Origin of the sequence: Actinophytocola xinjiangensis (assembly GCF_001921215.1) — a bacterium.
Taxonomy (GTDB): Bacteria; Actinomycetota; Actinomycetes; order Mycobacteriales; family Pseudonocardiaceae; genus Actinophytocola; species Actinophytocola xinjiangensis.
In genome coordinates, this window is sequence record NZ_MSIF01000011.1 from 1 (window position 1) to 114474 (window position 114474).

Here is a 114474-nt window from a genome sequence, read left to right on the forward strand (position 1 = left end):
TGCGCGGCGCGCGGCCGGCGATGCCCAGCCGCTCCGGCCCGCCGACGGCCGCCGGCCGCTGGTCGCTGGTCACCGCCCGCGAGACGGATCCGACGCGCCGCGCGCACGCCCGCGCCGAGTCGTTCCTGGAGCGCCACGGCGTGCTGACCAGGGGCGCGTTGGACACCGAGCGGGTCAGCGGCGGGTTCAGCGGGGTGTACAAGGTGCTGCGGGCGATGGAGGAGTCCGGCCAGATCGTGCGCGGGTACGTGGTGGAGGGGCTGGGGGCCGCCCAGTTCGCGGCCAGGGGCGCGGTCGACCGGCTGCGCGCGCTGTCGCGGACCGACGGGGTCGCGCCGGGCGAGGAGATCGTCGCCAGGGTGCTGGCGGCGGCCGACCCGGCCCAGCCCTACGGCGCCGCGCTGGACTGGCCGGCCCCGGTGGGCGACGGGAAGCACCGCCCGGGACGCAAGGCCGGTGCCCTGGCCGTGCTGGTCGACGGCCGGGCCACGCTCTACGTCGAACGCGGCGGCCGGTCGCTGCTGTCGTTCACCGACGACGAGCCGACGTTGCGGCTGGCCGCCGAGGCGCTGTCCCTGGCGGTCCGCGAGGGCTGGCTCGGTCAGCTCGCCGTCCAGCGCGCCGACGGCGAGACCGCGCTGACGTCGAACCTCGCCGCCATCCTGCGCGACGCCGGCTTCCGCGCCACCCCGAAGGGCCTGCGTCTGCGCGCCTGAGTCAGCGGGGGGTGAGCACGCAGAACTCGTTGCCCTCCGGGTCGGTGAGGGTGCGCCAGGGGTGGGGTCCCGGTTCGGCCGGGGTCGCGCCCAGGGCCGTGAAGCGCTCGACCTCGGCGGCGATCGAACCACCGGGGGTCGGCGCGACGTCGAGGTGGACACGGTTCTTGCCCACGCGCGGGTCGGTGCCGCGCAGGAACTCCAGCCACGGGCCACGGCCGTCCGGGGCGCGCAGCGAGGTCAGCGCGCCGTCGGTGCGCACCACCGGCCAGCCGGTGGCCGCCGACCAGAACTCGGCCAGGGCCGGCGGGTCGGCGGTGTCGACGACGACCGCGGCGACCGCGCCGGCGCGGTGGTACTCGGGGCGGGAGTCCAGCACGCAGAACTCGTTGCCCTCCGGGTCGGCCAGCACGAACCACGGCACGTTGCCCTGGCCGATGTCGACCCGGGTCGCGCCGAGGGACAGCGCCCGGTCGAGGGTGGCCATCTGTTCGTCGGCCGAGCCGCTGGCCAGGTCTAGGTGCAGGCGGTTCTTGACCGTCCTGGCCTCCGGGACCGGCACGAACACCAGGTCCCATCCGCAGCCGTCCTCCGGCGGGGGCACCACGTCGACCTCGCCGGTGGGCTGCTGGTCCATCGGCCAGCCGAGCAGTTCGTGCCAGAAGCCGGCGATCGCGCGCGGATCGCCGGAGTCGACGACCACATTGATCAGTCGCGTGGACATGATCCAACGCTAACCGACGACCCCGACAGTTCCGAGCGACTCAGTGGGTGGCCAGGCGCAGCAGGTGCCACAGCTGCGCGATGCCGGCCCGGTCACCGGCCGGGGTGACCGTGCGGATCGGGCGCCGGCCCCACAGCCACAGGTACATCCCGGTCGGGTCGGTGGTCACGCTGGCGTCGACGCCGTCGATCTCGTCCTCGCCGGCCCGCCACGCCGAGGTGCCGGTCGCGGTCATGCTCGCGATCCAGCGCCGCCGCCCGGCGAGCACGGCGACCTGGCCGTGCCACGAGTTCGTCACGCCGAGCACGCCGAGGCGGTGGGTGAACCACAGCGTCAGCGCCTCGTCGACCCCGTCCAGTGCCACGTCGGCGCCGATGCCGCCGACGGTCATGCCGGCCGCCGCCTGCTGCACGTCGATGCGGTGCACGGTGCTCTCGTGGGCGAGCCGGCGGTACCAGAACCCGTAGGTCTGGTGCAGCGGCCACCAGGTGGTACAGCCCTCCTCCGGGTCGTGCGCCGCCAGCTCCGTGAGGACCGCGCGGTGGCCGGTACGCAGGTAGTCCTCCAGCGACTCGCCGTCCTCGGGGGCCCGCTGCCAGCGGGTCGGCCGGCGTCCGCCGGCGTGCAGCCACGCCACGACCATCCGGTACACGCTGCCGACGTGGCGGACCGTGCCGCCCAGTGTCATCCCCGGCGCGTTCGGCACCGCCAGCCCCGGGTCGGCGCCGCGTGCCGAGGACGCCAGCAGCTCCCCCTCCGCGTCGAGCACCTCGAGCAGGCGGCCGTAGTCGGCCAGCGCCCGTGCGGTCATCGTGAACCGTGGACGGCGCGCTCGACCAGCTCGACGAACTGTCCGGCCTGGCGCACCAGGTCGTCGGCGGAGCGGTCGGTGACCGCGCGGGTGATGCCGGCCTGCACGGAGGCGCGGGTGGCCGAGCAGGACGCGAAGAACGCGGCCCACTCCCGCATCTCCGGGGCGACCGAGGCGAGCAGGGTCCACACGCTCATCGGCCGCGCGTTGGCCCGGTGCGGGCGGCCGCGCAGGGCGAGCAGGGCGGCGGCGGCACGCAGGGCGGCCAGGTAGGACGTGGCGAAGCGCTGGGCGGCGTCGCGGTCGACCTCGGCGTCGGCGAGGCCCCGTTGGGCCTGGGAGAGCAGGGTCAGCGCGGGCTCCGGCACGGTCGACAGGGGGTCCTGGGGGTGATCCCGATGGTCCAGCGTTGTGGTCACCTGACTCCTCCTCGCGGTCCAATGGCGTCACCGAGCGTGACGACCTGCCGTGGGGAAGCCGGCGGCGCTCGGTGGCGAGGCGCTTCCCCCGCCCCACCACCGAGCATTGGTCGAACGTATGTTCGAGCCAGTTCGAGCTTAGCTCCGGGTCCTCCCGGACTCAACCTCGGCGGGGATTTACCGGGATTTTCGGCGGCGACCCGGCCCACATCTGTGCTGTCATGTGCCCATGACCTCTCTGGACCACCCCGCCATCAGCACGATCTCCGCCACCCTGCGCGAGGCGGGACTCATCGCCGCCGCCGACGGCATCCGTGTCCTCGACGACGACGTGCGCACCGCGGCGACCGCGGCGGAGGCGGTCGGGGTGCCGGTCGGGGCGATCGCCAACAGCCTCGTGTTCCGCGCTACCGACGGTGACCGGGAGTTCCCGCTGCTGGCGTTGACCTCCGGCGCGCACCGCGCCGACACCGCGCTGCTGGCCGAGCTGGCCGGGGCGAGCACGGTCGGCCGCGCCGACCCGGCGTTCGTGCGCGAGCACACCGGACAGGCCATCGGCGGGGTCGCCCCGGTCGGCCACCCGCGCCCGATCCGCACCCTGGTCGACCGTGACCTGGAACGCCACGAGGTCGTGTGGGCCGCGGCCGGTCACCCGAAGGCGGTGTTTCCCACCACGTACGCCGACCTGGTGGCGCTGACGGGGGGCGTGCCGGCGGACGTCGCGGGCAAGGAGGAGAATCGCGTGTCGTGACGGCGGTGCCACCTCGGGTCGAACGCTTCGTCGACCTCAGCCAGGACGACTTGCGGGCCCGGCTACCCGAGGCGTTGTCGCTCTACGTCACCGCCATGCGCTATCCGGCGGGCACCGCCGAGCAGCGCGCGCCGATGTGGCTGGCCCACATGCTGCGCGTCGGCTGGCGCTGTGTGGCCGCCCTCGACCAGAACGACACCATGATCGGCATCGCCTACGGGTACCGGGGCGCGGCCGGCCAGTGGTGGCACGAGCAGGTGCGCCGGGGCGTCGTCGAACGCACCGGCGTCGAGGCGGCCAACCACTGGCTGGACGACTACTTCGAGCTGACCGAGGTCCACGTGCGGCCCACCGCCCAGGGCCGGGGCGTCGGCGAGGCGCTGCTGCGCCGCCTGCTGGCCAGGGTGCCGGCCGGCAAGGTGCTGCTGTCCACCCCGGAGGGCCCCTCGCGCGCCTGGCGCCTCTACCACCGCCTCGGCTTCGCCGACGTCCTGCGCGACTACCGGTTCACCGGCGACCCCCGGCCCTTCGGCGTCCTCGGGCGCACCCTGCCCCTCGACGAGGAGCGGTGACGCCTCAGGCGAGGTGCTCGCGCAGCGTGTCCAGGCCCATCGGGCCCATCCGCAGCGCGCGCATGTGGAAGTCCTTGAGGTCGAAGCCGGGGCGGGCCCTGGCCTCGTCCCGCGCCGAGAGCCACAGCCGCTCGCCCAGCTTGTAGGCGGGGGCCTGGCCCGGCCAGCCGAGGTAGCGGTCGATCTCGTCGCGGACCAGGGCGTGCTCGGTGATGGTGCGGGTCAGCATGAACTCCAGGCCCAGCTCGGGGGTCCAGCGCTCGCCCTCGTGGAAGCCGGTGCCGCGCGGGATCTCCAGCTTGAGGTGCATGCCGATGTCGATGATCACCCGCGCCGCGCGGTAGAGGTTCTCGTTGAGCATGCCGAGCAGGTTGCCGTCGTCGGACAGGTAGCCGTACTCGCGCATCAGCCGCTCCGCGTACAGCGCCCAGCCCTCGCCGTAGGCGGGCACCCAGGCCAGCATCCGCTGGAACCGGTTGAGCCGGTCGGCGCTGTACTGCGCGGTCGCGATCTGCAGGTGGTGGCCGGGCACGCCCTCGTGGTAGACGGTGCTGACCTCGCGCCAGGTGGAGAACTCGTCCTTGTCCGGCGGCAGCGACCACCACATCGCTCCCGGCCGGCCGAAGTCCTCCGACGGCTGGGTGTAGTAGGCGCCGGTGCCGCCGCCGGGCGGCGCGATCCGGCAGTCCAGGCGCATGATCGGGTCCGGGATCTCGAAGTGCGTGCCGCGCAGGTCGGCCAGCGCCCCGTCGGACAGCTCCTGCATCCACTCGCGGAACGCGGCGCGGCCGGCGACCCGGTAGCGCGGGTCGCCGTCCAGCACGTGCGCGGCCTCGGGGATCGACGCGCCGTGCCGGATCCGGTGCGCCACCTCCTTCATCTCGGCCTCGATCCGCAGGAACTCCGCCCAGCCCCACTCGTAGGACTCCCGCAGGTCGACCCGCGCGCCGAGGTAGCGCCGCGAGAACAGGCCGTAGACCTCCTCGCCGACGGCGTCCTCGGCCGGCGCCTTGGCCAGCAGTTCCTCGGTGAGGAACACCGCGAGGTCGCCGTAGGCCTGGTTGGCTGCCTCCGCGCCGGCCGCCAGCTCACCGCGCAGCGACTCCGGGCCGTCCTCGACGAACGAGGTGAAGAACGACGGCTGCGCGCCGAGGCCGATCCAGGTCGAGCACTGCTCGGCGACGATCCTGACCTGGCGGGCGGCGGCGACCCTGCCGCTGGCCGCGGCGTGCCGCAGGCCGTCGCGGTAGCTGGCCATCGCGGCCGGCAGCGCCGCGAGCCGGCGGGCGATGGTGTGCCAGGCCTCGTCGGAGTCGGTCGGCATCAGGTCGAAGGTCTGCCGGATCTCCTGCGCGGGGCTGGCGATCACGTTCAGGTCGCCGGTCAGCAGACCGGCCTCGTACACCTCGATCTCCACCCCGAGCCGCTCGGTGAACACCGACTTCGCGACGCGTTCCCCGTCGTCGGCCGGCTCCAGCGCGGACACCTCGCGCAGGGCACCGGCCATCAGCGCGGTGCGCGCCGCCCGCCCCGACTCGGACAGGTCGGGCAACTGGTCGTCGTAGTCGGTGACGCCCAGCGCGGTGGCGTCCAGCGGCTCCAGCCGCAGATAACTGTCCACATAGGAGTCGCAGGCGCGGTGTACCGGGGTGTGCATGGTTCGGACGCTACCCCCTGGCAGGATGTCCCGGTGCACAACGCCGGTCGACACCGTCTCCGTCGAGTGATCGGGCTCGTTGTCCTGTTCGGGGTCCTGACCGTGTCACTCACCGGCTGCCTGCGACTGCACGCCGCTCTGGCCGTCTCCCAGGACGACCTGATCAGCGGTGAGATCGTGGTCGCGGCCCTGCCGTCCGGCCCGGAGGACAAGGGACCGGAGCTGACGATCCGGCCGGAGCTGACCGATCGGGTGAGCACCGAGCCCTACTCCGCCGACGGCTACGTCGGCCAGAAGGTCACCTTCGACAACCTGCGCTTCGCCGACTTCAGCCTGCTGACCGAGACCATCTCCACCGCCAAGCAGTACCGGATGTCCTTCCGCCGCTCCGGCGGGCTGGTGTCGCTGGCCGGCTCGATCGACCTCACCCGGGTGCCGGCCGACCGCGCCGACGTGCAGGTCAAGATCGCCCTGCCGGGCGGGGTCTCCCGCACCAACGGCGACAACACCGACGGCACGATCACCTGGACGCCCAAGCCGGGCGCGGTCACCGAGTTCAGCGCCACCACCCAGTACAGCGGCGAGGAGGGCCTGAGCTGGGCCCAGTGGGTCGCGGCCGTCGGCGGCGGCGCGGTGGTCGTCGCCCTGCTCGTGGTGCTGCTGGCGCTGTTCACCCACCGCCGCACGCTGCGCGCCGAACGTCTCCAGGCCGCCGCCGCCAGGCGTTAGCCGACGGCGCTGGCCGGCGGGGCGCTGGGCACCAGGCCGAGCCGGTCGACCATCTCCTTGGTCGCCTTCGCCCGGTTGAACGTGTAGAAGTGCAGGCCGGGCACGCCCTCGGCGAGCAGCCGCTCGGACACCTCGGCGGTCACGTCCATGCCCATGGCGCGGAACGCGGCCGGGTCGTCGGCCAGCGGCTCCAGCCGGTCGGCGATCGAGGCCGGCACCGGCGCACCGGACAGCTCCACCGTCTTGGACAGGATCTTCGGCGTGGTCAGCGGCATCACACCGGGCAGCAGCAGCGCGTCACAACCGCGCGCGGCGACCCGGTCCCGCATCCGCAGGAAGTCCTCGGCCTCGAAGAACAGCTGGGCGATCGCGAAGTCGGCGCCGGCGGCCAGCTTGCGCACCAGGTACTCGGTGTCGGTGTCCAGGTCCGCCGAGCGCGGGTGGCCGTAGGGGAAGGCCGAGACGCCGACGCAGAAGTCCCCCAGCTCACGCACCAGGCGCACCAGGTCCTCGGCGTACTCCAAGCCCTCCGGGTGCCTGACCCACTCGCCCATCACGTCGCCCGGCGGGTCGCCGCGCAGCGCCAGCACGTTGCGAATACCCAGCGAGGCGTACCAGCCGATCACGTTGCGCAGTTCGGCGACCGAGTGGTCGACGGCGGTCAGATGGGCCATCGAGACCAGCGTCGTCTCCTTGACCACACGGCCGGTCGTGCGGATCGTGCGGTCCCGGTTGGAACCGCCGGCGCCGTAGGTCACCGAGACGAAGGCCGGGTCCAGACCCTCCAGCGAGCGGATGGCGTTCCACAGTCGCCGCTCGTCCGCGTCGTCGCGTGGGGGCATGAACTCGACGGAGAACACCGGTCGGTCACCCGGGATCCGCTCCACCACCGAAGTCATGAACCCAGGGTAGTGAGGTCACGTGAGGTGTGACCAGGATCCCGACCGAGGCCCAGTGGACCCCCGCTGGTATGCCGGTGGGGACGACCCCGCACCATGGTCGCCGTGCCGACCACCGACCAGTCCATCGACGCCGCGGTGCACCTCCACGTCGAGGACGTGCTGGCCGCCTACCTGTCCGAGCGGCGCTCCGAACTGCCAGAACTGGCCGCCACGTTCGCCAGGGCCGTCGATCACCTCACCGACTTCGCCCTGCGCGGCGGCAAGCGGCTGCGCCCGACGTTCGCCTGGTGGGGGTGGCGGGCGGCCGGCGGCGACGCCGACGGCCCGCTGGCGCGGACCGTGCTGCGCACGGTCAGCGCCCTGGAGCTGATCCAGGCGTGCGCGCTGGTCCACGACGACATCATGGACGCCTCCGAACTGCGCCGGGGCCACCCGACGGTGCACGTGCGGTTCACCGAGGCGCACCGGGCCGGCGGCTGGCTGGGCGAGCCGGAGCGGTTCGGCGCGGCCGCCGCGATCCTGCTCGGCGACCTGGCGCTGGCCTGGGCCGACGACCTGTTCGAGAGCGCCGCGCTGGAGCCGGCGATGCGCGCGGCGGCCCGCGAGCCGTGGCAGGCGATGCGCGCGGAGATGTTCGCCGGGCAGTACCTGGACGTGCTGGCCCAGGCCGAGGGTGACGAGTCGCAGGAGCGGGCGCTGGGCGTGGCCCGGCTCAAGACCGCCGCCTACACCGTCGAGCGGCCGCTGCACCTCGGCGTCGCGCTCGCCGGGGCCGACCAGGGCGTCGTGGACGCCGTGCGGGCCTTCGGCACCGACCTGGGCGTGGCCTTCCAGCTGCGCGACGACGTACTCGGTGTCTACGGCGACACCGAGGTGACCGGCAAGCCGGCCGGCGACGACCTGCGCGAGGGCAAGCGGACGCTGCTGGTGGCCATCGGCCTGGCCTACGCCGAGCGCGACGGCCGGCACGCCGACGCGCAGCTGCTGCGCGGCGCCCTCGGCGACCCCGACCTGACGCCGCGGACCATCGAGCAGGTGCGTGAGCTGATGGTCGAGGTCGGCGCGGTGGCCGAGCTGGAGCGGCGGATCGAGCGGCTGACCAGCTCCGCGCTGGCCGCCCTCGACACCGCCGGGCTGGCCGAGCCGGGCGTGACCAGGCTCGCCGAGCTGGCCGTGACGGCGACCCGACGGGACCGCTGAACGTGCGGACCGTCACCGGGCCCACCGACCGGGTCGTGGTCGTCGGGGCGGGGCTGGCCGGGCTGTCGGCGGCGCTGCACCTGCTGGGCGCCGGCCGGGAGGTCACCGTCGTGGAGCGGGCGGCCGGACCCGGCGGGCGCGCGGCCACCGAGCGGTGGGGCGGCTACCGCATCGACACCGGCGCCTCCGTGCTGACCATGCCCGAGCTGATCGACGAGGCGTTCGCCGCGGTCGGCACCTCGCTGGCCGACCGGGTCCACCTGACCCGCCTGGACCCCGCCTACCGCGCGCACTTCGCCGACGGCACCAGCCTGGCGGTGCGGTCGGACGCCGAGGCCATGGCCCAGGAGGTGCGTGCCTTCGCCGGCCCGCGTGAGGCCGCCGGCTACCTGAGGCTGCGTGACTGGCTGACCGAGCTGTACCGGTTGCAGCGCGACACGTTCATCGGCGCGAACTTCGACTCGCCGTGGGGCATCGTCTCCCCGCAGCTGGCCAGGCTGGCCGCGATCGGCGGGTTCGGTCGGCTCGGCCCGACCGTCGGCCGGTTCCTGCGTGACGAGCGGCTGCGCCGGGTGTTCTCCTTCCAGTCCCTCTACGCCGGCCTCGCCCCGGCCAAGGCGCTGGCCGCCTACGGCGTGATCGCCTACATGGACACCGTCGCCGGGGTGTGGTTCCCGCGCGGCGGGGTCGGCGCGGTCGCGCGGGCCATGGCCGACGCGGCGACCGGCGCCGGCGCGGCCATCCACTACGGCACCGGCGCGGCCTGGCTGGAACGCACCGGCCGGCGGATCAGCGCGGTGCGCACCAGCAGCGGCGAGCGGATCCCCTGCGACGCCGTCGTGCTCACCCCCGACCTGCCGGTCAGCTACCGCCTGCTCGGCGGCGCGCCGCGACGCCCGGTGCGGCCGCGCTGGTCGCCTTCGGCGGTCGTGCTGCACGCCGGCCTGACCCGCACCTGGCCGGCGCTGGACCACCACACGGTGTTCTTCGGCCGCGCCTGGCGGCGCACCTTCGACGAGATCCTGGCTCGCGGCCAGCTGATGAGCGACCCGTCGCTGCTGGTGACCCGGCCGACGGCGACCGACCCGTCGCTGGCGCCGGCCGGCCGCCAGCTGGTGTCGGTGCTCGCGCCGTGCCCGAACACCGAGGTCGGCCGGATCGACTGGGCCAGGGTCGGCCCCGCCTACCGGGCCGAGCTGGGCAGAGTCCTGGACGAGCGCGGGTTGACCGGGTTCGACGACGCGGTGGAGATCCAGCACCTGGTCACGCCGGCCGACTGGGAGGCCGCCGGGCTCGCCGCCGGCACCCCGTTCTCGCTGGCGCACACCTTCCGCCAGACCGGTCCGTTCCGGCCGCGCAACCTGGTCAGCGGGGTCGACAACGTGGTGCTCGCCGGCTGCGGCACCACCCCGGGGGTCGGCGTGCCGCCGGTGCTGGTCTCGGGGCGGCTGGCCGCGGCCAGGGTCACCGGTCCACCGGTCCGTCAGCGGACCGTCAGGCCGGTTGCGCTCACGCCGGTTCACTGAACTGGGATACTCCCTGGCGAGTGTGGCGCCGACAGCCGCCACGGTGGAGCCCGATGGGGAGGCACCATGCGATCACGACCAGGCCGGTCCAGGCTCGTGGGTCTGGTGGCCGGGGTGGTCCTGCTGGTCGCCGGGTGCACGAGCGGGGTGGCCGGCACCCCGACGGCCGTCGACATCGGACCGCTGACCACCGCCGAGGCCACCGCGCAGTCGCTGGTGAACTTCGCCGAGTCCGGGGCGGTGCACTACACCGGCAACCTCAACGCCGGCGACGGCGCCCCGGTCACCGTGGACGTGCACGCGCTGCCCACCGGTGAGGTGTTCGGCTCGATCTCGGTCAACAGCCTGCCGGCGACGATCACCGCGCTGGGCACCAACCTCTACCTCAAGGGCGACGCCGCGTTCTGGAACGGCATGGCCGCCCGGTTCGGGGTCGCCGACGGCAGCGGTGGCGGCGGCGCGCTGGCCGGGCGCTGGGTCAAGCTGCCGACCTCGCTCATCGGCATCGAGTTCACCCAGGTCTTCACCCCCGACCTGGTCAGCCAGGCCGCCGGCCAGGTCGTCGAGTCCGACAGCGCCACCCCGCTGGAGCGCAACCCGAAGGAGACCGTCGCCGGGGTCCCCGCCTACGTGGTGACCGTCGAGGGCGGCACGGTCCACCTGGCGGTCGACGCGCCGCACGGGCCGCTGCGCTTCGCGCTCGACCAGATCGGCGGCTCCGGCAACACCGCCGTGCGCGACGCCGTGCTGGACGTGGTGGACGTGTCCGCGCAGGCGCTGACCCACTACCAGAACCTCGCCAAGCGGGCGTCCACCGAGCTGACCACCGCCGTTGACGCGCTGACCGGCATCGACCAGGGCAAACACCGCTTCGACTCGTGTGGCGCGAGCAGCTGCACGCTGGTCGTGGACATCCGCAACACCGGCAAGTCGGCGGTGCGGGTGCACCTGCGGGCCACCTGGACCGGCGACGACCAGCCGCTGGGCAGCTGCGAGTCGAAGACCAAGCCGGTCGCGCCAGGCAAGGGCTCGTCGGTCAGCTGCAAGCTCACCTCGCCGCAGTGGGTGAGCTTCTACCAGCGCGCCAACGACGTGCCGGGCACCCATCCCTACGGCGCGCAGTGGACGGCGCTGGTGCTGGCCGAGCCGCCGGACCTGGGCGAGCTGACGCTCTCGGCGAGCGCCACCCCGGCCGACACCGACACCGACAACACCGAGGGCACCCAGGCGGTCTACGTGATCAACCACGGCACCACGCCGTGGAAGTACGGCGTGGTGCCGACCCGGTACTGGCGTGACCACACCGCCGCCCAGCTGCGCGGCTGCCTGGTGGCGACCACGTCGGCGTGCTCGGCGTCGCTGGTGACCACCACCGACGGCGCCGCGTCGGCGCAGGCGCTGGTCACCGCCCTGGTCAACACGTTCCGGTCGGAGAACGACGCGTGCCCGGTGGGCCAGTGGGTCAGCTGCACACCCGCCGGTTAGCCGGGCCGCCGGCCACCGCGCTCGCCGCCGCCTACCGCGAGTGCCGCCGGATCAACGCCCGCCACGGCCGCACCTACTTCCTCGCCACCCGGCTGTTGCCGGCCGACCGCCGCCCGGCCGTGCACGCGCTGTACGGCTTCGCCCGGCTGGCCGACGAGATCGTCGACGCCGCCGGTGTGCCCGACCCGGCCGGCGCGCTCACCGCCCTGGAACAGGCGCTCGACCAGGCGCTGGCCGGCGGCCCGGCCGGCCACCCGGTCTTGCTGGCGCTGGCCGACACCGTCGAGCGCCACCGCATCGACCCGGCCCTGTTCACCGAGTTCCTGGCGTCCATGCGGATGGACCTGACGGTCACCGACTACCCCTCGCTGGCCGACCTGGCCGGGTACATGTACGGCTCGGCCGGCGTGATCGGGTTGCAGCTGCTGCCGGTGCTGGGCACCGTCGGGCCGGCCGAGCGGGCCGCGCCGGCCGCCGCCGCGCTGGGCGAGGCGTTCCAGCTGACGAACTTCCTGCGTGACGTCGGCGAGGACCTCGACCGGGGGCGGGTGTACCTGCCGGCCCAGGAGCTGGCCGCGTTCGGCGTGGACCGGGCGCGCCTGGAGTGGGCGCACCGCACCGGTCGGCACGACCCGGCGCTGCGGCGCGCGCTGGCGCACCTGGTGTCCTACACGCACGCGGTCTACCGGCGTGCCGAACCGGGGATCGCCTTGCTGCGCAAGGAGTCCCGGCCGTGCGTCCGGGTGGCGTACACGCTCTACCGGCGGATCCTGGACGAGATCGTCGACAACGACTACGCCGTCCTGAGCCGTCGGGTCGTCGTGCCGACCCACCGGCGGCTGGGGATCGCGCTGCCCGGTCTGGTCAGCGCCTACGCCAGCCGCGCACCGGTCACAACGCGAGCGCCTGCGCGCGGCGCTTGACCTCACGTCCGCCGGTCGCGCGCAGGGCGTCGATCGGCCGGCCGGGGAGGGTGTCGTCCGCGGTGAACAGCCAGCGGACCATCTCCTCCTGCGTGAAGCCGGCGTCGGCCAGCACGGTGATGGTGCCGGGAAGGCCCTTGACGATCGCGCCGTCCTCGGTGAGGAAGGCGGCCGGGACGCGCAGTACGCCGTCGCGGCGGACCGCGACGAGGTGACCGTCACGCAACGCCTGCCTGACCTTGGTGACCGGCAGGTCGAGCCGCTGCGCCACGTCGGGCAGCGTCAGCACCTCAACCTGCGGATCGAGTACGTCGTCTGAGGAAGGTGTCGCACTCACACCGTCCACGATGCCACACCGCGCGACGGCGTGCCGCGACGTTTTCCGCGCGGCTTCGCCCACGGCCCGCGCGCGGAGTTGTCGGCCGGCCGGTTACGGAATGGGCGGCTTCGCCACGACCGCACGGCCGCGTCATTACCATCACGGTCGTGGACGAAAGGGGACTCGGGCTGATCGGCGCGCTGCTCGAGCAGCGATACCGGGTGGACGCGCTGCTGGCCCGTGGCGGGATGTCGTCGGTGTACCGGGGGCTGGACACCAGACTCGACCGCCGGGTCGCGATCAAGGTCATGGACGCCCGGTTCGCCGACGACCAGACCTTCGTCGACCGCTTCGAGCGGGAGGCCCGGTCGGCGGCCAAGATCCACCACCCCAACGTCGTCGCCGTGCACGACCAGGGCGTCGACCACCACCCCGGCGGCGACCTGGTCTACCTGGTGATGGAGCTGGTCGACGGCGGCACGCTGCGTGACCTGCTCACCGCGCGCGGCGGGGCCATCGACCTGCCGCTGGCGTTCGCGATCGTCGAGCCGGTGGTCTCGGCGCTGGCCGCCGCGCACCGGGCCGGGCTGGTGCACCGCGACGTCAAGCCGGAGAACGTGCTGATCGGCCACGAGGGCGAGCACGGCACCACGGTCAAGGTCGGCGACTTCGGCCTGGTCAGGGCGGTGGCCAGCGCGGGGACGACCAGTTCCAGCATCATCCTCGGCACGGTCGCCTACCTCTCGCCCGAGCAGGTCACCACCGGCAACGCCACCTCGCGCGGCGACGTGTACTCGGCCGGCATCCTGCTCTACGAGATGCTCACCGGCGTCACGCCCTACACCGGCGACAACCCGCTGTCGATCGCCTACCGGCACGTGAACGACGACGTGCCGGCGCCCGCGCTGACCGTCCCCGGCCTGCCGCCGGCGCTGGACGAGCTGGTGGTGCGGGCCACCCGGCGCGACCCGGCGGCCCGCCCGGCCGACGGCGCCGCGTTCCTCGCCGAGCTCCAGGCCCTGCGCGCCCACCTGGGCATTCCCCGGGTCGGTGTCCCGGTTCCCGAGCCGACGCTGGCCGACCGCACGGTCCCGGTCAGCCCGGTGGAGGTGGAGCGGGCCCGGTCGTGGACCCCGCCTCCCAGCTCCGACGCGATGACCTCGGACGCCACCTCCGACGGCGGCGTGCTGGAGATCGCCGACGCGACCAGGCCGGCGACCCCGGTGCCGGCGCTGCCGGCCGCCAACGCGACGATCGTGCGCCAGATCCCGGCCGGTTTCCAGGCCGCCGGGCCGCAGGGCACCCGCGCGATGCTGCGCGCCGACCTCGACCAGCTCTCCGCCCAGGAGCTCGGCCCGCCGAGCCTGGGCACCCCGCCCCCGCAGCTGCCCCCACCGCACCTGTCGGGGCCGATGATGATGCCGCCGCCGCCCCGCCCGCCGGTGAACCGGCGCGGCCGGATCGTGCTGTGGAGCCTGGTGTCGGTGCTGGTGGTGGCGCTGGTGTCGACCGGGACGTGGTGGTTCGTCGACGGCCGGTGGAGCACCGTGCCGGAGGTGACCGGGCTGGACCTGGTCACGGCGCAGGAGAAGCTGGCCGACAGCGACCTGAGGGCCGAGGTGGAACGGGTCCCGGACAACACGGTCGAGGCCGGGGTGGCCCTGCGCACCGAGCCGGCCAGCGGCAACGACGTGCTGCGCGGCGAGCCGGTGCGGCTGATCGTGTCCTCCGGCCGCCCGAAGGTGCCCGACGTGCGGGAGGGCGCGACCCTGGCCGAGGCGCAGGACGCCGTGCGCGCCGCCCACCTCAACCCGGCGACCGACGACGGCATCAACGAGTACCACGACTCGGTGGACAAGGGCCGGGTCATCCGCCTCGACCCGGCCGGCGGCACCCCGATGAACCTCAACGAGCGGGTGGAGATCGTGGTCAGCAAGGGCCCGGAGCCCCGGCCGGTTCCCGACCTGCGCGGCAAGTCCCACGACGAGGCGTTCGCCGAGCTTCAGGCCCTCGGTTTCGAGCCGGTCGACCTGGAGCCGCAGTACGACGCCGCGGTCCCCGGCGGCTACGTGATCGGCACCGACCCGGCGGCCGGGACGGTGCTGGAGGTCGGCCAGAAGGTCGGGGTGGTGGCGTCGAACTCGATCACCGTCCCGGACCTGGGCGGCAAGTCCGCCGACGAGGCCACCAGCATCGTCGCGGGCCTTGGCCTGCAGCTCCAGGTCCAGGAGATCGGCGGACGCAACCGCGTCCTCGGCCAGAACCCGGCGGCGTCGAGCAACGTCCCGCCCGGCTCGGTGATCATCGTCATCACGACGATCTGACGGGGCCCGTAACCAGCCGTTGACCAGGTACGTGAGGCGGGCGGCGGCCCCGATACCCTAGGCGCGTGAACTGGACCGTGGACGTCCCGGTGGACACCCTTCCCGAACTGCCTCCGCTGCCGCAGGAGATGCGGGCGCGGCTGGACGAGGCGCTCTCGCGCGGCGCCGCGCAGCAGCCGGAGTGGCCGGACGCCGACCAGGTGCGGCAGGTACGCACCGTGCTGGAGAGCGTCCCGCCGATCACCGTGCCCACCGAGATCGACCGGCTGAGCGGCAAGCTCGCCGAGGTCGCGCGCGGCGAGGCGTTCCTGCTCCAGGGCGGCGACTGCGCCGAGACGTTCGTGGACAACACCGAGCCGCACATCCGGGGCAACATCCGCACCCTGTTGCAGATGGCCATCGTGCTGACCTACGGGGCGAGCCTGCCGGTGGTGAAGGTCGGGCGGATCGCCGGGCAGTACGCCAAGCCGCGCTCCAACAAGACCGACGCGCTCGGCCTGCCGGTCTACCGGGGCGACATCATCAACTCGCTGGTGCCCACCCCCGAGGCCAGGGTGCCCGACCCGGGCCGGATGATCCGCGCCTACGCCAACGCCGGCGCCGCGATGAACCTGATGCGCGCGCTGACCGCCGCCGGCATGGCCGACCTGACCAAGGTGCACGAGTGGAACAAGGACTTCGTGCGCAACTCGGCGGCCGGTGAGCGCTACGAGGCGCTGGCCACCGAGATCGACCGTGGCCTGCGGTTCATGTCGGCCTGCGGCGTCGAGGACTACTCGCTGCACACCACCGAGATCTTCGCCAGCCACGAGGCGCTGCTGCTCGACTACGAGCGGGCGCTGCTGCGGCTGGACACCCGCAACGACCCGCGCCTCTACGACCTGTCGGCGCACTTCCTGTGGATCGGGGAGCGCACCCGCCAGCTCGACGGCGCGCACATCGCGTTCGCCGAGCTGCTGTCGAACCCGATCGGCGTGAAGATCGGGCCGACGACCACCCCGGAGATGGCCGTCGAGTACGTCGAGCGGCTCGACCCGCACAACACCCCGGGCCGGCTGACGCTGATCAGCCGCATGGGCAACGGCAAGGTCCGCGACGCGCTGCCGCCGATCGTGGAGAAGGTCACCGCCTCCGGCCACCAGGTCATCTGGCAGTGCGACCCGATGCACGGCAACACCCACGAGTCGTCGACCGGCTACAAGACCCGCCACTTCGACCGGATCGTCGACGAGGTGCAGGGCTTCTTCGAGGTGCACCGGCGGATCGGCACCCACCCCGGCGGCATCCACGTCGAGCTGACCGGCGAGGACGTCACCGAGTGCCTCGGCGGCGCCCAGGACATCTCCGACGCCGACCTCAACAGCCGCTACGAGACCGCCTGCGACCCTCGGTTGAACACCCAGCAGAGCCTGGAGCTGGCGTTCCTGGTCGCGGAGATGCTCCGCAACTGAGTCACACCGCCGGCCGGTCGGCCGTCCACGGGTGCGCCCGTTCGAGCTGACCGGCCAGCGACAGCAGCCGATGCTCGCTGCGTGCCGGCCCGACCAGCTGCACGCCGACCGGCAGGTTGCGCTCGTCGCGGCTCACCGGGACGGCGGCGGCCGGGTAGCCCACGACGTTCCACAGCGGGTAGTAGGCGATCGGGTTGGTCAGCGCGCCGAGGGTGTGCACCGCGCCGGCACCGTGCCAGCGGCCGATGCCGGGCTGCCGCGCGGTCCAGCCGGGGGCCAGCAGCACGTCGTAGGAGCCGAAGAACTCCCGCAGCTTCGCGTCCAGGGTCGCCTCGGCGGCCAGGGTCCTGGCGAGCACACCGTCGGGGATGCGCCGGCCCATCGCGGCGGCCCGCCGGGTGCGCGGCTCCAGCCACTCCGGGTGCGGCAGGGTGGCGACGTCGTCGGAGACGCCACGCAGGAAACGGGTCAGGAACTGGGGGCTCGGGCTCAGGCCAAGCGGCGGGTCGGCCTCGGTGACCTCGTGGCCCAGCGCCCGCAGCCGCTGCGCGGTCTCCAGCACGGCCTGCCGGCGCAGCGGCTCGACACCGGGCCGCCGGCCCAGCGGCGCGTACCAGGACAGCGCGATCCGCAGCGGCTCCGGGTCGGTGCGGGCGGCGTCGCGGTAGAAGCCGCCGGCGTGGTCCTCGTCGGCGACGACGTCGAGCATGGCGGCCGCGTCGGCCACCCGCCGGCCAAGCGGGCCGAGGACCGACAGGCCGTGCCAGTGCCCGTTGCCGGGGTCGGGGCCCATGTCGACCAGGCCCCGGGTGGTCTTGAGCCCGAAGATGCCGCAGAAGTTCGCCGGGATGCGGATCGAGCCGCCGCCGTCGGTGCCGGTGGCCAGGCCCACGATCCCGGCGGCGACCGCGCCGGCCGACCCGCCGGAGGAGCCGCCGGTGGTGTGGTCGGGGTTCCACGGGTTGCGGGTGGCGCCGTGGGCGAGGGTCTCGGTGAACGGCCACAGCCCCCGGTCGGGCATCTGGGTGTGCCCGACGATCACCGCCCCGGCCGCGCGCAGCTTGGCGACGGCCGGGGAGTCCGCCTCGGCCGGCGGGAACTGGGCCCGCCCGCCCCGCGCGGACACCTCACCGGCGATGTCGGTGTCGTCCTTGACCGCGACCGGCACGCCGAGCAGCGGCGTGCGCTCCCCCGCGTCGAGCCGGGCCTGGGCCCGCTCGGCCGCGTCCCGCGCGGTGTCCGGGTACAGCTCGCGGAACAGGTTGAGCCGCGGGTTCACCTCTCCCGCGCGGCGCAGGACGGCCTCCAGCAGCGCGGGCGCCGAGACCGTGCCGTCACGCAACGCCTGCGCCTGCGCGTCGGCACCGGCCCACAGCAGCTCGTCGGAATCCATGGCGCCAAACCCTAGCGGGGCTCGCTCACCCGAAGAAGACCTCGGCCTCGGCGTAGCGCTCCAGGGGGACGGTCTTGAGTTCGGCGGTGGCCTCGGCGAGCTTGACCCGCACGATGTCGGTGCCGCGCAGCGCCACCATCACCCCGAAGTCGCCGTCCTGGACGGCGTCCACGGCGTGCAGGCCGAACCGGGTGGCGAGCACGCGGTCGTAGGCGGTGGGGGTGCCGCCGCGCTGCACGTGGCCGAGCACGACCGCGCGGGACTCCTTGCCGGTGCGCTCGGCGATCTCCTCGGCCAGCCACGTGCCGATGCCGCCGAGCCGCACGTGCCCGAAGGCGTCCTTCTCACCGGTGAGCAGCCGCTCCTTGCCACCCTCGGGCAACGCACCCTCGGCGACCACGATGATCGGCGCGTACTCGCGCTCGAAGCGCCGCTTCACCCACTCGACGACCTGGTCGACGGAGAACTCGCGCTCCGGCACCAGGATCACGTTCGCGCCGCCGGCCAGGCCGGAGTGCAGCGCGATCCAGCCGGCGTGGCGGCCCATGACCTCCACGACCAGCGCCCGGTGGTGGGACTCGGCGGTGGTCCGCAGGCGGTCGATGGCCTCGGTGGCGATGTGCACGGCGGTGTCGAAGCCGAAGGTGTAGTCGGTGGCGCCGAGGTCGTTGTCGATGGTCTTCGGCACGCCGACCACGCCGATGCCGTCGTCGGTGAGCCGCTTGGCGACCCCGAGGGTGTCCTCGCCGCCGATGGCGACCAGGGCGTCGACGCCGTGTTCGGCGAGCGTGGCCCTGATCCGGTCGACCCCGCCCTCGACCCGGTACGGGTTGGTGCGCGACGAGCCGAGGATCGTGCCGCCCCTGGTCAGGATGTCCTCGACGTCGTTGAGCCCGATCGGCTTGACCAGGCCCTCGATCGGCCCGAGCCACCCGTTGCGGAACCCGACGGTCTCCCAACCGTGGGCCTCGATCCCCTTTCGGACAACGGCCCTGATGACCGCGTTGAGTCCTGGACAGTCACCACCACCGGTGAGCAAGCCGACGCGCATGTGCTGATCCTCCATCCGGCTGGTTGAGCAGAAGGCGTACCCGCGTTCTCAGCGCGTAGCCTTTCACCAACTGGATCGGTGCAGCAACCAGGTCCGCCTAACGGCCGGCGAACCCCCGGCGAACCCACTCCGCCTCGATCACCTTCCACCGGGCGAGGTTGTGCCGGGCGTCGGCCAGTGCGTCGTGCGCGTCCTTGGGCGGGGTGGGCAGCACCGGTTTGCCCACGTCCTCCCACCGCTGGCGCAGCTCCCTGGTGAACCGGGGCAGCTCGCGCGGCAGGGCCGGCATGTCGCCCCACAGCTGGGCGAGCGCGACGTGGTCGTAGGCGGCGAACCAGGCCCACAGCTCGACCCGGTCACGACCCCGGTTGAGGAACTTCAGCAGCCGCTCGCGCATGGTCCGCCGGTCGCACCACGCCGGGTCGGCCGGCGAGGGCAGCTTGTCCAGGACGTTGTCGCGCACCCACTGCCCGGCTCTGGCCGGGTCGAACTCGGTGGACACGGCGTAGAACTCGCGTCCCTGTTCGTCGACGACACCGATCGACACCAGGTCGATGGTCGTTCCGTCCTCGATGAACTCCGTGTCATAGAAGAACCGCACCGGAAGAACTTAGGCCCGGGCTCAGCCGGCCTCGGTCTCGGGGATGCGGTCGGCCTCGCGGGCCGCGCGCCGCTGCTGGGTCGGCAGTTCCGCCGGCCGGCCGTCCTGCTCGGCGGTCTGGAGTTCCTTGGCCTTGGCGGCGTACATGTCGACGTACTCCTGGCCGGAGAGCTCCATCAGCGCGTACATGATCTCGTCGGTGATCGACCGCTCGACGAACCGGTCGCCGGACAGGCCCTCGTAGCGGGAGAAGTCCAGCGGCTCGCCGATCCGGATCCTGATCTTGTGCGGGCGCCACATCCTCGAGCCGATGGGGTTGGCCTTGTCGGTGTCGAACATGGCGACCGGAATGACCTTGACGCCCGATTCGAGCACCATGCGCGCCAGGCCCGTCTTGCCCTTGTAGAGACGGCCGTCGGGCGAGCGGGTGCCCTCGGGGTAGATGCCGAGCAGGTGACCCTCACGCAACAGGCGGATACCGGTGTCCAACGCGGCCTGGGCGGCGGCGCCACCCGATCGGTCGATGGGGATCTGCCCCATCCCGGTGAAGAACCACTTCTTGAGCCGCCCCTTGATCCCCGGCTGGGTGAAGTACTCCAGTTTGGCCGGGAACGTGACCCGACGCCGGAGCATCAGAGGCAGGAAGAACGAGTCGGCGACCGCGAGGTGGTTGCTGGCGAGCATCGCACCGCCGGTGGCGGGAACGTTCTCCTCGCCCTCGACCTCGGGCCGGAAGAACAGCCGCAGCAGTGGTCCGATAAACACGTGCTTCATCCACCAGTACACCGCTACCCGTGCCTCCTGTGTCTCCTGGTCGTCCGACGAGCGTACGAAGGGGTTGCGGAGGACACAATGCTCTGCCACCCGATTGTCGGAACATGTAACAGTAAACAAGCGGGGGTGGATCGGGGCACACCCGTTCCAGTTCGTGCGACGATGGCCACATCACCTGCACGTGCCTGACCAAGGAGGCCCAGGTGGCCGACCGGCCCGAGGATGTCGACGCCGCGTTCGCGGAGATCGTGGCTGGGCTCGAACGCGAGGGTGTCGGCCGGATGCCGGACCCGGACGACCCGGAGCCCGGCACCGGCGGCACGGCCCTGGCCGACGACCCGCCGGGCGAGCGCACCGCCGACGGGCCTGGTCACCGTGCCGGCGACCAGGCAACCGACCAGCCGACCGAGGAGACACCGAGGCCGGCGGGCCCGCCGCCGACCGCCTGGCGCGGCTCGGACACCGAGTTCGACTGGTCCTGGGGCACCGACGAGGAGCACTACGTCCCGCCGGAGCCGCCGCCGCTGCCCCGGCTGCGCCCGATGACGATCATCGCGCTGGTGCTGATCGCGGTGGCGATCGTGCTGCTGTTCGTGCCGGGGGTGATCGGCCTGTCGGCCAGGGTCGGCACGCCGATCGCGCTGATCGCGCTCACCGGCGGCGGTGTGCTGCTGATGCTGCGGGTACGCAAGACGCCACGCCACTTCGACGAGGGCGAACGCGACGACGGCGCCCAACTCTGAGCGATCCTCCGGTCACCGCTGGTCGGCGGCCAGGGTCGCCGCCCCGACCAGGGCGGCGTCGTCGCCGAGCTGGGCGGTGCGGATGCGCGCCAGCGGCCGGTAGCCGGCGCCGGTGATCCGCTTCTTGTAGTGCTCGCGGGCGTCGTCGAGGAACAGCGTCGCCGACTCCGACACCCCGCCGGCGATCACCACGATCTCCGGGTCGTAGATGTCGGCGGCCAGCGCCAGGCCCTCACCGAGCCAGGTCGCCAGCTCACCCATCGCCAGCTGGGCCAGCGGGTCACCGTCCTTGGCGGCGGCGGCGACCTTGCGCCCGGTGACCGCCCGCTTGTCCCCGGCGACCTCCCGGTCCAGCACGGTCGAGCGGCCGGGGTGGCGGGCGAGCAGCTCCACGGCCGTGGTCGCCAGGGCGGTGCCGCTGCAGTAACGCTCCCAGCAGCCGTTCTTGCCGCACGGGCAGGGCCGCCCGCCCGGCACCAGCGACAGGTGCCCCAGCTCGGGGGCCACGCCGTAGGCGCCCCGGAAGACCTTCCCGTCCAGCAGCAGACCGCCGCCGATGCCGGTGCCGATGGCCACCAGCAGGGCGACCCCGGCGCCGCGCGCGGCCCCGAAGCGGTGCTCGGCGAACACGGCGGCGTTGGCGTCGTGCTCCAGGACCACGGGCAGCCCCAGCCGCTCGGAGATCCGGTCGGCCACCGGCGTCTCCCGCCACGCCAGATGCGGGGCGAACATCACCGAGCGCCGGTCGGTCGCCACGAACCCGGCCACGGCCAGCCCGACGGCGCTCACCCGGTGCCGCGCCGCCAGCGTCCCCACGGCCGTGGCGATCGCCTCCTCCAGCGCCGCCTCCCCGGTCGGCGTCGGCGCCCGGGCCGTGTCCAGCACGGTCCCGTACCGGTCGACCACCCCGGCACGCACACTGGTCCCACCGATATCGACCCCGATGGTCGTCTCAACCCTCACGGTGCTCCTGGTCGCTCCCGTTCCTGCGCTGGCCGCTCCGGAACTCCCGCCCCCGGGGTGGCCCGCCGCACGGGAATCCGCTGGACCCTGGGCCGGTCGCCCTGGGGTCTCGGCTCGGCCGGGGTGAAGCCGGGCATGTGGGGCTCGTCGTCGGGGTCCCAGCGGTCGGCCAGGACGGCGCGCAGCAGCGCCACCAGGTCGGCGGCGTGGTCCAGACCCCGGGCGGCCAGCTGGTTGGGCTCGCCCCTGACCAGGGCGACCACCGCGCACACCGGGCACCAGCCGCAGTCCGCACCGGAGGCCGCGGCCCGGTCCAGCCACGGGCCGGCCCGGTCGGCGACGGCGTCCAGCAGCAGCGTCAGCTCCTCCACCAGGCGGGTACCCGCCTCGGCGCGGTCGGTCACGCCAGCCCTCCTGACGTGTCGGCCGGGTCGGCCTCGAACCGCAGGACCAGCCCGTCGCCGTCGGCGGTGGCGTCGACGACGGTGTGCCGGCGCAGCATCACCGGCAGCGACACCAGCCGGCGCACCCCGTCGACGGTGACCGCCAACTCGTCGCCGACCCTGGCCAGTTCCAGCGCGCTGGTGTCGGTCAGCGGCAGCGCGATCCCCAGCTCGTGCACGGACTCGGAGACCGTGCGGATGGTCAGCAGCGGACGCGCCGGTCCGCCGGTGAACGGCACCGCCAGCGGGTCGGCCTCGCCGTACAGCTCGCCGGCCAGCTCCAGCAGCGGGCCGGTGCCGACCGGTTCGACCGGCCGGTGCTCGACCAGGTGCACCGGCAGGGTCGTCGAGGTGCCCAGCTCGGCGAGCACGCGGTCCTGCTCGGCCCGCCGGGTGCGCAGCCAGCTCGCCGCCGGCCCGCGCCACCGGCTCGCCCGGGGCACCAGCCGGTTGGCGATCAGGCCGTCGACCTGGATGCCGCGCAGGGCCAGCGCGGCGAGCGTGCGGCGGGTCTCGGCGACCACCAGCCGCTCGGGCGTGAGCACCACCCGCACGCTGGTCACCTCGGGGTCCACCAGCAGCTCACGCAGCCCGTCGAGGTGCTCGGCGAGCCGGATCGCCGCGGCGGCCGTCGACCGCGACGCCAGCCGGGCCGGGCCGCGCAGCCGCTCGACGTAGCCGGCGACGGCCTCCGGCAGGGCCAGCAGCCGCAGGGTCTCGGCGGTCGGGCCGCAGTCGACGACCACGACCTCCCAGGGGCCGGCGCGGGCCAGGCGGGCGACCTCCGAGAGCGCCACCAGCTCGTCGACGCCGGGCAGCACGGTCAGCTCGGCGGCGTCCAACTCGTCGATCCCGGCGCCGGCCAGTGCGACCCGCAGCTGGCGGCGGATCTCCTGCCAGGACCGGTCGACCAGGCCGCGCGCGTCGACGTGCGCCGCGTACAGACAGGTGTCCACCTCGGACGGTTCGCCGGTGAGCGGGCGGTCGAAGGCGTCGCCGAGGGAGTGCGCGGGGTCGGCCGAGCAGACCAGGACCTTGTGTCCCTCGACGGCCAGCCGGGCGGCCGTCGCCGCGGCAAGGGTGGTCTTGCCGACTCCCCCCTTGCCGGTGAACAGCAGGATCCGCGCACGCCCCACCCGGTGGCTCCTAGGAGCCCTCGGCCCGGCGCTTGAGCTCCTTGAGCGCGATGTCCATGATCATCTTCTCGGCCTTGCGGCGGAACAGGCCGATCATCGGCACCGCCAGCTGCACGGCCAGCGTGTAGGTCACCCTGGTCGAGTCGCCGTCCGGGGTGAGCAGGTAGCGGCCGTTCTGCGAGCGCTGCATCTGGCCCTTGACCAGCGTCCAGCTCACCGACAACCCGTCGTCGGCCCAGTCGTAGGCCAGCGTGTACACGTCCTTGAACGGCCCGGCGTCGAGGGTGAACCGCACCTGGTTGGCCCGACCGTCCGGCCCGTCCTCCAGCACCTCGGTCTGCTTCACCGCGTTGGCCCATTCCGGGTACGCGGGGAAGTCCGCGATCACCGCCATGATCTCCGCGGGTGGCGCGTCGACCACGATGGACTGGGTGGACTCATCGGCCATGCCGCGCAGGTTACCCCGTCGCGTGACTACCAGCGCAGCACGTACGCACGTTCCGTGCGCTGGAAGTGACCGACGTTGACGCACTCGGTGAAGCCCAGGCGCAGGCGCTGCGCGAGCGGCTGGTGGACATGCCCGAACAGCGCCCAGCGCGGCCGTTGCGCCACGATCAGCTCACGCAGCGCGGCCGAGCCGACCTCGGTGCGGCGGGCGACCACGTCGTAGGTCAGCTCCGGCACGTCCGGCGGGATGTGGCTGCACACCACGTCGACGTCGGTCAGCGCGGCCACCCCGGCGGCGAACTCCTCCACGGTGCGCAGGTACGGCCGGAACACCCCGCCCCGGCGCGGCGGCGCGCCGGGCGAGAACAGCGCCCCGCCGACGAACCCGAACCGCAGCCCGCCGATCTCGACGACGTCGCCGTCCACCGCGTGCAGCCCGTCGCCGGCGAACTCCGACCACAGCGCCGGCACGTCGACGTTGCCGGGGGTGGCGTAGACCGGCGCCGGCAGCGCGTCGAACAGCCGCCGGTACTGGGCCCGTACCGCCTCCTCGACCACGGCCGACGGGTCGGCGATGCCGGTCCACAGGCTCCGGGAGTACTCGGCGAGTTCGGTGTGCAGCCGCAGCCGGCGCAGCCGGGCGAACTCGGCGACCTTCTCCGGGCCGAACACCGCGCCCATGATCCCGCCGGAGTGGTCGTGGTAGTCGACGAAGTCGATCAGGTCGCCGAGGATCAGCAGCGCGTCGGCGCCGTCCCCGGCCTTCGCCAGTGCCTCGGCGTTGCCGTGCACGTCTGAGACCACGTGAACCCGCACACACCGCAGATTAGTTGCCCGGTGGACAGCCCGGCTTGCGCCCGTCTTCCAGCACGGCCTTCAGGTCAAGGGCGACGGCCTTGGCGGCGAGCTGGCGGCGGGTCTTCTCCCTGGCCAGACGCCCGCGGCGGGCCGTGGGGCCGGGCGGCAGGTCGGCACGCAGGAAGTAGTGCAGCACGGTGCCGTCGAGGACCGGCTCCAGCCAGATCTCCATGGTTCCGACCAGGGCGCCGCGCACGGTCCAGCGCAGTCCCTCCTCGCCCCGGTCGGCGTAGACCTCCAGCCGCAGGTCGGGCCAGAACCGCCGCCAGGTACCGGGGTCGGCGAACGCCGCGGCCACGATTCCCGGCGGCACCGCGAGGAACGTCTCGTCGATCACATCCACCGCTGGCACCCGTGCAGCATGGCACGGACCGGCACGCGCTAGTTTGCCTGGTGTGACCGACCAGGAGAGCCTGACCGACATGGTCCGAGCCAACGCGGAGCGGTTCGGGGGCACGATCGGGGTGCGGCGCAGGTCCGGGGGGTCGTGGCTGGACGTCACCACCCGGGAGTTCGCCGCCCAGGTGCATGATCTCGCGCGCGGGCTGATCGCCGCCGGCCTGCGGCCGGGCGACCGGATCGCCCTGTTCGCCGGCACCCGGTACGAGTGGACGCTGTTCGACTTCGCCGCGTGGTCGGCGGGCTGCCAGACGGTGCCGGTCGACCCGGACGCGGCGCCCGAGCACCTGGAGTGGGTGCTGTCGGACTCCGGCGCGTGCGCCGTGGTGCTGGAGCACTCCGGCCACCGGGAGACGCTGCGCCGGATGGTCGACCGGCTCCCCGAGATCGGCTGGGTCTGGCAACTGGACACCGACGGCGACAGCGGCGACGACACCGAGGGCGAGATCGCCCCGGCCGTCGCGGAGCTGACCGACCTCGGCGCCGAGGTGTCCGACGACACCGCCCACGAACGCCGGCTGGCCGTCGGCACGGACACGGTCGCCACCCTCGTCTACCCGCCCGGCGGCGACCGCCCCAAGCGCGTCGAGCTGACCCACGGGGAGCTGCTGGCCGACGTGCGCGCCACGATCACCGCCTGCGCCCCGCTGCTGCGTGCCGGCAACTCGCTGCTGGTCCTGCTGCCCCCCGTCGACCTGGCCGCGCGGATCCTGTCGATCGCCTGCGTGTACACCAGAACGACGCTGGGCCACCTGCCGGCGCGCACCGACAACCTGGCCACCGAGCTGGGAGTGTTCCGCCCGAGGGTGCTGGTCGCCGACAGCGGTCTGCTGCGCGCGCTGCACTCCTCGGCCCGCCGGCGCGCCGCCGACGAGGGCCGCGCCACGGTCTTCGACGCGGCCGCGGCCGTGGCCGCCGAGTACGGCGGTGGCCGCCGGACACTGGCGGTCCGCCTCAAGCACGCCGTGGCCGACACGGTGGTCTACCCGAAGCTCCGGGCGACCTTCGGCGGCCGCTGCGTGGCGACCCTCACCTCGGGTGCTCCGCTGGACCCGGCGGTCGAACGCTTCTACCGAGGCATCGGCATCACCGTGCGCGCCCTGCCGTCGCCGGAAACCGTCTAGCAAGATCGGGATCCTCCGCTTCTCCCGCGACGTCTACGAGGGTGGCGACACCCTGTGACGGAGGAGCGCATCCCCGATGACCGAGATCACCGGCAACACCACGACCAACGGCGTGACCGTGGAGGTCCACCCCGGCGGCGCGCTGTCGTCGCTGACCCTGACCCCCACCGCCCTGACCCTCGACCCCACCACCCTCGCGACGACGATCGTGCGGGCCGTGACCGAGGCGACCGACCAGGCCGACCGGCGCGCCGGACAGGCCCTGCGGGCAGCGCTGCCCGGCCACGACCTGACCGCCCTGGGCCTTCCCCCCAGGAGCCCCCGATGACCGACGCGCTGTTCACCCACCTGGCCGCCATCGAGGCCACCGCGCGGGACAGGGGCATCGCCGCCACGGTGAACCTGGACGGCCGGCTGACCGGCCTGACCCTGGCGCCCGAGGTCATGGCGCTGTCGCCGGAGGAGTTGGCCGAGCGCGTCTTCCGCCTGACCCAGCAGGCCTCGGCCGAGGCGCTCACCCAGGGCCTGGACGCGCTGACCCCCGTGGTCGGCGAGGCCGAGACCGCGCCGCTGCGCGCCGGGATCCTCAGTCCTCCCCGAAGTCGAAACTCAGCCACCGGTCCGGCCGCGCCCTGAACAGCACGAACGTCTCCGACCGCGCCTCGGTCTGCGACCGGGCGTACTCCATGGCCGCTTCCGCCGGCAGGTACCGGCTGGTGATGGCCAGGACGTCGGCCACCGGCGGGTGCCGGTCGGCGGCGGTCACCGTGCACTCGACGGTCACGTACCGGTAGGGCGGCTCCGGCCGCTGCACGCTGAAGCTGAACTGCCCAGCCTCCTCCAGCAACCGGGTCTTGCGCGCCCGCTGGCCCTCCGCGCCGGTGAAGAACGTCAGGTCGCCGCCGGGCTCGTAGGCGTACCAGATGGGCACGGTCAACGGCGGCCGGCCGTCGCTGGTGGCGACGCTCAGCACACCGACATGTGGCTGGGCGAGGTACTCCATGCGCTCGGTGGCGTCCAGCGGTCCCATCGTCGGCTCCTTGTCGGTCGTCGTCGAGCGAGCTGGTCCCTAGAATGCGCTGCCGTCCAGCAGCCGCGCCAGGCGGCGGGCGATGTCCTGCCACCGCCAGTGCCGCGACACCCAGCGGCGGCCGGCCTCGCCCATCTCGTTCGCCCAGGTCGGGTCGGCCAGCAGGGCGCCGACCCGCTCGGCGATCAGCGCCACGTCGCGGCCGTCGACGATGTGCCCGGTCACGTCCTCCAGCACGGTCTCCGGCGCGCCGCCCGACCTCCCGGCCACCACCGGCAGCCCGGACGCCGACGCCTCCAGGTAGACGATGCCCAGACCCTCGACGTCCAGGCCACGCCCGTGGGTGCGGCACGGCATGGCGAACACGTCACCGGCGACGTAGTGCGCCGGCAGTTCCTCCCACGGCACCCGCCCGGTCATGACCACGTCCTTGGCCAACCCCAACTGGTCAGCCATCGTCCGCAGCCGGTCCTCGTACGGGCCCCCACCGACCAGCAGCAACGCCGCCTCCGGCACCCGCTGCCGAATCAACGGCAACGCCCGGATCAACATGTCCTGCCCCTTGCGCGGCCACAGCCGCGACACGCACACCACCGTCGGCCGGTCCCCGAGCCCGTACCGCGACCGGATCTCCTTGCGCGCGGCGTAGTTCGGCTGGAACTGCTCGGTGTCGACCCCGGACGGCAGGTACTCCAACGCCGCCAGCCGCCCGAACGCCGACGCGAACCGCGACCGCGTGTACTTGCTGACGAACGTCACCACGTCGGTCGTGGTCCCGATCCGGCGCAGTGCCTGCCGCGCCCCCGGCAGCATCGACCAGCCGACCTCGTGGCCGTGCGTGCTGGCGATCACCCGCCGCGCCCCGGCGGCCCGCAGTGTCGGCGTCAGCAGCCCCAGCGGCGCGGCCGCGCCGAACCACACGGTCTCGCAGCCCTCGGCGCGCAGGATCTCGCGGGCCCGGCGGGCCACGTCGGGGGTCGGCAGCATCAGCCCGCCCGTGTGCCGCACCACCGGGAACGGCTGGGCCGCGTCGAACTCGGTGTGTGACCCGGTGTGGTGCTCCCAGGTCGGTGCGTACACGACCAGGTCCTGGTCGGGCAGCCGGGTCGCCAGCGCGTGCAGGTAGGACTGGATCCCACCGGGGCGGGGTGGGAAGTCGTTGGTCACCACCAGGGTCCGAGGCACCGGGAAACCCTACTCGAGGGCCGCCAGCAGGTACGCCCGCCAGCCCTGGACCAGCGCCGCCCGGTCCACCCCCAGCACGCCGCGCAGCAGGCCGTCGGTCTCCCTGGCCGACACCGCGCCGGCCGCCGCCAGCTCGCGGTACAGGCTGACCAGCCGCTGCTCGCCGTACTCGCCGGCGATGTACTTCGCCAGCGACCAGCTCTCCTGGTAGGCCTGGTCGAGGTCCGGCCCGCTCATCCGGAACGCCCGGTCCTCCGGCAGCGACTCCGGCAGCCGCTCCGACCGCACCTCGCCCATCAGGTCCGGCGCGCCCTCGGCCAGCGTGACGCCGCTGTCGCGGTAGCCGACGTAGTCGGCGAAGCCCTCCAGCAGCCACGTCGGCGAGCCGTCGACGGTGTCCGCGCGCGCGGCGACGTGGGTGATCTCGTGGCGCAGCACGACCCGCAGCGAGGTCGCCGACAGCGCCCGCACGCCCGTGGGGCTGAGCACCACCCGCTGGCCGGTGACCTCGCGGGTGGCGTTGTCGACCCGGTCGGCCACGGCCACCGCGACCACCGCGTCGACCGGGAAGTCCTTCGCGCCGACCAGGGCGCGCATCTCGCTCGGCGAGTCCGGCAGCATCAGCACCACCCGCTCGGGCCAGCTCGTCGGCCACAGCGCGCTGACCGCGCGCACCGAATCGTCCAGCTCGCCGGTCAGCCGCTTCACCATCGGCCCGTCACCCGGATGGCTGACGACGATGCCGTGCTCGGTGGGCGTCACGACGCACGGCCCGTAGTCCCACGGCCCCCGCCAGCTGCGGCGGCCGAGCCGGTCCAGGGCGCTGTCGGAGCGCAGGTACCAGGTGGCGCCGTGGCGGGCGAACAGGTAGCCCATGGCGCGGCTGGTGGGCACCACGTCACCGCCACGCAGCGCGTACCGCAGGTCGACGGCGGGTGCCCAGACCTCGTCGGCGCCGTCGGTGTCCTCCTCGGGCAGGTCGGCGACGTCCAGCGTGTCGTCCGGGCTGAGCTGGTAGGTCCACTCGTCGAACGGCACGCCGGCGAGGTTGTCGTACAGGCGCCGCTGGGTGGCGACGAACGCGTCGTCGGCCTCGGGGTCGATGGTGGCCAGGAAGGCCCGCTCGTCGCGGTCGCGGACGGCCTGGGCCCGGCGGTCGAGCAGGGCGGTGACGGCGTCGGCGCGGGTGAGGTCGGCGCGGGGTTGTGGGCTGACCACGCCCAGTGGCTGACCCGGGCCAGGGGCCGGCGCCTGGCCGGCGCTGGGCAGGGACACGATGGTGATGCCGAGCAGGAGGACCGCCGCCACCGCGGCGCCCAGCCACGCGCGCGGTCCCGCCCGGTTGGTCACGATGTAGATGTTATGTGCAAACAGGACTCGGGGCCGGCACGCGGTGCGTACCGGCCCCGAGCGCTGTCGGTGCGTGGTCAGCCCACCACACGGCGGGCGGCGAAGTAGTCCGAGCCACCGCCGTCCGGAGCGGCGCCGGTCTTCACCGGCACACCGGGCTGGGAGGCGTGGACCAGCATGCCGTCGCCGATGTACATCGCGACGTGGTGGATGGAGCCGGCGCTGCTGCCGTAGAACAGCAGGTCACCGACCTTCCACTCGCCGTAGGCCACGGACTTGCCGACCCCGTACTGCGAGCGGCTGGACCGGGGCAGCGTGATCCCGGCGGCCGCGTAGGCGTACAGCATCAGGCCGGAGCAGTCGAAGCTGCTGGGGCCTTCGTTGCCGTAGACGTACGGCTTGCCGAGTTGCTGCATGGCGACCTCGGCCGCCTGGCCGCCCGCACCCGGGCCGCCGAGGAAGACACCGTCGTCGCCGGGACCGGGCCCGGCGAGTTCGGCCTGCTCCTCGGCACTGAGCTCGTCGTAGGCGGCCTCGGCCGCGACCTTCTGCTTCTCCAGGTCGGCCGCGGTCTTCGAGATCTTCTTGATCAGCTGCTCGGCCGCGGTGGTGGCCGCCTTGGCCCGTGCCTGGGCGTCGGCGGCCTTGGCCTGCGCGGTGGCGGCCATGTCGACCGCACCGCTGAGCTTGGACAGCGATTTCTCGTTGTCCGCCGCGAGCACGCCCAGTGCCGTCGCCCGCTCCAGGAAGTCCTCGGTGGACGAGCCGGTGAGCAGGGCGGACAGCTTGTTGAACCGGGCGCCCTGGAAGGAGGCACTGGTCAGATCGTCGACCTGGCCCCGGAAGGCCTCCTCGTCGATCTTGGCCTGTGCCTGCGCCTTCTTGGCGCTTTCCATGTCGGCGTTGGCCTGCTTGAGAACTTTTCGCTTGTTACCGAGGTCGTCCTGGGCGGACAGCAGGTCCTCGTTGACCTTCGTCGCCTGCTTGGCCACCTTGTTGTACTGCGCCAACGCCTCGGACGCGGTGTTCGGTGGTGGGGGTTGCTGGTGCGCAGGGGGGAGCGCGAGAGCCGGAGCTGGGGACACGCTCACCACGGCAATGGCGGCCGTGACACTGACTGCAGCCCGGAATGCGCGCTTCATTCGATGCGACGCCACGTCGCGCGGGTCTCCTTCGTCCTCAACCGCCGACGGGACATGTGCACCTCTCCGGACCGCGTGGGGCCGCGACAGCGGACCAGCGATCGATGCGCACACCCCACCGTTTGGGGGAAATCCGGTTCAGCCCCCCGACAAGGCCGACTCGGCGGTGATCCCGCGTAGCGCGCCCTCGGGGTGGGCGGCTGACGGCCACGAGATCTCGGACAGGTTACGAAAAGTAAGTCCACTCGTCTATGGGGCGTCTCGAAAAAAGTTCGCGAGACGCCCTGATCCACCAATGGAGCAGTCCTAACTCCACTCTGTGACGAGGGCAACACCCCTGTTCACCCGGTTCGCGGCAGGCCGTTCCCCCGCCCATCTCCCGCTCAACGACAGGATTCGACCGTTCGCCGAACGGCCGTGGGGACCGAGCGCGTCCGGGCGATCACGCCGACTTCTCGACCGGCTCCAGACGCAGGCGAGGCACTATGCCGGCACGACCGAGGGCGTCGATGGCCCGCTGCTCGGAGGCGTCGAGCTCGATGGCGGGCGGGGTGCCGAGCAGGACACTCACCACGCAGTCACCGCAGGCGAGGCCGCGCACCACACAGCTGTCACAGTCGATGATCATTTCCCGCTCCCTTTTCGAACTGGTGTCCGTCTGGGGAGAAGGTTAGGTGGGGGGACCGACAATTTCCGGCGACGGGCGTGGTAAGTGGGGTGCTTGTCCGCCGTCTGACCAGCTTCATCGGTGCTTCTTGACTCGATCGAGTGAATTGGGTTCAGGAGCGGCCGAGGCGGGCCAGGAGCACGGCCGAGGGGACCGGGTGCGCGCCCCGGCGGCGGACGGAGTCGGCGACGGCTCGGTCCGAGGTGACGACCACCACCGGGCGCCCCTCCGGTTCGGCGGTGACCAGGGCCCGGATGACGTCGTCCGCCAGGACGCCCGGGTCGCTGAACAGGACGCGGACACCTCGGGGCGCGGTGGTCGGCACGGCGACCACGCCGGCGCCGTCGAAGACGAGGGTCACCTCGGCGGAGGTGCGGGCGGCCAGGGCTGCCAGCTGGCGGATCAGCCGGTCGCGCTGGTCGGACAGGGACAGCTCGGGATAACCGGTTTTCGTGACGTTGTAGCCGTCCACCACCAGGTGCACCGAGGGAAGCGCCAGGAGGCGCTCCAGCGCCGCCGGGTCCTCCACGCGGCTGACCGAGCCCTGGGCCTCGGTCGCGCCCCGGACGAGGTCCGCCGGGCGGGGGCCGGCGCCGCCAAGGGCCAGCTCTCGACGCAGGCCAGTGACGGCCCCGTCGAGGGTGTCGACCAGCAGGGCCAGGCGGACCTCGTCGGCCTGGCGGGCCTCCCTGGCGGACTGGCGGGCGATCTCGGCGTCGGACTCGGCCCTGCCGGCCCGGGCGCGTTCGGTTTCGGCGCGTTCGTGTTCGCGGTCGCGTTGGTCGGTCAGGGCCGCCACCTCGGCCTCGGCGGCGGTGCGGATCGTGGCGATCTCCGAGCTGGCCCTGGCCGCCTCGTCCTTGGCCTCGCGGACCTTGACGCCCTGTTCGCGCAGGCGCTTGCGGAGACGCTCCAACTCGACCTCGGCGTCCTGGCGGGCGTGGGACACGGCGTCCTGGAGTGACTCCAGCTCACCGCGCACCTTCGCCAACTCCGCCTCCGCCCGGTCGGCACGGGCCACGGCCGCGTCCCGCTGGGCGCGTAACGACGCGTCCGACGCCCGGCGGGCCACCAGCTCCAGGTAGTGGCCGGCGGTCTCCTCGCCCAACAACACCGCCGCCGACGCGACCGCCACCGGGTCGTCCACGGTCAGGTCCAGGGTGATGGGGCGGTGCTTGCGGCACCACTCGACCACCGCCGTTCGGAAGGCCATCGAATCACGCAGGCTGGCGATGATCGGGGCGCTGCCCAGGCGCGCCCGCTTGGCGGGGGTGAAGCGGGCCACCGCCCGCAGCTGCTGGGGAATGTCCACCGGCGGCAGGGCACCGATGGCCTCCGCGCCCAACTCGGCGATGCGGGTACGGACCGCGTCCGGCAGCGCCGTCCAGTCCACAGTGGACTCAGCGGGCTCGGGTGGGTCCCCGAGCTCGTCCGGTCCGACCGGATGGAGTGACGGTGCCATCCCATCAGGCTAGTCGGCTGGTCGCGCCGGCACTCGCTGGCTTTCCCGCACCGATTGTGTCGGTGCGCTCCGCTAGCTTGCCCGACCATGCCCAAGACGGATGGCCAGCTCGCGTTCGACGAGCTGGGCACCCCCCTGCGATCGACCACCTTCGTGGTGTTCGACCTGGAAACCACCGGTGTCAGCGACGAGGACACGATCACCGAGTTCGGCGCGGTCAAGATCCGAGGCGGTGAGGTCGTCGGCGAGTTCGCCACCCTCGTCGACCCCGGCCGGGGCATCCCGCCCGAGGTCGTCTCACTGACCGGGATCACCGACGCCATGGTGCACGCCGCGCCCCGGCTGGACGCCGTCCTGCCCGCCTTCCTGGAGTTCGCCGCCGGGGCCGTGCTCGTCGCGCACAACGCCGGCTTCGACACCAACTTCGTCCGCAAGGCCTGTCTGCGCCACGGCTACCGCTGGCCCAAACCCACCGTCGTGTGCACCGTCCAACTCGCGCGCCGCGTGCTGACCAGGGAGGAGGCCCCCAGCTGCCGGCTCTCCGCGCTGGCCGAACTGCTCGGCGCCCGCACCCGGCCCAACCACCGCGCCCTGGCCGACGCCCGCGCCACCGTCGACGTCTTCCACTCCCTGCTCGAACGGGTCGGCTCGATCGGCGTGCAGTCGCTGGAAGAACTGATCGACTACATCCCTGAGGTCACCCCGGAACAACGCCGCAAACGCACCCTGGCCGCCGACCTGCCCAACACCCCCGGCGTCTACCTGTTCCGCGGCCCCGGCGACGAGGTGCTCTACGTGGGCACCGCCACCGACCTCAAACGCCGCGTCCGCCAGTACTTCACCGCCAGCGAGACCCGCCGCCGGCTGCGCGAGATGGTCGCGCTGGCCACCCGCGTCGACCACGTCGAGTGCGCGCACCCGCTGGAGGCACAGGTCCGCGAACTGCGGCTGCTCTCGGCCCACAAACCCGCCTACAACCGCCGCTCGAAGAACGCCCGGCAGGCCTGGTGGATCACCCTCACCGACGAGGCGTTCCCCCGGCTGTCGCTGGTCAAGGTCCCCCGCGCGGACGCCCTGGGACCGTTCCGCTCCCGAGGTCTGGCGCAGGACGCGCTGATCGCGGCCCAGGACGCCACCGGGCTGCGCCCGTGCACCATCCGGATCCCGGCCCAGCGGGCGAACGCGCGGCCGTGCGCGCTTGCCGAGCTGGGCCGCTGCGCCGCGCCGTGCGCCGGCCACCAGTCGGTCGACGCCTACGCCGCCGCGCCGGTCGCCTTCCTCGGGCTGGTCGCCGGGCGGCGGCTGGACCCGTTGCGCCGGTTGGCCAACCGGCTCACCGAACTCGCCACAGCGCAGCGCTTCGAGCAGGCCGGGTTCGACCGCGACCGGATGCGGGCGCTGGTCCGCACGCTCGACCGGGGCCAGCGGCTGGCCGCGCTGGCCGCGGTGCCCGAGCTGATCGCCGCGCGCCCGGACGGCGAGGGCGGCTGGGAGTTCGCGGTGGTGCGCCACGGCCGGCTGGCCTCGGCCGGGGTCGCGCGGCGCGGGGTGGCGCCGATGCCGGTGGTCGACCTGCTCGCCGCGTCGGCCGAAACGGTGCTGCCCGGGGAGGGTCCGCTGCGCGGCGCGCCGGCCGAGGAGGTCGGCGTCGTGCTCCGATGGCTGGATCGACCGGGCACCCGGATGGTTCGATGCTCCCAGCCCTGGGCCGAGCCGGCCAAGGCGGCCGCGAGCTGGCGCGGCTGGCTGGCCAGGGCCGATGCCGCGCTGGCCAGCCGGATGGAGGTGCCGTGACTTTCGACGTGATCGCCATGGGACGGCTCGGGGTGGATCTCTACCCCGAACAGGTCGGCGTCGGCCTGGCCGACGTGACCTCGTTCGGCAAGTTCCTCGGCGGCACGGCGGCCAACGTGGCGGTCGCGGCGGCCCGGCACGGCCGGCGCAGCGCGCTGATCAGCCGCACCGGCGAGGACCCGTTCGGCGAGTACCTGCACCGGGCGCTGCGCGGGTTCGGCGTCGACGACCGGTACGTGACCGGTGTGCCGGGGCTGCCGACCCCGATCACCTTCTGCGAGATCTTCCCGCCCGACGACTTCCCGCTGTACTTCTACCGCTACCCCAGGGCCCCCGACCTCCAGATCGAGCCCGGCGAGCTGGACCTGGACGCCGTCCGGGACGCGCGGATCCTCTGGGTGACGGTCACCGGGCTGTGCGCCGAACCGAGCCGCTCGGCCACGCTGGCCGCGCTGGCCGCCCGCCACGCCCACGACCCGGACGCGATCACCGTGCTGGACCTGGACTTCCGGCCGATGTTCTGGGACTCGCCCGACGAGGCAACCCGCTGGGTCCGGGCGGCGCTGCCCCAGGTCACGGTGACCGTCGGCAACCTGGCGGAGTGCGCGGTCGCGGTCGGCACGACCGACCCCCGCGACGCGGCGACGGCGTTGCGGGACACGGGAGTGCGGCTCGCGGTGGTGAAGCGCGGGCCGGACGGGGTGCTGGCCGCCGACGACTCAGGACAGGTCGAGGTGGCGCCGGTTCCGGTCGAGGTCGTCAACGGCCTCGGCGCCGGGGACGCGTTCGGCGGCGCGCTGTGCCACGGCCTGCTGGCCGGCTGGGACACGGCGGCGACCATGCGTTTCGCCAACACCGCCGGCGCCATCGTCGCCTCCCGGCTGTCCTGCTCGGAGGCGATGCCGACCACCACCGAGGTCGAGGAGCTGATGTCCGATGTGGACTGACCGGATCGCCGGCCTGACCACCCGCCGGCTGCGTGAGCCGGAGACGATCGGCGCGCTGGCCGCCGATCGCGCCCGCCCGGAGTCCCTGCTCGGCCCCTCCGGCAAGGCGCTGGTGATCGCCGCCGACCATCCCGCGCGCGGCTCGCTGCGCGCCGGCGACGACCCGCTGGCCATGGCCGACCGGGGCGAGCTGTTACGCCGGCTGTGCGTCGCGCTGGCCCGCCCGGGCGTCACCGGCGTCCTGGGCACCGCCGACATCCTCGAGGACCTGCTGCTGCTCGACGCCCTGCACGGCCGGGCCGTGTTCGGCTCGATGAACCGGGGCGGGCTCGCCGGCGCCGACTTCGAGATCGACGACCGGTTCACCGGCTACGACGCCGCCGCCATCGCCCGGTTCGGCTACGACGGCGGCAAGATGCTGCTGCGCGTCGACCTCGCCGACAGCCGCACCGCCCCCACCCTGCTGGCCTGCTCGAACGCCGTCGACGAGCTCGCCGACCGGGAGCTGGTGGCGATGGTCGAGCCGTTCGTGGCCCGCCGCGCCGACGGGACGCTGCGCAACGACCTGTCCGTCGAGGCCGCCACCACCGCGCTGACCGTCGCCGCCGGTCTCGGCCACACCTCCGCCTACACCTGGCTCAAGGTGCCGGTCATCGGCGACGGCGGCGAGGACATGGGCCGCGTCCTGGCCGCCACGACCCTGCCGACGCTGCTGCTCGGCGGCGAGGTCGCCCGCGACGCCGACGCCACCTACGGCCGCTGGCGCCGGGCGCTGCGCCACCCCAACGCCTGCGGTCTGGTCGTCGGCCGCTCGCTGCTCTACCCGCCCGACGGGGACGTCGCCGCCGCCGTCGACACGGCCGCAAGCCTGCTCTGACCAGGGAGGACACCGTGCGCCACCACCTGCCGGCCGGCTCGACCGGCCCCGACCGGGTCCAGGTCACGCCCGCCTCCGCCGGCTGGACCTACTCCGGGCTCACCGTCCTCGACCTCGCCCCCGACCAGCCACGCACCGTGCACACCGGCGAGTCCGAGACCCTCGTCCTGCCACTGGCCGGCGGCTGCGTGGTGACCGTCGAGGACCAGGTCATGGAGCTGACCGGGCGGCCGAACGTGTTCGCCGGCCCGTCCGACTTCGCCTACCTGCCGCGCGACGCGACCGCCACCCTCACCGCGACCGCCCCCGCGACGCTGGCGCTGCCCGCCGCCGTCTGCTCGACCCGCCGGCCACCCCGCTACGCCCCGGCCGCCGGTGTGCCGGTCGAGCTGCGCGGCGCCGGCCGGTGCAGCCGCCAGGTCAACAACTTCTGCACCCCCGACGCCTTCGACGCCGAGAAACTGATCGCCTGCGAGGTGCTCACCCCCGGCGGCAACTGGTCGTCCTACCCGCCGCACAAGCACGACGAGGACCGCCCTGGCGAGTCGGTGCTGGAGGAGATCTACTACTTCCAGGTGGCGCCCGGCCCGACCGGCCCCGGCCTGGGCTACCAGCGGGTGTATGCCTCGGCGGCCGGCGGGATCGACGTGCTCGCCGAGGTCCGCACCGACGACGTGGTGCTCATCCCGCACGGCTGGCACGGCCCGTCGATCGCCGTCCCCGGCTACGACCTGTACTACCTCAACGTGATGGCCGGCCCCGGCGCCGAACGGGCCTGGCTGATCAGCGACGACCCCGCGCACACCTGGATCCGCGACACCTGGGCCGACGAGCCGACCGACCCGCGCCTGCCGTTTCAGTCCCGGAAGTAGCCGGCGAAGAGCAGTTCCGCGACCTCGGTGACCGTGGTCCGGCCGGCCGCGAACCCGGCCTCGCCGCGCAGGTCGTTCATCACCGCCAGGGTGTAGCGCTCACCGTCGCCGACGAAACCGACGGTGTTGGTCACCCAGCCGCCCTTCTCCTCCGACCAGCCGTCCTTGGTGCCGGGGTGGGCCGCCGGGCCGGCACCCCACACGCCCCACCGCTGCACCACGTCCACCGACCGCATCTCCCGGACGATGTAGGCGCGCTCGCCGGCCGGCAGCTTCGTGAGCACGTAGGACATCAGCCGGTCGAGGTCGTCGGTGGTGCACTTCTGGAAACCCCAGTACGGGTAGTAGTCGGTGAACCCCGCCTGGGGGGTGAGCGACGTCAGGCCGTACTTCGGGAAGTTCTCGTTGAACGTCAGATGGTCCTCGCCGGCGTAGCGGTACCACAGGACGTCGGCCGCGCGGTCGTCCGAGGTGTGCAGCATCGCCCCGATCAGCCGGCGGTCCTCACGCGAGAGCGTGATCTCGCCCGTGCGGTCGCGGGTGAACAGGTCGACCACCATCGCCAGCTTGATGGTGGACGCCGTCCAGGTCAGGTCCTCGGCGTGCCCGTTGCGCCACACCGCCCCGGTGCGCAGGTCCCGCACCACCACGCCCGAGGTCCCCGGCCGCCCGGCCAGGTACCGCTCGACCTCGACGAACCGCTTCTGCAGGTCGCAGTCGAAGCCGGTGTCGCGGCACACGGGCGCGGTGGCCGCGTCGCGCCGCGCCGGGTCGTCAGCGGACGAATCGGACGAACAGCCACCGACGGCGACAAGGGCCGCCGCGATGATCGCGGCGGCCCTTGTGCGTAAGAGTGACCTCACAGCTTCTTGGACGGATCCTCGTCGCTGGTGGCCAGTTCGGTGCCTGGCTCCTCGTCACCGTGGCCGTGCTGGGCGGCCCGTGCCTTGGCCAGCGCGGCGGTCTCCTCCGGCGGGTCGGCCCGCAGCAGCGACCCGGCGACCGGTTCGCCGGCCGAGCCCAGCTTGTTCATCTTCTTGGGCACCGGGGCGCCCTGGTACTCCAGCGGGATCGGGTGGCCGTGCTCGTCGACCGGCCCGAGGGGCTGGTGCACCTCGATGAACTCACCGTGCGGGAGCCGCTTGATGATGCCGGTCTCCACGCCGTGTTCGAGCACCTGCCGGTCGGACCGTTGCAGGCCCAGACACAGCCGGTAGGTGATCGCGTAGGCCAGTGGTGGCAGCAGCAGCAACCCGATCCGGCCCATCCACGTGGTCGCGTTGAGCGAGATGTCGAACTTCTCCGCCAGCACGTCGTTGGCCGCCGACAGCAGCGACACCATGAAGAAGGTGATCGCCATGACACCGAGGCTGGTGCGCACCGGAACGTCACGGGGACGCTGCAACAGGTTGTGGTGCGCGTAGTCCTTCGTGAATTTTCGTTCCAGCCAGGGATAGACCGCCGCTATACCGGTCAACAGGGGTAGGCCCATCATGAACGGGAAGAACGGCGCGGGGATCGTGTAGTTCCCCAGATAGACCTCCCACGCCGGCCATAGTCGGACCAGTCCGTCGGTCCAGGCCATGTACCAGTCGGGCACCGTTCCGGCGGAGATGTGCGCCGCGTTGTAGGGGCCGAAGTTCCACACCGGGTTGATCTGGAACAGCCCGCCCATCAGCGCGGTCACACCGATCACGACGGCGGTGAAGCCGCCGGCCTTGAGCGCGAAGGTCGGCATGATCCGGACGCCGACGACGTTGGTCTCCTTGCGCCGCACCCCCGGGAACTGGGTGTGCTTCTGGTACCACACGAGACCGACGTGCACACCGATCAACGCCAGCAGGATGCCCGGTACCAGCAGGATGTGCACGGCGTAGAGCCGTGGGATCACTTCCGTGCCGGGGAACTCACTGCCGAAGATCAACCAGTTGATCCAGGTACCGGCGATCGGGATCGACATCATCAGGCCGGACAGGATCCGCAGGCCGGCACCCGAGAGCAGGTCGTCGGGCAGCGAGTAGCCGGCGAAGCCCTCGACACAGCCGAGCATGAAGATCAGCACGCCGATGACCCAGTTGGCCTCGCGCGGCCGGCGGAACGCACCGGTGAAGAAGGTGCGGAACATGTGCACGACGATCGCCGACATGAACAGCAGCGCCGACCAGTGGTGCACCTGCCGGACGAACAGGCCGCCGCGCACGTCGAAGGAGATGTAGAGCGTGGACTCGTAGGCCCGCGACATCTCCAGACCGCGCAGGTTCACGAACGAGCCCTGGTAGGTGACCTCCTGCATCGAGGGGTCGAAGAACAGGGTCAGGTACGTGCCGGACAGCAGCAGGACGATGAAGCTGTAGAGCGCGACCTCACCGAGCAGGAACGACCAGTGGGTCGGGAAGACCTTGTTCAGCTGCCGCCGGACACCGCCGGCGGGGTGGAACCGGTCGTCGACCCACTTGGCCGCACCACCGGCGGCCCGCATGGCGATGTTGTCCGGCTTGGTCGGTGTCGTCAGTCCGCTCATGACTTCCGCTCCCAGTACGCGGGCCCGATCGGCTCGTTGAAGTCACCGGTCGAGATGAAGTAACCGGTGTCCGGGTCCACGGTGATCGGCAGCTGCGCCAGCTTGCGGGTCGCCGGGCCGAACACCGGCTTGGCGTACTGCAGCGCGTCGAACTGCGACTGGTGGCACGGGCACAGGATGCGGTTGGTCCGCTGCTCGTACAGCGAGGTCGGACAACCGACATGACTGCAGATCTTCGTGTAGGCGTAGTAGTCGCCGTAGTTGTAGTCCTCCTGGCCCTCGTGCTTGACGACGCGCGCGGCGTCCTCGGGGCGCAGCCGGATCAACATGACGGGATTGTCCGCCCGCTTGAGCGCGTGCACCAAGGCCTCGTGGTCGCCGCGCTCCGACTCGCGGAACGGGAAGACCGTCTCCATCGCGCCGGAGTCGAGGTCCTCGGGCCGGACCAGCTCGACCTGGCTGGAGTCGCCGGTGTCGCGGCGCAGGTAGACCTTCTCGTCGTCGCCGTGGTGCAGCCACCCGGTGTGCAGCAGGCCGTCCTCGTTGGAGGACTGGGCGTGCGGGTTGCGCAGCAGGCCACCCAGCGGCACCACGGTCAGCGCCAGGCCGAGCACGCCGCCGCCGAACAGCAGCGAACGGGTGATCATCGGCCGGCGGGCGATCGTGCTGTCGTTGCCGGCGTCGGCGAGCTGGGCGAGGATCGTCGCCTTGTCCAGCTCGTTGGAGCCGCCGTCGTGGCGCTCCTGCACGGCCACCTCGTGCGGAACGAACCGCCGGGTGTACATCAGCACGCCGATGCCGACCGCCAGGATCGCCACGCCCAGCGTGAGACCGATGACCGGCGTGTACAGGGAGTACATCAGGTGGCCCGGCTCGTTGGGGGCAACGTACTTGGCCGGCCACCAGATGAAGGCCACCACGAACGCCAGGCCGGCGATACCGGACAGGGCGAACCAGAAGGCGACCGCCCGCTCCGCGCGCTTCTCCGCGCGGGTGCCCTTCACCGGCCACGGGTCCGGGTACTCGACCAGCTCGACGCCGTCCATCTTCATGCCGAGCGTGGACAGCTCGTCCCGGCTCATCCGGGCGATCTGCTCGTCGCTCGGCCTCTCCGGCTGGTTTTCCGTGCTCATTGCTTAGCCCCGATCCACAAGGTGATGCCGAGCAGCGCGGCGATCCCCACGATGAACCCGATCAAGCCCTCCGACTGCGGCCCCAGCCCACCGAGGGAGTTACCTCCGGGGTTGTTGTTGCCGTCGGTCACCGACTTGACGTACGCGATGATGTCCTTCTTCTCCGTCGGCGACAGCTGGCGCTCGGAGAAGCGCGGCATGTTCTGCGGGCCGGACAACATGGCCGCGTACATGGCGTCCTCGGTCACGTTGTCCAGCGGCGGCGCGGCCTTGCCGGACGACAGCGCCCCACCCCGGCCGGTGAAGTTGTGGCACGAGGCGCAGTTGAGGCGGAACAGCTGGCCGCCGCGCGCGGGGTTGTCCCCCTGCAGCTGCGCACCGGACTCCTCCGGCATCTCGACGCCACCGCCGTTGGCCTGGATGAACGCCGAGATCTGCTCGATCTCGTCCGGGGTGAGCACCGGCGGCTTCTTCTTGGCCTGCGCGCCCTGCACCACGGCCGGCATGCGACCGGTCGAGGTCTGGAAGTACACCGACGCCTCGCCGACACCGATCAGGCTCGGGCCGCGGTCCGTGACACCCTCGAGGTTCGCGCCGTGGCAGCTGATACAGGTGTTGTTGTAGATCTGCTCACCCTGCCGCACCGTGATCGGGTCGTCCTGGGCCTGGGCGGTCTGCGGCTCCGGCACCAGCAGGCTGTACAGCGCCCCGGCACCGATCAGCGCGACGGCGAGCGCGAGCATCCCGGCCATGCGCCGCCGAAACTTCGTGCCGGCCCTTCGTTTCTTCATCATCTGTGCGGCAACCCCTGTGTCAGTTCGGGTTCTGGCTGTCGGTCCGTCCTGGTCATCTCACGCGGTCACTTCACGAAGTAGATGACGGTGAACAGGCCGATCCAGACGATGTCGACGAAGTGCCAGTAGTACGACACGACGATGGCCGACGTCGCCTGCGCCGGGGTGAACTTGCTCATCCTGGTGCGGATGAGCAGGTACACGAACGCGATGAGTCCCCCGGTCACGTGCAGGCCGTGGAACCCCGTGGTCAGGTAGAAGACGGTTCCGTACGCCGAGGACGGAATGGTGGTGCCGTCCTGGATCAGCTGGTAGTACTCGTAGGCCTGACCGAGGACGAAGACCGTGCCCATGATCAGGGTGATCGTGTACCACCGCCGTAGCCCGAACACGTCACCTCGCTCCGCCGCGAACACACCCAGCTGACAGGTGAGAGACGAGGCGACGAGGACGATCGTGACAGCTAGCGCGTACGGCACGTTGAGATGCGTCGGCTCCGGCGGCCAGTGGTCACTCTCGTTCTGCGCCTTGACGGTGAAGAACATGGCGAAGAGGCCGGCGAAGAACATCAGCTCGCTGGCCAACCAGACGATCGTGCCGACGCTGACCATGTTGGGCCGGTTCAGCGAGTGCACACGCTGGTGGATTGAAGGCGCTGCTGTCGTCACGACGGGCATTATTGCCTGCCCTCAGCTGGTGGGACTGATCGGGTCCACGGCGCGTCCGGGGCATACGAGTGATCCACGACCGGGACCACCCGGACGCGGGCACCTGCCACCCTCCAGGGCGTGCCGGATAGCATCAGGTCGTCGTGTTCGCACCCTCCCGGAGGCCCCCATGAGCTCGCCGCTGAAGATCCTGGTGTTCAGCCACCGGCCCGAGGTCCGGGAGACCATTCTCACAGCTGTCGGCCGCCGGCCGGCCGCCGACGTCGGGCGGGTCGAGTACCACGAGGCGGCCACCATCTCCGACGTGCTGATGGAGATGGACTCGGGCACCGTTGACCTGGCGATTCTCGACGGCGAGTCCCAGCCGACCGGCGGGATCGGCCTGTGCCGCCAGCTCAAGCACGAGATCGACGACTGCCCGCCGATCGTCATCGCGATCCGCCGCAAGGACGACCGCTGGCTGGCGACCTGGTCACAGGCCGACGCGGTGATCGTGCACCCGCTCGACCCGCTGGCCGCCGCCGAGACCGTCGCCGACGTGCTGCGCAACCGGCCGCTACCCGTCCACCAGGGGTGATCGCAACCGTGAGCGCGACCGAACCGACCTGGCCGACCCTGCTCAACAGCCTCGTGGGTGGGACGCATCTCACCACCGCGGACACCTCCTGGGCCATGAACGAGATCATGTCCGGCACGGCCAGCCCGGCCCAGATCGGTGCCTTCGCGGTCGCGCTGCGGTCCAAGGGCGAGACCCCGGACGAGGTCGCCGGCATGGCCGAGGCCATGCTCGCGCACGCCCGCCGGGTCCCCCTGGACACGCCGGCCGCCGACGTCGTGGGTACCGGCGGCGACCAGGCCGGGACCGTGAACATCTCCACCATGAGCGCGTTGGTGACCGCCGCCGCCGGGGTCCCGGTGGTCAAGCACGGCAACCGCGCGGCGTCCTCGCGCTGCGGCGCGGCCGACGTGCTGGAGTCGATCGGCGTGGCCATCGAGCTGTCGCCGGCAGCGGTTCTCGAGTGCGTCACGAGCGTGGGCATCGGTTTCTGCTTCGCCCCGGCCTATCACCCCGGTTTCCGGCACGCGGGCCCGGTCCGCAGGGAGCTCGGCATCCCGACGGCGTTCAACATCCTCGGGCCGCTGACCAACCCGGCGCAGCCGACGTCGGCCCTGATCGGCTGTGCGAACGAGCGGCTGGCGCCGGTCGTGGCCGAGGTGCTGGCCGCCAGGGGCTTCAGCGTCCTGGTCGTGCGCGGCGACGACGGCCTGGACGAGATCACCTCGACCACCACCACGACCGCCTGGGTCGTGTCCGGCGGCACGGTCCGCGTGGACAAGATCGACCCGGCCCTGCTGTCGGTCGACCCGGTCGACCCGGCCGACCTGGTCGGCGGGGACGCGGCGACCAACGCGGCCGTGCTGCGGGCACTGGCCGCCGGCGAGAAGGGCCCGGTGCGCGACACCGTGGTACTCAACGCGGCGGGGGCGATCGCCGCCTTCCGTGGCCTGTCCGGGGACCTGCACGCCGATCTGAGGGCCGGCGCCGAGGCCGCCAACGCGGCCCTGGACAACGGCTCGGTCACCGAGCTGCTGGAGCGCTGGGCGGCCCTGTCGACCGAGCTGCGGGCGCGCGACGAGGCCGAGGCCGCTACCGCCGCCAGCTGAGAGACGGACACGGAAAGACCCCGCGAGCCTGGCTCGCGGGGTCTTTCGCTGTTCGGGGTGTCTCGGTGTTCGCTCAGTCGGTCACGTTGGGCCGGGTGTGGTACTCGAACACCAGGCCGCCGACCGTGATCAGCACCAGCACCAGGCCGATCACCAGCAGCCAGATCTGCCAGAACGCGATGGCGATGGCCGCGATGCCGCCGGCCGCCGCGATGCCGACCGGCCAGTACGAGCCGGGGCTGAAGAAGCCGATCTCGCCCGCGCCGTCGCTGATCTCGGCGTCCGGGTTGTCCTCCGGCCGCTGCTCCACGCGCCGGGCGACGAACTGGAAGTACGACCCGATGATCAGCGACAGCCCACCGGTCAGGATGAGCGCGACGGTGCCGACCGGCTCCTGCGCCCAGAACCCGTAGACGATCGCGGCGATGAAGAAGAACGCGGTCGTCAAGTGGAAGAGCCTGGCTTCGACCTTCATGCTGTCCTCACTCTCGCGGACCTGACGACACTCAGTTCGACGAGGTACGGGCCGTGCGGTCGGTGTCGAACGGGATGGTGGTGTTGGCGGTCGGGCTGCACAGTTCGCCGCAGTCCGGGTCCTCCTCACCCATCACCGTGAGCGCCTCGGCCGCCGTGTACGGCTCGTTGGTGGTCTCGTTGATGCTCCGGCGCAGGATCATGTAGCGGTCGAACCGCTCCGGGCTGATCGCGCGGACCTCGAAGTTCATCGCCGAGTGGTAGGACCCGCACAGCTCGGCGCACCGGCCGACGAACGAGCCTTCCCTGTCGATGGAGTTCTGGAACGTGTTGTCCTGGTTGTTCTTCTCCGGGTACGGGAAGACGTCCCGCTTGAAGTGGAACTCCGGAACGTAGAACGAGTGGATGACGTCCCGACCGCGCAGGTTGTAGTGGATCTGGCTCTCGGTCGGCAGCACCAGCAGCGGGATCTCCGAGGAGTTGCCGATGGTGGTGACCAGCGGGCCCTCCGGCGTGCGCGGCGCGACGACGGCACCGGAGGTGTCACGGTAGCCGTCGTACTCGAACTGCCAGTTCCACTGGAACGCGAGGACGTTGACGGTGACGTCGACGTTCTCCTCCGGCTCCTCGGCCAGCACGTAGTTCTGGGTGGTCATCGTGAAGTAGAACAGGATCACGACCACCACGGACGGGATGCCGGTGTAGATCCACTCCAGGAAGTGGTTGTACTGGAACTGCTTGGGCAGCTTGTCCCCGCGCTTGCGGTGTGCGATCACCGGCCACAGGATCAGCGCCCAGACCAGCACGCCGACGGCCAGTGACGCGACCACCGACCAGGTCCAGAAGTCGCGCATCCGTTCAGCCTGTGGGGTGACCCCCTCCGGCCAGCCGAACCGCAGAACGTCGCCGGCGGTACAACCGGACAGGGTGAGGGAAGCCAGTCCGGCCAGGCCGGCCAGACCCACGACCCGCTTGGCCGGCGTGCGCCTCTTGTCGCCCACTGCGCGCCCCTCCTCAGACATCCCGTGATCTAGGTCGGGAGCCTAGCCGAGCGGCGCAGGCCACACCGCGTCGGGCCGGCCGTGCTCGTTCCCGCCATACTTGGGCTCGACGAGCACTCGACGCGAGAGGTTGTGCCGAAGACGTGTGCGGTCTGCTTGGCCTTGTCTGCCCCACCGAAGCCGATGCCAGCGCGAGCCGGGAGGCGGTGGCGGCGGCGATGCGCTGTCAGCGGCACCGTGGCCCGGACGAGAGCGGTACCTGGGCCGGCGACGAGGTCGTCTTCGGCTTCAACCGCCTGTCGATCATCGACGTGGACAACTCCCACCAACCCCTGCACTGGAGCCCGGAAGGGGTACAGGAGCGTTACACGCTGCTGTTCAACGGGGAGATCTACAACTACCTGGAGCTGCGCCAGGAACTGATCGAGCAGCACGGCGCGACCATGCGTACGCACGGTGACGGCGAGGTCATCGTCGCGCTCTACCACTACCTCGGCCCGGCCGCGGTGTCGAAGCTGCGCGGGATGTTCGCCTTCCTGATCTGGGACTGGCGCCGGCGCGTGGTGTTCGGCGCCCGCGACCCGTTCGGCATCAAGCCGCTGTTCTACTCAGCCGGCCCCGGCGGGGTGGCGTTCTCGAGCGAGAAGAAGTCCCTGCTCGAGCTGGCGCCCCGACTGCGGGTGCCGGCCACGCTGGACCGCACGGCACTGCAGCACTACCTGACGCTGCAGTACGTCCCGGAGCCCGAGACCATGCACCAGGAGGTCCGGCGGATCGAGTCCGGCACCTCGTTCACCATCTCCCCCGGCGGCCGGCTGACCACCGACCGGTACTTCTTCCACTCCTTCCGGCCCACCGCCGTGCGCGGCAAGGACGGCCAGGAGCGGCTCTACGACCAGATCGCCGACGTCATGCGGGACTCGGTGGCCAAGCACATGCGCGCGGACGTCACCGTCGGCGCGTTCCTGTCCGGCGGCATCGACTCGACCGCGATCGCCGCGCTGGCCCGCGAGCACAACCCCAATCTGGTGACGTTCACCACCGGGTTCGAGCGCGAGGGCTACTCGGAGGTCGACGTCGCCGCCGAGTCGGCGGCGGCCATCGGGGTCAGGCACGTCGTCCGCACGGTCAGCGCCCAGGAGATGATGGAGGCGTTACCGCTGATCATCTGGTACCTGGACGACCCGGTGGCCGACCCGGCCCTGGTGCCGCTGTGGTTCATCGCCAGGGAGGCGCGCCGGCACGTGAAGGTCGTGCTGTCCGGCGAGGGGGCCGACGAGCTGTTCGGCGGGTACACGATCTACCGCGAACCGCTGTCGCTGGCCGCGTTCGAGAAGGTCCCCGGGGCGCTGCGGCGGGCCATGGGCTCGCTGTCGACGAAGATCCCCGAGGGCACCAGGGGCAAGGACCTGCTCCGCCGCGGCGCCCTGGACCTGGAGCAGCGCTACTACGGCAACGCGCGGATCTTCCGGGACGACCAGCTCAGGGCCGTCCTGCGGACCTTCGACCCGGCCGTCGGGCACATGGACGTGACCGCCGGCCCGTACAAGGAGTCGCAGAGCTGGGACCCGGTGACCCGGATGCAGCACGTCGACCTGTTCACCTGGTTGCGCGGCGACATCCTGGTCAAGGCCGACAAGGTGACCATGGCCAACTCGCTGGAGCTGCGGGTGCCGTTCCTGGACACCGAGGTGTTCCGGGTCGCCGCCCGGATCCCGCAGGAGGAGAAGGTCACCAAGGAGACGACGAAGTACGCGCTGCGCCAGGCGCTGCGGCGGATCGTGCCGCCGCACGTGCTCAACCGGCGCAAGCTCGGCTTCCCGGTGCCGATCCGGCTGTGGCTGCGCGAGGAGATGTACGACTGGGCCAGGCAGATCGTGCTCAAGAGCCAGACCGACGAGGAGATCGACAAGAACGCGGTCCTGCGTCTGCTGGAGGAGCACCGCGCGGGCACGCTGGACCACAGCCGGCGGATCTGGGCGCTGCTGGTCTACATGATCTGGCACGGCATCTTCATCGAGGGCACGATCCCGATCCGGGTCCCCGAGCCGCACTACCCGATCCGGCTCTAGTCACGATCGCCGGAAACGCCAGGTCTTGCTGTCGATGGCGACACACACGCTCGGGGACAGCACGACCACCCGCAGGGTGCCGTCACGTTCGTCGTGGTCGACGCCCTCGGTCTCGAACTCGCCCTGGCACAGGCTCTCCAGCGGCAGTTGACCGAGGGCGGTGACCGTCCCCCGGACGTCGGCGGCGCCGGGCGGGGCCGCCAGGTCGACCTGGAGCAGGGGTTTCGTCATGCCGAACAGGTCACCGGCCGGGTCGTTCGACGAGCACAGCAGCTGCCGGTCGGTGACGAAGTCGCAGCCCTGGACGTCGCGCACCGGCCGGTCCAGCCGGATCGCCGACGCGTAGGGCAGGTTCGCGGCCGGGTCGGTGTGCGCGATGCCGGGCATCGGGTGGACCAGCAGGCGGTCGGCGGTGCCCCACTCGCCGGCCAGCAGCCAGCGGCCGTCGGGCGAGACGGCGGCGAAGGAGTTGTTGCTGGCCTCCCACGACTCCAGGTCGTGGGTGTACTCGGCCCAGTTGCCGTCCGGAGCCTCGACGCGGAACAGCTTCGGGCCCCGGTCGTCACGCTGGTAGGGCTCCACGTAGAAGCCGTGGCCGGCGCCGGGGTCACCGACGTGGTTCCAGCCCCTGGCCGCCAGCGACGGCGGGATCGTGGCGATGCCGGTGTAGCGGACGGTGGTCCCGCCCGGCCGTTCGATCACGGCCAGGCCCTGGGACTCGTCGAGCGGCCGGGCGACGTCCGAGCCGACCGGGCGCCACGGGCCGGTCGCGCTGGCGGTCGGCACTCCGGTCAGGGTCAGCAGCAGCAGGGTGGCGGCAACTGTGAGCGCGCGCATGCACTCACAGTTACCAGATCAGCACCCTTCGCGGTACCTACGGGAGTACGGGAGTGATCTCGTCGGCGGCCTCGGGACCGTAGGTCGCGCTGATCCGTGCCACCGCCTGCGCCTTGTCGAACGTCCACTCCTGCGTGCCGACGGTCTCCAGGACCAGCACCGCGAGGTAGGAACCGAGCTGCGCGGCCCGCTCGATGGCCAGGCCCTTCTCCAGCCCCGCCAGCAGGCCGGCGCGGAAGGCGTCACCCACACCGGTGGGGTCGGCCTTCACCGTCTCGGGGACCGCGTTGACGCTGATCAGCGTGCCGTCCTTCTGGACGATCTCCGCGCCCTTCTCCCCCAGCGTGGTGACCCGGATGCCGACCCGGTCGTGCACCTCACGCTCGGTCCACCCGGTCTTGCGGCGCAGCAGCTCCCACTCGTAGTCGTTGCTGAACAGGTAGTCCGCGCCCTGGACGAACGCCCGGATCTGGGCGCCGTCCATGCGGGCGAGCTGCTGGGACGGGTCGACGGCGAACCGGTAGCCGCGCTGGCGGCACTCGTCGGCGTGGCGCAGCATCGCGTCCGGGTCGTCGGGGCTGATCAGGACCAGGTCGAAGCCGCCGACCTTGTCCGCGACCGGCTTGAGCTCGATGAGCCGGGCCTCGGCCATGGCGCCGGCGTAGAACGACGCGATCTGGCACATCTCGTCGTCGGTCGTGCAGACGAACCGCGCGGTGTGGGCGGTCTCGGACACGTGCACCCCGGCGCAGTTCACACCGTGGCGCTCAAGCCATGACCGGTAGTCACCGAAGTCGTCACCGACCGCGCCGACCAGGACCGGGGACGAGCCGAGCACGCCCATGCCGAAGGCGATGTTGGCGCCGATCCCGCCACGGCGGACGACCAGGTCGTCGACGAGGAAACTCAGCGAGAGCCGGTGCAGCTGCTCGGCGACCAGCTGCTCGCCGAACTTGCCCGGGAAATGCATCAGGTGGTCGGTGGCGATACTTCCGGAGACGGCGACGGGCACGAGGGCTTCCCCTGTCTGGTTGTCGTCAGTTGGAGTGAACGGCAAGAATACCGTTGAGTAATGGTGTGATGGCAGCACACTCCACCTAGGTTCTACCGTGTGCACATCACGGATACCGAAACCATGGAGGAGCTGATCGCGGACTGTGCCGCGATCCCGGCCCCGCCGCAGCCCGCTGAGCAGGACCGCCCCGGAACACCGACACCCTGGGCGGTCGACGAGACCTGCTACGCGCAGGTCGACCAGCTCGACGAGTACGTCTGAGCCAACACGAAGAAACGGGGCCCTTCTGGACCCCGTTTCTCCCTGCCGCTCGTCAGTGGAACGAGTCTCCGCACGCGCAGGAACCACCGGCGTTCGGGTTGTCGATGGTGAAACCCTGCTTCTCGATCGAGTCGACGAAGTCGATCGTGGCGCCCTCCACGTACGGGGCGCTCATCCGGTCGACCGCGACCTTGAGCCCGCCGAAGTCGCGGAACAGGTCACCGTCGAGCGTGCGGTCGTCGAAGAACAGCTGGTATCGCAGCCCCGCGCAGCCACCCGGCTGGACGGCGATGCGCAGATGCATGTCGTCCCGACCCTCCTGGTCGAGCAGGGCCTTCGCCTTGCTGGCCGCGGCGTCGGACAACGTCACACCGTGCGTGTCCGTCGCGGTGTTCTCCTGTGCGGTCGTCATGGTTCTCCCTCGACCCTTGGACTCCTACTACCTGTGGACAACCGGGATCGTCCGCCGTTTCTTCCCCCATGGTCGCACACGTCTCTCAAGGCGAGATGTTACCGACGCCACTGCGCCGCCACTGCGCCGAGACGTGTGCGGCGAGCGAGGTCAGGGTGCCGGCCGGGTCGGCCAGTGACGCCTCGGCCGAGCCGGCGTGCTCGGCGACCGCGTAGGCCATGTCGACCCCGGACGCGGCCGCCCGGCGCCGCCCGACGCTGACCACCCCGGCCAGCACCACGCACGGCACGCCCCGCTCGGAGGCCGCCCCGGCCACCCGCGTGACCAGCTTGCCGCGCAGCGACTGGAAGTCGAAGCTGCCCTCCCCGGTGATCACCAGCTGGGCCTGGTCGAGCGCGGCGTCCAGCCCGGTCAGCCGGCGCACCACCCCCGCCCCGGACTCGACGGTGGCACCGAGCGCGACCAGCGCGGCCCCCAGGCCGCCGGCGGCCCCGGCGCCCGGGACCTCGCGCACGTCGCGGCCGGCGAGGTCGGCGAGCACGTCGGCCCAGCGGGTCAGCGAGCGTTCCAGCCGCCGTACGGCCAGGTCGTCGGCGCCTTTCTGCGGGCCGAAGACCCGGGCGGCGCCCTCCTTGCCGAGCAGTGGGTTCTCCACGTCCGACGCGGCGACCAGGGTGACCTCGCCCAGGTCGACGCGGCCGTCGAGGCGGGCGGCGGCGACCAGGGGGCCGCCGCCGGGGGCCAGCGGTTCACCGTCCTCACCCACGGGTACACCACCGAGGGCGTGGACCATGCCGGCGCCACCGTCGGTGGTCGCCGAGCCGCCGAGGCCCACGACGATCGTGTGCACCTTGGCCTCCAGGGCGTCGGCGATCAACTCGCCGACACCGAACGTGGTCGCGGTCAGCGCGTCCCGTTCGTCCTTCGGGACCAGGTGCAGGCCGCAGGCCTGCGCACACTCGACGTAGGCGGTGCCGTCGTGTTCGAGCCAGACGGCCTCGACGGCGTCGCCACGCGGCCCGGTCACGGTCAGCTGGTGCAGGCTCCCGCCGAGACCGGCGTGGAGCACGTCGACGAAGCCCGGCCCGCCGTCGGCGAGCGGACAGAGGGTGAGTTCGTCATCCGGCGCGCCATCGCGCCAGCCAGCGGCGATGGCCTCGGCGGCCTCCGGCGCGGTCAACGTCCCACCGAAGCAGTCAGGAGCGATCAGGACCCGCATGGGCAAAGACTAGTTGGGGTTCCCTTACGCTCTCCCCCGTGAGGTTCCTTCGCCGCAAAGACGCCGACAGCGCCGAGTCCGAGATCGACGTCACAGAGGACGCCCTCACCGACGAGGCGAAGAAGGGCCATACGCCCGGCAAGGGCCGCCCGACGCCCCGGCGCCGTGACGCCGAACAGCGCCGGCGCGGTCCCGTCGCGCCGCCGCCGCGCACCACCCGGGAGGCGATGAAGCGGGCGCGCGGCAACAAGGAGGAGCGCAAGCAGCTGTCGGCCAAGCGCCGGGAAATGCGCCTTGAGCAGCGCGAACGCATGATGGCAGGCGACGAGAAGTACCTGATGCCGCGTGACCGGGGGCCGGTCAAGGGCTACATCCGGGACCTGGTCGACTCCAAGCGCAACCTGCTCGGGCTGTTCATGCCGCTCGCGCTGGTGATCTTCGTGGCGCTGCTGTTCCCGAACCCGCAGGTGCAGAGCCTGACCACGCTGTTCTGCCTGCTCATGCTGGTCGCCATGATCATCGAGGGCATTCTGATGGGCCGGCGGATCACCCGGCTGGTCCGCTCGCGGTACCCGAAGGAGACGGTGCGCGGACTGTCGGTGGGCTGGTACTCGTTCATCCGGGCCTCGCAGATCCGCAAGCTGCGGGTGCCCAAGCCCCGGGTGGTCCCCGGGGACAAGGTGTGACCGAGGAGCTTCGCCGCGACCCGCTGCCGCTGCGTGGCCGGGTCGCGCTGGTCACCGGCACGAGCCGGCGGATCGGCATCGGCTACGCGACCGCCCGGCGGCTGGCCGCGTACGGGGCGAGCGTGTTCGTGCACCACTTCCACCCGCACGACGCCGACCAGCCGTGGGGTGCGGACCCCGGCGGACCGAGCGCGGTCCTCGACGGCGTGCGCGAGGCGCTGGCCGACCCGGACGCGTCGGTCCGTGACCTCTCGCTGGACCTGTCGTCGCCGACCGCGCCGCAGGTGCTGGTGGACGCGGTGGTGGAGGCGTTCGGCCGGCTGGACGTGCTGGTCTGCAACCAGGCCCGCAGCGGCGACGACGGCCCGCTCTCGTCGATGGACGCCGACCGGCTCGACGGGCACTGGGCGGTGAACGCCCGCGCGTCGATCCTGCTGGCCAAGGCGTTCGGCGCGCTGGGGCGGCCGGGCCGGATCGTGTTCCTGACCTCCGGCCAGAACATCGGCCCGATGCCCGGCGAGGTGGCGTACGCGGCGAGCAAGGGCGCGCTGGCGGCGATCACGGCGACGTTGTCCGACGAGTTGGCCGCCGGTGGTGTGACCGTCAACGCCGTCAACCCCGGCCCGATCGACACCGGTTATGCCGCCCCGGACTTCCGCGAGGTCGTGGCCAGGCGTTTCCCCAGCGGCGACTGGGGCAAACCGGACGATCCGGCCAGGCTGATCGCGTGGCTCGCGACCGACGAGGCCCGCTGGATCACCGGCCAGGTGATCGACTCCGAGGGCGGTTTCCGCCGCTGACCCGGCGGTTGCCCACAGCTCGCCGAGTTGTCCACAGCCGACGCGGCGCACCTCTCCCTGGAGCAACTCCACGGATAGGTTGAAGCCATGGAGTTTCGTCGCCTCGGCCGCAGCGGCCTGAACATCAGTGAGATCTCGTACGGCAACTGGATCACCCACGGGTCCCAGGTCGAGGAGGAGCAGGCGCATGCGTGCGTCCGCGCCGCCCTGGACGCCGGAATCACGACCTTCGACACCGCCGACGTGTACGCCAACACGCGCGCGGAGTCCGTGCTGGGTCGGGCGCTGGCCGGTCAGCGCCGGGAGAGCCTGGAGATCTTCACGAAGGTGTTCTGGCCGACCGGGCCGGGCGGGCCCAACGACCGGGGCCTGGGCCGCAAGCACATCATCGAGTCGGCGAACGCGTCGCTCAAGCGCCTGCAGACCGACTACGTGGACCTGTACCAGGCGCACCGGTTCGACTCGAGCGTTCCGCTGGAGGAGACGTTCCTGGCGTTCGCCGATCTGGTGCGCGCGGGCAAGGTCCTCTACATCGGGGTGTCGGAGTGGAAGGCCGACCAGATCCGGGCGGGGGCGGAGCTGGCACGGGAGCTGAAGGTGCCGTTCATCTCCAACCAGCCGCAGTACTCGATGCTGTGGCGGGTCATCGAGTCGGAGGTGGTGCCGGCCAGCGAGGAGGTGGGCCTGAGCCAGATCGTGTGGTCCCCCATCGCCCAGGGGGTGTTGACGGGCAAGTACCAGCCTGGCCAGCCGCCGCCGGCCGGTTCCCGGGCGACCGACGAGTCCGGCGGCAAGAACTTCATCTCCCGCCTCCTGCGCGACGAGGTGCTGACGAAGGTGCAGGGCCTGCGTCCGATCGCCGAGCAGGCGGGTCTGTCGATGGCCCAGCTGGCGGTGGCCTGGGTCCTGCAGAACAAGAACGTGGCGTCGGCCATCATCGGCGCCACCCGCCCCGAACAGGTCACCGAGAACGTCAGGGCCGCTGGCGTGACCCTCGACGCCGACACCCTGGCCGCCATCGACAAGACCCTGACCGGCGTCATCGAAACCGATCCCACCCTGGGTGGCTGACGCCCGCCGGGTGCGGTCAGTGGGTGTCCGGTGGGTGCAGGCTCATCGGTCCGTAGACGGGGTCGCCGTCCAGCAGGAGGGTGACCTCGTCGACGCCGGCGGCCAGCAGGCCGGTCCAGCTGTCGCGCAACCAGTCCTCGGCGGAGTCCTGGTCGGTGAAGGTAGGGCTGTCGTCGCAGCTCCAGCGGTAGTCCACGGCCGCACAAGATAGCGTGCGCCCGTGGCAACCCTGGTTCTCGGCGGCGCCCGCTCCGGCAAGTCGGCCCACGCCGAGGGACTCCTCACCGCCGACCACGCGACCTACGTGGCGACGGCCCGTCCCGACCCCACCGATCCCGAGTGGACAGCGCGTCTGGCCGCGCACGCCGCCCGCCGCCCACCCACCTGGACGACGATCGAACTGTCCACCCCGCAGGCGCTGGCGCCCCTCCTGGCGGAGGCGACCACCCCCGTCCTGGTCGACGACCTGGCCACCTGGCTGACCACCCTCCTCGACGACACGAACGCCTGGACCGGCGCCCCCCTGACCCAGGCCCGCGCCGAGTACGCCCGCCTGGCCACCGCCGTGGCGGCCTGCCCCACCCCGCTGACCCTGGTCTCGGCGGAAGTGGGCCTGGGCGTGGTCCCGTCGACCCCCACCGGCCGCCTGTTCCGCGACGAACTGGGCACCCTCAACGCCGCCCTCGCCGAAACGTGCACCGACGTCCTGCTCCTGGTGGCCGGCATCCCCCTCCGCCTCCGCTGACCGACGCACCCTCTGGCAGGCTCACCCCCGATCCCCGCAGGAGGTACCTGGATGTCCGACACGGTCGAGTTCGCCACGGTAAGCCCCCCGGACGAACCTTCCCGCCACGCCGCCGCCGCCAGGCACTCCCAGCTCACCAAGCCGCAGGGCTCCCTGGGCCGCCTCGAACGCCTGGGGGCCTGGCTCGCCGCCTGTCAGGGCCAGTGCCCTCCGGAGCCTCTTCGCCGCGCCAGGATCGTCGTGTTCGCCGGTGATCACGGGGTGGCCGCGAACGGGGTTTCCGCGTATCCCAGCGAGGTCACCGGCCAGATGGTGACCAACTTCCGTTCCGGCGGGGCCGCGATCAACGTGCTCGCGGCCTGTGCCGGCGCCGGTGTCCGGGTGGTCGACGTGGCTGTCGACGCCGAGACCGGCGACTCCGAGTTCAAGGTTCGGCGCTCGTCCGGTTCGATCGACCGTGAGGACGCGCTCACCGAGGAGCAGACCCAGGCGGCCCTGGCGGCCGGCAAGGCGATCGCCGATGACGAGGTGGACGCGGGCGCCGATCTGCTGGTCGCGGGGGACATGGGGATCGGCAACACGACCCCGGCGGCGGTGCTGGTCGCCGCGCTGACCGGCGCCGAGCCGGTGGCGGTCGTGGGGCGCGGCACGGGCATCGACGACGTCACGTGGATGCGCAAGACCGCCGCCATCCGGGACGCGTTGCGCCGCGCCAAGCCGGTGACCGCCGACCCGGTGGCGTTGCTGCGTACGGTCGCCGGCGCCGACCTCACGGCGATGGCCGGGTTCCTCGCCCAGGCGGCGGTCCGGCGGACGCCGGTGGTGCTCGACGGTGTGGTGTCCGGGGCGGCGGCGCTGGTGGCCGAGGAGTTGGCACCGGGCGCGCGCGCCTGGTGGGTCGCCGGGCACCGGTCGACCGAGCCGTCCCACCACCTGGTTCTCGAACAGCTCGACCTCGAACCGCTGCTCGACCTCGGTCTGCGGCTGGGCGAGGGCACGGGCGCGGCGGCGGCCATCCCCCTGCTGACGATGTCGGTCCGCGTCCTGGCCGAGATGGCAACGTTCACCGACGCCGGCATCAGCGGCCCCGCGACGGACTGACCGGGTGTTCAGCGGCGCGCGGCTGGCGCTGACCTGGCTGACGGTGCTGCCCGCCCGCCGGCACCCGCACGTGGACCGCGTCTCGGCGGGTCAGGCCATCGCGCTGGCGCCGCTGGTCGGTTTGCTGCTCGGCCTCGTCGCCGCCGGCACCCTGGTGATCCTCGACCTCACCCACATGCCGGACCTGCTCGCCGGCATCCTGACCGTCGGCCTGCTGGCCGCCCTCACCCGCGGCCTGCACCTGGACGGCCTCGCCGACACCGCCGACGGCCTCGGCACCTACGGTCCACCCGACCGGGCGCTGACCGTCATGCGCGACGGCGGCGTCGGACCGTTCGGCGTGATCGCGCTGATCGTCACCCTCGGCGCCCAGGCCACCGCCTTCGGCGCGCTGACCGGTGACCGCTGGTGGGCCGTGGTGATCGCGGTGACCGCCGGCCGCGCCGCGTTCACCCTGTGCTGCCTGCGCGGCGTCCCGGCCGCCCGCCCCGACGGCCTCGGCGCCCTGGTGGCCGGCACCCAACCGCCTGCCGTCCCCGCGGTCTGGTTCGCCGTCCTGGTCGCCACCTCGACCGTGGTGGACCTCGACAACCCGTGGCTCGGCCCGGTGGCGGTGCTCGTCGCCGCCGGGCTGGCGGCGGCGTTCGTGACCCACGCCCGCCGCCGTCTGGGCGGCGTCACCGGCGACGTCCTCGGCGCCGCCGGCGAGATCACGACCACCGCCGTGCTCGCCATGTGCACCCTGGTCTGACGGGCCCGAGTGGCCGGCCGCGCGTCAGGCGCGGCCGGCCGGGGACCTCAGGTCAGGGGAACCATCCACCCGTTGGGGTCCGGCGCGGTGCCGCGCTGGATCTCGGTGAGGGCGGAGCGCAGGCGTGTGGTGACCGGGCCGGTGGTGCCGCCGCTGACGGTGAAGTCGCCGCCGGCGTGTTTGACCGAGCCGACGGGGGTGATCACGGCGGCGGTGCCGCAGGCGAAGACCTCGGTCAGCTCACCGGACTCGGCCTTCTTCTCCCATTCCTCGGTCGACACGCGGCGTTCCTCGACCTGGTAGCCCATCGACGACGCCAGGGTCAGCAGGGAGTCGCGGGTGATGCCGGCCAGCAGCGCGCCGGACAGTTCCGGGGTGACCACCCGGGCGCTGTCGCCGGAGCCGAGGACGAAGAACAGGTTCATCCCGCCCATCTCCTCGACCCAGCGGCGTTCGACGGCGTCGAGCCACACGACCTGGTCGCAGCCCTGTTCGGCGGCCTGGGCCTGGGCGACCAGGGACGCGGCGTAGTTGCCGGCGAACTTGGCGGCCCCGGTCCCGCCGGGCGCGGCGCGCACGTACTCGGTCGACAGCCAGACGCTGACCGGTTTGACGCCGCTGGCGAAGTACGACCCGGCCGGCGAGGCGATCAGCAGGTACAGGTACTCGGCCGCCGGCCGGACGCCGAGACCCACCTCCGTGGAGATCATGAACGGCCGCAGGTACAGCGACTCCTCGTCCTGGGTGGGCACCCAGTGCCCGTCGACGGCGAGGAGTTCGCGCAGCGACGCGAGGAACAGCTCATCGGGCAGTTCCGGCATGGCCAGGCGCCGGGACGAGCCGCGGAAACGGTCGGCGTTGGCCCCCGGCCGGAAGGAGGCGATGCTCCCGTTCGGCTGCCGGTAGGCCTTGAGGCCCTCGAAAATGGCCTGTCCGTAGTGCAGCACCATGGCTGCCGGGTCGAGCGGGATCGGGCGGTACGGCTCGACGGTCGCGGAGTGCCAGCCCTGGTTGCGTTCGTGGCGGATCGTCACCATGTGGTCGGTGAAATACGCCCCGAAACCAGGATTGGCCAATACCTCCGACACGCGCTCCGGGGTTGCCGGCGACGGGTGTGGGGTCCTGGTGAACGACAGTGTGGACGTCATGTGTGCACGGTAGTCGCCCTACGGCGTACAGAGAATCGGTAGTCGGACGTTCTGTAGTCCAACGATTCCATCACCTGAGACGCTGGTGACGCACCGCGATCAGGTGCAGCGCGGCGTCACCGAGTAGCAGGACAGCCGCGGCCACCAACGCGGTGGCGGGTGCCACCAGGACGGCCCCCATCGCCGTCACCACCCCCGCGGCGACGGTCGCCCGTGGGGCCGGAATCCCCCGTCCGAGTACAACAAGTCCCCGGAAAATCCCCCACAGCACGAAACCGGTGGCGACCGCGACGCCGACGAGTACCAGCGGCTCCACGGCCGAGGCGTCCGCCGCGGCGAGCGCGTCCACCACCGGCGCCGGCGACAGCGCCAGCCGCGCCGCCCCCAGCTGCCGCAGCACCCCGGCGGTGACCGCCAGGCTGGCGACCAGCACCACCGCGAACACGGCCAGCACGCCCCACCGCCACGCCCGCAGCGCGGCGCGCCCCACGCCGAGGTCGAGCGGCGAGTCGTCGGGGGCGCCACCAACGGGGGAATTCCGGGCGGTCCCCCCGTTCGGGCCGGGTAGTTCCACGTCGACCACGCGCGCGCCCCGGGGCACCGGGGCGACACCGAGGAAGGCCACGGTCAGCAGGCCGGCGGCGGCCACGACACCCAGCACGTTCCCGCCGTCGGACACGGCGACGGCCGGGGCGACCGGTTCGATGGCGAAACACGCCAGGGCGACCAGGGCCAGGGTCACCAGGACCACGGCCGCGGCGACCCGCACGACCAGCGCCGGCGGGCGGGGAAGGAGGACCGCGAGCACGGTCACCACGGCCGCCAGGGCCACCGCGCCGCCGGCCGACCCGGGGGTCAGGTAGGCGCCGGCGGTGCCGGCCACCGCGACGGCCGCGGCCAGCCGGCCGAGTGTGCGCAGGCCGAACACCAGTCGCCGCACCGGCAATCGAGCGGTCTCAAGTGGACTATCCGATGTGGACAGTACGACCAGCAGGCCGAGGCCGGCGGCGGCCACCAGCGCCGCCGGCAGCCACGGGCCGGCGAGCCCGGCCGCCGGGGCCAGACCGGCGAACAGGCCGGCACCGACCGTCGCCACCACACCACCGGCCAGGAGGTCCACTCCGCGTCCGCCCATACCCAAACCGTGACAGACCGGATTCCGACGACCTGACGGTGGGCAGGCCCGCACCTGGTCGTTAGCATGCGTCAGCACATCAACCGACGGGAGTATTTCGTTGACCGCGCCCAAGCTGTCCCTGACCGCCACCGCGGCAGACGAAGCCACCGTTGACGCCGTCATCATCGGCACCATCACCGAGGGTGACACCCTCGCCCTCGCCCCCGGCAGCGAACGCGTCGCCGCCGCCTTCGACACCCCACTGGTCGACGTCCTGCGCAGCCTCGGCGCCACCGGCAAGGCCGACGAGATCGTCAAGGTCCCGGCCATCGGCGGCCGGCTGGCCGCCACCATCGTCGTCGCCGCCGGGCTCGGCCCGGGCGAGCCGAACGCCGAGCAGGTGCGCCGCGCCTCCGGCGCCGCCGCCCGCGCGCTCGCCGGCACCCGCCGCGCACTCAGCACACTGTCCACTATGGACCTTCAGGCGGCCGTCGAGGGCACCGTCCTGGGCACCTACCGGTTCGACGTCTACCGCTCCGAGACCGGCGACGGCCCGCTGGCCAAGCTGGACCTCGCCACCCCGGCCACCGGCACCACCCGCGAGCACCGCGCCACCCTCAAGGCCGCGACCGCGATCGCCGAGGCCGTCAACACCGCCCGCGACTTCGTGAACACCCCGCCCAACGACCTCTACCCGGCCTCGTTCGCCGACCGGGCCGCCGAGCTGGGCCGCGCCGCCGGCCTGGAGGTCTCGGTGCTCGACGAGAAGGCGCTGCGCAAGGCCGGCTACGGCGGCGTGCTCGGCGTCGGCCTCGGCTCGTCGCGCCCGCCCCGGGTGGTCCGGCTGTCCTACCGGGGCCCCAAGGCCCGCAAGAAGATCGCGCTCGTCGGCAAGGGCATCACCTTCGACACCGGCGGGATCTCGATCAAGCCGGCGGCCAACATGGACGAGATGTCCTCGGACATGGCCGGCGCCGCCGCCGTCATCGCCACCACGATCCTGGCCGCGAAGCTGAAGTACCCGCTGGAGATCGTCGCCACCGTGCCGATGGCCGAGAACATGCCCTCCGGCGCGGCCTACCGCCCCGGTGACGTGCTCACCATGTACGGCGGCAAGACCGTCGAGGTGCTCAACACCGACGCCGAGGGCCGGCTCATCCTGGCCGACGCGATCGTGCGCGCGTGCGAGGACGAGCCCGACTACCTGCTCGACACCGCCACGCTCACCGGCGCGCAGCTCGTCGCGCTCGGCAGGCGCACCGCCGGCATCATGGGCACCGACGAGTTCCGCGACCGGGTCGCCGCGATCGCCCGCGCCACCGGCGAGGGCGGCTGGGCGATGCCGCTGCCCGAGGAGCTGCGCCGCGACCTCGACTCCCGCCTGGCCGACATGTCCAACGTGACCGGCCACCGCTGGGGCGGCATGCTCGCCGCCGGCCTGTTCCTCAAGGAGTTCGTGCCGGCCGACCTGCCGTGGGCACATCTGGACATCGCCGGCCCCGGCTTCAACTCCGGCGCCCCGTGGGGCTACACCGGCAAGGGCGGCACCGGTGTCCCGGTCCGCACCCTCGCCGCCGTGCTGGCCGACATCGCCGAGAACGGCTGAGCCCGAGCGGGTCCGCTCAGCGCGCCGTCCAGGTCGGCCAGGCCTCCAGGTCGCGGCCGGAGCCTTCCAACGGCGCGCCGAGGGTGACCCCGGCGACCGGGGTGTCGGCGTCGAGTTCGTAGACGAAACAGGCGTAGACCATCGTGCCGGGGTTGCCCAGGCTGCCGAAGGGCGGGCACTTGGGCATCGAGTCGAACCCGGACAGCGGGTGGGTCAGCACGCCCCGGTCATCACGCAGGTAGACGTGTTCGGCGGTACTCATCGCCGGCAGCTGGGCGCGGACGACGACGTACCGGTTGCCCGGCGCCGGGCGGCGTTCGCCGAGGTAGCCGGACGGGGTGAGCACGAGGTGGAAGCCGGCCCGCACGGGCAGGGCGCCGACGTTCACCTTGACCGCCGGTTCGCCGAGGCGGCCCACGGCGCGCGCCGGGGCCGGTGTGGTGGCGGCGGCCGGGACCGACACCGGGAAGCGGACCGGTGACGGGCCGGAGGGTTCGCCGAACACCACGGACGTGACCGGGGTCGCCTCCGGCACCGGCAGCAGGGCGCAGGCCTCGAAGGACTCGCCGGCGCGGACGGTCCCCGGCACCGGCCCGGCGCCCTCCGCGCACGGCACGACCGCGCCCTCCAGCGGGTGGATCCACTGGCCCCGGTCGTCGAGGGCGGAGACGATCCCGTCGAGTCGCATCCGCCAGTCGGGGCCCTCGACGTGGACGCCGCGCACGAACGCCGTCACCCAGCGGTAGCCCAGCGGGGCCTGCGCGAACGGCGGGGCGACCTCGCGCTGGGCCTGGACGCCGGTCAGCGTCAGCTCCAGCGTCGTGCCCGAGGGTTGTGGCAGGCGCACCGGCGTGCCCATCCGGCCGGCGGCGAACCGGGTCTGGCCGGCGCTCACGAGTTCGCTGCCGACGACCTCCGGCGGCAGCCGCGGCTCGGCCTCCCCGGCGGGGGCGGCGTCGAGCTGGGCCGGCCCGGGTAAGCCGGCGACCAGCTGACCCGGTCCGACACCGACGACCGCGACGGCCGCGGCGACCAGCGCGAACACCGCCAGCGCGGCGGCGACGACGAACCGCCGGCGCCACGGCCGCAGCGGCTCGGGCGCGGTGTCCTCGTGCGAGACAGGGGAAACGGCGGGGGTGGAAACACCTGGCTGGGAGACAGGCGCGTTGGCCAGGCGCAGCGCGCCCCAGGCCACGGCCTGCTCGGGATCGGCGGCCAGCCGCACCGGTCTCGACAGCGCCTCGGCGATCCGGCGCCCGACCATCGGCACCCGGCTGGAGCCACCGACCAGCAGCACCCGGTCGGGCGGCGCCTCGCCGGCCACCCGGACCACCAGCTCCACCACCCGCGCGACGTCGGCGGCGAGCAGCCGTTCGAGGTCGGCCATGGTGAGGCCCGGCGCCGAGCCGGTGTCGACGACCTGTTCCTTGCGTACCCGCGCGTCCACGTCACCGCCGAGGTGGTCGAACACCCGGTCGTCGAGGTCGTCGCCGCCCAGCGGCAGCGCGCCGTGGGCGGCGACCGTGTAGCCCGTGTGGCCCGACCGGTCGCGGCGCACCACGGCCGCCTCGCAGGACGTCGCGCCGAAGTCCAGCACCAGCACCGACGCGCCGGGCTCGGGGTCGGCGCCGGCCGCGGCGGCCACCGGCGCGGCGACGGTCGTGACCCGCTCGGCCAGGCCGGCGGCCGCCCGGGTCAGGACCGCGACCCGCTCCGCCGGCCAGCCGTGCGGGTGGGTGAGGACCAGGTCGGCCACCGGGTCGTCCAGGTCGGCGACCGCGCGCGCCAGCACGGCCCTGACCAGGCCGGACACCGGCAGCACGATGTCGCCGACCAGGACCTCACGCTCGTCGAGCCGGGTACGCAGGCGCGTCAGCAGCCGCGACGGGTCGTCGGTGGCCAGGCGACTCGCCTGGTGCCCGGCGACGAGCTGGTCGTCCTTGCTCAGCAGCACGACCGACGGCGACACGGTCACCAGGCGGTCCGGTGGCCGCGCCACCACCACCGTGTGAGCACTGCCGAAGTCGACGACGACGGTGACTCCAGTCACGGCCCACCCTTTCGTCCGGAAGCCGGATCACCCTTGCATACGGCGAGGTGGGACGCGACGGTTCAGGCCGATGTCCGAACGGCTGCCTCAACCACGCTCGCGCTTCTGGCGGGCCTGATACTCCCTCATCCGCTTGGGGTAGCCAACCCGCTCCACCTCGTAGATCGGCATCGACCGCTTCTTGGCGAACTCGAAGGCGGCGTCCGCGCTCGAGATCCGCCGCCGCGTCCACTCCCCGTCGTGGGCCACCAGCAGCACGGTCGTCTCGGTGACGTGGGTCCTCGGCTCGACGAACGCCTCGACCCCCCGCCGGCTCGACGCCCACTCGTCGAGGTGTGTCGTGTCCTGCTTGCTTGCTGTCCGGACCTGACCCGATCCGCTCTTTCGCTTCTTGCGCAGCGAGTCGAAAACGCCCACGGCGGCTCCTCCGTAGCAGAAAGTCGTGTCCCTATTGTGCCTGTCCGGCCACTTCGCAAGCGTCTCGCACGAAGTGACAAGATGATGTGTGGTGGCGGTGTCAAGACCGGAGGCACCGCGCGCCGAAGCGCCAAGCATGTCAAGGAGACCCCGTGACTGATACCTCCGCTGACCTCGTGATCCTGGGCGGCGGCTCTGGTGGCTACGCGTGCGCGTTCCGCGCGGCCGGCCTGGGCAAGTCGGTGATCCTGGTCGAGAAGGACAAGCTCGGCGGCACCTGCCTGCACCGGGGCTGCATCCCGACCAAGGCGCTGCTGCACGCCGCCGAGGTCGCGGACCTGGCCCGCGAGGGCGACCAGTTCGGGGTGAAGTCCTCGCTGGAGGGCGTGGACATCGCGGGGGTCAACTCCTACAAGGACGGTGTGGTCGGCGGCCTGTTCAAGGGCCTGCAGGGTCTGGCCAAGGCCAACAAGGTCACCGTCGTGTCCGGCCAGGGCACGTTCGTGGCGCCCAACGCCGTCGAGGTCGACGGCCAGCGCTACACCGGCACCGACGTGGTGCTCGCCACCGGCTCCTACGCCCGCACCCTGCCCGGCCTGGACATCGGCGGCCGGATCATCACCAGCGACCAGGCGGTGAACCTGGACCACATCCCGGCCAGCGTCGTCGTGCTCGGCGGCGGGGTCATCGGCGTGGAGCTCGCCAGCGTGTGGCGGTCCTTCGGCGCGGACGTGACGATCGTCGAGGCGCTGCCGAGGCTGGTGCCGCTGGAGGACGAGTGGGCGTCCAAGCAGCTGGAGCGCGCGTTCCGCAAGCGCGGGATCAAGTACAAGACGGGGGTGCGGTTCACCGGCGCCACCCAGACCGAGTCCAACGTCACCGTGTCGCTGGAGTCCGGCGAGACGATCGAGGCGGAGACTCTGTTGGTGGCGGTCGGCCGCGGCCCCAACAGCGCCGGCCACGGGTTCGAGGAGGCCGGTATCGCGATGGAGCGCGGTTTCGTGCTCACCGACGAGCGGCAGCGCACCAATCTCGACCACGTGTACGCCGTCGGTGACATCGTGCCCGGCCTGCAGCTGGCGCACCGCGGCTTCCAGCAGGGCATCCTCGTCGCCGAGCTGATCGCGGGCCTCGACCCGAAGCCGATCGACGAGGCCGGTATCCCCCGGGTCACCTACTGCAAGCCGGAGGTCGCGTCCGTCGGGCTGACCGAGGCGCAGGCCAAGGAGCGTTTCGGCGGCGCCGAGACCTACACCTACGCGTTGAGCGGCAACGGAAAGAGCCAGATCCTCAAGACCTCGGGCGGCGTGAAGCTGGTGAAGGCGCCCGACGGTCCCGTGGTCGGTGTGACGATGGTCGGCGACCGGGTCGGCGAGCTTGTCGGCGAGGCGCAGCTGATCTACAACTGGGAGGCGTACCCCGAGGACGTGGCGCCGCTCATCCATGCCCACCCCACCCAGACCGAGGCGCTCGGCGAGGCCTTCCTCGCCCTGGCCGGCAAGCCACTGCACGTGCACGGCTGAAGCCACGAGTACAAGGAGTCAGCGAAGATCATGGCGTTCTCCGTCCAGATGCCGGCGCTCGGCGAAAGTGTCACCGAGGGCACCGTCACCCGGTGGCTCAAGCAGGTCGGCGACACCGTCGAGGTCGACGAGCCGTTGCTGGAGGTCTCGACCGACAAGGTCGACACCGAGATCCCGTCGCCGGTCGCCGGTACCGTGCTGGAGATCACCGCCGGTGAGGACGAGACCGTCGAGGTCGGCGGCCAGCTCGCCGTCGTGGGCTCCGGTGCCCCGGCCGCCGCGCCGGCCCCCGCGCCCGAGCCGGCCCCGGCACCCACGCCTCCCCCGGCGCCCGCGCCCACCCCGCCGCCGGCCGCCGCGCCCGCGCCCGCGCCTGCTCCCGCGCCGACGCCCCCGCCGAAGCAGGAGGCCCCCAGGCCAGCCGCCGCGAGCGGTGACGCCCCGTACGTGACGCCGCTGGTGCGCAAGCTCGCCGCCGAGCACGGCGTCGACCTGTCGACCGTCACGGGTTCCGGTGTCGGCGGGCGGATCCGCAAGCAGGACGTGCTGGCCGCGGCCGAGGCCGCCAAGGCACCGGCCCCCGCCCCCGCGCCGGCCGCGCCAAGGACCGCCCCGGCGGCGGCCCCGGCACCGCAGGCCGACCTGCGCGGCAAGACCGAGAAGATGAGCCGGCTGCGCCAGACGGTGTCCCGGCGGATGGTCGAGTCGCTGCAGACGGCCGCGCAGCTCACCCAGGTCGTCGAGGTCGACGTGACCAGGATCGCGAAGCTGCGGTCGCGGGCCAAGGCGACCTTCGAGCAGCGCGAGGGCGTCAAGCTCACGTTCCTGCCGTTCTTCGCCAAGGCGACGGTCGAGGCGCTCAAGGTCCACCCGAAGCTGAACGCGTCGATCAACGACGAGACCAAGGAGGTGACCTACCACGCCGCCGAGCACCTCGGCATCGCGGTGGACACCGACCGTGGTCTGCTGTCCCCGGCGATCCACAGCGCCGGTGACCTCAGCGTCGCCGGGCTCGCGCACAAGATCGCCGACCTGGCCGACCGGACCAGGGCCAACAAGGTCGCCCCGGACGAGCTGTTCGGCGCCACGTTCACGCTGACCAACCTCGGCAGCCAGGGCGCGCTGTTCGACACGCCGATCATCCCGCAGCCGCAGGTCGGCATCCTGGGGATCGGGCTGGTCGTCAAGCGCCCGGTCGTGATCACCGACGCCGACGGCAACGACACGATCGCCGTGCGGTCCATGGCCTACCTCGCGCTGACCTACGACCACCGCCTGGTGGACGGGGCCGACGCCGGGCGGTTCCTCTCCACGATCAAGAACCGCCTCCAGGAAGGCAACTTCGAGGGCGACCTGGGCCTGTAACGATGCGCGTCGTGGTCGCCGGCTCCTCCGGCCTCGTCGGGTCGGCACTGGTCGACGCGCTGAACTCGGCCGGCCACGAGGTCACCAGGCTGGTCCGGCGCCCCGCGCGGGCGCCGGACGAGCGGACCTGGGACCCGCCGGCCGGCCGGGTCGACGGCGACGTGCTGAGCGGCGCGGACGCCGTGGTGAACCTGTGCGGCGCCCCGATCGCGGGGCGTCGCTGGAGCCACGCCCGCAAGCAGGTGTTGCTCAACAGCCGGGTGGAGCCGACCGAGGTGCTGGCCGCCTCGGTCGCCGAGCACGGCGTCCCGGTGCTGGTCAACGCCTCGGCGGTGGGCTACTACGGTGACGGCGGCGACCGGGTCCTCGACGAGTCGGCCGAGGCCGGCCTGGGGTTCCTCGCCGGCCTGTGCACCGACTGGGAGGACGCCACCCGCCGCGCCACCGAGGCCGGCACGCGGGTGGTGCGGCTGCGCACCGGGCACGTGCTGTCCGGGCGGGGCGGGCTGCTCGGCCTGCTGCGGCCGCTGTTCTGGCTGGCGCTGGGCGGGCGGCTGGGCGACGGCCGCCAGTACATGCCGTGGATCACGCTGGCCGACCACGTCGCGGCGATCCGCTTCGCGCTGACCGAGGACGGCCTCGCCGGCCCGGTCAACTCCTGCTCGCCGCACCCGGTGACGAACCTGGAGTTCACCCGGGCGCTGGGTCGGGCGCTGGGCCGGCCGGCACCGTGGTTCGTGCCGGGGCCGGCGCTGCGACTGGCGATCGGCGAGGACGGCGGCGAGATCCTCTACAGCCAGCGGACCGTGCCGAAGGCGTTGACCGACAACGGTTTCGTGTTCGGCAACCCCCGGCTGGAGGACGGGCTGCGGGCGGCGCTGCGCGGGTGAGTCCGGTCCGGGTGGACGTCGCCGGCGCGCCGAACGGCGTAGGGTCGGGAACCGTGGCTCAACGTTCCTGCCGCGCGTCCAGCGCCGCCATGCACCTCCGTGATCTCGGCACGATCGACTACCAGCAGGCGTGGGACCTGCAACGTGAGCTGGCCCGCGAGCGGGCGGCGTCCGACGACGCCCCGGACACGCTGCTGCTGCTGGAGCACCCGTCGGTGTACACGGCCGGCAAGCGCACCGAGCCCGACGAGCGTCCCGACGACGGCACGCCGGTCGTCGACGTCGACCGCGGCGGCAAGATCACCTGGCATGGTCCGGGTCAGCTGGTCGGCTACCCGATCGTCAAGCTGGCCGACCCGGTGGACGTCGTCGCGTTCGTGCGGCGGCTGGAGCAGGCGCTGATCGCGGTGTGTGACGACCTGGGTCTGGCGACCGGTCGGGTCGAGGGCCGCAGCGGGGTGTGGCGCGCGGCCGACGACCAGCGGCCGGAACGCAAGATCGCCGCCATCGGCATCCGCGTGCAGGGCGGGGTGACCATGCACGGCTTCGAGATCAACTGTGACGCCGACCTGGCCGCGTTCGACCACATCGTCCCGTGCGGCATCCGCGACGCCGGGGTGACGTCGCTGTCGCTGGAGCTGGGCCGGCAGGTCACCGTCGAGGAGGTCCGGCCGCTGGCGCAGCGGCACGTGCCGGCCGCCCTGGACGGTTCGCTGCCGGTGGTCGACCGGTGGCTGCCGCGCTGGACCCCGACCAGCCCCGGCGTGGACTTCGAGCTGGCGCCGCAACCCTGACGTCACCGCCCGGGGTCGCGCGGCCCCGGGCCTTACCAGGCCACCGCGAGGTGGATGCGCACCGGCTTGGCCGGCAGCCCGTCCTGGGCCCCGTCCTTGATGCCGGCGGCGACGATCCGGTCGAGGGTGTCCATGCCGTACACGACGCGGCCGAGCACGGTGTACGCCGGCGCGATGTTGGCGTGCGAGTGGACGAAGAAGAACTGGCTCCCGTTGGTGTCCGGGCCCTGGTTGCCCATGGCGATGGTGCCGCGCGGGTAGGTCTCCTGGCCGGTCACCTCGTCGGCGAACCGGTAGCCGGGGCCGCCGACCTCGACCTCGACGATGTCGCCGCACTGCAGCACGCCCAGCCGCGCGCTGTTGGTCAGCCGCCAGCACTGGGTCTGGTTGTAGAACAGGTTGCGCGCGAGGTGGGCGAAGTTGTGCACCGCGCAGGGCGCGTTGCTCCGGTCCAGTTCGGCGACCACCGGCCCGTAGTTGGTGGCCAGGACCGCCGTGACGGTGCCGCGCGCGGCGGCCCGGGGGCTGGGCGCGGTGACCGGCTTGGCGGCCGGCTTGTCCGGGGTGGGGATGAACTCGCAGCGCACGGCCGGCCGGTCGCCCCCGGCGGGGGCCGGGTCGGCGGTGGCGGTGGCTGGTGCCAGCCCCAACGCGGTGAGCAGGACGGTCAGGACGGCGACGACACGAGCAGGGTTCATGAACGGCACGCTATCGGCGGGTGGCCGTCCGTCAACCCCCGCGCCGCATCCCGTTCATGACGGCGACGACGGTTCGGGAGACGTCGGCGGCGGTCGCCTTGGGGTCGGTGGCGCTGGCGATGGTCTCGGCGCCGGCGTGCAGGGCGCCGAACAGGATCCGCGCGGTCACCTCGACGGGCAGCGGCTCGATCTCCTCGGCGGCGACCAGTGCCTCGACGGCGGCGCGGACCAGGCCGTAGCTGCGGTGTTCCTCGGCCTCGCGCCAGCGTTCCCAGCCCATCACGACCGGGGCCTCGTGGATGACGATGCGCTGGTAGGAGGGTTCGAGGCAGACCCGGACGTAGGCCTGGATGCCGGCCATGGCGCGTTCCCAGGCGGTGCCGTCGCCGTCCATGATCGAGGTGAGCCGGTCCATGGCGGTGGTCTCGACGAGGTCGAAGGCCGCTTCGAACAGGGCCTGCTTACCGCTGAAATGGTGGTACAGCGCGCCTTTCGTGACCCGCGCCCGCTTGACGATCGCGTCGAGCGAGGTGCCGGCGTAGCCGCGTTTGGTGAACAGCTCCAGGGCCGACTCGACCAGCGCGTGTCGGGTGGACTCGGTGTAGTCGACCCGTCTTGACCTCATTGTCACCACGCTCACACCGTACGACAGATCCGGTCCACATACCGGTGGTATGTTGGACATACCGATGGTATGTCGAAGACTGACGGTATATCAGGGGGTTGTCATGGGGTGGACGGAGCACTACCAGCGGCAGGACGCTCTGGATCGGGTCGTGGCGAGCGGGCGGATGTTCGTGCCCGAGGGGTTCGCCGACGAGGGGGAGGTTCTGCTGGCGTTGCGGTACCGGTGGTCCCTTCAGCTGGCCGGGCGGATGGAGATGGCCGTGCACACCGGCGGGGACCTGCGCGAGGCCTGGGAGTCGGCCGCCGAGGCCAACCCCGGGTTGCGGCGGTTGCTGGACGCCCACGTCGGGCATCCCGCTCTGGCCTGAGCGGGATGCCCGACGACGACACAGGGCCCGACGCGCCGATCAGCGCGTCGCACTCCAGTAGACGGCGTTGGCGACCTGCTCGAACAGGCCCTTCGGATGGGCGCGGACATCGGCTCCGTCCCGAACATCATGACCCGGGCGCCGGCCGGTGCCGTGCCGGACACGACCGCCGGTTGGCCGGCCGCGTCCTGGGGGCCGCCGGTGCCCTCGCCGGTGGGGATCCAGTGGCCGGCGACCAACGGGTTGCCCTCGGCGTAGCGCTGTTCGACCGTGACACCCTCGCCCAGGGCGGTGAACCACTGGGGCGAGTAGACGAACGACGTCGTGGACGTGGTGCCGTCGGTGACCGAGACGATGCCGTTGGCGTCGGAACGGCCGGGAACCGGCGTGACCGGCAGCAGACCGGCGTCGGTGTTGAAGCGGGAACCCGTGCCGCCCCGGGTGAGGACGCCGCCCCGGGCCAACAGGGCGTCGACCCCGGCTCGGGCCGGGGGCTCGAGCTGGTCGTAACGCAGGCCGGAGGAGACCACCAGGACGTCCACATCGGACAGATCGAAGCCGGAGTTGAGGACCGCCGTGGAGACCGGGCGGACGTCGAAGCCCATGTCCCGCAGCACGAACAGCTCGTCGGGGCCGACGGCCGCCGCCACCGTCACGCGGGTCAGCGGGGTGCCGGCCGCGCCGGCCGGCGCCTGGGTGAACCGGACGCCGTGGCGGTCGGCGGCCCGGCCGGCGGCCGGGCGGGCCGAGGCGGGGACGACGATCGTGCCGTCGGCGAGGCGGCGCAACGCGTGGCCCTGGCCGAGGAGGTCGTTGACGGCGTTGGCGTCCTTGCCGTCGCGGATCGTCACGGCCAGGTCGGCGCCGGGAGCGGCGTCGACGCCACCGGTCGGCGCGGCGACGGCGACCGGGGTACTGGGCACCCGTAAGTCACCGTCGCGGACGATGTCGACCGTGGCGCCCCACAGCAGGCGGTGGCTCCAGCCGGCGATGTCGTACATCACCGGGACGTCGCCGGACAGGTCGCGGCCGGTCTCCAGCATGGCGTTGGCCAGGCCGCGCTTGGGCTGGTGCAGGTCCACGACGTAGGAACCGGCCGGGTACGAACGCCCGGCCAGGGTGAACGCGCGCACCGCCGTGCGCACCCGCACGTCGTGGGACACCAGCAGGTCCACCAGGCGCGCGGCCGCCACGGCCGAACGCTGGGACTCCCCCGCCGGGATCACGTACGCCCGGGGGAACTCGGTGGTGTAGCGGTCCTCGGGACCGAAACCGGGGACGAAGTCGTCCGGCAGCTCACGCAGCGGCTCCCCGGCCTGGCCACGGCGGAAGATCTCGATCTGGTTGTCCACCAGGTCCTCGCGGTGGCGCGCCACGTACTCCAGGGTCGCGGTCATCGACGCCTCGGACACGTCGGTGTTGATCGCCGAGCGCCGGCGCAGCTCCTCGACCGGCTCCTGGTCGTAGGCGGCGTTGTTGACCCGCAGCGGGATCTCCACGGTGTAGGACACCGCCCCGTGGTACATCGCGTACTGGGCGGTGAAGATCGGCGGCCAGCCGTCCCACTCACCGGGCGGCAGGTCGCGGAAGGGCACCACGACGTCCTGGGCCTCGGGGTATCCCAACGCCTGGACGGCCCGCTCCATCCCCAGGCCGTTGGCCAGGCCGTGCTGGATGTAGAGGTCGAAGTCGTAGTTCTGGCCGTGCGGCGGGGTGGTCGGCTCGATCAGCGTCCCGTCGACGTAGCCGTGCTCGTCGAGCATCATCACCGGCTGGGTGTCGATGATCATGTCGCGCATCGCCCGGTTCTCCGGCTGCGAGTTGGTGACGAAGTCGCGGTTCATGTCGAAGCCGTTGGCGTTGGCCCGGGTGCCGGCCACCCGGCCGTCGGGGTTGGCGGTGACGTTGAAGTACACCCGGTGCCGCTCCAGCAGCCGCCGTACCCCGGGGTCGCGCGAGGTCGCCAGGTGCTCGATCTGGCGTAACGCCGCGTCGGTGCCCTCCCACTCGTTGCCGTGGATGTTGTTGTTGATCCACACCGGCGCCTTGTACCCGCGCTCCAGCTGCCGGTCGCGGCCCGCGCGCACCGGGTCGTTCTCGATCAGCTCCCGCCAGGCGTGCTGGCGGCGGGTCTGCGCGGCGCTCTCCGGCGCGGTCAGGGTGACCTGGTAGAGGTCGCGGCCAAGGCCGGACTGGCCGACCACCTCGACCGACACCCGGTCGCTTGCCCGCTGCAGGGCGTTGAGCCTCGGCGCGATCTCGTCGTACGGGGTGAGGCCGAGCTTGATCGACTTGTCGGTGGGGTCGTCGGGGTAGACGCGCAGGGTCGTGCGGCGCGGGTAGCCCTGCCGGGGCCCGGCCTGGTTCTCGCCGGCCGGGGCGGCGGTGCGGGCCGTCGACGGCCGGTCGAGCGCGGCGACCTCGTTGCGGTCGGGGCCGTTGGCCGGCTCCTCCCGGGGCACGCGGGGCCCCTGGGGCGCCGCCACCGCCGGGGTCAGGCCGGTGAGTACGGTCACAGCTACCACCCCGGCGGCCAACACGGCACGCCGGAGATGTCGTCGGGGGGTTCTGAGCACGGGTTTCCCTCCAGTCCTCGCGGGGCACGTGCTGCCTAGCGGGAGTGCCGAAGCCCGTCAAGAGCGGCGTAACCTGACCACGTGACCATTGCTCCGGAGGGACGAAAGCTGCTGCGTCTCGAGGTACGCAACAGCCAGACCCCGATCGAGAAGAAGCCGTCGTGGATCAAGACCCGCGCGAAGATGGGCCCGGAGTACCGGGAGCTGAAGGGTCTGGTCCGGCGGGAGGGCCTGCACACCGTCTGTGAGGAGGCGGGCTGCCCCAACATCTACGAGTGTTGGGAGGACCGCGAGGCCACCTTCCTCATCGGCGGCGAGCAGTGCACCCGCCGCTGCGACTTCTGCCAGATCGACACCGGCCGCCCGGCCGCGCTCGACCGGGAGGAGCCCCGCAAGGTCGCCGAGTCGGTCCAGGCGATGGGCCTGCGGTACGCGACGGTCACCGGCGTCGCCCGCGACGACCTCGACGACGGCGGCGCGTGGCTCTACGCCGAGACCGTGCGCCAGATCCACACGCTCAACCCCGGCACCGGCGTCGAGCTGCTGATCCCCGACTTCAACGCCGACCCCGACCAGCTCGCCGAGGTGTTCGGCTCGCGACCGGAGGTGCTGGCGCACAACCTGGAGACCGTGCCGAGGATCTTCAAGAGCATCCGGCCGGCGTTCCGCTACGAGCGCTCGCTGGAGGTGATCACCCGGGCCCGCGAGTTCGGCCTGGTCACCAAGTCGAACCTGATCCTGGGCATGGGCGAGACCGCCGAGGAGGTCACCGAGGCGCTGGGCGACCTGCACGAGGCGGGCTGCGACATCATCACGATCACCCAGTACCTGCGGCCCTCGCTGCGCCACCACCCGGTCGACCGCTGGGCCAAGCCCGAGGAGTTCCTGGAGCACAAGGAGACCGCCGAGCGGATCGGGTTCGCCGGGGTGATGGCCGGGCCGCTGGTGCGCTCGTCCTACCGCGCCGGCCGCCTCTACGCCCAGGCGATCGCCCACCGGGGCGAGCAGGTCCCGGAGGCGCTGCGCCACCTCGCCGAGGCCGGCCCGGCCAGCCAGGAGATCACCTCGGTCCTCAGTCGCCGGTAGCCGGGAGAATCAACTCCTGGGTGGACGTCGGGGGGAACCCTGATGTGTCACGGTTGGTCCAACTGCCAGACTGCACCAGGACCGGGGTCGTGATCGAGGGGAGTCACCCGTGGCGTTGTTGGCTGACGTACTGGACTGGTTGCAGGCGCTGCCGCAGCCGGCGCTGGTCGGCGCGACGGGGGCACTGGTCTTCGCCGAATGCACGATCGGTCTGGGCTTCATCGCTCCCGGTGAGGGCGGCCTGCTCATCGCGGCGACCACGGTCGGCGACTCGGTGTCCCGGTTCCTCGTGCTGTGGGCGGTGGTGACGGTCTGTGCCGGGCTGGGTGACTCGATCGGCTACTACATCGGCCGGCGGTTCGGTCCACAGCTGCGCGAGACCAAGATCATCCAGAAGTACGGCACCGAGGGCTGGGACAAGGCCACCGACATCCTGCGCCGGCGAGGCGCCTGGGCGGTGTTCTTCGCCAGATTCCTGCCGGTGGTCCGCACCCTGACCCCGGCCGCGGCCGGCACGTCCGGCCTGGCCTACCGCAAGTTCCTGCCGGCGGTGGTGGCCGGCGCGATGCTCTGGTCGGCCACCCACATCGCCATCGGCGCCGCGCTCGGCGAGGCCGCGAAGCGGATCGAGGGCATGATCAGTACCGGTGGCCTGATCGTCGTCGGCGGGCTCGCGGTCGCTCTGGTGATCACGATCACCGTGCGCAAGCGCCGCAAGGCCAAGCAGGTCGCCGAGCAGCCCGCGCCCGCGGAGTCCCCGGACGACCCCGAGCTGGAACCGGCGAACTAGCACCTGCCGAAGGGCCGGGTCAACCGATCGAGTCAGGGCACCCTCCGGCTATGCTGCCGGGCATTACCAGTGCGATTCGGCCGGGAAGGGCACGATGCGGCACATGGACGAACAGAACCAGTCTCCGGCCGCCGTGCGCGCCGTGAGCGGGACCGTCCACGCGCCCTCGGCCCCCGCGACTGGCGGCCCGGCCACCAGTCGCGCGTCCTCCGCGATGTCGAGCGGCTCCTGAAGCCTCGCCGCCACGGTCGGCACCTGCTCGCTCTCGCACCACCAAGAATGGAAGTACCGTGCTTGATCTGACTGTCCTCCTGGACGACACCGACGACGTTGCCAAGCGCCTGGCCACCAAGGGCACCGACGAGTCCGTGGTGTTCGCCGCCCGCGACGCCGTCCTGGCGCGCCGCGCGGCGCGCAAGGAGCTCGACGACCTGCGCGCGGAGATGAACCGCCGGTCCAAGGAGGTCGGGCGGCTGATGAGCACGGACCCGGAGGCCGGGAAGAAGGTCCGCGCCGAGCTGGCCGAGCTGAAGGTCCGGCTCACCGAGCGGGAGAGCGCGACCCGCGAGGCCGAGGCCCACGAGCGGGAGCTGATGCTCGGCCTGCCGAACCTGCCCTCGCCGCACGCGCCGGTCGGCACGGACGAGGACGCGAACGTGATCCTCGGCTACCGGGGCGGGGAGGCCGTGCCGAACCCGGGGGCCCGCCCGCACTGGGAGATCGCCACCGAGCTGAACATCTTCGACCCCGAGCGCGCCGCCAAGCTCAGCGGCTCGGGCTTCTCGCTGCTGCGCGGCGACGGCGCCCGCCTGCTGCGCGCGCTCACCCAGTTCGGCCTGGACCTGCACCGCGACGAGTACGAGGAGCTGTTCGTCCCGCACTTCGTCCGCGAGGACACCATGATCGGCACCGGTCACCTGCCCAAGTTCAAGGATGACGCCTACAACACGACCCTGGACAACCTGTGGGCCATCCCGACCGGCGAGGTCCCGCTCACCGCCCTGCACCGCGACGAGGTGTTGGACAGCGCCGACCTGCCGCTCAAGTACATGACCTGCACCGCGTGCTTCCGCCGGGAGGCCGGCAGCGCGGGCAAGGACACCCGGGGCATGCAGCGGCTGCACGAGTTCCAGAAGGTCGAGCTGGTGCACCTGTGCCTGCCCGAGCAGCTCGACGAGCAGTTCGAGGTGCTGCTGGCCAACGCGGAGAAGTCGTTGCGGGCACTGGAACTTCCCTACCGCGTGGTCGACCTGTGCACCGGTGACCTGACGTTCTCCTCGGCCAGGATCCACGACCTGGAGGTCTACTCGCCGGGCGTGGACAAGTGGCTGGAGGTGTCCTCGGTCGGCAGCTTCACCGACTTCCAGGCGCGGCGCAGCAACATCCGCTACCGCCCGGAGGCCGGCCGGACCGCGCCGGTGTGCACGCTCAACGGCTCGGCCGTCGCCACGCCCCGGCTGTGGGCCGCGCTGATCGAACACGGCCAGCGCCCCGACGGCACGGTCGTGCTGCCGGAGGTCCTGCACCCGTACCTGGGCAAGGCAACCCTGGAGGCCAACCGCCGCCGCTGACTCACGGTCGCGGACTCACGGTCGCAGCACGACCTTGCCGCGCAGGTCACCGGCCTCGCCGCGGCGGTGGATGGCCGGCAGGTCGGCGATGGTGTGGCGTTCGGACACGTCGACGGTCAGTTCGCGCCGGTCGACGAGGTCGGCCAGGGCGGCCAGGTGCTTCGGGTCGTTGCGGGTGACCACGTGCGCCGCCGGCGCGCCGGGGATCGGGTTGGTCGCCGAGACGATCCGGCGGGCCAGCGCGACCAGTTCGGCGATCCGCTGCTCGGCGGCGGGGACCAGGTGCAGGACGACGTCGACCGGGCCGGCGGCGGCCAGGGCCGTGGTGGTGTGGTCGAGGATCTCGTCGGCGCCGTTGGCCAGGACCGCCGCGCGGCTGCGGGCGCTGGCGGTGGCGATCACGTGCGCGCCGGCACGCCTGGCGAGTTGGACGGCGTAGCCGCCGATGCCGCCGCCGGCGCCGTTGACCAGCACCCGTTCGCCGGGGGTCAGGGCCGCGCGCTCGACCAGCTGCCAGGCGGTCATTCCGGCGAGTGGCAGGGCGGCGGCGTCGGCGAGGGCGAGCGAGGCCGGCGCGGGGACCAGCGCGTCGGCGGCGGCGACGGTGAACTCGGCGGCGGCCGCGTCGATCATGCCGATCACCCGGTCGCCGACGTCGGGCGTGTGGACGCCGGGTCCCCGGGCGACGACGGTGCCGGCGACGTCCCAGCCGAGGGTCAGCGGCAGCGGCGGGTCCTGGCCGAGCAGGTCGCGCAACACGCCCGCGCGCAGGGCCGTCTCGGTCGGGTTGAACGACGTCGCCGCGACCTCGACCAGGACCTGGCCGGGGCCGGGTTCCGGGCGGTCGACGTCGTCGAGCCGGATGACGTCCGGCGGGCCGTAGGCGTGGATGCGTGCCGCTCTCATGACAGGAACGCTAATGGCGGCCGTCGGGACGAACCATGCGTGAATCGCCCCGATACCTACGCGATCGTCCTAGGCTCGACCGGTGGATGTCCTCAGCGACGTGGTGTCGGTGATGCGCACCGGCCGCCCGGTGTCGGCCCGGCACGTCCTGGGCGCGCCGTGGGCACTGCGGTTCGAGCCGGTGGCCGGCGCGGTCGCGTTCCGGGTGGTGCTGCGCGGGAACTGCGTGCTCGTGCCCCCGGACGGCGATCCGGTCGCGCTCGGGTCGGGTGACGTGGTGCTGCTGCCGCACGGCGGCGGGCACCTGCTGGCCGACAGCCTCGCCAGCGCGGCCGACAACCTCGACAACCCCGACACCCGCGGCACCGTCGACGCTCTCGGCACCGCCGACCTCCCCGTCGTCGCCGACGACCTGCGCACGCCCGGGACCACCGCGACCGGCACGCCCACCGGCAGCGGCACGATCACCGAAACCCTGTGCGGCGCCTACGAACTCGCGCCCCACGGCGGCCACCCGCTGCTGCGCGACCTGCCGGCGGTCGCCCGGATCAGCAGCGACGGCCGGCCGGAACTGCGGGCCGCCGTGGAGCTGCTGGCCGGCGAACTCACCCACCCCGGGCTCGGCACGGCCGGCGTCATCCCCGCCCTGCTGGACACGCTGCTGCACTACGCGCTGCGCACCTGGCTGTCGGCCAACGGCGACGGCTGGGCCGCGGCCCTGCGCGACCCGGCCGTCGCCGCCGCGCTCACCGCCCTGCACCAGGACCCGGCCCGCCCGTGGACGGTCGCGACCCTCGCCTCGGTCGGCGGACTGTCCAGGTCCCCGTTCGCCCGGCGGTTCACCGACCTCACCGGCCAGCCGCCGGTGCGCTACCTGACCTGGTGGCGGATGACCGTCGCCGCCCGCCTGCTGCGCACCACCGACACCCCGCTGCACGGCATCGCCCGCGCGGTCGGCTACCACTCGGAGTTCGCCTTCGCCACCGCGTTCCGGCGCCAGTACGGCACCGCCCCCGGCCGGTACCGGAACTCCGCCGACGGGAAATGATCGCCAGGCGCCCCGTCACAAGGCCTCGACCAGGCACGATGCGCGCTGCTATTTTTCCGGACGGGGCGGCGACTCGGAGGCGATGCGGTGATGGGCGCGTACCCCACGACCAACACCGCGCCCGTGATGGCCCGGCCCGCCTTCGTCGGCCGCGCACCGGAACTGGCCGCGCTGACCCACACCGCCGCCCAGCCGACCGCCGTCGTGCTCATCGAGGGCGAGCCGGGGATCGGCAAGAGCCGGCTGGTGCGCGAGTACCTCGGGTCCCGCCCGGCCGGCTCGACGCGGGTCGTGCACGCGCTGTGCCCGCCCTACCGGGAGCCGTTCAGCCTGGCCCCGATCGTCGACGCCCTGCGCGAGGCCACCGACGGCGTCGCCGGGCTGGCGCTCACCCCACTGGCCGGTGCGCTGCGCCCGCTGCTGCCGGAGTGGGCCGCCGACCTGCCGCCGGCCCTGGAACCGCTGCCGGACAGCACCTCCGCGCAGCACCGGCTGTTCCGGGCCATCGCCGAGGTGCTCAACGCGCTCGACGTCGGCGTGCTGGTCGTGGAGGACGTGCACTGGGCCGACGACGCCACCCTGGAGTTCCTGCTGTTCCACACCTCCTCGCGGGCCAACGGCGACCGGTCGCTGGTCGTCACCTACCGTCCGGAGGAGATCCCGGCCGACTCCCTGCTGCGCCGCCTGTCGTCGCGGACCGGGGAGGCCAGCCGGCTGCGGCTCGCCCTGAGCAGCCTCAGCCGGGAGGAGACCGCGTCGCTGGCCTCGTCGATGCTCGACGGCATGCCCGTCACCGACCTGTTCCGCGACTTCCTGTTCGACCGCAGCGAGGGCGTGCCGCTGGCGGTCGAGGAGCTGATGCGGCTGATGCACGCGCGCGCGGACCTGTACCGCCGGGAGAACGGCTGGGTGCGGCGCCGGCTCACCGGCATCGACGTGCCGCCCAGCATCCGCGACGCCGCCCTGGAACGCCTCGGCCGGCTCGCCCCGCACGTCCAGCAGTTGCTGCGGGCGGCGGCGATCCTCGCCGACCCGGCCGACCAAGCCACGCTCACCGCGGTCAGCGGGCTGTCCGACGGCGAGGTCGACGACGCCGTCGCGGTGGCCGTCGCGTCGAGCTGGCTGCACGACGACGACCACGGCCATCTGGCGTTCCGGCACGTGCTCAACTGCCAGGCCGTCGACGAGACCGTCCCCGAGCCGCAGCGGCGGGCGCTGCACCTGCGGGCCGGGCAGGCGCTGGAGTCGCGTACCCCGCCGCCGCTGACCCGGCTGGCCAGGCACTTCCGCGCCGCCGGTGAGTCCGGCCGGTGGCGGAAGTACGCCGAGCAGGCCGCCGACCAGGCGGTCGACACCGGCGACCGGATGGCCGCCACGAAGCTGCTGCTCGACGTGGTGCGCACGGTCACCGGGCCGCCGGAGGTGGTGGCGCGGCTGGCCCGCAAGCTCGGCGACGCCGCGCTGTTCCGCTACGAGGCCGTCGACGACCTCCAGTCGACGGTGGTCGCCACGCTCGACGAGGTGCTGCGCGGCGCCGGGCTCACCCCCCAGGACGCCGCCGAGATCCGGGAGCGGCGCGGCCGGATGCTGCTCCAGCTCGGGGACTGGCAGACCGGGCACCGGGAGCTGGAGCTGGCGATCGCCGGACTGGACCACGACCCGGCGCACGCCGCGCACGCGATGACCTATCTCGGCTGGCCGGCGGCCAACCCGAAACCGGTCGCCGAACACCTGGAATGGCTCAACCGCGCGGCGCGGATGGCCGACCGGGTGCCCAACCCGGCCCTGCGGCTGGCGCTCAAGGCTGACCGGGCGATGGCGCTGGTGTTCCTCGGTGACGAGTCCGGCTGGGCGACCGCCGACGCCCTGCCCGAGCGGTGGACCGGCCCGGACGAGTCGTGGACCACCAGCGGCCGCAACCCGACCCGGGAGATCGCCAGGGCCAACGCCAACCTGGGCAACGCGGCGACCCTGTGGGGCCGCTACGCCGAGGCGGAGCGGCGGCTGGCGCTGAGCATCGAGCAGTCAGCCGCCGACGACGACCAGCGGGTGCACATGGCCGCGCTGGCCTCCCAGGCGCGGCTGCACTGGCATCTCGGCCGGTGGGACCAGCGGGAACGGGTGGCCCGACTGGCCGCCGACCAGCGCGCGGTCGCCTATCCGGTGAACCAGGAGTTGCAGGTCGTCGACGGCCTGCACGACATGGTGGCCGGCGCGTGGGAGCAGGCGATGGACAAGTTCGCCAGTGTCCTGAACGCCTCGCCCACCAGCGGCGAGCAGGAGCTGCCGACCTGGGCCGCCGGCTGCCTGGCGAGGGCGGCGCTGGCCGGTGGGGACGTGGACACCGCGATCGAGGTCAGCCAGGCGCCTTTCGCCATGCTGGTCCGCTCCGGCCTGTGGCTGTGGGCCACCGATCTGGTGCAGCCGAGGATCGCGGCGCTGGTGCGGGTCGGCCGGGTCGCCGAGGCGGCCGACGCCGTCGCGGCCTTCGCCGACGGGTTGGCCACCAGCACGGCGGCCGCGCCGCACGCCGCGCTGGCGACCTGCCGCGCGATGCTGGCCGAGGCGACCGGCACGGCGACCGACACGGCGATCGAGGCGTTCGCGGTGGCGGCCGCGGCCTGGGAGGGGTTGCCGCGCCCGTACGAGGCGGCACTGGCGGTCGAGCGGCAGGCGGTGCTGCTGCTGGGGGTCGGGCGGGCGCAGGCCGGTGTCGCCCTGCTGACCAGGGCGTTCGAGAGGCTCAGTGACCTGGGGGCGCGGCGGGACGCCGACCGGATCGCGCAGCTGTTGCGCGAGCACGGCACCGACGTGGCCCGGCCGTGGCACGGCGGGCGCCGGGGCTACGGCGACGCCCTGTCGCCCCGGGAGCTGGAGGTGGCCCGGCTGGTCGCCGAGGGCCGCACCAACCGCGAGATCGGGCAGGAGCTGTTCCTCTCGCCCAAGACGGTGGCGCGTCACCTGACGTCGGTGATGCGCAAGCTGGAGGTCACCTCGCGGACGGCCGTCGCACTGCGACTGCACGGCACCGATTCGTAGCGCTACGCCGCCACCCACCGCGACTTTGGGACATCTGTCCCGTCGCGAGCATCACCACGCCCGGCTGACGATGGCCGCATGCCAGATCCCCAGGACCCGAAGGAGTGCGCGCACGCCGCTGACGCGGCGCAGGTCACTGACGACCAGGATCGCGAATCCGACAGTGGAGATGATGAGTATGAGCCGGTTTAGGCTGCGCGGGTTCACCGCGCGGTTGGTGGCCGTCGCCAGTGTGCTGACGGTTGCCGCGTCGGCACTACCGAACGCCGTGGCACAGTCCAGTTCGGACCAGCGGAGCGCGCTGGCCGGCGCGGCCGGACCCGACCTGGTCGCCGCACGGCCGGGAGCGTCGGGCACCGCCACCCCGGTCGCCGCGCCGGGCACCGCCACCGGGGCGGCCGGGCAGGCGGTGACCACCCGGTCGACGACGACCATGGTGACCGGCCACCGGGTGCGTCTGGAGACGACCCCGGGCAGCCCGCCGGCGGTGACCGTCCTGCCCTCCGGGGCCGACAAGGGGAAGAAGCCGGAGCAGGCGGCGTTCACCCAGCTCCAGCTGGGCGGCGACACCTATGTCGTGCCGAACGTCGCCATCCCCTACCTGTCCACGATCGACATTCGCCTGTTCAACCTGAGCTACCTGGCCCGCGCCGGGCTCGACGACGAGCACAGCGCGACCCTGCCGGTGTCGGTCACCTACAGCCGGCCAACGGCCACCACCCTGCCCGGGGTGACGGCCACCGCGCCGGCCGGTGGGAAGGCCAGCGCCGGGATCGACAAGGGGCAGGCGAGCCAGCTCGGCGAACTGCTCACGACCCAGTGGCAGCGGGCCGAGAAGTCCGGTGCCCCCGCCGGGAAACTCGACGGCATCGCCCGCATCGAGCTGGCGAGGTCCGGTGCGGAGAAGCTGCCGGTGGCACCGGCCATGCTCGGCTCGGCACCGGCCTCGGGGGAGGCCGCTGGTCCCGCCTACCGCACGCTGACGCTCAACCCGATCACCCGCAACGGCGAACCGGGCCACGCCATCGGTTTCGTGCAGAACGTCGACGACCTCGGCCTGAGTCCCAACGGCGTGGAGCTGGGCTTCGTCCTCGTCGGTGACGGCTACCCGAACACCTTCAGCGTGCCGACCGGCACCTACAGCATCACCACCACCGTCGTGGACGGCCCGATCGGCGACTACAGCGTGCCGTCGGCGTTCGTCGCCGAGCCTGAGGTCAGCGTCACCGCCGACACCACCGTCGACCTCGACGCCCGCAAGGCGGTCCCGTTCGAGACGACGCTGGAGGCGCCGCTGGAGACGCCCGAGTACCGCCAGGACATGATGACCTTCACCCGCACCAGCGAGCGGGGCGGCGACCGCCGGGTGCAGGCGACCAACGGCAGCCTGCTGTCGATGATCTTCATGCGGATGTGGTCGTTCCCCGGCGACGACTTCAACGACAACGATGTCCTGTCCGCCACCCCCACCCGGCCGGTGACCAAGGGCAGCTTCGACTTCGCCGGTCTCACCCAGTACGCCCAGGACCCCACCGACACCGCCGCGCCGATGCGGCCCTCCTACCGGCTCGCCTTCCCCACCGAGGGGCGGATCCCCGACTCGCTGACCAACTCCGTCGGCCAGTCGGACCTGACCACCGTGCGCACCACGATCTACTCCGACAAGCCGGTGCCCAACCACTTCGTCGACCTCTATCTGCCGTGGAGCGTCCACACCCTCGGTGTCGAGGCGCCGGTGGTACACCCGGGTGAGCACGTCGACCACTGGTACAGCAGCGCACCCGAACTCACGCTCTGGCAGGAGGCCGTCACCCGCGAGGAGGCGACCGACCCGGAACCGCGGTACATCCGGATCTACGGCCCGCGCCGGTCGGTCCGGCCCGGCGAACAGATCAGCCAGGAGTGGCACAAGGGTCCGCTGGTCCCGTCCCCGATCGCGCCGTACCTGTACGAGAACGGCTTCTCGATCAGCCTCGTCGGCGGCAACCCCACGGACCTTCCGATGGACAGCCCGACGGCCACCGTGTGCACGGCCTGCCGCCAGGACAACAACGGCATGGTCTACATCAGACCCTTCAGCGACTCCGACCCACGGCACGCCAGCCGCACGGCCGAGGACCGCACTTCGGCGCTGTCGTTCTACCGCAACGGAAAGCTGGCCATCAACCGGGCCGCGGCCGCGCCGGGCCACACCTATGTCGCCCCCGACGGTCTGGCCCTGCCGCTGCTGGCCGAGGCCGCGACCTACCGGCTGGACTGGACCTCGACCGAGCACCGCGACCCGGCGATCTCCACCACCACCCGGTGGACCTTCCGCTCCGGCGGTGACGACCCGGCCGCCGACCTCCCGAAGGACATGTTCTGCGGGCCGGACACCAGCCGGGACTGTTCGCTGCTTCCGTTGCTGTTCCTCAACTACGACCTCGACCTGACCCCCGCGCTGACCGCGCCGGCCGGGTCGCCGTTCGAGGTGGCGTTGCGGGTCAGCGCCCAGCAGGCCGCCCCGGCCCCGACCGGTGTGTCGGCCACGGTGTCGGTGTCCTACGACGACGGCGCGACGTGGACCGACCCGCGACCGGCGACCGGCCGCGCCGACGGCACGTTCGCCCTGCCCGTCCAGCACCCGCCGCTCGGTGAGACCAGCGGGTTCGTCTCGCTGCGGGTCAACGCCCGGGACGCCGCCGGAAACTCTGTCGAACAGGAGCTCATCCATGCGTACGCGCTTCACGGGTAGGCGGGCCGCCGTCGCCGTGGCGGCCCTGGCGGTACTCGCCGTGGTCGGCTCGGCGCAGGCCCAGCCGACCAGACCGGTGGCCGACACCACCGCCGCCACCACCGCCACGCCACGGGCGATCGACCCGGTGTGCGCACCGGACACGCGGGCGGCCTGCCTGCTGTCGGTCGCCGCCGCCCCCGACGGCAGCCCCCTGGACCGCACCGCCCAGGCGGCGCAGGACCTGCGCCCCTACACCGCCGCCGATCTGCAGCAGGCGTACCAGCTGCCCTCGGAGCGGCTGGGCGGGCGGCAGACGATCGCCGTCGTGGCCGCCTACGACAACCCGTACGCCGAGCAGGACCTGGCGGTCTACCGCGAGGCGAACCAGCTCCCGGCGTGCACCGAGGCCTTCCCGTGTTTCCGGCGGGTCAACCAGCGCGGCGGCGACGAGCCCCCGCCCGGCGACACGAGCTGGGGCCTGAGCATCAACGCCGGGTTGCAGACCGCGTCGGCGGCCTGCCCCAACTGCCGGCTGCTGCTCGTCGGTGCCGACAGCGCCGACTTCGGTGACCTCGGCGCGGCCGTCGACCAGGCCGCCGCCCAGGGCGCCGACGTGATCGTGGCGATGTTCGGCGCCCGGGAGTACGCGGGCGAGATGGACCTGGCCGCGCACTACGACCACCCCGGTGCGGTGATCACCGCGCCGGCCGGGGACGCCGGGTTCGGACTGGGCAACACCGGGGCGCAGTCGGTTCCCGCGGCCTACGGCACGGTGATCGCGGTCGGCGGCACGTCCCTCTACCGCGACACCAACGCCCGTGGCTGGGGCGAGATGGCGATGCCGACCACGGGGTCGGGCTGTTCGGTGTACGTGCCCCGGCCGTCCTCGCAGGCCAAGGGGCTGTGCGGGGACAAGCGCACGGTCACCGACGTCGCCGCGGTCGCGAACATCGACACCCCGGTGGCGCTCTACTCCAGCTACGGCTATCCCGGCTGGCTCGCGGTCGGCGGCACGCCGATCGCCGCGGCGCTGGTCGGCGGGGTCTACGCGCTGGCCAGCAACACCGACTCGCCCGAGCCGCGCCAGCGGCTGGCCCGCCAGTCCCGCCACCTCAACGACGTCACCGACGGCACGAACGGCCAGTGCGGCGGCAGCTACCTGTGCACCGCCGGGCGCGGGTACGACGGGCCCTCCGGCTACGGCACCCCCCTCGGCATCGGCGCGTTCTAGGAGAAACTCATGCGTACCAAGACATTGGTGGCCGCGCTGGCGGTCGGGGCGCTGGTCGTCCCGCTCACCAGCGCGATGTCGGCGCCGGCCGCGGCGCCGCAGGCCAGACCCTGTACGGCCCAGTGGCAGTTGGTGCCGCTTCCGGAGCAGGCGCCCGGCGTCGTCGAGGGGCAGACGGTCAGTGCCATCTCCCCCCGCGACGTCCGGATCGCCGGCACGGCCAGCACCGGCAGCGCTTGGACGATGCGGTGGGACGGGCGCGCGGTCACGGAAACGGCCGCCCCACCGCAGGGCCCGCTGCGCACCATCGACGGGATGCGGACCTCCTCGTCCTACGCGTCGCCGGACGAGGGCTGGCTGCTGCTCAACTACCCGACCCGGCTCACCGGCGGTATCGACACGGTGGCCCACTGGCAGAACGGCCGGTGGACACAGACACCGACGGCCGTGCCGGACGACCCGGTGGCCGACCTGGAGATCGACCTGCTCTCGGTGGTGTCGCTGGCCGCCGACGACGCCTGGGCGGTCGGCACCCGCTCCGACGCGGACGGCTTCCCGCTGGGACTGATCGAACACTGGAACGGTTCCGAGTGGACGATCGTCGACCACCCTGAGTCGACCGCGCGGGGCACGGCGCTCCACGACGTGACCGCGGTGTCCCCGACCGACATCTGGGCGGTCGGCGAGGTCAGCCCGGAGACCGGGAGCTGGACCGACGCCCGTCCGCTGGTGATGCACTACGACGGCACGTCCTGGACGACGATCCCCACCCCGGAGGTTCCGAAGGAGCAGCGCCCGGCGCAGCTGAGGTCGGTGAGCGTCACCGACGACGGCCAGGTCTGGGCGGTCGGTCTGCGCAACGCGGCCGAGGGCGTGTTCGGCACACCGCTGATCATGCGCTACGACGGATCCGCGTGGCAGCAGCTGCCGGATCCGGGCGTCGGCACGCGGATCAACGTGGTCGGCGTGTACGCGGCGGCCAAGGACGACGCATGGGTGGTCGCGACCGACGGCTCGCCGAACGCGCTGCTGCACTGGGACGGCACCAGCTGGCAGCGGGCGGAGTGGCCCGGCCCCAAGCTGTACCGGCAGCGCTACATCGCCACCGACATCGACGGCACCGGCCCGAACGACATCTGGGTGAGCGCCTCGGTCCAGCGCATGGACGGCGCTGGTGAGGGGCTGGTCCCGGTCACCGTGACCCCCCAGGTCGCCCATCTGAGCTGCGGGAAGAAGTGATGACCGTGCGCAAACGTTTACCAGTGGCCCTGCTGGCGACCACCGGGTTGCTGATGGGTGTCCTCGCCCCGACCCTGGCGGCGGCCGCGCCCCCGGCTCCCCCGCCTGGGGCGGGCAAGATCGCGCCGACGCTGGCCGCCGGCCTCGACCAGCAGGACACCCAGGACTTCTGGGTGCACTTCACCGAGCGGGCCGACAACTCGGCCGCGCGCGACATCCAGGACTGGGGTGAGCGCGGCCGGTACGTCCACACCAGACTGACCGCGACGGCCGAGAGGTCCCAGGCCGCCGTGCGCGCCCAACTCGACGAGCGCGGCGTGGACTACCGGGCGCACTGGATCGTCAACGCGATCCTGGTCGAGGACGGCACCGCCGAGCTGGCACGGACGCTGGCGGCGAACACGGCCGTGCGCCAGCTGATCCCCACCCGGACCTACCAGACGCCGGACCCGATCGCCGGCACGGCCGTGGCCGAGGTGGACGACGTCGAGTGGGGCGTGGCGAACATCAACGCCGACGACGTGTGGGAGCAGTACGGGGTGACCGGCGACGGGATCACCGTGGCGAGCATCGACACCGGCGCCCAGTACGACCACCCGGCGCTGGTCGCCCAGTACCGGGGCAACACGGGCAACGGCACGTTCGACCACAACTACAACTGGTACGACGCCGCCAACGCCTGCGAGGGCGACGCGCCGTGCGACAACGACGGGCACGGCACGCACACCACCGGCACGATGGTCGGCGGCGACGGCGCCACCAACAAGATCGGTGTCGCGCCGGGCGCACGGTGGATCGAGGCCAACGGCTGCTGCCCGAGCGACGCGGCGATCGTCGCCTCGGGCGAGTGGTTCCTCGCGCCCCGCGACCTGACCGACGCCCCGGAGACGGCGGACCCGGCGAAACGCCCGCACGTCATCAACAACTCGTGGGGCTCGGGTTCGCCGACCGACTCCCCGTTCATGCCGGAGGTCCTCCAGGCGTGGACCGACGCCGGGATGTTCGGGGTGTTCGCCAACGGCAACAACGGGCCGTCCTGCCGCACCAGCGGCAGCCCCGGCAGCCAGACCAGCGAGTACTCGGTCGGCTCCTACGACGTGGCCAACCAGATCTCGAGCTTCTCGTCGCGGGGCGCGGGGCAGAACGGCACGATCAAGCCGAACATCTCCGCGCCGGGCTCCGACGTCCGGTCCGCGTGGCCGGGCGGGACGTACAACACGATCTCCGGCACGTCGATGGCCACGCCGCACGTGGCCGGCGCGGTGGCCCTGTTGTGGTCGGCCTACCCGGACATGATCGGTGACGTCGACGGGACCCGCCTGCTGCTCAACATCACGGCCATCAACACCTACGACGGCCAGTGCGGCGGGGACGAGGAGTACAACAACGTCTTCGGCGAGGGCCGCCTGGACGCGCTGGCGCTGGTCACCGCCGGGGCGACCGGAACGTCCCGGTTGGAGGGTGTGGTCCGCGACGAGGCCGGCGAGCCGATGGCCGGCGTCGCGGTGCGGGCCGAGGGCCCGGTGGCCAGGTCGGCCAGGACCCGCGCCGACGGTACTTTTTCCTTCCAGCTGGTGGCTGGTTCCTACGACATGACGGTGACCGGTCCGTTCGGCTACGGCAGCGACGCGCGGACGGTGACCGTCGCCCGCGACACGACCTTCCGCCACGACGTCACGCTGACGCCGTCGGAGCGGGTCGCGGTGTCCGGTGTGGTGCGTGACGGCTCCGGTCAGGGCTGGCCGCTGGGCGCGGAGGTGGTGGTGACCCACGAGTCCGGCTTCCGGGCAGCGGCGACCAGCGACCAGGAGACCGGCGCGTACCGGCTCGCGGTGGTCCCCGGCGCCACGTACACGATGACGGTCGCCACCGGGACGCCCGGCTACGAGCCGTACCGGGCCACGATCACGGTCGACACCGAGGATCTGGTGCGGGACGTGGACCTGTCCGTGTCGTTCGCCTGCACCGCGCCGGGCTACGAGGTGGAGCGGGACGGACAGTGGGAACGCTTCGACCGGGGCACGTCGTGGCGGGCCACCACGGTCGACCCGAGGTACCCGGGTTTCGACGGTCGCGTCGGCTGGGTGTTCAACGATCCCGGCAAGCGGACGAACAGGACCGGCGGGGCGGGTGGTTTCGCCATCGTCGACTCGGACCACCTCGGTGAGAAGCGGGTCCAGGACACGTACCTGACCTCGCCGTCGTTCAACCTGACCGGCCGGCAGGACGCGGCCGTCGAGTTCGGCACCGACCTGCGCCCGGCCGTGAACTCGGACGCGTCGGTCGACCTGAGCACCGACGGCGGCCGGACGTGGACGACGGTGTGGCAGCGCACCGGCTTCCCCGGCGCGGACGGCCCGGGTTCCCAGGCCGTCCGCCTTCCCGACGCCGCCGGCAAACGCGACGTGCGTCTGCGTTTCCACTATGAGGGCCAGTGGTCGGGCTGGTGGGCGGTGGACGACGTGTTCGTCGGCAACCGCACCTGCACCCCGGTGAGCTGAGGTCCTGACCCACGCCCAGGCCGCCCCCGCCGCGCGCGCGGGGGCGGCCTGGTCCATTGACACGATCGGGCGGAATTCTCATTTCGTCCGGCGCGACCATGCTCAGCAACGGTTACGGCCACCACCAGCCCCACGGCCCACGGTCGCGCGGCGATCGCCATGGCGGTGCCCCGATGATCCCGGGCCGGCTCTCCGACGCGGCGACGGGCCCGTTGGCGACCAGACACCCCGCGAACACCACCGCCATGACCACGACCACCCGACCGACCCGGACCCGTCCAGAGCCATGGAACTCATCGTGCCCAGCCCAGCCGCCCCCGCCTGTCGACGAGCACCCGTGCTCCGGCGACCGTTCAGCGCGGCCGGCTGTGGTTGGTCAGGCCGAACTGCCAGACGTCGAGGTAGCCGGCGCGGAAGCCGGCCTCGCAGTAGGCGAGGTAGAACTCCCACATCCGGCCGAACACGTCGTCGAGTCCGGGTAGGTTCTCGCGGTTGGTGAGGAACCGGCGGCGCCAGTGGTTCAGGGTGCGGACGTAGTGCTGGCCGAGGCCGATCCGTTCGGTCACCGCCAGGCCGGCGGACGCGGCGTTGCGTTCGACGGCCGGCACCGAGAGCAGTTGCCCGCCGGGGAAGACGTACCGGTGGATCCAGGTGTGGGTGCCGAGGGTGGCCAGCATCCGGTCGTGCGGCATGGTGATCGCCTGCAGGGCTGCCCGGCCGCCGGGCACCAGCAGCCGCCCGATGGTGGCGAAGTACTCCGGCCAGTACTCGTCGCCGACGGCCTCGATCATCTCCACCGACACCACGGCGTCGTAGTGCCCGCTCGCGTCCCGGTAGTCGCGCGACAGCACGGTGATCCGCTCGTCCAGCCCGGCGTCGGCGATTCGGCGGCGGGCCGACTCGTACTGTTCGGTCGAGATGGTCAGCGTCGTGACGTGCGCGCCGCGCCGGGCCGCCCGGATCGCCAGGGAGCCCCAGCCGGTGCCGATCTCCAGCAGCCGCGTCCCCGCGCCGACGCCGGCGAGGTCGAGGATGCCGTCGATCTTGCGCTGTTGCGCGGCGTACAGGTCGTCCGAGCCCGGCGCGAACCACGCGCAGGAGTAGGTCATCGACTCGTCGAGGAAGGCCGCGAACAGGTCGTGGGACAGGTCGTAGTGGCGGTGGATGTTGCGGCGCGCGCCGACGACCGTGTTGCGTTCGTCGTCCGGGCGGGCGGCGTCGACCCAGCGCCGCAGCGACCGTAGCGGCGCCGGCACGAGCACGGCGACCCGCTCGGCGAACGGTGTGAGCAGGCCGGCCGGGTCGGTGGAGGTCCAGTCGCCGGCCATGTAGGACTCACCGAAGCCGATCGTGGCGCCCTCGCCGAGGCGGTGGAAGAACGTGGCGGGCCGCACCAGCCGCATCACCGGGGAGCCCGCGCCGCCGGCGCCGAGCCGCTCCCCGCTCGGGAACACCACGCGCACCGGCATCGCGCGCACCGCGTGCCGGAACAGCCGCTCGGCGAGCCAGGACCGCACGGCGTCCGGCCGGGGCAGCGCCAGGCCGGGCCAGCGGTCGGCGACCGGCGCCACGGTCGCGTCGTCTCGGAGGTGGACGGTCGTCATCGGGTTTCCTCGGGGTCGAAGGCGGGTGGCGTGCGCGGTGCCCGGCGCAGCCACAGCGCGATGCCGTGGCGGCGGATCAGCGCGCTGGTCAGCAGCGTGACCAGCGGGCGGTGCAGCACCGCCAGAAGCAGCGTGGCGCGGGTGGCCGGCGTCCGGGTGCCGCGCAGCGTCGCGACCAGCGGTGTGCCGCCCGGCCCGCGCAGCGCGATGCTCAGCGAGAGCCGCTCGTCCGGTTCCGGCAGCCGCATCGCGTACTCGCCGTCCATCGGGAGGAACGGCGAGACGGGGAAGTCCTTGGCGGCGCTGGCCCGCCCGGCGTCGTCCGGGCGCAGCAGGTAGCGGTGCCGGCGCCCGTGGGTGTTGTGCACCTCGGCGACCACGCACGCCAGCGAGCCGTCCGGCCGGTGGCACCAGAACACCGACAGCGGGTTGAACACGTACCCGAGCACCCTGGCGTGGGCCAGCATCAGGACGCGTCCGCCGGCGAGGTCGACACCGCGCGCGGCGAGCCAGTCCTCCAGGTTCGCCCGGATCGTGCGCCGCGGGTTGCCCAGGTGGTCGCGGGCGTCGAACCCGGCCAGCGGGCGCAGCCACCACGGCAGCCGGGGCAGCCGGTCGAGGTCGACCAGCCACAGGTAGATCCGGTGCCGGAACGCGCGCGCGGGCGCCGCGTGCCGGACGTGGGTCAGCTCCCCGTGGTAGATGGCGGTCACCAGCGCACCCCGAACGCGGCGGCCGCGCGCACGCCGGCGGCGCAGCCGTCCTCGTGGAACCCCCAGCCGTGGTAGGCGCCGGCGAACGCGGTCCGCGCGGTGTTCAGTTCGGGCAGCCGGCGCTGCGCGGCGACCGACTCGGCGGTGTACACGGGGTGCTCGTAGGTCATCGTGGCGAGCACCGCCGAGGGCGGGATCCGGTCGGTGGCGTTGAGGGTGACCAGGTAGTCGCGCGGCTCGGACAGACCCATCAGCCGGTTGAGGTGGTAGGTCACCGTGACCGGACCGGCCTGCTCGCCGCAGGAGCGCTGGCGGTGGTTCCAGGACGCCCGCGCCCCGGCGCTGGCCGGCAGCTGCGTGGCGTCGGTGTGCAGCACGGTCTCGTTGCGGGAGTACCGGAAGGCGCCGAGCACCCGGCGTTCGGCCTCGGTCGGCGCGGCGAGCAGCCGCAGCGCCTGGTCGGGGTGGGTGGCGATGACGACCCGGTCGGCCCGGTGGGTGCCGCCGGTGTCGTCGTGGATCTCGACGCCGTCGGGGTGCCGGCGCACCGCGCGCACCGGGGTCGCGACGTGCACGGCGGCGAGGTTCTTCGCGATCCGGTCCACGTACGCGCGGGAGCCGCCGACGACGGTGCGCCAGCGCGGCGACCCGGTGACCGACAGCAGGCCGTGGTTGGCGAGGAAGGTGAACAGGTAGCGGGCCGGGTACTCCCGGCTCGTCCCGGCGCCGCACGACCAGACGGCCGAGACCACCGGCAGCGCGAAGTGCTGGACGAAGTAGTCGGAGAACCGGCCGACCGCGAGGAACCGGCCGAGGGTGAGGCCGGCGACCTCGTCGGCGTCCGCGCGCAGCACCTGGTGGGCGAGGCGGTGGAACCGGCGCACCTCGGTGAGCAGGCGCAGGTACCTCGGGCGCGCGAGGGTGCCCACCGTGGGGAACAGCCCGGCCGGCCCCTTGGCGCCGGCGAACTCCAGGCCGCAGCCGTCACAGCGCACGCTCATCGACATCTCGGTGTCCCGCGTGGCCACGCCCAGCTCGTCGAACAGCCGCCGGAGGGTGGGGTAGGTGCGCTCGTTGTGCACGATGAACCCGCTGTCCACCGCGACCAGCCGGTCGTCGCCGGTCGGCACGTCGTGGGTGTGGGCGTGCCCGCCGAGCCGGGGCTCGGCCTCGAACAGCAGCACCTCGTGGTGCCGCCGCAGCAGGTGCGCGGCGGTGAGGCCGGCGACGCCGGCACCGATCACCGCCACTCGCTCGTGGTTGGCCATGCCCGGTGTTCGGCACCGGCCACCGGTGCGGATTGCCCCCATCCGCACCGGCCGTGGCTCCGAACTGGAAGAGGACGACAGGAGTGCGGATGGCTGGTGTGGCGGGACGTCTGGTGGACGTGGCGGAGCGGCTGCTCGGCGGGCCGTTCCCGGTCGGTGTGCGGGCCTGGGACGGCAGCCGGGCCGGGCCGACGGAGGGGCCGTGCGTGGTGCTGCGGTCGCGGCGCGCGCTGCGCCACCTGCTGTGGCGGCCGGGTGAGCTGGGCCTGGCCCGCGCGTACGTCACCGGCGACCTGGACGTCGACGGTGATCTCGCCGAGGGGTTGAGCCGGTTCTGGCGGCTTGACCGGTCGCGGCCGGGCGTCGCCGACTGGGGCGAGATCGTGCGTGTCGCCGTACGCGTCGGGGCGCTCGGGCCGCGCCCGAGGCCGCCCGCCGCGGAGGCCCGGCTGACCGGGCGCCCGCACACCCGGCGCCGTGACCGTGCCGCGATCGCCCACCACTACGACCTGTCCAACGACTTCTACCGGCTGCTGCTCGACGAGCACCTCGCCTACTCGTGCGCGTACTGGACCAGCGAGGACCCCGGCTACACGCTGCACGACGCGCAGACCGACAAGCTGGAGCTGATCTGCGCCAAGCTCGGCCTGCGCCCCGGCCAGCGGCTGCTCGACGTGGGCTGCGGCTGGGGCTCGCTGCTGCTGTACGCGGCCAGGCACCACGGCGTGCACGCCACCGGCGTCACGCTCTCCCGCCAGCAGTACGACCTCGTCCGGGAGCGGGTCGCCGCCGAGGGCCTGGCGGGGAGGGTCCGGGTCCGTCACGGCGACTACCGCGAGCTCACCGACCGGCCGTTCGACGCGGTGGCGTCGGTCGAGATGGGCGAGCACGTCGGCGAGGCCAACTACCCCACGTACGCGGCGACGCTGCACCGGCTGCTGGAGCCGGGTGGGCGGCTGCTGCTCCAGCAGATGTCCCGAGGTGTGACGGCTCCCGGCGGCGGGGCGTTCATCGAGACCTACATCGCCCCGGACATGACGATGCGCCCGGTCGGCGGCACGCTCGATCACCTGGGGCGGGCGGGGTTCGAGATCCGCGACGTCGAGGCGCTGCGCGAGCACTACGTGCGCACCATCCGCGCCTGGCTGTCCACCGTGGAGCGCCGGTGGCCGGAGCTGGTCGAGCTGGTCGGCCGGGAGCAGGCGCGGATCTGGCGGCTGTACCTGGCCGGTGGCGCGCTGGCGTTCGAGGAGAACCGGATGGGGGTCGACCAGATCGTCGCGGTGCGCCCCACCGGCGCCGGGCGCAGCGGGATGCCGGTGGTCCGCGCGGGGGTGTCATGCCCGCCCAGCTGACCAACGTCCTGGTCACCGTGGGCGTGGTGGCCGTGTTCCTGGCCGCGGTGTTCGCCGTGTCGGTGCGCCGCGACCGGCACGACCTGATCGACGTCGCGTGGGGCGTGGGGTTCGCGCTGGTCGCGGTGACCACGTTCGTGCTGTCCGCCGGGCACGGCGACGCCCCGACCCGGGTGCTGCTCACCTCGCTCACCGTCGTGTGGGGCGTGCGCCTCGCCGTCCACATCGGCCTGCGCAACCGGGGCCGGCCGGAGGACCGCCGCTACGTCGAGATCCGCTCGCGGGCCCGCGGCAACCCCGACCGGCACCTGGCGCGGGTCGTGTACCTGCCCCAGGGCGCGGTCATGCTGCTGGTGTCGCTGCCGGTGCAGTTCGGCCAGTACGGCCCTGGCGCGCCCGGGTGGCTGCTGGCGCTCGGGGGCGCGGTGTGGCTGGTCGGCTTCACCGTCGAAACCGTCGGCGACCTGCAACTGCGGAGGTTCGCGGCGGACCCGGCCAACCGGGGCCGCGTGCTGGACAGTGGCCTGTGGCGCTACACCCGCCACCCCAACTACTTCGGCGACGCCGCCGTGTGGTGGGGCCTGTACCTGCTGGCCTGCGGCACCTGGCCGGGGGCGGCGACGCTGCCCGCGCCGGTCGTGATGACCTTCGTGCTGGCGAGGGGCACCGGCAAGCCGCTGACCGAGCGGCACCTGTCCAGGTCCCGCCCCGGCTACGCCGACTACGTCCGGCGCACCAGCGGGTTCGTCCCGCTGCCGCCCCGCCGGGGGTGACCGGTGACAGCCCGCGTGGGCACAGCAGGGATCGAACCTGCGACCGCTCGGGTGTAAGCCGAGTGCTCTTCCGCTGAGCTATGTGCCCTCACCCGGCGCCCCGGTCACGGGGAGCGCCGGTGACGATCATGCCGTGAGGCTGGCCACCGCCTTCTTCCAGGCGTCCTGGTCGCGGGCCTCACCCGGCTGGTTGATCTCGACGAACCGGACCACGCCGGTCTTGTCGATGAGGAACGTGCCACGGTTGGCCATTCCCCCACCCTCATTGAACACGCCGTAGGCCTTGGCGACCTCGCCGTGCGGCCAGAAGTCCGACAGCAGCGGGAACTCGTAGCCCTGCTCGTCGGCCCACACCTTCAGGCTGAACGGGGTGTCCACGGACACGCCGAGCACCTGGACCTCCGCCGAGGAGTACGTCGCCAGCTCGTCGCGGAGCTGGCACAGTTCGCCCTTGCAGATGCCGCTGAACGCGAAGGGGTAGAAAACCACCAACACGTTCTTCGACCCCTGGAAGGACGACAGTGACACGTCCTGCCTGTTGCCGTCCTTGAGGGTGAACTCCGGAGCCTTCGAACCGACCTCGACCGCCATGCGGGTTTCCTCCTGCTGATCCGCCGTCCGCGTGCCCGGCAAGCCTAGGCCACGCGAACGGGCGGCTCTCAGCGCTTGGACTTCACCGACTTGGGTGACACCAACCTGGTGCCCGACCAGTCGGCCCCGACGGCGACGTTCGACGTCTGTGCCAGCCCTGCGGTCGGCACCGCCTCGGCGATCTCACTTGGCTCGACGTGGCCGTCCCGACCCGTCTTGGGTGTCAGAACCCAGATCACACCCTCGTCGGCGAGCGGCGTGATGGCGTCCATGAGTGCGTCGACCAGGTCGCCGTCCTCCTCACGCCACCACAGCAGGACGACGTCGACCACGTCGTCGGCGTCCTCGTCGAGGAGGTCGCCTCCGATGCGCTCCTCGACGTCGGCGCGCACGCCGTCGTCAACGTCCTCGTCCCACCCGATCTCCTGGACGACCATGCCAGGCTCGATCCCGAGCCTCTCGGCGACACCGGCCTTGCCAGCGTCTCCCGCGGCGACCACGGCTTTCACTCCTCCTCGACGCCATCGCGGCGGCCGGTCGGCCGCCGCGCAACGGTATTGGGATAGCGAACACTGAGCGTGCCCACCTGCGCAACCACCCACGCCGGGTTTCCCGCTTCACTCCACTGGGGAACCACCCCCCGAAGACTGCCTTACTCACCAGTAATGATGACGTGAGCGGTCATCGAGACGACGATGGCAAAGTAGGGGTCGAGACAGGACAGGAACGGCCCTACCAGCGCGGCACTGGAGATCCCTTGGCTACGCAGAACAGCGGAAACGGCAGGACGCCCGAGCGTGTGCGGGTGATTCGGGACGGGCTCGCCGCCCACCTCCCGGACATCGACCCGGACGAGACCGCCGAGTGGCTCGAGTCGTTCGACGCGATGCTCTCCTCCGGCGGCCAGCAGCGAGCTCGCTACCTGATGCTCCGCCTGCTCGAACGCGCCAGGGAGAGCCGCGTCGGGGTACCCGCGCTCACCAGCACCGACTACGTGAACTCGATCGCCACCGACCGTGAGCCGTGGTTCCCCGGTGACGAGGAGGTGGAGCGCCGCTACCGCGCGTGGATCCGGTGGAACGCGGCGATGACCGTGCACCGCGCCCAGCGTCCCGGCGTCGGCGTCGGCGGGCACATCTCGACCTACGCGTCGTCGGCGACGCTCTACGAGGTGGGCTTCAACTGGTTCTTCCGGGGCAAGGACCACCCCGGCGGCGGCGACCAGGTGTACTTCCAGGGGCACGCCTCCCCCGGCATGTACGCGCGCGCGTTCCTGGAGGGGCGGCTGTCGTCCCAGCAGCTCGACGGCTTCCGCCAGGAGCTGTCCCACGGCGGCCCGGGTGCCGGCCTGCCGTCCTACCCGCACCCCCGGCTGATGCCGGACTTCTGGGAGTACCCGACGGTGTCCATGGGCCTGGGCCCGATGAACGCCATCTACCAGGCGCGGTTCAACCGCTACCTGCACGACCGGGGCATCAAGCGGACCGACGACCAGCGCGTCTGGGCCTTCCTCGGTGACGGCGAGATGGACGAGCCGGAGTCACGCGGCCTGGTGCAGGTCGCGGCGAACGAGGGCCTGGACAACCTCACGTTCGTGATCAACTGCAACCTGCAGCGCCTGGACGGGCCGGTCCGCGGCAACGGCAAGATCATCCAGGAGCTGGAGGCGTTCTTCCGGGGCGCCGGCTGGAACGTGATCAAGGTCATCTGGGGCCGGGAGTGGGACACCCTGCTGCACGCCGACCGCGACGGCGCCCTGATCAACCTGATGAACACCACACCCGACGGCGACTACCAGACGTACAAGGCCAACGACGGCGCGTTCGTCCGCGAGCACTTCTTCGGCCGCGACCCCCGGACCAAGGAACTGGTCGCGCCGATGAACGACCAGGAGATCTGGAACCTCAAGCGCGGCGGCCACGACTACCGCAAGGTCTACGCGGCCTACCAGGCGGCCACCGAGCACCACGGCCAGCCGACGGTCATCCTCGCCAAGACGATCAAGGGTTACGGGCTCGGCCCGCACTTCGAGGGCCGCAACGCGACCCACCAGATGAAGAAGATGACCCTCGACGACCTCAAGATGTTCCGGGACACCCTGCGCATCCCCATCTCGGACGCCGAACTGGAGGCGAACCCGTACCTGCCGCCGTACTTCCACCCCGGTCCGGACGCGCCCGAGATCCAGTACCTGCTCGAACGCCGCCGCCAGCTCGGCGGGTTCCTGCCAGAACGCCGGGGCAAGGCCAAGTCGCTGGTCCTGCCGGGCGACAAGGTCTACGACGTGGTCCGCAAGGGTTCGGGCAAGCAGGAGGTCGCCACCACGATGGCGTTCGTCCGGCTGGTACGTGACCTGGCCAAGGACCCGGAGATCGGCCCGAGGCTGGTGCCGATCATCCCGGACGAGGCGCGCACGTTCGGCATGGACTCGATGTTCCCGACGCAGAAGATCTACAACCCGCACGGGCAGCTGTACACGTCCGTGGACGCGTCGCTGATGCTGAGCTACAAGGAGAGCGAGCAGGGCCAGATCCTGCACGAGGGCATCAACGAGGCCGGGTCGACGGCGTCGTTCACCGCCGCCGGGTCGTCCTACGCCACCCACGGCGAACCGATGATCCCGATCTACATCTTCTACTCGATGTTCGGCTTCCAACGCACCGGCGACGGCCTGTGGGCCGCGGCCGACCAGATGGCCCGAGGTTTCATCCTGGGCGCCACCGCGGGCCGCACCACCCTCACCGGCGAGGGCCTCCAGCACAACGACGGACACTCGCTGCTGCTCGCGGCGTCCAACCCCGCCGTCGTCGCCTACGACCCCGCCTGGTCGTTCGAGATCGCCCACATCGTCCGCGACGGCCTGCGCCGCATGTACGGGGACCAGGCCGAAGACGTGTTCTACTACCTGACCGTCTACAACGAGCCGTACGTCCAAGCCCCCGAACCAGCGAACCTGGACGTCGAGGGACTCCTGCGCGGCCTCTACCGCTACCAGGAGGCTCCGGAAGGAACGGGCCCACGCGCCCGCATCCTCACCGCCGGCGTGGCCATGCCGTGGGCGATCCGCGCGAGGGAGATGCTCGCCGAGGAATGGGGCGTCCGGGCCGAAGTCTGGTCCGCGACCTCATGGTCCGAACTCCGCCGCGACGCGGTGGAAACCGACCGCCACAACTTCCTCCACCCCGAAGCCGAACCGAGGCGCCCCTACGTCACCCGAGTGCTGTCCGAAGGCGCCGGCCCCGTCGTCGCCGCAACGGACTGGATGCGGGCCGTACCCGACCTCATCCGCCCCTGGGTCCCGACCGACATGCTCACCCTCGGCACCGACGGCTTCGGCTTCTCCGACACCCGACCGGCCGCCCGCCGCCACTTCCTGGTCGACGCCGAGTCGATCACCGTAGGCGTCCTGACAGCCCTCTCCAAGCGCGGCGAAGTGGAGAAATCCACCGTCGTGGAAGCAGCCCGCAAGTACCGAATCGACGACATCAACGCCGCCGGCCCCCAAACCTCCGACCCCGGCGTCGCCTGACTCTCAGTAGCCCCCCTGACCTGCGCTGATGAACCAACCGCACGATAGGGGGACACAGCTGGCGCCCCCTCCCCAACCCGTCCATAGTGGAACTACCGGTGGGGACCGGGGAGAGGGGCCGCCCGGCGGCGTGCGCACCGCCACGCCGGGCGGTCCCCGCATCCCTCCCCCCTGTTCGGTGCTGGCGCACCTTCCCTGGGGGATGCGGGGGTTGATTTTCTGGGGCCGAGCCCCAGACCCCACGGTGCGAGCTTCTGCTGAACCAGCGGGGTTCTTTTTGGGGGTTTACCAGCGCGGGTGTGGGTGTCGGGGTGTGGCGTTGGTCGGCGGGCACCGCCAGTCCACTCACTACTCGCTACCCGGCACCATCACCCGGCACCCCGCACCACCACCGCCACCCGCCACTCGCCACCACCACGCGCCACCCGGCACCGCCACCCGCCACTCGGCACCGCCACCCGCCACCAGGCACCGCCACTCGGCATCGGCGCTCGGCATCGGCGCTCGGCATCGGCACTGCCACCCGGCATCGGCATCGGCACCGGGCATCGGTTACCGAACCTTCGGTCACGGCCCGGCCTCCAACGGGCCGACACAGGCCAAACCCCCCACAACACCACTCCCGCCCACCCGGGTCTGGCGGTGGGCATCACGCAGGGCAGGGCGCAGCCCTGCCCTTAAGGCCCTGCCTCAGGGCGGCGGAGGCTCACGGGTCAAGAGGCCCACAGGTGAACACGAACCCAGACAAAGCCCAGCTCAGGGCCTCTTGAGGCGTGAGTGGCCGCCCGTAAAATCCACCGCCAGACCCGGGCAAGACAAACAAAACCCCCCACCACCCACACCCCAAGAACCCACAACCAAACCCCACGAACCCACAACCCCCACCCCAAGAACCCGCGACAAACACCCCAAGAACCCGCAACCCGCAACCCACACCCCAGGAACCCACAACCCCAAGAAACCCGCGACAGCAACCCCAAGAACCCACAACAACCCCAAGAACCCACGCCAGCCCAGGAACCCACGACAACCCGGAACGACGACATCCACGAGAACCCACCGACAGCGCCAACAGACCCGCGAACCACGCCCAAACCCAGGACAGAAAGCGTCGGACCCAGGCGCCTAGAGTCGGGAGTATGCAGGTCTCGGAAGCCACCCTGAACGCCCTGGAGCGCGCCTCGGGGAAGCTGGCCTCCGCTGCCCTCGCCTCGATGGACCAGCAGTTTCCCTGGTTCGGGCGGATGCCGGCCGACCAGCGGGCCAGTGTGCAGCTGATCGCGCAGACCGGGGCCGCCGGGTTCACGGCCTATCTCCGTGATCAGGGCGCGGCGATCCGGCTGACGACCGACGCGTTTCGGCAGGCGCCGCAGGAGTTGTCGCGGTGGATCAGTCTGCGGCAGACCGTCGAGCTGGTTCGGGTCGCGTTGCACGTCATCGAGCGGGAGGTGCCGGATCTCGCGGCCGACGACACGGAGCGTCTGGTGTTGACCGACGCCGTGTTGCGGTACGGGCGTGAGGTGGCGTTCACGGCGGCCATGTCCTACGCGTCGGCGGCCGAGACCCGGGGCGCCTGGGACGCGCGGCTGGAGGCGTCGGTCGTGGACGGGATCGTGCGGGGGGATGCCGAGGAGTCGCTGCTCAGCCGGGCCGCGGCGCTGGGGTGGGATCTGGACGCGCCGGCGACGGTGTTGGTGGGGAACTCGCCGTCGGATGATCCGCCGACGGTGATCTACGAGGTGCGTAGCCGGGCGGCGCGGGCCAACCGGTCGGTGTTGCTCGGTGTGCAGGGGTCGCGGCTGGTGGTGGTGCTCGCCGGGGTGACCGAGGAGCCCAGTGACGTGCTCACTCGCATGTCGGCGTCGTTCGGGGACGGGCCGGTGGTGGCGGGGCCGACGGTCGACAACATCGCCGACGCGCACCGCAGTTCGGCCGACGCGTTGTCCGGGTTGCGGGCGGTGGTGGCGTGGCCGACGGCGCCGCGCCCGGTGCGTTCGACCGATCTGCTGCCGGAGCGGGCGCTCGCCGGTGACCCGGAGGCCGAGTGGCAGCTGATCGACCAGATCGCCAAGCCGTTGGAGGACGCGGGCGGCCCGCTGTTGCAGACGGTCGAGACGTTCCTGGAGGCCGGCGGGGTGCTCGAAACCTGCGCTCGGCTACTGTTCGTCCACCCGAACACGGTGCGCTACCGCCTGCGCAAGGCCACCGAACTCACCGGGCGTAACGCCTCGGTACCTCGTGACGCGCTTGTGCTGAGGATCGCACTCGCTGTGGGAAGGTTGTCCAGATCGCGAGGACTGTGGTAGCGGAACACACAACGGAAACCGGCCTGTATCGTTCCTTGAGCGGTTACCATTGTGGGGTTCCTACAAAGGAACCGGTCGTGACTTCGTGGATGCCAGCATCCCACCAACGCCCGGTCACCGTGTTCAGTAGATGGTGTGCTCGCACTGCTCGCCCCAGGCCAGGGCTCCCAGACTCCAGGCATGTTCGCGCCGTGGCTCGAGCTTGACGGCACCCGGGAACGGGTCGCCGGCTGGTCCGAGTTGACCGGACTCGATCTCGTCGAGCTCGGTACGGTCGCCGACGCCGAAGCCATCCAGGACACCTCGGTCACCCAGCCGCTGGTGGTCGCGCTCGCGCTGCTGGCGTTCGAGGAGCTCCAGCGCCGCCACGAGTTGCCGGCCGACCTGCTGGTCGCCGGGCATTCGGTCGGTGAGCTCGCCGCGGCCGCGATGGCCGGGGTGCTCAGTGCCGACGACGCGGTGGCGCTGGCCGCGGTCCGTGGCCGGGAGATGGCCAAGGCCTGCTACCTGGAGCCGACCGGTATGGCCGCGGTGATGGGTGGCGAGCCGGACCAGGTCGTCGCGTGGCTCGCCGAGCACGACCTGTCGCCGGCGAACCGCAACGGCGCCGGGCAGATCGTCGCCGCCGGGCAGGTCGCGCGGATCGACGAGATCGTCGCCGACAAGCCCGAAGGGGTGAAGAAGGTCATCAAGCTGAAGGTGGCCGGCGCCTTCCACACCCGGTTCATGGCTCCGGCACAGGAAGCACTCGGCGAGCGGGCGAAGAAGGTCGCCGTCGCCGATCCGACCCGCACGTTGCTGTCCAACGCCGACGGCACCGCGGTCGCCGACGGTACGACCGTCCTCGATCGGCTGGTCGCTCAGGTCACCCGGTCAGTGCGCTGGGACCTGTGCATGGAAACGATGCGTGAGCATGGCGTGAGCGCGACCCTGGAGCTCCCGCCCGCCGGCACGCTCACCGGCCTCGCCAAGCGCGAACTCTCGGGGATCACCCCGGTCGCGCTGAAGACGCCGGCAGACCTCGACAAGGTGGCCGGGATACTCGGCACCGGAGAGACGTCGACATGACCAAGCTCCGCCTCACCCACGGCGCACCGGCCACCCGGATCCTCGGGATCGGCAGTGCGCAACCCGAACGGGTGGTGACCAACGACGACCTGGCCGCCGTGATGGACACGAACGACCAGTGGATCCGCGACCGGGTCGGTATCGCCGAGCGCCGCTTCGGCGGGTCAGGGGACACCGTGGTGTCGATGGCCGTCGAGGCCGGCGCCAAGGCCATCGCCGCGTCCGGGCTCAGCCCGGCCGACGTGGACACGGTGATCGTCGCCAACTGCACCACGACCGTGCCGATCCCCAACGCCGCCGCGCAGGTGGCGGAACTGGTCGGGGTGAAGGGTGCCGGCGGTTTCGACCTGAACGCGGCGTGCGCGGGGTTCTGTTACGCGCTGGCCACCGCGTCGGACATGGTGCGCACCGGCACGGCGACCCGGGTGCTGGTGATCGGCTCGGAGAAGCTCACCGACATCGTCGACCCGGTCGACCGGTCGACGGCGATCATCTTCGCCGACGGCGCCGGTGCGGCCGTGGTCGGCCCGAGCGAGGAGATCGGCATCGGGCCGGTCGCCTGGGGCACCGCCGGTGACCTCGTCGAGACGATCACGATGCCCAACGGCAAGCACATCTTCCAGGAGGGCCAGTCGGTCTTCCGCTGGGCGACGACGAAGATCGCCCCGATCGCGCTCCGCGCCCTGGAGCTCGCCGGCCTCGAACCGTCCGATGTGGACGTTCTGATTCCGCATCAGGCGAACCTGCGGATCGTCGAGGCCATCGCGAAGAAGCTGCGGCAGAAGGGCGCGCGGGAGGACATGGTCGTCGCCGACGACATCGTCACCTCCGGCAACACCTCGTCGGCGTCCATCCCGATGGCGATGGACCACATGCGCGCGGCCGGCCGGGTGCACTCCGGTGACGTCGCACTGCTGGTCGGGTTCGGCGCTGGCCTGTCCTACGCCGGCCAGGTCGTGATCTGCCCCTGATTTCCCGCAGTACCAACATTTCCACGTGAGAGAAAGAGAGAACGAGATGGCCACCACGGAGAAGCCCACCGACGAGGAGATTCTCGCCGGACTCGCCGAGATCGTCGAAGAGGTCGCCGGCGTCGAGGCCGACGAGGTCACCGCCGAGAAGTCCTTTGTGGACGACCTGGACATCGACTCGCTGTCCATGGTCGAGATCGCCGTCCAGGCCGAGGACCGTTTCGAGGTCAAGATCCCGGACGCCGAGCTCGCGAACCTGAAGACGGTCGGCGACGCGGTGACCTACGTCGCCAAGAACGTCTGACCTGCTGGACAAAATGACCGAAGCCGCCACCCACGGACGGAGGGGGACATGAGCACGGTCGATGTGGTCGTCACCGGTATGGGTGCGACGACGCCGCTGGGCGGCGACGTCGCGTCCACCTGGGACGGACTGATCGCTGGCCGCAACGGCATCCGCCTCAACGAGGCCGAATGGGTGTCGAAGTTCGACCTACCGACGAAGCTGTCCGCGCCGCTTGCCGTCGAACCGTCCGAGGTGCTGCCCCGCGTCCAGCTACGCCGGCTGGACCGCTGTGAGCAGATCGCGATAATCGCGGCCCGCGAAGCCTGGGCCGACGCCGGTTTCGTCCCGCCGACCGAGGACAGCCAGTCGGTGGAACCCGAACGGCTCGGCGTCGCGATCGGCACCGGCATCGGTGGCCCGGTCACCCTGCTCGACCAGGACGACCTGCTGGAGAACCAGGGCCTGCGCAAGGTCTCACCCCTGACCGTGCCGATGCTGATGCCCAACGGCCCGGCGGCGCACGTGAGCATCGAGTTGATGGCGAGGGCCGGCGTGCACTCCCCGGCGTCGGCGTGCGCGTCGGGGGCCGAGGGCCTGGCCACCGGCTGGCAGATGATCAAGTCGGGCCGGGCGGACGTGGTGGTGGCGGGTGGTGCGGAGGCGTGCATCCACCAGATCACGGTGGCCGGCTTCGCCCAGTCGCGAACCCTGAGCCTGCGCAACGACGAGCCCGACCGCGCCTCCCGCCCCTTCGACGTCGACCGGGACGGCTTCGTCCTTGGCGAGGGCGCCGGCGTGCTGGTGCTCGAACGTGAGGACCACGCCCGGGCGCGCGGCGCGCGGATCTACGGTCGCCTGGGCGGCGCGGGCATCACGTCCGACGCGTACCACATCACCGGCAACCACCCCGAGGGCATCGGCCAGATCAACGCGATCACGCAGGCCGTGCGGGCGGCGGGCCTGTCCCCGATCGACATCGGCCACGTCAACGCCCACGCCACCTCCACCGTCGTCGGCGACCTCGGCGAAGCCGTGGCGATCACCAAGGCGCTCGGTGACCATGTGGTGCTGACCGCGCCGAAGAGTTCGCTGGGGCACCTGGTGGGCGGAGCCGGAGCGGTGGAAAGCATCGCCACCCTGCTGTCGATCTACCACGGCATCATCCCGGCGACCAGGAACCTGGAGAACCAGGACCCGAAGGTCAGCCTCGACATCGTCGCAGGCGAACCGAGGAAACTGCTGCTCAACGCGGCCGTGAACGACTCCTTCGGCTTCGGCGGACACAACGTGGCCCTGGCCTTCACCGCGGTCTGAGGTGATCGGGGGTCGGCCTCCGGCCCCCGATCACCACTTTACCGTCGGCCACCGACGGTTTCGGTCGCCCGCGGCGCGACCTGTGGATGGTTGCCACTCGCCGGTCCAGTTATCCACAAGTGGCCGCTGACCAGCCAATTCCCACCCCCACACGACTAGACTGGAAATCGGGGGGATCCCCGTGGCGGTCGAGGGCCGACGCGCAACGAATCCGGTCCTCAGCACCGCGTAGCGACAGGTCTCAGGCGCAGGTCTCAGGCGCAGGCCTCATGCTGTGGACTCGACGCCGCCGGGCCGCTGTCGATCTTCCACTCGCCCGAGGACCGGACCATCGGGAACACCACGTTCCAGTGGATGCAGGGCGCCTGGAGTTCCGGCGGCGCGTCCGCCTCGTCCTGGACGCTGGTGAACGTCATCAGGACTCGCGCCGTCTCCGAGTCCTCCGCCAGTTGGATGCGGTAGATCACGATCCGCCCGTCCTTGGTGGAGCGGTAGTCGCGTCGCCAGGTCTCTTCCGGCTTCTCTTCGACCCTGGGCTCGGTGACGGTGCTGGCCCAGCTCTCGTAATCGAGCTGGTTGATGGCGTCGAAGTGGGTTTGGAGGACCTCTCGGAGGGGTTCGTAGAGGGGGTGGACGGTCGCGTCCGCCGTACCTTGGACCACGTCGGAACCTGGTTGTTCCTCGAGGGGCACCGTGAGGTCGGTGGGGACCACCGGGTCGGGCGAGTCGGGGCCGGGGTCCTCGTACCACTGGCGCGCGAGGAGACCACCTATCGCGGTGGCGATCACCGTGACGAGGAGTACCGGCACCAGCCACAGTTGGCGGCCACGATCGGGTGACACTCTAGAAGGGTGCCACAGGGGCATCAGCCTACGCGGTGCAACCAGGTTACTGGGGCGCCGTCGCCTGCCCTTCGGTATGGCTCCAGCGCCGCGTCCCAGGACGCACCGAGGACCTCGTCGACCTTGTGGGCGAAGGCCTCACCGGCCCTGCTGGCCGTCGCCATCGCCCTGAGTTGGTCCTCGCCCACGACGATGTCGCCGTTGGCGGCCGTGCGCGAGCGCCACAGCCCCAGGGTGGGGACGAAACAGAAACGCTCGCCATCCACCCCCGCGCTCGGGTCCTCCGTGACCTCGAAACGAGTCATCGGCCACGCCTTCAGCGCGGCCACCAGCTTGGCTCCCGTCCCCGCCTCACCGGTCCAGCCGCACTCCGCCCGGAGCTGACCCTGGGCCGCCGGCTGCGCGGTCCACTGCAGGTTCGCCCGGACTCCAAGGGTGCCCGAAATAGCCCACTCGACGTGCGGACATACCGCAGACGGCGACGAGTGGACGTACACCACGCCACGAGTGCTCACTGCTGACCTCCGCTGCTCGACGAGGAACCGTCTTCCCCTACGCCCTCGTCCAACGGCGGCAAACACGCACTCTCATTTGTCCGGCCCATTCTGCACGGCCACCGACACTTGCGCCACACCGGTCACAGATTCCCGTGACCCGACCCACCTGGGGTCACCGTCCCCGATACGGTGAGTCGGGTCCACTGAAGGGGGCATCCGTGCGTGTGATCCGCCTGGGCGAGGAGTCCTCAAAGGTCGGTGCGGACGTGCGGGCCGCGCTCGCATCGTGGGGGCGCGGGGAGGGGGTCGTCGGCGGCGTCGCGCTCCTCGGACCGCAGCCGACCGGATCCCAGCACCGGGTCGACGCGGTCGTGCTCCTGCCCCGAGGTGTGCTGGTCATCGCCGGTGTCGACCTCCCGGACCCTGCCATGCGGCTCGACGCCCCGCTGACCGCCCAGTGGAAGACCGACGGGTGGCCGCTGACCCGCCCGGACGGTGTGGTCAACCCGGCCGTCGAGGTCATCGACACCATCGCCACCATCACCCGGCACCTGGAGGACGCGAAGGTCGAACCGTTGCCGGTCGGCACCGTGCTCGCCGTCGGGCCCTACGTGTCGCAGGTCCACCAACCCGTCTCCGACCTGCTGCGCGGCGTGCGGGTCCTGCACCCCGAGCCGGGGACCCTGCTGACCGCCGCCCGCGAGCTCGCCACCCACCCCCGGCCGTGCACGGTCCGCCAGGCGCGGGCCATCCTGCACGCCCTCGCGCCGAACAACGCCACCCTGGCCGCCATCGACCTGGCCGCCGAGGGGTTCAGCGACACCGCCGCCGCCCGCGACCTCGGCACCGCCTCCACCACGGTCATCCCGAAGATCACCGCCGCCCGGCCGGGGCCGGCGCGGGCCGACGGCGGGCGCGGCGGGCAGCTGCGGTGGCTGCCGGTCAGCGCCGCGGCGCTGGTCGCCCTGCTGCTGCTCACCGGCATCCTCTACGCGGTCGCCTCGGCCGGGGACGACAACCCCGAGCCGAGCGGCGGGTCCGGGCCGACCACCGTGGCCGCCAGCGACGTCGAGATCGACGGGCAGGCCTTCGCGCCCAAGGGCACGGTCGCCGACACCGACTGCGCCGCGCACGCCTACGGCGACGTGCAGGCCTGGCTGGAGCGCAACCGCTGCGGCGAGCTGGTGCGGATGCGCTACGAGTCCACAGCGGACGACCGGCGGGCGGCCGTGCTGGTCGCGGTGCTGCGCTTCCCGGAGGACGCGCTCGCGCAGGACCTGCTGGCGGTGGCCGACCAGCCCGGCGCGGGGGCGATCACCGACCCGTCGGTCGAGGGTGAACAGTGGCCGGGTGGCGTCACGCCGTACTTCGAGTCCGCCGCCTACGCCAGCGCGCTGGCCGGCGGCAGCCTCACGCTGGTACAGGCCGTCTGGATCGGTGCCCCGTCCACACCGGACGACGCGGACCTGACCCGGCTGGCTACGCTGGCACTCGACATCCCCGCCCCCGAGTGACGCGGCCCACCTTCACCCGCCACACCGGGAGCCCTCACGGTAAGGCGACTTACCGGCCGTTATTCTCAGTCGCGTTTGTCTCGCGATTAATCCACCTCGGAGGATCCAGTGGCGCAGAAGACCGTTCTCGAGCTGGTCGACGACCTCGACGGCGGGCCGGCCGACGAGACCGTGACCTTCGCCCTTGACGGAGCGGAGTTCGAGATCGACCTCTCCGCCGAGAACGCCGACCGCCTGCGGGACACCCTCGCCGAGTTCGTCGGCCACGCCCGGCGCACCGGCGGACGCAAGGCGCGCACGCCCAAGGCCGTCGCGCCGGCCCCGGCCAACGGCAAGCCCGACACCCAGGCCGTGCGCGAGTGGGCCCGCAGCCAGGGCGAGACCGTCGCCGAGCGCGGCCGCGTCCCGCAGGCCGTGCTGATCAAGTTCCAGGAAGCCCACGCCTAGGACGGCAACCGGCGGGCCGAGGGCCTGGCCCAGGTGCCCAGCCGGTTGACGGCCAGCACCGGGTGCGGCACCAGCGGCCCCAGCCGGGGATCGTGGATCAGGGTGCGCGCCGTCAGCTGCGCCGCCCGCACCGCCCCCGACAACCCCCGCAGCATCGGTGTGGCCACCACGTCCGGATAGGCCCGGTGGCCGTAGACGCGCGTCGCCCACGGCGGCAGCAGCGAGTACGCCAGGTGCCCCACCAGCGGCTCGTACACCCGCACACCCAGCGCGAGCCAGCCGGTCACCGGTGGGCGGTGCAGGAACGCGTAGATCTCGTCCGAGCCGGCGGTACGCCGCAGCAGCGGCCGCCGCGCGGTGAGGTAGGCGCGCATCGCGGCGACGTCACCGGGAACCTCGTCCGGGTCCAGCCCGACCAGGGCCGCCGCCCGGCGCTGCTCGTCGAGGTAGCGGTCGGCGTGCGCGGCGGTCAGCGGGAACCCGGCCCGGCGCACCACCGACAGGAACGACGACACCTCCGCGCAGTGCACCCACAGCAGCAGCTCCGGGTCGTCGACCCGGTACCGCTGGCCGGTCTCCGGGTCGACCGCCCGCAGCTCGCGGTGCACCCGCCGCACCCGCGCCGCGTGCTCGTGGACCTCGCCGGTCGGGCAGTAGGTGGTGGCACCGACGAAGTTCGCGGTGCGCACCAGCCGGCCCAGCGGGTCACGCCGGAAATCCGAGTTCTGCACGACCCCGGCGACCGTCCTGGGGTGCAGCGCCTGCAGGTAGAGGCTGCGGATGCCGGCCAGCCACATCGCCGGCTCGGCGTGCAGCTGCCAGCTCACCGAGTCGGGCCCGAACAGGCCGACATCCACCGTGGCGGTCACAGCAGCGACGGGACCATGGCCTCGATCAGGTGCGGGCCCGGCTCGGCCAGCGCCTTGGCGAACTGCTCGGCCAGCTCCTCGGCGGTGGTCGCGCGCGAGGCCGGCACGCCCATGCCCTGCGCCAGCGACACGAAGTCCAGGTCCGGGCCGGACAGGTCCAGCAGCTGACCCGCCCTCGGCCCGGTCGCCTCGGCGCCCACCCGGGACAGCTCCATCCGCAGGATCGCGTAGGCCCGGTTGTTCAGCACGATCGTCGTCACGTCCAGGCCCTCGCGGGCCATCGTCCACAGCGCCGACACCGTGTACATCGCGCTGCCGTCGGCCTGCAGGCACACCACCGGGCGGTCCGGCGCGGCCACCGAGGCGCCGACCGCGACCGGCAGGCCCTGGCCGATCGCGCCGCCGGTGAGGGTCAGCACGTCGTGGCGGGGCGCGCCGGCCGTGGTCATCGGGATCATCAGGCCCGAGGTGTTCGCCTCGTCGGACACGATCGCGCCCTCGGGCAGCAGCGCGCCGACCACCTCGGTCCAGTTCTGCGGGGTCAGCGGTCCGGTGGGCAGCGCGGGGCGGCTGGGGGCCTGGCGCACGGCCGACGCGCCGGGCGCGACCTCGTCGGCCAGGTGCTCCAGCGCGCCGACACCGTCCTCGCCGAGCACCGACAGGACGTGCACCTGGCAGCCGTCGGGGACCAGCTCGCTGGCCTTGTCCGGGTAGGCGAAGAACGACACCGGTGCCTTGGCGCCCACCAGGACCAGGTGTTTGACGTCGGTGAGCTGCCACTGGACCTGTTCGGCCAGGTAGCCGAGACGCTCCACGTTCGGCAGGCCGGCGCCGCGCTCGATACGCGCGGGGAAGGTCTCGGCGAACAGCTTCACGCCGGTCGCGGTGGCGATCCGGCTGGCCGCGACCAGGCCGGCCTCGCGGGTCGTGCCGTGGCCCAGCAGCAGCACCACCGGCTCGTCGCCGCGCACGATCCGGGCGATCTCGGCGATCCGGTCGTCGTCGACCGGGGCCGGCGGCGGGGGCGCGACGACCCCGGCGGCCTGGCCGCCCTCGGCCCAGGACACGTCGGCCGGCAGGACCAGGTTGGCGCAGCGGCCGGGCGCGGTGAGCGCGGCGGCGATCGCGGCGGCGGTGTCCGCGCCGACCTCGTCGACGGCCTTCGCGGTGCGCGACCAGCCGGCCAGCCAGCCGGTCAACGCGTCGATGTCGGACTCCAGCGGCGCGTCGAAACCCTTGTGGTAGCGGGCATGGTCGCCGATGACGTTGACGATCGGGGTGTGCGCGCGGCGGGCGTTGTGCAGGTTGGCCAGGCCGTTGGCCATGCCGGGGCCCAGGTGCAGCAGGGTCGCGGCCGGGCGGTCGGCCATCCGGCCGTAGCCGTCGGCCGCGCCGGTGACCACACCCTCGAACAGGCTCAGCACCGCACGCATCTCGGGCACCGCGTCCAGGGCGGCCACGAAGTGCATCTCGGAGGTGCCCGGGTTGGCGAAACACACGTCGACCCCGCCGTCGACCAGGGTGCGCAGCAGAGCTTGGGCGCCGTTCATGTCACCGCTTTCTCAGTCGAGGAGCACGCCGGGGTTGAGGATCCCGCTCGGGTCGAACGCCTGCTTGATCCGGCGCATCAACGCGATCTTGTTCGGGTCCTCCAGCTCCAGGAAGTGCCGCTTCTTCTCGTGTCCGATGCCGTGCTCGCCGGAGATCGCGCCGCCCAGGCGCATACCGGAGGCGAACAGCTCGTGCAGCACCCGGTGCCGCACGTCGGGGTCCTTCTGGAACACCGCGAGGTGCACGTTGCCGTCGCCGGCGTGACCGCAGCCCACCACCAGTGTCTGGTTGCCCTGGGCGATCTCCAGCACCTTCGCGAAGTACTCGGGCAGCGCCGAACGCGGCAGCACGGTGTCGATGATGTCGTCGGCGCCGGCGCCCTTCGCGGTGAAGAACGCCTTCTCCCGCGCCTCGATCAGCTTGCGGGCCGCCGAGCCGTCGAGCACGTAGTTCTCCAGCGCGCCGAGCTCGGTGAGCAGCGTCGCGACCGCCTCGACGTCCTGGTCGAGCCGCTCGGTGGCGTTGTTCTCCAGCATCACCACCAGGTAGGCCTGCGCGGCGTCGCGGATCTCGTCGGGGACACCGAGGGAGAGGTCGGCGGTGTAGGTGATGGCGCCCATGGTGAGCGCGTCGATGTACTCCAGGATCAGCGGCCCGACACCGCTGCCGACGACCCGGGGCACCGCGCGGGCGACCGTGGCCAGGTCGGGGAAGGGCGCGAGCACGGTGGCCTGGTTGGCCATCCTCGGCTGGAGCTTGAGCACGGCCTCGGTGACCAGCGCGAGGGTGCCCTCGGAGCCGACGATCAGCTGGGTGAGGTCGTAACCGGTGCTGGCCTTCACGTACCGGCCGCCGGTGCGGATGATCTCGCCGGTCGCCAGCACGGCCTCCAGGCCGAGGACGTGGTGGCGGGTGACGCCGTACTTGACCGCGCGCATGCCGCCGGCGTTGGTGCCGACGTTGCCGCCGAGGCTGGCCGACAGCTCGCCCGGGTACACCGGGTACACCAGGCCGGCCGCGCGGGTGTGCTCCTCCAGTTCGGCCAGCGTCACCCCGGGCTGCACGACCGCGACGTGGTTGTCGGTGTCGATCTCCAGGACGGCGTTCATCCGCTCGAAGGAGACCAGGATCGCCTCCGGGGACGGGTTGGCCGAGCCGCACAGGCCGGTGCCGCTGCCGCGCGCGGTGACCGGCGTGCCGGTCTCGGCGGCCAGCCTCAGCACGGCGGCGACCTGCTCGGCGTTCTCCGGCCGCACGACGAAGGCCGGGCGGGTCGGTTCGGCGGTCAGCGTCTCGTCGTGGGTGTAGTCCTCGCCGATCGCGTCGCCGGTGAGCACGTGGTCCGCGCCGACGATCTCCGCGAGTCCCGTGCCGGTCTCGGTCACAACGTCCGCCATTGGACTCCTCCGCTGCACTGTGAAGACCCGCCCCACAATAGTGTTCCGATCACCGGGGCGACACGGCCGGCGGCGGGCTCGTTCCCAGCGTCACGTCGGCGGCGAGCACGGCCAGTGCCGGGGCGAGCTGGATGCCGTAACCGCCCTGCCCGGCGAGGAACACGAACCCCGGGTGCGCCGGCCACGCGCCGACCACCGGTTCGCCGTCGGGCACGAACGACCGCAGCCCGGCCCACGCGGTGCGCACCGACCGCAGGTCGAGCGTGGTGGCGGCGTTGACCCGCTCCAGCGCCAGCGCGACGTCGAGGTCCTCGGGGCGGGCGTCGCACGGGTCGCTGGGGGTCTCGTCGGCCGGGGAGACCAGCACGCCGGTGCCCTCGGGGCGGAAGTAGAACCGGTCGGCGGCGTCGGCGACCAGCGGCCAGCCGGGGTCGGGCGGCACGGGTCCGGTGGCGATCGCGGCGGTGCGCCGCCTGGGCACCAGGCCGACGGTCGGCACGCCGGCCAGGGCGGCGATCTCGTCGGCCCAGGCGCCGGCGGCGTCGACGACCACGCCGGCGCCGACCCGGTGGTCACCGGCGGTGGCCTGCCAGCCGGTGCCGTCGCGGCGCAGCGCGGTGACCGGGCTCGCGAGCAGGATCTCCCCGCCCCGGGCGCGCAGGCCACGGACGTAGGCCTGGTGCAGGGCCATCACGTCGATGTCGCTGGCGCCGGCGTCGTGCGCGGCGGCGCGGACCTCGCGCAGCACCGGACACAGCCGCCGGGCGAACGCGGGGTCGACCGGGGTGGCGGGGTGGCCGGCGAGGTGGTGCTCGGCGAGTTCGTCGGTGGCCAGCCACAGCACGTCCCGGGGGGTCAGCAGCGGCGGGGTGTCCAGCTCGGTCTCCAGCTCGCGGAAACGCGGGCCGCTGGCGGCGGTCAGCTCGCGCACGGCCGGGCCGCCGTAGCTGGGGGCGTAGATGGCGGCCGAGCGGCCGGTGGTGTGCGCGGCCAGTGTCGGTTCGGCCTCGGCGAGCAGCACCGTGGCGTGGCGCGCCAGCTCGTAGGCGACCGACACGCCCGCCATTCCGCCACCGATGACCAGTACGTCGACCTGCCGCATGCCGCCCAGGGTAATTCGGTGGCGGGCGTGCGTACCGTGATCGGTATGGGTGCCGCTTCGTTAAGGCTGCGCCGTCGCTGACAGCGACGGCCTGACGCCTGTCCTTCTTCCGCGCTGACCGTTCTCCGGTCCGCCGTCGCTGTCTCCACGCACTCCTTCTCCCTTCGTGCCTGGAGCAGTCACCCATGCGCTCACGCGTGTCCCCCAACCCGTCCGGCGTGCACCTGTTGTCCTCACGGCAGGTCATCGACCGGCTCGTCGGCGACGCCGGTCTCGGCGCGCACGACCTCGTTCTCGACCTCGGTGCCGGTCCGGGCACCATCACCGCGTCGCTGGCGCACACCGGCGCCCGGGTGCTGGCGGTGGAGCGCGACGCGCGGTACGTCGCCGCGCTGCGCCGCCGCTTCGCCGGCCACGACCGGGTGCGGGTGGTGCACGACGACCTGCGTCGGGTTCGCCTGCCGCGCCGGGACTTCGCGGTGGTGGCGAGCATCCCGTTCGCCACCTCGACGGTGCTGCTGCGCCGGCTGCTGACCCCGGTCCCGGCGCGGCTGGCCCGTGCCGAACTGGTGGTGGAATGGGGACTGGCGCGGCGGTTGACCGCGGCGCGGCCCCGTGACCTGGAACAGGCCTGGTGGGCCGCGCGGTTCGAGCTGCGGCTGGCCAGGCGGATCCCGGCGCGGTGTTTCCGCCCGGCGCCGGCGGTGGACGCCGCGCACCTGAAGGTCCACCGGCGCCGCGAGGTGGACGCCCGGACGGCGGCGGTGCTCTGGCCGTTGCTGACCGAGGCCTACCGCCGCCCGGACGAGCCGGCGCGGCACGTGCTGGGCGACCTGGTGGCCCACCGGTTGGGTCGCCGGCTGCTCCACGAGGCGGGCGCCGACCCGGCTGGGCCGACCCGGAGCGTCCACATCGGACAGTGGTCGCGGGTCGCCGGCGCCCTGGCCGGTGACCGCGCCCTGCGCCCACCGCCACTGCCGAAGTCGTTGCGCAGCTAGGGCTTCCAGGACGGGTCGCGGCCGCTGAGGCCGAGCACCCTGTCCAGCGGCGACGCGTCGGCCGGCACCGGGACCTCCTCGCCGAACGCGCCGTAGGAGCGGCCCTGCTCGGCCATCGCGGCGGTCGACTCGTACACGGCCCGGGCGGTGGCGTCGTCGATGTCCAGTCGCTGGCCGGTGGCGGCGGCGAGGTCCCAGCCGTGCAGGACCAGCTCGCCGACCATCATCATCGCGATCACCGGCGCGGGCATCGAACCGCCGGCCAGACCGGTGTCGCCGTCGAGGGCTCCCGGCTCCGACCACGCCTGCGTCGCCCTGTCCAGCTGGGTCCGCAGAACCTCGAACCAGTCACCCTCGGCGGTGAAGTCGGTCTGCTCGGTGACCGGGTCGTCGGCCGGCGCGGACTCCTTGCGGGCGGCCAGTTCCGAGCGGAACGCCGACCAGAACATCAGGTGGTTCACCACCGCACGGACGTCCCAGTCCGGACACGGGGACGGCAGGCCGAGTTGGTCCGGCTTGACGTTCCCCGCGATCTCCAGCACTGCCCGTCCGGTTGTCGCCATCATCTCGTGCGGTCGCATGTGGTCACGCTAACCCCGCACCGGCTCACCGCGCTTGTACGAACGCGACGCTAGCGTCAGGCCGTGATCGAGTTCGAGATCGACGACGACCGCTCCCGGGTCGACCGGGACGTGCTCTGGGAGTTCCTGTCCACCAAGGCCTACTGGGGCCGGTTCCGGGACCGGGCCAAGGTGGAGCGCCAGCTGGAGTCGGCCTGGCGGATCGTCGCCGCCTACCGTGCCGACGACGGGCGCATGATCGGTTACGCACGGGCGTTCTCCGACGGAGAGGCCTCCGCCTACCTCGCCGACGTGTTCGTCGTGGAGGACGCGCGCGGCAGCGGCGTGGGCAAGGCGCTGGTGCACGCGATGATCGAACAGGGCCCCGGCCCGTACTTCCGCTGGATGCTGCACACCCTCGACGCGCACGAGCTGTACCGCCCGTTCGGGTTCGCCGAGCCGGACGCGACCTACATGGAACGCAAGGGCCGCAACCTGGAGGTGTTCGGCGACCTCAGCGAGCGGTGACATCAGCGAGCGGTGACCTCGCCCAGCTCCCGGCGCAGGTCCCTCGCACCGGCCGCGAGGTGGCCCAGGAAGCTCTCGGCGGCCGGCGGCGG

General features: G+C 72.4%; 109 protein-coding genes and 1 tRNA gene (1 of these 110 only partly in view). 54 read left to right on the forward strand and 56 right to left on the reverse strand.

Annotated elements, in window-relative coordinates:
* The coding region (locus BLA60_RS21705; RefSeq protein ID WP_425427077.1) for an Lhr family helicase at positions 1–716 on the forward strand (716 nt) is incomplete at its 5' end.
* A 1-nt stretch (position 717) separates the two neighbouring features.
* Here the strand turns inward: BLA60_RS21705 and BLA60_RS21710 are convergent.
* The 3 genes from BLA60_RS21710 to BLA60_RS21720 are packed head-to-tail and all read right to left on the reverse strand — an operon-like array spanning position 718 to position 2670.
* Positions 718–1440: a VOC family protein gene (locus BLA60_RS21710; protein ID WP_075134801.1), complete on the reverse strand. Its 723-nt coding sequence runs from the start codon at positions 1438–1440 to the stop codon at positions 718–720.
* Positions 1441–1480: 40 nt separating this feature from the next.
* Positions 1481–2251 carry a maleylpyruvate isomerase N-terminal domain-containing protein gene (locus BLA60_RS21715; protein WP_075134802.1) on the reverse strand — a complete coding sequence of 257 codons (771 nt, stop codon included), beginning with the start codon at positions 2249–2251 and terminating at the stop codon, positions 1481–1483.
* Positions 2248–2670 carry an SAV_6107 family HEPN domain-containing protein gene (locus BLA60_RS21720; RefSeq protein ID WP_075134803.1) on the reverse strand — a complete coding sequence of 141 codons (423 nt, stop codon included), beginning with the start codon at positions 2668–2670 and terminating at the stop codon, positions 2248–2250. Before BLA60_RS21720 ends, BLA60_RS21715 begins: the two co-directional genes overlap by 4 nt.
* 229 nt (positions 2671–2899) lie before the next feature.
* Between BLA60_RS21720 and BLA60_RS21725 the strand changes: the two genes are divergently transcribed.
* Both BLA60_RS21725 and BLA60_RS21730 read left to right on the forward strand, forming a co-directional pair.
* Positions 2900–3421, forward strand: coding sequence for a YbaK/EbsC family protein (locus BLA60_RS21725; protein WP_075134804.1), 522 nt, complete (start codon positions 2900–2902; stop codon positions 3419–3421).
* Positions 3418–3993: a GNAT family N-acetyltransferase gene (locus BLA60_RS21730; protein ID WP_075134805.1), complete on the forward strand. Its 576-nt coding sequence runs from the start codon at positions 3418–3420 to the stop codon at positions 3991–3993. The genes BLA60_RS21725 and BLA60_RS21730 overlap by 4 nt, the downstream gene beginning before the upstream one ends.
* Before the next feature lie 4 nt (positions 3994–3997).
* Here the strand turns inward: BLA60_RS21730 and BLA60_RS21735 are convergent, their stop codons facing one another.
* Positions 3998–5650 carry a DUF885 domain-containing protein gene (locus BLA60_RS21735; RefSeq protein ID WP_075134806.1) on the reverse strand — a complete coding sequence of 551 codons (1653 nt, stop codon included), beginning with the start codon at positions 5648–5650 and terminating at the stop codon, positions 3998–4000.
* 66 nt (positions 5651–5716) lie between these two features.
* Between BLA60_RS21735 and BLA60_RS21740 the strand changes: the two genes are divergently transcribed.
* Complete coding sequence (locus tag BLA60_RS21740; protein ID WP_075134807.1) at positions 5717–6379, forward strand: DUF3153 domain-containing protein; 663 nt, start codon at positions 5717–5719, stop codon at positions 6377–6379.
* On the opposite strand, the gene BLA60_RS21745 is transcribed toward BLA60_RS21740, so the two are convergent.
* The gene (locus BLA60_RS21745; protein WP_075134808.1) at positions 6376–7278 is read right to left on the reverse strand and encodes a methylenetetrahydrofolate reductase; all 903 of its coding nucleotides are present in this window, start codon (positions 7276–7278) and stop codon (positions 6376–6378) included. The genes BLA60_RS21740 and BLA60_RS21745 overlap by 4 nt on opposite strands.
* Before the next feature lie 96 nt (positions 7279–7374).
* On the opposite strand from BLA60_RS21745, the gene BLA60_RS21750 reads away from it, so the two are divergent.
* The 4 genes from BLA60_RS21750 (at position 7375) to BLA60_RS21765 (ending at position 12415) form a co-directional block, all read left to right on the forward strand.
* Complete coding sequence (locus tag BLA60_RS21750; RefSeq protein WP_075134809.1) at positions 7375–8481, forward strand: polyprenyl synthetase family protein; 1107 nt, start codon at positions 7375–7377, stop codon at positions 8479–8481.
* Between the two features lie 2 nt (positions 8482–8483).
* Positions 8484–10007, forward strand: coding sequence for a phytoene desaturase family protein (crtI, locus tag BLA60_RS21755; RefSeq protein ID WP_075134810.1), 1524 nt, complete (start codon positions 8484–8486; stop codon positions 10005–10007).
* Positions 10008–10073: 66 nt separating this feature from the next.
* Positions 10074–11492 (forward strand): hypothetical protein, encoded by a 1419-nt coding sequence (locus tag BLA60_RS21760; RefSeq protein WP_154814508.1) that lies wholly within the window; start codon positions 10074–10076, stop codon positions 11490–11492.
* On the forward strand, positions 11465–12415 hold the full coding sequence (locus BLA60_RS21765) for a phytoene/squalene synthase family protein (RefSeq protein WP_245812085.1): 951 nt from the start codon (positions 11465–11467) through the stop codon (positions 12413–12415). The genes BLA60_RS21760 and BLA60_RS21765 overlap by 28 nt, the downstream gene beginning before the upstream one ends.
* On the opposite strand, the gene BLA60_RS21770 is transcribed toward BLA60_RS21765, so the two are convergent.
* On the reverse strand, positions 12384–12752 hold the full coding sequence (locus BLA60_RS21770) for an Rv2175c family DNA-binding protein (protein WP_075135012.1): 369 nt from the start codon (positions 12750–12752) through the stop codon (positions 12384–12386). The genes BLA60_RS21765 and BLA60_RS21770 overlap by 32 nt on opposite strands.
* Before the next feature lie 149 nt (positions 12753–12901).
* Between BLA60_RS21770 and BLA60_RS21775 the strand changes: the two genes are divergently transcribed.
* Complete coding sequence (locus tag BLA60_RS21775; protein ID WP_075134812.1) at positions 12902–15058, forward strand: Stk1 family PASTA domain-containing Ser/Thr kinase; 2157 nt, start codon at positions 12902–12904, stop codon at positions 15056–15058.
* 65 nt (positions 15059–15123) lie between these two features.
* Positions 15124–16509: a class II 3-deoxy-7-phosphoheptulonate synthase gene (locus tag BLA60_RS21780; RefSeq protein ID WP_075134813.1), complete on the forward strand. Its 1386-nt coding sequence runs from the start codon at positions 15124–15126 to the stop codon at positions 16507–16509.
* A gap of 1 nt (position 16510) precedes the next feature.
* On the opposite strand, the gene BLA60_RS21785 is transcribed toward BLA60_RS21780, so the two are convergent.
* The 4 genes from BLA60_RS21785 to BLA60_RS21800 all read right to left on the reverse strand — a co-directional run bounded on the left by BLA60_RS21785 (position 16511) and on the right by BLA60_RS21800 (position 20328).
* A complete protein-coding gene (locus BLA60_RS21785) occupies positions 16511–17902 on the reverse strand; it encodes an amidase family protein (RefSeq protein ID WP_075134814.1) in 1392 nt (463 codons plus the stop codon).
* A gap of 25 nt (positions 17903–17927) precedes the next feature.
* On the reverse strand, positions 17928–18953 hold the full coding sequence (locus BLA60_RS21790) for a 6-phosphofructokinase (protein ID WP_075134815.1): 1026 nt from the start codon (positions 18951–18953) through the stop codon (positions 17928–17930).
* 97 nt (positions 18954–19050) lie between these two features.
* Positions 19051–19554 (reverse strand): polyadenylate-specific 3'-exoribonuclease AS, encoded by a 504-nt coding sequence (locus BLA60_RS21795; protein WP_075134816.1) that lies wholly within the window; start codon positions 19552–19554, stop codon positions 19051–19053.
* Between the two features lie 21 nt (positions 19555–19575).
* The gene (locus BLA60_RS21800; RefSeq protein WP_075135013.1) at positions 19576–20328 is read right to left on the reverse strand and encodes a lysophospholipid acyltransferase family protein; all 753 of its coding nucleotides are present in this window, start codon (positions 20326–20328) and stop codon (positions 19576–19578) included.
* A gap of 203 nt (positions 20329–20531) precedes the next feature.
* Between BLA60_RS21800 and BLA60_RS21805 the strand changes: the two genes are divergently transcribed.
* The gene (locus BLA60_RS21805) at positions 20532–21071 is read left to right on the forward strand and encodes a hypothetical protein (protein ID WP_245812086.1); all 540 of its coding nucleotides are present in this window, start codon (positions 20532–20534) and stop codon (positions 21069–21071) included.
* 12 nt (positions 21072–21083) lie between these two features.
* Here the strand turns inward: BLA60_RS21805 and BLA60_RS21810 are convergent, their stop codons facing one another.
* From BLA60_RS21810 to BLA60_RS21835, 6 genes are read right to left on the reverse strand one after another with little or no spacing between them, the layout of a single operon-like run.
* Positions 21084–22034: an ROK family protein gene (locus tag BLA60_RS21810; RefSeq protein WP_170108408.1), complete on the reverse strand. Its 951-nt coding sequence runs from the start codon at positions 22032–22034 to the stop codon at positions 21084–21086.
* Complete coding sequence (locus tag BLA60_RS21815; protein WP_075134818.1) at positions 22031–22438, reverse strand: hypothetical protein; 408 nt, start codon at positions 22436–22438, stop codon at positions 22031–22033. The genes BLA60_RS21810 and BLA60_RS21815 overlap by 4 nt, the downstream gene beginning before the upstream one ends.
* Positions 22435–23613 (reverse strand): ArsA family ATPase, encoded by a 1179-nt coding sequence (locus BLA60_RS21820; protein ID WP_075134819.1) that lies wholly within the window; start codon positions 23611–23613, stop codon positions 22435–22437. The genes BLA60_RS21815 and BLA60_RS21820 overlap by 4 nt, the downstream gene beginning before the upstream one ends.
* A gap of 10 nt (positions 23614–23623) precedes the next feature.
* Positions 23624–24061: an SRPBCC family protein gene (locus BLA60_RS21825; RefSeq protein ID WP_075134820.1), complete on the reverse strand. Its 438-nt coding sequence runs from the start codon at positions 24059–24061 to the stop codon at positions 23624–23626.
* A 26-nt stretch (positions 24062–24087) separates the two neighbouring features.
* A complete protein-coding gene (locus BLA60_RS21830; RefSeq protein WP_075134821.1) occupies positions 24088–24876 on the reverse strand; it encodes a metallophosphoesterase family protein in 789 nt (262 codons plus the stop codon).
* A 10-nt stretch (positions 24877–24886) separates the two neighbouring features.
* Positions 24887–25270 (reverse strand): polyketide cyclase / dehydrase and lipid transport, encoded by a 384-nt coding sequence (locus tag BLA60_RS21835; protein ID WP_075134822.1) that lies wholly within the window; start codon positions 25268–25270, stop codon positions 24887–24889.
* A gap of 43 nt (positions 25271–25313) precedes the next feature.
* Between BLA60_RS21835 and BLA60_RS21840 the strand changes: the two genes are divergently transcribed.
* The 3 genes from BLA60_RS21840 (at position 25314) to BLA60_RS21850 (ending at position 27077) form a co-directional block, all read left to right on the forward strand.
* A complete protein-coding gene (locus BLA60_RS21840) occupies positions 25314–26441 on the forward strand; it encodes an AMP-binding protein (RefSeq protein ID WP_075134823.1) in 1128 nt (375 codons plus the stop codon).
* Positions 26442–26517: 76 nt separating this feature from the next.
* Complete coding sequence (locus tag BLA60_RS21845; RefSeq protein WP_075134824.1) at positions 26518–26769, forward strand: YbaB/EbfC family nucleoid-associated protein; 252 nt, start codon at positions 26518–26520, stop codon at positions 26767–26769.
* Positions 26766–27077, forward strand: coding sequence for a hypothetical protein (locus tag BLA60_RS21850; RefSeq protein ID WP_075134825.1), 312 nt, complete (start codon positions 26766–26768; stop codon positions 27075–27077). The genes BLA60_RS21845 and BLA60_RS21850 overlap by 4 nt, the downstream gene beginning before the upstream one ends.
* On the opposite strand, the gene BLA60_RS21855 is transcribed toward BLA60_RS21850, so the two are convergent.
* The 6 genes from BLA60_RS21855 to BLA60_RS21880 form a co-directional block, all read right to left on the reverse strand.
* Positions 27028–27471, reverse strand: a complete 444-nt coding sequence (locus BLA60_RS21855) for a pyridoxamine 5'-phosphate oxidase family protein (RefSeq protein ID WP_075134826.1) — start codon at positions 27469–27471, stop codon at positions 27028–27030. The genes BLA60_RS21850 and BLA60_RS21855 overlap by 50 nt on opposite strands.
* Positions 27472–27510: 39 nt before the next feature.
* The gene (locus BLA60_RS21860) at positions 27511–28656 is read right to left on the reverse strand and encodes a glycosyltransferase family 4 protein (protein ID WP_075134827.1); all 1146 of its coding nucleotides are present in this window, start codon (positions 28654–28656) and stop codon (positions 27511–27513) included.
* A 9-nt stretch (positions 28657–28665) separates the two neighbouring features.
* Positions 28666–30006 (reverse strand): hypothetical protein, encoded by a 1341-nt coding sequence (locus BLA60_RS21865; RefSeq protein WP_245812087.1) that lies wholly within the window; start codon positions 30004–30006, stop codon positions 28666–28668.
* 77 nt (positions 30007–30083) lie between these two features.
* A complete protein-coding gene (locus tag BLA60_RS21870) occupies positions 30084–31091 on the reverse strand; it encodes a C40 family peptidase (protein WP_154814509.1) in 1008 nt (335 codons plus the stop codon).
* 499 nt (positions 31092–31590) lie between these two features.
* Entirely contained in the window at positions 31591–31776 is a 186-nt protein-coding gene (locus BLA60_RS21875; RefSeq protein ID WP_075134829.1) for a hypothetical protein, read from the reverse strand.
* A gap of 151 nt (positions 31777–31927) precedes the next feature.
* Positions 31928–33277 carry an NYN domain-containing protein gene (locus tag BLA60_RS21880; RefSeq protein ID WP_075134830.1) on the reverse strand — a complete coding sequence of 450 codons (1350 nt, stop codon included), beginning with the start codon at positions 33275–33277 and terminating at the stop codon, positions 31928–31930.
* 87 nt (positions 33278–33364) lie between these two features.
* On the opposite strand from BLA60_RS21880, the gene BLA60_RS21885 reads away from it, so the two are divergent.
* Genes BLA60_RS21885 through iolB form a run of 4 tightly spaced genes read left to right on the forward strand, consistent with a single transcriptional unit; the run spans position 33365 to position 37767 of the window.
* Positions 33365–35071, forward strand: coding sequence for a DEDD exonuclease domain-containing protein (locus BLA60_RS21885; protein WP_075134831.1), 1707 nt, complete (start codon positions 33365–33367; stop codon positions 35069–35071).
* Positions 35068–36018, forward strand: coding sequence for a 5-dehydro-2-deoxygluconokinase (gene iolC / locus BLA60_RS21890; protein ID WP_281257471.1), 951 nt, complete (start codon positions 35068–35070; stop codon positions 36016–36018). Before BLA60_RS21885 ends, iolC begins: the two co-directional genes overlap by 4 nt.
* The gene (locus BLA60_RS21895; protein WP_075134832.1) at positions 36008–36895 is read left to right on the forward strand and encodes a Cgl0159 family (beta/alpha)8-fold protein; all 888 of its coding nucleotides are present in this window, start codon (positions 36008–36010) and stop codon (positions 36893–36895) included. Before iolC ends, BLA60_RS21895 begins: the two co-directional genes overlap by 11 nt.
* Positions 36896–36909: 14 nt before the next feature.
* Complete coding sequence (gene iolB / locus BLA60_RS21900) at positions 36910–37767, forward strand: 5-deoxy-glucuronate isomerase (protein ID WP_075134833.1); 858 nt, start codon at positions 36910–36912, stop codon at positions 37765–37767.
* Here the strand turns inward: iolB and BLA60_RS21905 are convergent.
* The 5 genes from BLA60_RS21905 to ctaE form a co-directional block, all read right to left on the reverse strand.
* On the reverse strand, positions 37752–38630 hold the full coding sequence (locus BLA60_RS21905; RefSeq protein WP_245812088.1) for a class A beta-lactamase-related serine hydrolase: 879 nt from the start codon (positions 38628–38630) through the stop codon (positions 37752–37754). The genes iolB and BLA60_RS21905 overlap by 16 nt on opposite strands.
* Complete coding sequence (qcrB, locus tag BLA60_RS21910) at positions 38627–40288, reverse strand: cytochrome bc1 complex cytochrome b subunit (protein WP_075134834.1); 1662 nt, start codon at positions 40286–40288, stop codon at positions 38627–38629. Before qcrB ends, BLA60_RS21905 begins: the two co-directional genes overlap by 4 nt.
* Positions 40285–41421, reverse strand: coding sequence for a cytochrome bc1 complex Rieske iron-sulfur subunit (qcrA, locus tag BLA60_RS21915; RefSeq protein ID WP_075134835.1), 1137 nt, complete (start codon positions 41419–41421; stop codon positions 40285–40287). The genes qcrB and qcrA overlap by 4 nt, the downstream gene beginning before the upstream one ends.
* Positions 41418–42215 (reverse strand): cytochrome bc1 complex diheme cytochrome c subunit, encoded by a 798-nt coding sequence (qcrC, locus tag BLA60_RS21920; RefSeq protein ID WP_075134836.1) that lies wholly within the window; start codon positions 42213–42215, stop codon positions 41418–41420. The genes qcrA and qcrC overlap by 4 nt, the downstream gene beginning before the upstream one ends.
* A gap of 65 nt (positions 42216–42280) precedes the next feature.
* Positions 42281–42892, reverse strand: coding sequence for an aa3-type cytochrome oxidase subunit III (ctaE, locus tag BLA60_RS21925; RefSeq protein ID WP_075134837.1), 612 nt, complete (start codon positions 42890–42892; stop codon positions 42281–42283).
* A gap of 160 nt (positions 42893–43052) precedes the next feature.
* Here ctaE and BLA60_RS21930 point away from each other — a divergent pair, with 160 nt between their 5' ends.
* Both BLA60_RS21930 and trpD read left to right on the forward strand, forming a co-directional pair.
* Positions 43053–43460 carry a hypothetical protein gene (locus BLA60_RS21930; protein WP_075134838.1) on the forward strand — a complete coding sequence of 136 codons (408 nt, stop codon included), beginning with the start codon at positions 43053–43055 and terminating at the stop codon, positions 43458–43460.
* An 8-nt stretch (positions 43461–43468) separates the two neighbouring features.
* Entirely contained in the window at positions 43469–44548 is a 1080-nt protein-coding gene (gene trpD, locus BLA60_RS21935) for an anthranilate phosphoribosyltransferase (protein ID WP_075135018.1), read from the forward strand.
* 73 nt (positions 44549–44621) lie between these two features.
* Here the strand turns inward: trpD and BLA60_RS21940 are convergent, their stop codons facing one another.
* Together BLA60_RS21940 and ctaC are read right to left on the reverse strand one after the other, a co-directional pair.
* Positions 44622–45023, reverse strand: coding sequence for a cytochrome c oxidase subunit 4 (locus BLA60_RS21940; RefSeq protein WP_075134839.1), 402 nt, complete (start codon positions 45021–45023; stop codon positions 44622–44624).
* 31 nt (positions 45024–45054) lie between these two features.
* Positions 45055–46044: an aa3-type cytochrome oxidase subunit II gene (gene ctaC / locus BLA60_RS21945; RefSeq protein WP_075134840.1), complete on the reverse strand. Its 990-nt coding sequence runs from the start codon at positions 46042–46044 to the stop codon at positions 45055–45057.
* Positions 46045–46166: 122 nt separating this feature from the next.
* Between ctaC and asnB the strand changes: the two genes are divergently transcribed.
* Positions 46167–48095, forward strand: coding sequence for an asparagine synthase (glutamine-hydrolyzing) (gene asnB, locus BLA60_RS21950; RefSeq protein ID WP_075134841.1), 1929 nt, complete (start codon positions 46167–46169; stop codon positions 48093–48095).
* On the opposite strand, the gene BLA60_RS21955 is transcribed toward asnB, so the two are convergent.
* On the reverse strand, positions 48096–48932 hold the full coding sequence (locus tag BLA60_RS21955) for a hypothetical protein (RefSeq protein WP_154814510.1): 837 nt from the start codon (positions 48930–48932) through the stop codon (positions 48096–48098).
* A gap of 37 nt (positions 48933–48969) precedes the next feature.
* The gene (locus BLA60_RS21960; protein WP_075135020.1) at positions 48970–49902 is read right to left on the reverse strand and encodes a carbohydrate kinase family protein; all 933 of its coding nucleotides are present in this window, start codon (positions 49900–49902) and stop codon (positions 48970–48972) included.
* A gap of 141 nt (positions 49903–50043) precedes the next feature.
* Here BLA60_RS21960 and BLA60_RS43490 point away from each other — a divergent pair, with 141 nt between their 5' ends.
* Positions 50044–50208 carry a hypothetical protein gene (locus BLA60_RS43490; RefSeq protein WP_154814511.1) on the forward strand — a complete coding sequence of 55 codons (165 nt, stop codon included), beginning with the start codon at positions 50044–50046 and terminating at the stop codon, positions 50206–50208.
* A 52-nt stretch (positions 50209–50260) separates the two neighbouring features.
* Here the strand turns inward: BLA60_RS43490 and BLA60_RS21965 are convergent, their stop codons facing one another.
* The gene (locus tag BLA60_RS21965) at positions 50261–50620 is read right to left on the reverse strand and encodes a HesB/IscA family protein (protein ID WP_075134842.1); all 360 of its coding nucleotides are present in this window, start codon (positions 50618–50620) and stop codon (positions 50261–50263) included.
* An 85-nt stretch (positions 50621–50705) separates the two neighbouring features.
* A complete protein-coding gene (locus BLA60_RS21970; protein WP_075134843.1) occupies positions 50706–51839 on the reverse strand; it encodes a glycerate kinase family protein in 1134 nt (377 codons plus the stop codon).
* Between the two features lie 38 nt (positions 51840–51877).
* Between BLA60_RS21970 and BLA60_RS21975 the strand changes: the two genes are divergently transcribed.
* From BLA60_RS21975 to BLA60_RS21985, 3 genes are all read left to right on the forward strand, one after another.
* Positions 51878–52525, forward strand: a complete 648-nt coding sequence (locus BLA60_RS21975) for a DUF3043 domain-containing protein (protein WP_075134844.1) — start codon at positions 51878–51880, stop codon at positions 52523–52525.
* Positions 52522–53325 (forward strand): SDR family oxidoreductase, encoded by an 804-nt coding sequence (locus tag BLA60_RS21980; protein ID WP_075134845.1) that lies wholly within the window; start codon positions 52522–52524, stop codon positions 53323–53325. The genes BLA60_RS21975 and BLA60_RS21980 overlap by 4 nt, the downstream gene beginning before the upstream one ends.
* Positions 53326–53412: 87 nt before the next feature.
* A complete protein-coding gene (locus BLA60_RS21985; RefSeq protein ID WP_075134846.1) occupies positions 53413–54396 on the forward strand; it encodes an aldo/keto reductase family protein in 984 nt (327 codons plus the stop codon).
* Positions 54397–54412: 16 nt separating this feature from the next.
* On the opposite strand, the gene BLA60_RS21990 is transcribed toward BLA60_RS21985, so the two are convergent.
* On the reverse strand, positions 54413–54592 hold the full coding sequence (locus BLA60_RS21990) for a hypothetical protein (RefSeq protein WP_075134847.1): 180 nt from the start codon (positions 54590–54592) through the stop codon (positions 54413–54415).
* Positions 54593–54616: 24 nt separating this feature from the next.
* Here BLA60_RS21990 and BLA60_RS21995 point away from each other — a divergent pair, with 24 nt between their 5' ends.
* The 3 genes from BLA60_RS21995 to cobS are packed head-to-tail and all read left to right on the forward strand — an operon-like array spanning position 54617 to position 56993.
* Positions 54617–55141 carry a bifunctional adenosylcobinamide kinase/adenosylcobinamide-phosphate guanylyltransferase gene (locus BLA60_RS21995; protein WP_075134848.1) on the forward strand — a complete coding sequence of 175 codons (525 nt, stop codon included), beginning with the start codon at positions 54617–54619 and terminating at the stop codon, positions 55139–55141.
* Between the two features lie 51 nt (positions 55142–55192).
* A complete protein-coding gene (cobT, locus tag BLA60_RS22000) occupies positions 55193–56242 on the forward strand; it encodes a nicotinate-nucleotide--dimethylbenzimidazole phosphoribosyltransferase (RefSeq protein WP_075134849.1) in 1050 nt (349 codons plus the stop codon).
* A 4-nt stretch (positions 56243–56246) separates the two neighbouring features.
* On the forward strand, positions 56247–56993 hold the full coding sequence (gene cobS, locus BLA60_RS22005) for an adenosylcobinamide-GDP ribazoletransferase (RefSeq protein WP_075134850.1): 747 nt from the start codon (positions 56247–56249) through the stop codon (positions 56991–56993).
* A 47-nt stretch (positions 56994–57040) separates the two neighbouring features.
* Here cobS and BLA60_RS22010 read toward each other — a convergent pair whose 3' ends face one another.
* Together BLA60_RS22010 and BLA60_RS22015 are read right to left on the reverse strand one after the other, a co-directional pair.
* Positions 57041–58141, reverse strand: a complete 1101-nt coding sequence (locus BLA60_RS22010) for a branched-chain amino acid aminotransferase (RefSeq protein WP_075134851.1) — start codon at positions 58139–58141, stop codon at positions 57041–57043.
* 70 nt (positions 58142–58211) lie between these two features.
* Entirely contained in the window at positions 58212–59276 is a 1065-nt protein-coding gene (locus BLA60_RS22015; protein WP_154814512.1) for a hypothetical protein, read from the reverse strand.
* Positions 59277–59376: 100 nt separating this feature from the next.
* Here BLA60_RS22015 and BLA60_RS22020 point away from each other — a divergent pair, with 100 nt between their 5' ends.
* Positions 59377–60864 (forward strand): leucyl aminopeptidase, encoded by a 1488-nt coding sequence (locus BLA60_RS22020; RefSeq protein WP_075134853.1) that lies wholly within the window; start codon positions 59377–59379, stop codon positions 60862–60864.
* 16 nt (positions 60865–60880) lie between these two features.
* Here the strand turns inward: BLA60_RS22020 and BLA60_RS22025 are convergent, their stop codons facing one another.
* Both BLA60_RS22025 and BLA60_RS22030 read right to left on the reverse strand, forming a co-directional pair.
* Complete coding sequence (locus tag BLA60_RS22025) at positions 60881–62914, reverse strand: Hsp70 family protein (RefSeq protein WP_075134854.1); 2034 nt, start codon at positions 62912–62914, stop codon at positions 60881–60883.
* 87 nt (positions 62915–63001) lie between these two features.
* Complete coding sequence (locus tag BLA60_RS22030) at positions 63002–63331, reverse strand: oxidoreductase (protein ID WP_075134855.1); 330 nt, start codon at positions 63329–63331, stop codon at positions 63002–63004.
* 152 nt (positions 63332–63483) lie between these two features.
* On the opposite strand from BLA60_RS22030, the gene lpdA reads away from it, so the two are divergent.
* The 4 genes from lpdA to lipB are packed head-to-tail and all read left to right on the forward strand — an operon-like array spanning position 63484 to position 67903.
* Positions 63484–64854 carry a dihydrolipoyl dehydrogenase gene (gene lpdA / locus BLA60_RS22035; RefSeq protein ID WP_075134856.1) on the forward strand — a complete coding sequence of 457 codons (1371 nt, stop codon included), beginning with the start codon at positions 63484–63486 and terminating at the stop codon, positions 64852–64854.
* A 30-nt stretch (positions 64855–64884) separates the two neighbouring features.
* Positions 64885–66219 carry a 2-oxoglutarate dehydrogenase, E2 component, dihydrolipoamide succinyltransferase gene (sucB, locus tag BLA60_RS22040; protein WP_075134857.1) on the forward strand — a complete coding sequence of 445 codons (1335 nt, stop codon included), beginning with the start codon at positions 64885–64887 and terminating at the stop codon, positions 66217–66219.
* A 2-nt stretch (positions 66220–66221) separates the two neighbouring features.
* Positions 66222–67109: a TIGR01777 family oxidoreductase gene (locus BLA60_RS22045; protein ID WP_075134858.1), complete on the forward strand. Its 888-nt coding sequence runs from the start codon at positions 66222–66224 to the stop codon at positions 67107–67109.
* Positions 67110–67162: 53 nt separating this feature from the next.
* The gene (lipB, locus tag BLA60_RS22050; RefSeq protein WP_075135021.1) at positions 67163–67903 is read left to right on the forward strand and encodes a lipoyl(octanoyl) transferase LipB; all 741 of its coding nucleotides are present in this window, start codon (positions 67163–67165) and stop codon (positions 67901–67903) included.
* A 32-nt stretch (positions 67904–67935) separates the two neighbouring features.
* Here the strand turns inward: lipB and BLA60_RS22055 are convergent, their stop codons facing one another.
* From BLA60_RS22055 to BLA60_RS22070, 3 genes are all read right to left on the reverse strand, one after another.
* The gene (locus BLA60_RS22055) at positions 67936–68601 is read right to left on the reverse strand and encodes a peptidylprolyl isomerase (RefSeq protein ID WP_075135022.1); all 666 of its coding nucleotides are present in this window, start codon (positions 68599–68601) and stop codon (positions 67936–67938) included.
* A 31-nt stretch (positions 68602–68632) separates the two neighbouring features.
* The gene (locus tag BLA60_RS22060) at positions 68633–69226 is read right to left on the reverse strand and encodes a TetR/AcrR family transcriptional regulator (protein ID WP_075134859.1); all 594 of its coding nucleotides are present in this window, start codon (positions 69224–69226) and stop codon (positions 68633–68635) included.
* A gap of 234 nt (positions 69227–69460) precedes the next feature.
* Positions 69461–72112: a M14 family zinc carboxypeptidase gene (locus BLA60_RS22070; RefSeq protein WP_245812089.1), complete on the reverse strand. Its 2652-nt coding sequence runs from the start codon at positions 72110–72112 to the stop codon at positions 69461–69463.
* 141 nt (positions 72113–72253) lie between these two features.
* Between BLA60_RS22070 and lipA the strand changes: the two genes are divergently transcribed.
* The 3 genes from lipA (at position 72254) to serS (ending at position 75619) form a co-directional block, all read left to right on the forward strand.
* Entirely contained in the window at positions 72254–73258 is a 1005-nt protein-coding gene (gene lipA / locus BLA60_RS22075) for a lipoyl synthase (RefSeq protein WP_075134861.1), read from the forward strand.
* 109 nt (positions 73259–73367) lie between these two features.
* A complete protein-coding gene (locus BLA60_RS22080) occupies positions 73368–74048 on the forward strand; it encodes a DedA family protein (protein ID WP_075134862.1) in 681 nt (226 codons plus the stop codon).
* A 290-nt stretch (positions 74049–74338) separates the two neighbouring features.
* Positions 74339–75619 (forward strand): serine--tRNA ligase, encoded by a 1281-nt coding sequence (gene serS / locus BLA60_RS22090; protein ID WP_075134864.1) that lies wholly within the window; start codon positions 74339–74341, stop codon positions 75617–75619.
* A 15-nt stretch (positions 75620–75634) separates the two neighbouring features.
* Here serS and BLA60_RS22095 read toward each other — a convergent pair whose 3' ends face one another.
* On the reverse strand, positions 75635–76525 hold the full coding sequence (locus BLA60_RS22095; protein ID WP_075134865.1) for an NADP-dependent oxidoreductase: 891 nt from the start codon (positions 76523–76525) through the stop codon (positions 75635–75637).
* 82 nt (positions 76526–76607) lie between these two features.
* Here BLA60_RS22095 and BLA60_RS22100 point away from each other — a divergent pair, with 82 nt between their 5' ends.
* From BLA60_RS22100 to BLA60_RS22130, 6 genes are all read left to right on the forward strand, one after another.
* Positions 76608–77573: an AraC family transcriptional regulator gene (locus tag BLA60_RS22100; protein ID WP_075134866.1), complete on the forward strand. Its 966-nt coding sequence runs from the start codon at positions 76608–76610 to the stop codon at positions 77571–77573.
* Between the two features lie 90 nt (positions 77574–77663).
* A complete protein-coding gene (locus tag BLA60_RS22105; RefSeq protein WP_075134867.1) occupies positions 77664–80612 on the forward strand; it encodes a helix-turn-helix transcriptional regulator in 2949 nt (982 codons plus the stop codon).
* 178 nt (positions 80613–80790) lie between these two features.
* Positions 80791–83346 carry a hypothetical protein gene (locus BLA60_RS22115; RefSeq protein ID WP_154814513.1) on the forward strand — a complete coding sequence of 852 codons (2556 nt, stop codon included), beginning with the start codon at positions 80791–80793 and terminating at the stop codon, positions 83344–83346.
* Positions 83324–84559 (forward strand): S8 family serine peptidase, encoded by a 1236-nt coding sequence (locus BLA60_RS22120; RefSeq protein ID WP_075134870.1) that lies wholly within the window; start codon positions 83324–83326, stop codon positions 84557–84559. The genes BLA60_RS22115 and BLA60_RS22120 overlap by 23 nt, the downstream gene beginning before the upstream one ends.
* 9 nt (positions 84560–84568) lie before the next feature.
* Positions 84569–85798 carry a beta propeller repeat protein gene (locus BLA60_RS22125; protein WP_154814514.1) on the forward strand — a complete coding sequence of 410 codons (1230 nt, stop codon included), beginning with the start codon at positions 84569–84571 and terminating at the stop codon, positions 85796–85798.
* A 5-nt stretch (positions 85799–85803) separates the two neighbouring features.
* The gene (locus tag BLA60_RS22130) at positions 85804–88299 is read left to right on the forward strand and encodes a S8 family serine peptidase (RefSeq protein WP_162292995.1); all 2496 of its coding nucleotides are present in this window, start codon (positions 85804–85806) and stop codon (positions 88297–88299) included.
* A 353-nt stretch (positions 88300–88652) separates the two neighbouring features.
* On the opposite strand, the gene BLA60_RS22135 is transcribed toward BLA60_RS22130, so the two are convergent.
* Genes BLA60_RS22135 through BLA60_RS22145 form a run of 3 tightly spaced genes read right to left on the reverse strand, consistent with a single transcriptional unit; the run spans position 88653 to position 91884 of the window.
* The gene (locus tag BLA60_RS22135) at positions 88653–89903 is read right to left on the reverse strand and encodes an SAM-dependent methyltransferase (protein ID WP_075134873.1); all 1251 of its coding nucleotides are present in this window, start codon (positions 89901–89903) and stop codon (positions 88653–88655) included.
* A complete protein-coding gene (locus BLA60_RS22140) occupies positions 89900–90619 on the reverse strand; it encodes a DUF1365 domain-containing protein (protein ID WP_075135023.1) in 720 nt (239 codons plus the stop codon). Before BLA60_RS22140 ends, BLA60_RS22135 begins: the two co-directional genes overlap by 4 nt.
* On the reverse strand, positions 90613–91884 hold the full coding sequence (locus BLA60_RS22145) for an NAD(P)/FAD-dependent oxidoreductase (protein WP_075134874.1): 1272 nt from the start codon (positions 91882–91884) through the stop codon (positions 90613–90615). Before BLA60_RS22145 ends, BLA60_RS22140 begins: the two co-directional genes overlap by 7 nt.
* An 89-nt stretch (positions 91885–91973) precedes the next feature.
* On the opposite strand from BLA60_RS22145, the gene BLA60_RS22150 reads away from it, so the two are divergent.
* Both BLA60_RS22150 and BLA60_RS22155 read left to right on the forward strand, forming a co-directional pair.
* On the forward strand, positions 91974–93239 hold the full coding sequence (locus BLA60_RS22150; RefSeq protein ID WP_075134875.1) for an SAM-dependent methyltransferase: 1266 nt from the start codon (positions 91974–91976) through the stop codon (positions 93237–93239).
* On the forward strand, positions 93224–94012 hold the full coding sequence (locus BLA60_RS22155; protein WP_075134876.1) for a DUF1295 domain-containing protein: 789 nt from the start codon (positions 93224–93226) through the stop codon (positions 94010–94012). Before BLA60_RS22150 ends, BLA60_RS22155 begins: the two co-directional genes overlap by 16 nt.
* 16 nt (positions 94013–94028) lie before the next feature.
* Here the strand turns inward: BLA60_RS22155 and BLA60_RS22160 are convergent.
* The 3 genes from BLA60_RS22160 to BLA60_RS22170 form a co-directional block, all read right to left on the reverse strand.
* A tRNA-Val gene (locus tag BLA60_RS22160) sits at positions 94029–94100 on the reverse strand.
* A gap of 38 nt (positions 94101–94138) precedes the next feature.
* Positions 94139–94603, reverse strand: a complete 465-nt coding sequence (locus tag BLA60_RS22165; protein ID WP_075134877.1) for a peroxiredoxin — start codon at positions 94601–94603, stop codon at positions 94139–94141.
* Positions 94604–94671: 68 nt separating this feature from the next.
* Positions 94672–95103 (reverse strand): DUF3052 domain-containing protein, encoded by a 432-nt coding sequence (locus BLA60_RS22170; protein ID WP_075134878.1) that lies wholly within the window; start codon positions 95101–95103, stop codon positions 94672–94674.
* Positions 95104–95360: 257 nt separating this feature from the next.
* Between BLA60_RS22170 and aceE the strand changes: the two genes are divergently transcribed.
* The 6 genes from aceE (at position 95361) to BLA60_RS22200 (ending at position 104077) form a co-directional block, all read left to right on the forward strand.
* Positions 95361–98132 (forward strand): pyruvate dehydrogenase (acetyl-transferring), homodimeric type, encoded by a 2772-nt coding sequence (gene aceE / locus BLA60_RS22175; protein WP_075134879.1) that lies wholly within the window; start codon positions 95361–95363, stop codon positions 98130–98132.
* Between the two features lie 1139 nt (positions 98133–99271).
* Positions 99272–100438, forward strand: coding sequence for a helix-turn-helix domain-containing protein (locus BLA60_RS22180; protein ID WP_075134880.1), 1167 nt, complete (start codon positions 99272–99274; stop codon positions 100436–100438).
* Between the two features lie 135 nt (positions 100439–100573).
* On the forward strand, positions 100574–101506 hold the full coding sequence (locus tag BLA60_RS22185) for an ACP S-malonyltransferase (protein ID WP_075134881.1): 933 nt from the start codon (positions 100574–100576) through the stop codon (positions 101504–101506).
* Positions 101503–102477 (forward strand): beta-ketoacyl-ACP synthase III, encoded by a 975-nt coding sequence (locus tag BLA60_RS22190; protein ID WP_075134882.1) that lies wholly within the window; start codon positions 101503–101505, stop codon positions 102475–102477. The genes BLA60_RS22185 and BLA60_RS22190 overlap by 4 nt, the downstream gene beginning before the upstream one ends.
* A gap of 46 nt (positions 102478–102523) precedes the next feature.
* Positions 102524–102781 carry an acyl carrier protein gene (locus tag BLA60_RS22195; protein WP_075134883.1) on the forward strand — a complete coding sequence of 86 codons (258 nt, stop codon included), beginning with the start codon at positions 102524–102526 and terminating at the stop codon, positions 102779–102781.
* A 48-nt stretch (positions 102782–102829) separates the two neighbouring features.
* Positions 102830–104077 (forward strand): beta-ketoacyl-[acyl-carrier-protein] synthase family protein, encoded by a 1248-nt coding sequence (locus BLA60_RS22200; RefSeq protein ID WP_075134884.1) that lies wholly within the window; start codon positions 102830–102832, stop codon positions 104075–104077.
* Positions 104078–104331: 254 nt separating this feature from the next.
* Here the strand turns inward: BLA60_RS22200 and BLA60_RS22205 are convergent, their stop codons facing one another.
* A complete protein-coding gene (locus tag BLA60_RS22205; RefSeq protein ID WP_154814515.1) occupies positions 104332–104865 on the reverse strand; it encodes a hypothetical protein in 534 nt (177 codons plus the stop codon).
* Between the two features lie 77 nt (positions 104866–104942).
* Entirely contained in the window at positions 104943–105434 is a 492-nt protein-coding gene (locus BLA60_RS22210) for a DUF3145 domain-containing protein (RefSeq protein WP_075134886.1), read from the reverse strand.
* Positions 105435–105634: 200 nt separating this feature from the next.
* On the opposite strand from BLA60_RS22210, the gene BLA60_RS22215 reads away from it, so the two are divergent.
* Positions 105635–106930, forward strand: coding sequence for a hypothetical protein (locus BLA60_RS22215; protein ID WP_075134887.1), 1296 nt, complete (start codon positions 105635–105637; stop codon positions 106928–106930).
* A 108-nt stretch (positions 106931–107038) separates the two neighbouring features.
* Positions 107039–107377, forward strand: a complete 339-nt coding sequence (locus BLA60_RS22220) for a histone-like nucleoid-structuring protein Lsr2 (protein WP_075134888.1) — start codon at positions 107039–107041, stop codon at positions 107375–107377.
* On the opposite strand, the gene BLA60_RS22225 is transcribed toward BLA60_RS22220, so the two are convergent.
* Genes BLA60_RS22225 through BLA60_RS22240 form a run of 4 tightly spaced genes read right to left on the reverse strand, consistent with a single transcriptional unit; the run spans position 107374 to position 112296 of the window.
* Complete coding sequence (locus BLA60_RS22225) at positions 107374–108246, reverse strand: oxygenase MpaB family protein (RefSeq protein ID WP_075134889.1); 873 nt, start codon at positions 108244–108246, stop codon at positions 107374–107376. The two genes, BLA60_RS22220 and BLA60_RS22225, sit on opposite strands and share 4 nt — an antisense overlap.
* Complete coding sequence (locus tag BLA60_RS22230) at positions 108243–109796, reverse strand: acetolactate synthase large subunit (RefSeq protein ID WP_075134890.1); 1554 nt, start codon at positions 109794–109796, stop codon at positions 108243–108245. Before BLA60_RS22230 ends, BLA60_RS22225 begins: the two co-directional genes overlap by 4 nt.
* A 12-nt stretch (positions 109797–109808) precedes the next feature.
* Positions 109809–111194, reverse strand: coding sequence for an FAD-binding oxidoreductase (locus BLA60_RS22235; protein ID WP_075134891.1), 1386 nt, complete (start codon positions 111192–111194; stop codon positions 109809–109811).
* Between the two features lie 49 nt (positions 111195–111243).
* Positions 111244–112296, reverse strand: coding sequence for an NAD(P)/FAD-dependent oxidoreductase (locus BLA60_RS22240; RefSeq protein WP_075134892.1), 1053 nt, complete (start codon positions 112294–112296; stop codon positions 111244–111246).
* Between the two features lie 185 nt (positions 112297–112481).
* Here BLA60_RS22240 and BLA60_RS22245 point away from each other — a divergent pair, with 185 nt between their 5' ends.
* Complete coding sequence (locus BLA60_RS22245) at positions 112482–113294, forward strand: 23S rRNA (adenine(2058)-N(6))-methyltransferase Erm(C) (RefSeq protein WP_084735181.1); 813 nt, start codon at positions 112482–112484, stop codon at positions 113292–113294.
* Here the strand turns inward: BLA60_RS22245 and BLA60_RS22250 are convergent.
* Entirely contained in the window at positions 113291–113875 is a 585-nt protein-coding gene (locus BLA60_RS22250; protein ID WP_084735182.1) for a TIGR03086 family metal-binding protein, read from the reverse strand. The genes BLA60_RS22245 and BLA60_RS22250 overlap by 4 nt on opposite strands.
* 66 nt (positions 113876–113941) lie before the next feature.
* Between BLA60_RS22250 and BLA60_RS22255 the strand changes: the two genes are divergently transcribed.
* A complete protein-coding gene (locus BLA60_RS22255) occupies positions 113942–114382 on the forward strand; it encodes a GNAT family N-acetyltransferase (RefSeq protein WP_075135025.1) in 441 nt (146 codons plus the stop codon).
* A gap of 2 nt (positions 114383–114384) precedes the next feature.
* Here the strand turns inward: BLA60_RS22255 and BLA60_RS22260 are convergent, their stop codons facing one another.
* A protein-coding gene (locus tag BLA60_RS22260; protein ID WP_211288811.1) for a LysR family transcriptional regulator crosses the window boundary here: on the reverse strand, positions 114385–114474 show its end. The gene runs 843 nt beyond the window's last position; only the last 90 of its 933 coding nucleotides appear in the window; its start codon lies off the right edge, out of view; it ends in the stop codon at positions 114385–114387.

Bases quoted from the DNA above. Each gene is read 5' to 3' on its own strand.
- BLA60_RS21710 (WP_075134801.1), bottom strand. From the start codon at position 1,440: ATGTCCACGCGACTGATCAATGTGGTCGTCGACTCCGGCGATCCGCGC.
- BLA60_RS21715 (WP_075134802.1), bottom strand. From the start codon at position 2,251: ATGACCGCACGGGCGCTGGCCGACTACGGCCGCCTGCTCGAGGTGCTC.
- BLA60_RS21725 (WP_075134804.1), top strand. From the start codon at position 2,900: ATGACCTCTCTGGACCACCCCGCCATCAGCACGATCTCCGCCACCCTG.
- BLA60_RS21735 (WP_075134806.1), bottom strand. From the start codon at position 5,650: ATGCACACCCCGGTACACCGCGCCTGCGACTCCTATGTGGACAGTTAT.
- BLA60_RS21745 (WP_075134808.1), bottom strand. From the start codon at position 7,278: ATGACTTCGGTGGTGGAGCGGATCCCGGGTGACCGACCGGTGTTCTCC.
- BLA60_RS21750 (WP_075134809.1), top strand. From the start codon at position 7,375: ATGGTCGCCGTGCCGACCACCGACCAGTCCATCGACGCCGCGGTGCAC.
- BLA60_RS21760 (WP_154814508.1), top strand. From the start codon at position 10,074: ATGCGATCACGACCAGGCCGGTCCAGGCTCGTGGGTCTGGTGGCCGGG.
- BLA60_RS21785 (WP_075134814.1), bottom strand. From the start codon at position 17,902: ATGGATTCCGACGAGCTGCTGTGGGCCGGTGCCGACGCGCAGGCGCAG.
- BLA60_RS21790 (WP_075134815.1), bottom strand. From the start codon at position 18,953: ATGCGCGTCGGCTTGCTCACCGGTGGTGGTGACTGTCCAGGACTCAAC.
- BLA60_RS21800 (WP_075135013.1), bottom strand. From the start codon at position 20,328: ATGAAGCACGTGTTTATCGGACCACTGCTGCGGCTGTTCTTCCGGCCC.
- BLA60_RS21825 (WP_075134820.1), bottom strand. From the start codon at position 24,061: ATGGCCGATGAGTCCACCCAGTCCATCGTGGTCGACGCGCCACCCGCG.
- BLA60_RS21845 (WP_075134824.1), top strand. From the start codon at position 26,518: ATGACCGAGATCACCGGCAACACCACGACCAACGGCGTGACCGTGGAG.
- BLA60_RS21850 (WP_075134825.1), top strand. From the start codon at position 26,766: ATGACCGACGCGCTGTTCACCCACCTGGCCGCCATCGAGGCCACCGCG.
- BLA60_RS21855 (WP_075134826.1), bottom strand. From the start codon at position 27,471: ATGGGACCGCTGGACGCCACCGAGCGCATGGAGTACCTCGCCCAGCCA.
- BLA60_RS21875 (WP_075134829.1), bottom strand. From the start codon at position 31,776: ATGATCATCGACTGTGACAGCTGTGTGGTGCGCGGCCTCGCCTGCGGT.
- BLA60_RS21880 (WP_075134830.1), bottom strand. From the start codon at position 33,277: ATGGCACCGTCACTCCATCCGGTCGGACCGGACGAGCTCGGGGACCCA.
- BLA60_RS21885 (WP_075134831.1), top strand. From the start codon at position 33,365: ATGCCCAAGACGGATGGCCAGCTCGCGTTCGACGAGCTGGGCACCCCC.
- BLA60_RS21895 (WP_075134832.1), top strand. From the start codon at position 36,008: ATGTGGACTGACCGGATCGCCGGCCTGACCACCCGCCGGCTGCGTGAG.
- qcrB (WP_075134834.1), bottom strand. From the start codon at position 40,288: ATGAGCGGACTGACGACACCGACCAAGCCGGACAACATCGCCATGCGG.
- qcrA (WP_075134835.1), bottom strand. From the start codon at position 41,421: ATGAGCACGGAAAACCAGCCGGAGAGGCCGAGCGACGAGCAGATCGCC.
- qcrC (WP_075134836.1), bottom strand. From the start codon at position 42,215: ATGATGAAGAAACGAAGGGCCGGCACGAAGTTTCGGCGGCGCATGGCC.
- ctaE (WP_075134837.1), bottom strand. From the start codon at position 42,892: ATGCCCGTCGTGACGACAGCAGCGCCTTCAATCCACCAGCGTGTGCAC.
- BLA60_RS21930 (WP_075134838.1), top strand. From the start codon at position 43,053: ATGAGCTCGCCGCTGAAGATCCTGGTGTTCAGCCACCGGCCCGAGGTC.
- BLA60_RS21940 (WP_075134839.1), bottom strand. From the start codon at position 45,023: ATGAAGGTCGAAGCCAGGCTCTTCCACTTGACGACCGCGTTCTTCTTC.
- ctaC (WP_075134840.1), bottom strand. From the start codon at position 46,044: ATGTCTGAGGAGGGGCGCGCAGTGGGCGACAAGAGGCGCACGCCGGCC.
- BLA60_RS21955 (WP_154814510.1), bottom strand. From the start codon at position 48,932: ATGCGCGCGCTCACAGTTGCCGCCACCCTGCTGCTGCTGACCCTGACC.
- BLA60_RS21960 (WP_075135020.1), bottom strand. From the start codon at position 49,902: ATGCATTTCCCGGGCAAGTTCGGCGAGCAGCTGGTCGCCGAGCAGCTG.
- BLA60_RS21965 (WP_075134842.1), bottom strand. From the start codon at position 50,620: ATGACGACCGCACAGGAGAACACCGCGACGGACACGCACGGTGTGACG.
- BLA60_RS21970 (WP_075134843.1), bottom strand. From the start codon at position 51,839: ATGCGGGTCCTGATCGCTCCTGACTGCTTCGGTGGGACGTTGACCGCG.
- BLA60_RS21985 (WP_075134846.1), top strand. From the start codon at position 53,413: ATGGAGTTTCGTCGCCTCGGCCGCAGCGGCCTGAACATCAGTGAGATC.
- cobT (WP_075134849.1), top strand. From the start codon at position 55,193: ATGTCCGACACGGTCGAGTTCGCCACGGTAAGCCCCCCGGACGAACCT.
- BLA60_RS22010 (WP_075134851.1), bottom strand. From the start codon at position 58,141: ATGACGTCCACACTGTCGTTCACCAGGACCCCACACCCGTCGCCGGCA.
- BLA60_RS22015 (WP_154814512.1), bottom strand. From the start codon at position 59,276: ATGGGCGGACGCGGAGTGGACCTCCTGGCCGGTGGTGTGGTGGCGACG.
- sucB (WP_075134857.1), top strand. From the start codon at position 64,885: ATGGCGTTCTCCGTCCAGATGCCGGCGCTCGGCGAAAGTGTCACCGAG.
- BLA60_RS22045 (WP_075134858.1), top strand. From the start codon at position 66,222: ATGCGCGTCGTGGTCGCCGGCTCCTCCGGCCTCGTCGGGTCGGCACTG.
- BLA60_RS22055 (WP_075135022.1), bottom strand. From the start codon at position 68,601: ATGAACCCTGCTCGTGTCGTCGCCGTCCTGACCGTCCTGCTCACCGCG.
- BLA60_RS22060 (WP_075134859.1), bottom strand. From the start codon at position 69,226: ATGAGGTCAAGACGGGTCGACTACACCGAGTCCACCCGACACGCGCTG.
- BLA60_RS22095 (WP_075134865.1), bottom strand. From the start codon at position 76,525: ATGAGAGCGGCACGCATCCACGCCTACGGCCCGCCGGACGTCATCCGG.
- BLA60_RS22105 (WP_075134867.1), top strand. From the start codon at position 77,664: ATGGGCGCGTACCCCACGACCAACACCGCGCCCGTGATGGCCCGGCCC.
- BLA60_RS22115 (WP_154814513.1), top strand. From the start codon at position 80,791: ATGAGCCGGTTTAGGCTGCGCGGGTTCACCGCGCGGTTGGTGGCCGTC.
- BLA60_RS22120 (WP_075134870.1), top strand. From the start codon at position 83,324: ATGCGTACGCGCTTCACGGGTAGGCGGGCCGCCGTCGCCGTGGCGGCC.
- BLA60_RS22125 (WP_154814514.1), top strand. From the start codon at position 84,569: ATGCGTACCAAGACATTGGTGGCCGCGCTGGCGGTCGGGGCGCTGGTC.
- BLA60_RS22135 (WP_075134873.1), bottom strand. From the start codon at position 89,903: ATGACGACCGTCCACCTCCGAGACGACGCGACCGTGGCGCCGGTCGCC.
- BLA60_RS22145 (WP_075134874.1), bottom strand. From the start codon at position 91,884: ATGGCCAACCACGAGCGAGTGGCGGTGATCGGTGCCGGCGTCGCCGGC.
- BLA60_RS22150 (WP_075134875.1), top strand. From the start codon at position 91,974: ATGGCTGGTGTGGCGGGACGTCTGGTGGACGTGGCGGAGCGGCTGCTC.
- BLA60_RS22155 (WP_075134876.1), top strand. From the start codon at position 93,224: ATGCCCGCCCAGCTGACCAACGTCCTGGTCACCGTGGGCGTGGTGGCC.
- BLA60_RS22165 (WP_075134877.1), bottom strand. From the start codon at position 94,603: ATGGCGGTCGAGGTCGGTTCGAAGGCTCCGGAGTTCACCCTCAAGGAC.
- BLA60_RS22180 (WP_075134880.1), top strand. From the start codon at position 99,272: ATGCAGGTCTCGGAAGCCACCCTGAACGCCCTGGAGCGCGCCTCGGGG.
- BLA60_RS22190 (WP_075134882.1), top strand. From the start codon at position 101,503: ATGACCAAGCTCCGCCTCACCCACGGCGCACCGGCCACCCGGATCCTC.
- BLA60_RS22195 (WP_075134883.1), top strand. From the start codon at position 102,524: ATGGCCACCACGGAGAAGCCCACCGACGAGGAGATTCTCGCCGGACTC.
- BLA60_RS22200 (WP_075134884.1), top strand. From the start codon at position 102,830: ATGAGCACGGTCGATGTGGTCGTCACCGGTATGGGTGCGACGACGCCG.
- BLA60_RS22230 (WP_075134890.1), bottom strand. From the start codon at position 109,796: ATGAACGGCGCCCAAGCTCTGCTGCGCACCCTGGTCGACGGCGGGGTC.
- BLA60_RS22235 (WP_075134891.1), bottom strand. From the start codon at position 111,194: ATGGCGGACGTTGTGACCGAGACCGGCACGGGACTCGCGGAGATCGTC.
- BLA60_RS22240 (WP_075134892.1), bottom strand. From the start codon at position 112,296: ATGCGGCAGGTCGACGTACTGGTCATCGGTGGCGGAATGGCGGGCGTG.
- BLA60_RS22245 (WP_084735181.1), top strand. From the start codon at position 112,482: ATGCGCTCACGCGTGTCCCCCAACCCGTCCGGCGTGCACCTGTTGTCC.
- BLA60_RS22250 (WP_084735182.1), bottom strand. From the start codon at position 113,875: ATGCGACCGCACGAGATGATGGCGACAACCGGACGGGCAGTGCTGGAG.